At 71.2% G+C, this 115,343-nt stretch carries 90 protein-coding genes and 1 pseudogene (2 of these 91 running past the window's edge); 52 read left to right on the top strand and 39 right to left on the bottom strand.

The genetic code is table 11. The features are described from left to right. From ACZ6K0_RS36130 to ACZ6K0_RS36120, 3 genes are all read right to left on the bottom strand, one after another. A protein-coding gene (locus tag ACZ6K0_RS36130) for an RHS repeat-associated core domain-containing protein (RefSeq protein ID WP_469236305.1) crosses the window boundary here: on the bottom strand, positions 1–6,315 show its 5' portion. The gene continues 558 nt to the left of window position 1, outside the view; 6,315 of the gene's 6,873 nt are visible here — the first part of the coding sequence; the start codon lies at positions 6,313–6,315; its stop codon lies beyond the left edge, outside the window. A gap of 109 nt (positions 6,316–6,424) precedes the next feature. Next, positions 6,425–10,153, bottom strand: coding sequence for a laminin G domain-containing protein (locus ACZ6K0_RS36125; RefSeq protein ID WP_469577714.1), 3,729 nt, complete (start codon positions 10,151–10,153; stop codon positions 6,425–6,427). 1,569 nt (positions 10,154–11,722) lie between these two features. Then, on the bottom strand, positions 11,723–12,100 hold the full coding sequence (locus ACZ6K0_RS36120) for a hypothetical protein (protein ID WP_469236303.1): 378 nt from the start codon (positions 12,098–12,100) through the stop codon (positions 11,723–11,725). Between the two features lie 178 nt (positions 12,101–12,278). On the opposite strand from ACZ6K0_RS36120, the gene ACZ6K0_RS36115 reads away from it, so the two are divergent. Further along, complete coding sequence (locus tag ACZ6K0_RS36115; RefSeq protein WP_469577712.1) at positions 12,279–12,413, top strand: hypothetical protein; 135 nt, start codon at positions 12,279–12,281, stop codon at positions 12,411–12,413. 12 nt (positions 12,414–12,425) lie between these two features. On the opposite strand, the gene ACZ6K0_RS36110 is transcribed toward ACZ6K0_RS36115, so the two are convergent. The 4 genes from ACZ6K0_RS36110 to ACZ6K0_RS36095 form a co-directional block, all read right to left on the bottom strand. Further along, positions 12,426–13,079, bottom strand: coding sequence for a hypothetical protein (locus ACZ6K0_RS36110; RefSeq protein ID WP_469236302.1), 654 nt, complete (start codon positions 13,077–13,079; stop codon positions 12,426–12,428). Next, positions 12,968–13,606: a hypothetical protein gene (locus ACZ6K0_RS36105; RefSeq protein WP_469236301.1), complete on the bottom strand. Its 639-nt coding sequence runs from the start codon at positions 13,604–13,606 to the stop codon at positions 12,968–12,970. The genes ACZ6K0_RS36110 and ACZ6K0_RS36105 overlap by 112 nt, the downstream gene beginning before the upstream one ends. Before the next feature lie 436 nt (positions 13,607–14,042). Then, the gene (locus ACZ6K0_RS36100; RefSeq protein WP_469236300.1) at positions 14,043–15,248 is read right to left on the bottom strand and encodes a response regulator; all 1,206 of its coding nucleotides are present in this window, start codon (positions 15,246–15,248) and stop codon (positions 14,043–14,045) included. Further along, positions 15,245–18,256 (bottom strand): ATP-binding protein, encoded by a 3,012-nt coding sequence (locus tag ACZ6K0_RS36095; RefSeq protein ID WP_469236299.1) that lies wholly within the window; start codon positions 18,254–18,256, stop codon positions 15,245–15,247. The genes ACZ6K0_RS36100 and ACZ6K0_RS36095 overlap by 4 nt, the downstream gene beginning before the upstream one ends. A gap of 703 nt (positions 18,257–18,959) precedes the next feature. Here ACZ6K0_RS36095 and ACZ6K0_RS36090 point away from each other — a divergent pair. The 9 genes from ACZ6K0_RS36090 (at position 18,960) to ACZ6K0_RS36050 (ending at position 26,782) form a co-directional block, all read left to right on the top strand. After that, positions 18,960–20,060 carry an IS110 family RNA-guided transposase gene (locus tag ACZ6K0_RS36090; protein WP_469577709.1) on the top strand — a complete coding sequence of 367 codons (1,101 nt, stop codon included), beginning with the start codon at positions 18,960–18,962 and terminating at the stop codon, positions 20,058–20,060. A 31-nt stretch (positions 20,061–20,091) separates the two neighbouring features. Continuing rightward, positions 20,092–21,351 (top strand): bifunctional 3-oxoadipate enol-lactonase/4-carboxymuconolactone decarboxylase PcaDC, encoded by a 1,260-nt coding sequence (gene pcaDC / locus ACZ6K0_RS36085; protein WP_469577707.1) that lies wholly within the window; start codon positions 20,092–20,094, stop codon positions 21,349–21,351. 21 nt (positions 21,352–21,372) lie between these two features. After that, positions 21,373–22,008 (top strand): MBL fold metallo-hydrolase, encoded by a 636-nt coding sequence (locus tag ACZ6K0_RS36080; RefSeq protein WP_376407862.1) that lies wholly within the window; start codon positions 21,373–21,375, stop codon positions 22,006–22,008. Positions 22,009–22,047: 39 nt separating this feature from the next. Beyond that, on the top strand, positions 22,048–22,827 hold the full coding sequence (locus ACZ6K0_RS36075) for an exodeoxyribonuclease III (RefSeq protein ID WP_469235470.1): 780 nt from the start codon (positions 22,048–22,050) through the stop codon (positions 22,825–22,827). A 115-nt stretch (positions 22,828–22,942) separates the two neighbouring features. Further along, entirely contained in the window at positions 22,943–23,389 is a 447-nt protein-coding gene (locus ACZ6K0_RS36070; protein WP_376407860.1) for a DUF6278 family protein, read from the top strand. Positions 23,390–23,583: 194 nt separating this feature from the next. Beyond that, positions 23,584–24,330, top strand: coding sequence for an amino acid ABC transporter ATP-binding protein (locus ACZ6K0_RS36065; RefSeq protein ID WP_376407859.1), 747 nt, complete (start codon positions 23,584–23,586; stop codon positions 24,328–24,330). Between the two features lie 14 nt (positions 24,331–24,344). Continuing rightward, complete coding sequence (locus ACZ6K0_RS36060) at positions 24,345–25,265, top strand: glutamate ABC transporter substrate-binding protein (RefSeq protein ID WP_469235482.1); 921 nt, start codon at positions 24,345–24,347, stop codon at positions 25,263–25,265. 18 nt (positions 25,266–25,283) lie between these two features. Next, positions 25,284–25,928: an amino acid ABC transporter permease gene (locus tag ACZ6K0_RS36055; RefSeq protein WP_376407856.1), complete on the top strand. Its 645-nt coding sequence runs from the start codon at positions 25,284–25,286 to the stop codon at positions 25,926–25,928. Then, positions 25,925–26,782 (top strand): amino acid ABC transporter permease, encoded by an 858-nt coding sequence (locus ACZ6K0_RS36050; protein WP_376407855.1) that lies wholly within the window; start codon positions 25,925–25,927, stop codon positions 26,780–26,782. Before ACZ6K0_RS36055 ends, ACZ6K0_RS36050 begins: the two co-directional genes overlap by 4 nt. A 38-nt stretch (positions 26,783–26,820) precedes the next feature. On the opposite strand, the gene ACZ6K0_RS36045 is transcribed toward ACZ6K0_RS36050, so the two are convergent. Together ACZ6K0_RS36045 and ACZ6K0_RS36040 are read right to left on the bottom strand one after the other, a co-directional pair. Continuing rightward, positions 26,821–28,377, bottom strand: coding sequence for a CocE/NonD family hydrolase (locus tag ACZ6K0_RS36045; protein WP_469235467.1), 1,557 nt, complete (start codon positions 28,375–28,377; stop codon positions 26,821–26,823). Positions 28,378–28,487: 110 nt separating this feature from the next. Then, entirely contained in the window at positions 28,488–29,702 is a 1,215-nt protein-coding gene (locus tag ACZ6K0_RS36040; RefSeq protein WP_469235466.1) for a hypothetical protein, read from the bottom strand. A gap of 150 nt (positions 29,703–29,852) precedes the next feature. Between ACZ6K0_RS36040 and ACZ6K0_RS36035 the strand changes: the two genes are divergently transcribed. Then, positions 29,853–31,115 (top strand): cytochrome P450, encoded by a 1,263-nt coding sequence (locus ACZ6K0_RS36035; protein ID WP_469235464.1) that lies wholly within the window; start codon positions 29,853–29,855, stop codon positions 31,113–31,115. Here the strand turns inward: ACZ6K0_RS36035 and ACZ6K0_RS36030 are convergent. Then, positions 31,066–31,797, bottom strand: a complete 732-nt coding sequence (locus ACZ6K0_RS36030; RefSeq protein WP_376407847.1) for a hypothetical protein — start codon at positions 31,795–31,797, stop codon at positions 31,066–31,068. The genes ACZ6K0_RS36035 and ACZ6K0_RS36030 overlap by 50 nt on opposite strands. Before the next feature lie 104 nt (positions 31,798–31,901). Here ACZ6K0_RS36030 and ggt point away from each other — a divergent pair, with 104 nt between their 5' ends. Further along, positions 31,902–33,713 carry a gamma-glutamyltransferase gene (gene ggt, locus ACZ6K0_RS36025; protein WP_469235463.1) on the top strand — a complete coding sequence of 604 codons (1,812 nt, stop codon included), beginning with the start codon at positions 31,902–31,904 and terminating at the stop codon, positions 33,711–33,713. 94 nt (positions 33,714–33,807) lie between these two features. Here ggt and map read toward each other — a convergent pair whose 3' ends face one another. Further along, on the bottom strand, positions 33,808–34,575 hold the full coding sequence (map, locus tag ACZ6K0_RS36020) for a type I methionyl aminopeptidase (RefSeq protein ID WP_376407843.1): 768 nt from the start codon (positions 34,573–34,575) through the stop codon (positions 33,808–33,810). Positions 34,576–34,607: 32 nt separating this feature from the next. Between map and ACZ6K0_RS36015 the strand changes: the two genes are divergently transcribed. Then, positions 34,608–34,859: a helix-turn-helix domain-containing protein gene (locus ACZ6K0_RS36015; protein WP_267046677.1), complete on the top strand. Its 252-nt coding sequence runs from the start codon at positions 34,608–34,610 to the stop codon at positions 34,857–34,859. Positions 34,860–34,885: 26 nt separating this feature from the next. Here the strand turns inward: ACZ6K0_RS36015 and ACZ6K0_RS36010 are convergent, their stop codons facing one another. Then, a complete protein-coding gene (locus ACZ6K0_RS36010) occupies positions 34,886–35,581 on the bottom strand; it encodes an NAD(P)-dependent oxidoreductase (RefSeq protein WP_469235461.1) in 696 nt (231 codons plus the stop codon). 61 nt (positions 35,582–35,642) lie between these two features. On the opposite strand from ACZ6K0_RS36010, the gene ACZ6K0_RS36005 reads away from it, so the two are divergent. The 9 genes from ACZ6K0_RS36005 to ACZ6K0_RS35965 all read left to right on the top strand — a co-directional run bounded on the left by ACZ6K0_RS36005 (position 35,643) and on the right by ACZ6K0_RS35965 (position 45,666). Next, positions 35,643–36,044 (top strand): winged helix-turn-helix transcriptional regulator, encoded by a 402-nt coding sequence (locus tag ACZ6K0_RS36005; RefSeq protein ID WP_376407839.1) that lies wholly within the window; start codon positions 35,643–35,645, stop codon positions 36,042–36,044. A gap of 41 nt (positions 36,045–36,085) precedes the next feature. Then, positions 36,086–37,306, top strand: a complete 1,221-nt coding sequence (locus ACZ6K0_RS36000) for an alginate lyase family protein (protein WP_469235459.1) — start codon at positions 36,086–36,088, stop codon at positions 37,304–37,306. A 29-nt stretch (positions 37,307–37,335) separates the two neighbouring features. Then, complete coding sequence (locus ACZ6K0_RS35995) at positions 37,336–37,731, top strand: PPOX class F420-dependent oxidoreductase (protein ID WP_376407835.1); 396 nt, start codon at positions 37,336–37,338, stop codon at positions 37,729–37,731. A gap of 103 nt (positions 37,732–37,834) precedes the next feature. Next, positions 37,835–39,175, top strand: a complete 1,341-nt coding sequence (locus tag ACZ6K0_RS35990) for a UL36 very large tegument protein (protein WP_469235457.1) — start codon at positions 37,835–37,837, stop codon at positions 39,173–39,175. A gap of 217 nt (positions 39,176–39,392) precedes the next feature. Continuing rightward, entirely contained in the window at positions 39,393–40,235 is an 843-nt protein-coding gene (locus ACZ6K0_RS35985) for a nitrilase-related carbon-nitrogen hydrolase (protein WP_469235455.1), read from the top strand. Next, positions 40,232–41,512: an aspartate aminotransferase family protein gene (locus tag ACZ6K0_RS35980; RefSeq protein ID WP_469235453.1), complete on the top strand. Its 1,281-nt coding sequence runs from the start codon at positions 40,232–40,234 to the stop codon at positions 41,510–41,512. The genes ACZ6K0_RS35985 and ACZ6K0_RS35980 overlap by 4 nt, the downstream gene beginning before the upstream one ends. Before the next feature lie 103 nt (positions 41,513–41,615). Beyond that, positions 41,616–43,019 (top strand): dihydropyrimidinase, encoded by a 1,404-nt coding sequence (hydA, locus tag ACZ6K0_RS35975; protein WP_469235450.1) that lies wholly within the window; start codon positions 41,616–41,618, stop codon positions 43,017–43,019. A gap of 22 nt (positions 43,020–43,041) precedes the next feature. Then, positions 43,042–44,058 carry a TIGR03842 family LLM class F420-dependent oxidoreductase gene (locus ACZ6K0_RS35970; RefSeq protein WP_376407825.1) on the top strand — a complete coding sequence of 339 codons (1,017 nt, stop codon included), beginning with the start codon at positions 43,042–43,044 and terminating at the stop codon, positions 44,056–44,058. A gap of 75 nt (positions 44,059–44,133) precedes the next feature. Then, complete coding sequence (locus ACZ6K0_RS35965) at positions 44,134–45,666, top strand: NCS1 family nucleobase:cation symporter-1 (protein WP_469235448.1); 1,533 nt, start codon at positions 44,134–44,136, stop codon at positions 45,664–45,666. Here the strand turns inward: ACZ6K0_RS35965 and ACZ6K0_RS35960 are convergent. Continuing rightward, a complete protein-coding gene (locus ACZ6K0_RS35960; RefSeq protein ID WP_376407821.1) occupies positions 45,620–46,411 on the bottom strand; it encodes a serine protease in 792 nt (263 codons plus the stop codon). The two genes, ACZ6K0_RS35965 and ACZ6K0_RS35960, sit on opposite strands and share 47 nt — an antisense overlap. A gap of 176 nt (positions 46,412–46,587) precedes the next feature. Further along, entirely contained in the window at positions 46,588–47,478 is an 891-nt protein-coding gene (locus ACZ6K0_RS35955; protein ID WP_469235446.1) for a hypothetical protein, read from the bottom strand. Positions 47,479–47,625: 147 nt separating this feature from the next. Between ACZ6K0_RS35955 and ACZ6K0_RS35950 the strand changes: the two genes are divergently transcribed. The 6 genes from ACZ6K0_RS35950 to ACZ6K0_RS35925 all read left to right on the top strand — a co-directional run bounded on the left by ACZ6K0_RS35950 (position 47,626) and on the right by ACZ6K0_RS35925 (position 53,539). Beyond that, the gene (locus ACZ6K0_RS35950) at positions 47,626–48,462 is read left to right on the top strand and encodes an inositol monophosphatase family protein (protein ID WP_469235444.1); all 837 of its coding nucleotides are present in this window, start codon (positions 47,626–47,628) and stop codon (positions 48,460–48,462) included. Positions 48,463–48,543: 81 nt separating this feature from the next. Continuing rightward, the gene (locus ACZ6K0_RS35945) at positions 48,544–49,947 is read left to right on the top strand and encodes a phytoene desaturase family protein (protein WP_469235481.1); all 1,404 of its coding nucleotides are present in this window, start codon (positions 48,544–48,546) and stop codon (positions 49,945–49,947) included. A 9-nt stretch (positions 49,948–49,956) separates the two neighbouring features. After that, positions 49,957–50,577 carry an L-threonylcarbamoyladenylate synthase gene (locus ACZ6K0_RS35940; RefSeq protein WP_376407814.1) on the top strand — a complete coding sequence of 207 codons (621 nt, stop codon included), beginning with the start codon at positions 49,957–49,959 and terminating at the stop codon, positions 50,575–50,577. 112 nt (positions 50,578–50,689) lie between these two features. Further along, a complete protein-coding gene (locus ACZ6K0_RS35935; RefSeq protein WP_469235442.1) occupies positions 50,690–51,460 on the top strand; it encodes a metallophosphoesterase in 771 nt (256 codons plus the stop codon). Between the two features lie 82 nt (positions 51,461–51,542). Continuing rightward, on the top strand, positions 51,543–53,030 hold the full coding sequence (locus ACZ6K0_RS35930; protein WP_376407810.1) for an AlkA N-terminal domain-containing protein: 1,488 nt from the start codon (positions 51,543–51,545) through the stop codon (positions 53,028–53,030). A gap of 5 nt (positions 53,031–53,035) precedes the next feature. Then, positions 53,036–53,539 carry a methylated-DNA--[protein]-cysteine S-methyltransferase gene (locus ACZ6K0_RS35925; RefSeq protein ID WP_376407808.1) on the top strand — a complete coding sequence of 168 codons (504 nt, stop codon included), beginning with the start codon at positions 53,036–53,038 and terminating at the stop codon, positions 53,537–53,539. 6 nt (positions 53,540–53,545) lie between these two features. Here ACZ6K0_RS35925 and ACZ6K0_RS35920 read toward each other — a convergent pair whose 3' ends face one another. Continuing rightward, positions 53,546–54,265: an SIR2 family NAD-dependent protein deacylase gene (locus ACZ6K0_RS35920; RefSeq protein ID WP_469235441.1), complete on the bottom strand. Its 720-nt coding sequence runs from the start codon at positions 54,263–54,265 to the stop codon at positions 53,546–53,548. A gap of 58 nt (positions 54,266–54,323) precedes the next feature. On the opposite strand from ACZ6K0_RS35920, the pseudogene ACZ6K0_RS35915 reads away from it, so the two are divergent. Further along, positions 54,324–54,428: pseudogene (locus ACZ6K0_RS35915) on the top strand (DUF2191 domain-containing protein); the annotation flags it as partial. Between the two features lie 111 nt (positions 54,429–54,539). Next, positions 54,540–54,689 (top strand): hypothetical protein, encoded by a 150-nt coding sequence (locus ACZ6K0_RS35910; protein ID WP_469235439.1) that lies wholly within the window; start codon positions 54,540–54,542, stop codon positions 54,687–54,689. Between the two features lie 40 nt (positions 54,690–54,729). On the opposite strand, the gene ACZ6K0_RS35905 is transcribed toward ACZ6K0_RS35910, so the two are convergent. The 3 genes from ACZ6K0_RS35905 to ACZ6K0_RS35895 form a co-directional block, all read right to left on the bottom strand. After that, positions 54,730–55,224 carry an NUDIX domain-containing protein gene (locus ACZ6K0_RS35905; protein WP_469235437.1) on the bottom strand — a complete coding sequence of 165 codons (495 nt, stop codon included), beginning with the start codon at positions 55,222–55,224 and terminating at the stop codon, positions 54,730–54,732. Continuing rightward, on the bottom strand, positions 55,221–56,303 hold the full coding sequence (locus ACZ6K0_RS35900; protein ID WP_376407800.1) for an ADP-ribosylglycohydrolase family protein: 1,083 nt from the start codon (positions 56,301–56,303) through the stop codon (positions 55,221–55,223). Before ACZ6K0_RS35900 ends, ACZ6K0_RS35905 begins: the two co-directional genes overlap by 4 nt. Before the next feature lie 104 nt (positions 56,304–56,407). Continuing rightward, complete coding sequence (locus ACZ6K0_RS35895; protein WP_376407798.1) at positions 56,408–58,087, bottom strand: BCCT family transporter; 1,680 nt, start codon at positions 58,085–58,087, stop codon at positions 56,408–56,410. Positions 58,088–58,199: 112 nt separating this feature from the next. Between ACZ6K0_RS35895 and ACZ6K0_RS35890 the strand changes: the two genes are divergently transcribed. Then, positions 58,200–59,351, top strand: coding sequence for a glycerate kinase (locus ACZ6K0_RS35890; protein ID WP_376407796.1), 1,152 nt, complete (start codon positions 58,200–58,202; stop codon positions 59,349–59,351). 79 nt (positions 59,352–59,430) lie between these two features. Here ACZ6K0_RS35890 and ACZ6K0_RS35885 read toward each other — a convergent pair whose 3' ends face one another. After that, positions 59,431–60,630 carry a PucR family transcriptional regulator gene (locus ACZ6K0_RS35885; protein WP_376407794.1) on the bottom strand — a complete coding sequence of 400 codons (1,200 nt, stop codon included), beginning with the start codon at positions 60,628–60,630 and terminating at the stop codon, positions 59,431–59,433. Between the two features lie 205 nt (positions 60,631–60,835). On the opposite strand from ACZ6K0_RS35885, the gene ACZ6K0_RS35880 reads away from it, so the two are divergent. From ACZ6K0_RS35880 to ACZ6K0_RS35860, 5 genes are read left to right on the top strand one after another with little or no spacing between them, the layout of a single operon-like run. Beyond that, positions 60,836–61,654 carry an ABC transporter ATP-binding protein gene (locus ACZ6K0_RS35880; RefSeq protein ID WP_376407792.1) on the top strand — a complete coding sequence of 273 codons (819 nt, stop codon included), beginning with the start codon at positions 60,836–60,838 and terminating at the stop codon, positions 61,652–61,654. After that, entirely contained in the window at positions 61,651–62,460 is an 810-nt protein-coding gene (locus ACZ6K0_RS35875; protein ID WP_376407790.1) for an ABC transporter ATP-binding protein, read from the top strand. Before ACZ6K0_RS35880 ends, ACZ6K0_RS35875 begins: the two co-directional genes overlap by 4 nt. Further along, the gene (locus tag ACZ6K0_RS35870) at positions 62,457–63,347 is read left to right on the top strand and encodes a branched-chain amino acid ABC transporter permease (RefSeq protein ID WP_376407788.1); all 891 of its coding nucleotides are present in this window, start codon (positions 62,457–62,459) and stop codon (positions 63,345–63,347) included. Before ACZ6K0_RS35875 ends, ACZ6K0_RS35870 begins: the two co-directional genes overlap by 4 nt. Next, positions 63,340–64,449 carry a branched-chain amino acid ABC transporter permease gene (locus ACZ6K0_RS35865; RefSeq protein ID WP_469235434.1) on the top strand — a complete coding sequence of 370 codons (1,110 nt, stop codon included), beginning with the start codon at positions 63,340–63,342 and terminating at the stop codon, positions 64,447–64,449. The genes ACZ6K0_RS35870 and ACZ6K0_RS35865 overlap by 8 nt, the downstream gene beginning before the upstream one ends. Beyond that, complete coding sequence (locus tag ACZ6K0_RS35860; RefSeq protein WP_469235432.1) at positions 64,446–65,711, top strand: ABC transporter substrate-binding protein; 1,266 nt, start codon at positions 64,446–64,448, stop codon at positions 65,709–65,711. The genes ACZ6K0_RS35865 and ACZ6K0_RS35860 overlap by 4 nt, the downstream gene beginning before the upstream one ends. Here ACZ6K0_RS35860 and ACZ6K0_RS35855 read toward each other — a convergent pair. Further along, positions 65,699–66,550 carry an NAD-dependent epimerase/dehydratase family protein gene (locus ACZ6K0_RS35855; protein WP_469235430.1) on the bottom strand — a complete coding sequence of 284 codons (852 nt, stop codon included), beginning with the start codon at positions 66,548–66,550 and terminating at the stop codon, positions 65,699–65,701. The two genes, ACZ6K0_RS35860 and ACZ6K0_RS35855, sit on opposite strands and share 13 nt — an antisense overlap. A 59-nt stretch (positions 66,551–66,609) precedes the next feature. Between ACZ6K0_RS35855 and ACZ6K0_RS35850 the strand changes: the two genes are divergently transcribed. After that, entirely contained in the window at positions 66,610–67,620 is a 1,011-nt protein-coding gene (locus tag ACZ6K0_RS35850) for a GNAT family N-acetyltransferase (protein WP_469235428.1), read from the top strand. A gap of 72 nt (positions 67,621–67,692) precedes the next feature. On the opposite strand, the gene pssA is transcribed toward ACZ6K0_RS35850, so the two are convergent. The 9 genes from pssA to ACZ6K0_RS35805 form a co-directional block, all read right to left on the bottom strand. Then, positions 67,693–68,565 carry a CDP-diacylglycerol--serine O-phosphatidyltransferase gene (gene pssA, locus ACZ6K0_RS35845; protein WP_376408019.1) on the bottom strand — a complete coding sequence of 291 codons (873 nt, stop codon included), beginning with the start codon at positions 68,563–68,565 and terminating at the stop codon, positions 67,693–67,695. Then, positions 68,558–69,214: a phosphatidylserine decarboxylase gene (locus tag ACZ6K0_RS35840; RefSeq protein WP_376407778.1), complete on the bottom strand. Its 657-nt coding sequence runs from the start codon at positions 69,212–69,214 to the stop codon at positions 68,558–68,560. Before ACZ6K0_RS35840 ends, pssA begins: the two co-directional genes overlap by 8 nt. A gap of 169 nt (positions 69,215–69,383) precedes the next feature. Further along, a complete protein-coding gene (locus ACZ6K0_RS35835; protein ID WP_356676067.1) occupies positions 69,384–70,589 on the bottom strand; it encodes an acyl-CoA dehydrogenase family protein in 1,206 nt (401 codons plus the stop codon). A 2-nt stretch (positions 70,590–70,591) separates the two neighbouring features. Further along, a complete protein-coding gene (locus ACZ6K0_RS35830) occupies positions 70,592–71,116 on the bottom strand; it encodes a MaoC family dehydratase (RefSeq protein WP_024759160.1) in 525 nt (174 codons plus the stop codon). A gap of 5 nt (positions 71,117–71,121) precedes the next feature. After that, a complete protein-coding gene (locus ACZ6K0_RS35825; protein WP_376407775.1) occupies positions 71,122–72,087 on the bottom strand; it encodes an HpcH/HpaI aldolase/citrate lyase family protein in 966 nt (321 codons plus the stop codon). Continuing rightward, entirely contained in the window at positions 72,084–74,120 is a 2,037-nt protein-coding gene (locus tag ACZ6K0_RS35820) for a protein meaA (protein WP_376407773.1), read from the bottom strand. Before ACZ6K0_RS35820 ends, ACZ6K0_RS35825 begins: the two co-directional genes overlap by 4 nt. Positions 74,121–74,134: 14 nt before the next feature. Further along, a complete protein-coding gene (gene ccrA / locus ACZ6K0_RS35815; protein WP_376407771.1) occupies positions 74,135–75,472 on the bottom strand; it encodes a crotonyl-CoA carboxylase/reductase in 1,338 nt (445 codons plus the stop codon). Positions 75,473–75,891: 419 nt separating this feature from the next. Beyond that, positions 75,892–76,710, bottom strand: coding sequence for a TetR family transcriptional regulator (locus ACZ6K0_RS35810; protein ID WP_376407769.1), 819 nt, complete (start codon positions 76,708–76,710; stop codon positions 75,892–75,894). A 115-nt stretch (positions 76,711–76,825) separates the two neighbouring features. After that, on the bottom strand, positions 76,826–78,607 hold the full coding sequence (locus tag ACZ6K0_RS35805; protein ID WP_376407767.1) for a 3-hydroxyacyl-CoA dehydrogenase family protein: 1,782 nt from the start codon (positions 78,605–78,607) through the stop codon (positions 76,826–76,828). Positions 78,608–78,918: 311 nt separating this feature from the next. On the opposite strand from ACZ6K0_RS35805, the gene ACZ6K0_RS35800 reads away from it, so the two are divergent. Next, positions 78,919–79,521 (top strand): HEAT repeat domain-containing protein, encoded by a 603-nt coding sequence (locus tag ACZ6K0_RS35800; protein WP_469235424.1) that lies wholly within the window; start codon positions 78,919–78,921, stop codon positions 79,519–79,521. Positions 79,522–79,545: 24 nt separating this feature from the next. Here the strand turns inward: ACZ6K0_RS35800 and ACZ6K0_RS35795 are convergent, their stop codons facing one another. From ACZ6K0_RS35795 to ACZ6K0_RS35785, 3 genes are all read right to left on the bottom strand, one after another. Beyond that, a complete protein-coding gene (locus ACZ6K0_RS35795) occupies positions 79,546–79,989 on the bottom strand; it encodes a RidA family protein (RefSeq protein ID WP_469235423.1) in 444 nt (147 codons plus the stop codon). Between the two features lie 79 nt (positions 79,990–80,068). After that, the gene (locus ACZ6K0_RS35790; protein WP_469235421.1) at positions 80,069–81,757 is read right to left on the bottom strand and encodes an alpha/beta hydrolase; all 1,689 of its coding nucleotides are present in this window, start codon (positions 81,755–81,757) and stop codon (positions 80,069–80,071) included. A gap of 131 nt (positions 81,758–81,888) precedes the next feature. Beyond that, the gene (locus ACZ6K0_RS35785) at positions 81,889–82,920 is read right to left on the bottom strand and encodes an Rv2578c family radical SAM protein (protein ID WP_376407759.1); all 1,032 of its coding nucleotides are present in this window, start codon (positions 82,918–82,920) and stop codon (positions 81,889–81,891) included. A gap of 158 nt (positions 82,921–83,078) precedes the next feature. Here ACZ6K0_RS35785 and ACZ6K0_RS35780 point away from each other — a divergent pair, with 158 nt between their 5' ends. Together ACZ6K0_RS35780 and ACZ6K0_RS35775 are read left to right on the top strand one after the other, a co-directional pair. Further along, on the top strand, positions 83,079–83,522 hold the full coding sequence (locus ACZ6K0_RS35780; RefSeq protein ID WP_376407757.1) for an SRPBCC family protein: 444 nt from the start codon (positions 83,079–83,081) through the stop codon (positions 83,520–83,522). 264 nt (positions 83,523–83,786) lie between these two features. Further along, on the top strand, positions 83,787–86,321 hold the full coding sequence (locus ACZ6K0_RS35775) for an MFS transporter (RefSeq protein WP_376408016.1): 2,535 nt from the start codon (positions 83,787–83,789) through the stop codon (positions 86,319–86,321). Between the two features lie 96 nt (positions 86,322–86,417). Here the strand turns inward: ACZ6K0_RS35775 and ACZ6K0_RS35770 are convergent, their stop codons facing one another. After that, positions 86,418–89,597, bottom strand: a complete 3,180-nt coding sequence (locus ACZ6K0_RS35770; RefSeq protein WP_469235419.1) for a hypothetical protein — start codon at positions 89,595–89,597, stop codon at positions 86,418–86,420. A 599-nt stretch (positions 89,598–90,196) separates the two neighbouring features. On the opposite strand from ACZ6K0_RS35770, the gene ACZ6K0_RS35765 reads away from it, so the two are divergent. Beyond that, positions 90,197–98,197 (top strand): ricin-type beta-trefoil lectin domain protein, encoded by an 8,001-nt coding sequence (locus tag ACZ6K0_RS35765; RefSeq protein WP_469235417.1) that lies wholly within the window; start codon positions 90,197–90,199, stop codon positions 98,195–98,197. Next, complete coding sequence (locus ACZ6K0_RS35760) at positions 98,194–98,763, top strand: hypothetical protein (RefSeq protein WP_469235416.1); 570 nt, start codon at positions 98,194–98,196, stop codon at positions 98,761–98,763. The genes ACZ6K0_RS35765 and ACZ6K0_RS35760 overlap by 4 nt, the downstream gene beginning before the upstream one ends. Before the next feature lie 109 nt (positions 98,764–98,872). Here ACZ6K0_RS35760 and ACZ6K0_RS35755 read toward each other — a convergent pair whose 3' ends face one another. After that, positions 98,873–100,090, bottom strand: a complete 1,218-nt coding sequence (locus tag ACZ6K0_RS35755; RefSeq protein ID WP_469235414.1) for a hypothetical protein — start codon at positions 100,088–100,090, stop codon at positions 98,873–98,875. A gap of 273 nt (positions 100,091–100,363) precedes the next feature. On the opposite strand from ACZ6K0_RS35755, the gene ACZ6K0_RS35750 reads away from it, so the two are divergent. From ACZ6K0_RS35750 to ACZ6K0_RS35730, 5 genes are all read left to right on the top strand, one after another. Then, positions 100,364–101,197 (top strand): M55 family metallopeptidase, encoded by an 834-nt coding sequence (locus ACZ6K0_RS35750; protein ID WP_469235412.1) that lies wholly within the window; start codon positions 100,364–100,366, stop codon positions 101,195–101,197. Then, positions 101,190–102,524 carry a M20/M25/M40 family metallo-hydrolase gene (locus ACZ6K0_RS35745; RefSeq protein WP_376407745.1) on the top strand — a complete coding sequence of 445 codons (1,335 nt, stop codon included), beginning with the start codon at positions 101,190–101,192 and terminating at the stop codon, positions 102,522–102,524. Before ACZ6K0_RS35750 ends, ACZ6K0_RS35745 begins: the two co-directional genes overlap by 8 nt. Before the next feature lie 22 nt (positions 102,525–102,546). Beyond that, positions 102,547–104,568 carry a S9 family peptidase gene (locus ACZ6K0_RS35740; protein WP_469235409.1) on the top strand — a complete coding sequence of 674 codons (2,022 nt, stop codon included), beginning with the start codon at positions 102,547–102,549 and terminating at the stop codon, positions 104,566–104,568. Next, a complete protein-coding gene (locus ACZ6K0_RS35735; protein ID WP_469235408.1) occupies positions 104,565–105,518 on the top strand; it encodes a S66 peptidase family protein in 954 nt (317 codons plus the stop codon). Before ACZ6K0_RS35740 ends, ACZ6K0_RS35735 begins: the two co-directional genes overlap by 4 nt. Positions 105,519–105,704: 186 nt before the next feature. Continuing rightward, positions 105,705–107,453, top strand: a complete 1,749-nt coding sequence (locus tag ACZ6K0_RS35730; protein ID WP_469235478.1) for a CocE/NonD family hydrolase — start codon at positions 105,705–105,707, stop codon at positions 107,451–107,453. A gap of 19 nt (positions 107,454–107,472) precedes the next feature. On the opposite strand, the gene ACZ6K0_RS35725 is transcribed toward ACZ6K0_RS35730, so the two are convergent. Then, positions 107,473–108,561, bottom strand: coding sequence for an adenosine deaminase (locus ACZ6K0_RS35725; RefSeq protein WP_376407739.1), 1,089 nt, complete (start codon positions 108,559–108,561; stop codon positions 107,473–107,475). Positions 108,562–108,742: 181 nt separating this feature from the next. Next, a complete protein-coding gene (locus ACZ6K0_RS35720; protein WP_469235406.1) occupies positions 108,743–109,516 on the bottom strand; it encodes a GntR family transcriptional regulator in 774 nt (257 codons plus the stop codon). 213 nt (positions 109,517–109,729) lie between these two features. On the opposite strand from ACZ6K0_RS35720, the gene ACZ6K0_RS35715 reads away from it, so the two are divergent. The 3 genes from ACZ6K0_RS35715 to ACZ6K0_RS35705 all read left to right on the top strand — a co-directional run bounded on the left by ACZ6K0_RS35715 (position 109,730) and on the right by ACZ6K0_RS35705 (position 111,089). Continuing rightward, the gene (locus ACZ6K0_RS35715) at positions 109,730–109,984 is read left to right on the top strand and encodes a LapA family protein (protein WP_376407735.1); all 255 of its coding nucleotides are present in this window, start codon (positions 109,730–109,732) and stop codon (positions 109,982–109,984) included. Beyond that, positions 109,981–110,331: a hypothetical protein gene (locus tag ACZ6K0_RS35710; RefSeq protein ID WP_376407733.1), complete on the top strand. Its 351-nt coding sequence runs from the start codon at positions 109,981–109,983 to the stop codon at positions 110,329–110,331. The genes ACZ6K0_RS35715 and ACZ6K0_RS35710 overlap by 4 nt, the downstream gene beginning before the upstream one ends. A gap of 191 nt (positions 110,332–110,522) precedes the next feature. Further along, complete coding sequence (locus tag ACZ6K0_RS35705) at positions 110,523–111,089, top strand: GNAT family N-acetyltransferase (protein WP_376407731.1); 567 nt, start codon at positions 110,523–110,525, stop codon at positions 111,087–111,089. Between the two features lie 22 nt (positions 111,090–111,111). Here the strand turns inward: ACZ6K0_RS35705 and ACZ6K0_RS35700 are convergent, their stop codons facing one another. Next, positions 111,112–111,444 (bottom strand): DUF6204 family protein, encoded by a 333-nt coding sequence (locus ACZ6K0_RS35700; protein ID WP_376407729.1) that lies wholly within the window; start codon positions 111,442–111,444, stop codon positions 111,112–111,114. 172 nt (positions 111,445–111,616) lie between these two features. Between ACZ6K0_RS35700 and ACZ6K0_RS35695 the strand changes: the two genes are divergently transcribed. Beyond that, positions 111,617–113,569 carry a DUF5107 domain-containing protein gene (locus ACZ6K0_RS35695; protein ID WP_469235403.1) on the top strand — a complete coding sequence of 651 codons (1,953 nt, stop codon included), beginning with the start codon at positions 111,617–111,619 and terminating at the stop codon, positions 113,567–113,569. Positions 113,570–113,650: 81 nt separating this feature from the next. Here the strand turns inward: ACZ6K0_RS35695 and ACZ6K0_RS35690 are convergent, their stop codons facing one another. Then, a complete protein-coding gene (locus ACZ6K0_RS35690) occupies positions 113,651–114,487 on the bottom strand; it encodes a class I SAM-dependent methyltransferase (protein WP_469235401.1) in 837 nt (278 codons plus the stop codon). A 90-nt stretch (positions 114,488–114,577) separates the two neighbouring features. Next, entirely contained in the window at positions 114,578–115,150 is a 573-nt protein-coding gene (locus tag ACZ6K0_RS35685; RefSeq protein ID WP_469235399.1) for a GNAT family N-acetyltransferase, read from the bottom strand. 184 nt (positions 115,151–115,334) lie between these two features. Here ACZ6K0_RS35685 and ACZ6K0_RS35680 point away from each other — a divergent pair, with 184 nt between their 5' ends. After that, positions 115,335–115,343, top strand: partial view of a sulfite oxidase gene (locus tag ACZ6K0_RS35680; RefSeq protein WP_376407721.1) — the beginning only. It continues 1,221 nt past the right edge of the window; only the first 9 of its 1,230 coding nucleotides appear in the window; the start codon lies at positions 115,335–115,337; its stop codon lies beyond the right edge, outside the window.

Raw genomic sequence — 115,343 nt, 5'->3', positions numbered from 1 at the left:
GCTCTTGGTGCCGCCGGGTCCGTCGACGTCGATGGTGAGGTTGACGAGGCGCTTGGTGCCTTGGCCCCGGATTTCGGCTGTGACGGTTTCCGGCCTGACCGTACCCGTCTTGGGATCGGCAGCGAGAACCTTGTCGCCGACCCTGACCTTCTCGATCGGCTTGGTCGTGCCGTCGGCCATGAGCACCTTGGTGCCGGGGACGAAGCTGTTGCACTTGGTAGCTGCGGTGGCTGCCTTATTCCGTCCCGCACGGGCAACCGCCGTTGCGCCGAGCGCGCCGCCTACTGCGACACCACTACCTGCCGCGTCGCCTGCCGCTACTTCCGCGATGCCTTCGGCGCAGGCGACCCAGGCTGCCAGGCAGGCCGGTCCCGCGACGGCCGCTACTGGTGCGACCGCGACTGCGAGGGCGACGACTACCGCACCTCCAAGAAGCACCTTCTGCCATGTGGCGAGTGGGCCGCGATCGACGCCCAGGCTCTGCGTGGGGTTGTAGTTGGAGTTGCTTCCCATCGCGTATCCGGTGAAGGGTGCGGCTTCCTTCTTGACCGGGATCGGATCGGGCCCCTTCGTGAAGTGCTCGACCTTGATGGTCTTGCCGATGGTCACCGTCGTCCGCAGAGTGACCGACGAGCCATCCTTGAAGGTGACTTTACGGTCATTGTTCTGCGTGTAGACAAAGTTGCCGGGGCCGCCGCTATAGGTGGCCTTGTGGGTGCTGAGGTAGATGCTGTCGGACGGTCCGCCGCGCTCGGTGATGATCTCCTTGAGGCCCGTGGGGTCGGAGAACGTCGTGGGTGCGTTCCTGGAGTACGTGTAGCCGTTGACGGATTCGTGGGTGCCGGGCGAGAGGATCGGGTCCACGGAGATGAACCTGCCGATGGCGGGGTCGTACTCGCGGGCGCCGATGTGTGTCAGGCCGGTTTCCTCGTCCTGGGGTTTGCCGAGGAACCCCTTGTCGTCCACCCAGGTCGGGGTGGTGCCGCGGGTCTCGCCGAACGGCTTCGTGTAGCGGCGGGTGACGGCCTGGGTGGTGGCGTCCACGCTCATGGACGCGGTGCCGTGGTGGTCGTCCACGATCCAGCTCAGCCCTGTTTCCGTACGCAGGGCCTTGCCGCTTCCCGCGCCGTAGTAGCGCTGGCCGGAGAACTTCTTGGTGACCGTGTCGTAGCGGAGTTCCTGGCCGCTGGGAAGGTAGAGCACCGTCTCCGTCGGGCCTCGGCGGATGAGGAGATCGCCACCGGCGTCGTGCAGATAGGTGGTGGTCTTGGTGCCTTCGGTCAGCGTGGCCGGCTTGCCCTCGATGTTCCAGGTGAGGGTCTGGTCGCCGGTGGTGCCCGGGCGCTTGGTCGTGTTGCCGAGGGAGTCGTAGGTGTAGTTCGCGGTCGTGGCTCCCGTGACCGCGCTCGTCAGGGTGTGAGGCTGTCCCGAACCGGACGCGTTCACGGGCGGGTAGTTGTAGTCGGTCTTGGTGTCGCCGGCCTCGGTATGGATGGTCTGGGTCTCGCGCAGGCCGCCCGGCTTGTACGTCCAGCTGTGCCAGTACGGAGCCGGTCCTCCCAGGACCGCGGTGGAACGTGCCGTGGTGCAGTCACCCGAGGCAGGGGTCCACGCCTCGGTCAGACGGCGGTAGCCGTCGTAGGCGAAGCACTGGTTGTCCGGCACGTCGGCCTTGTTCTTGATGGACGTGACGTTGCCACTGGCGTCGTAGCTGTAGTCGACGTCGCTGAGGTAGCCGACGCTCGTCTCGTCCACGACATGGCTGTTGGTGAGTCGCCGGGTGCCGTCCTCGTACCGGTTGACCACCTGCAAGTGCTTGGCGGTGGTGGAGGTGCCCAGACGGGTGTCCTCGGCTTCACCGTACTGCGAGTAGCCGATGGACCGGACGTAGTCCGTCATGCCCTCGACGGACGTCGGCATGCCGAGGTCGTTGTACTTGTAGGCGACGGTTTCGATGGGGAGTCCGCCGACGGCGGGGAGGATGGTGTTCTGGACCGTGCCGTCCAGGTTGTACGCGGCGGATGTGGTGAAGGTCTGCGGCGCTCCCGCGACGACCAGCGGGTCGGTGGCCGCCAGGACCGTCTTGGTCCCCGCGGGCTGCCCCATCGTGTCGTAGCCGGTGACCACGTTGGAGTAGATCTGGCCCGTCGTGCCCCCGACATAGCGGATGGCAGCCGTCAGCTTGCCCTTCGCTACCGTGTCGTAGAGATTCTTGGTGAGCTGATGGGCGTTGTCCTTGAGGTCTTCCCACGTACCGACCTGGCGGCCCAGGACGTCGTAGTCGCGGATGAGGGTCTTGTCCGTGCCGTCCACGGTGGCCGTGGACGTCAGGACCTGGTCCGCGTCGTTGTACGTGCTGGTGCTCTTGCCCTTGTCCGGGTCGGTGGACTCGATGAGCCTGCCGCGCAGGTCATAGGTGTAGGTCCACTTGGCGCCGTCGGGACCGGTCATGGTCTCGGTCTGGCCGCCCGGCGTGTACGTGTACTTCGTCGCGGTGTAGTCGCTCCCGGTCGGTGTGGGGCCCGGGTACTCGCGGCGCTCGGTGGTCTTGCCGTAGACGTCCGTGAAGGTGAGGGTTCCGGTGCCGCCGGAGGCCGCGGTGTAGGCGGTCCGATCACCTTCGTAGGCGGTGGAGGTCGTCCACTTCAGCTGGTCGTACACGCGGAAGCGGGACTCGGTCGCGCGGCCGGCGCCGTCGAAGACGGTTTCGGTGGCAGCGGGCGTCGAGCCGGGGAAGGTGTTCGCGAGGCTGCCGCTGGGCGCGATGTTGTCGTGGATGCCGCTGTTGGCGATCGTGGCCAGGCCCCGGTCGTCGTAGAGAGTCTCGGAGATGACTCGTCCGCCGTTGGGTGCGGGGACCTGCGTCTGGCGAGGGCGGAGCAGGGAGTCGTAGATCTGGTAGGAGCTGTTGTACGTCGTGCCGTCGTTCTTCAGGACGTCCGTGCGGATCCAGGTCGCGGCCGTGTTGCTGACGTTGTAGGTGTAGACGATGCTCGCGGCGTCCTGCATGGCCCGGATGCGGTTGGGCTGCCAGACGGAGGTGAGCCGGCCGAGAGCGTCGAATGCCCACTCGGTCGTGTTGCTGTTGGCGTCGGTGACCTTGGTGGCCTTGCCCCATGCCGGGTCGAGCTTCGTGGTGGCGGTGTAGAGCTTGGGGTCGGTGACGGTCTGCTGGGTCAGCGGGCCGTAGACGGCGGGTACGTAGCTGGTCTTGGTCGTGCGGCTGAGCGAGTCGGTCACCGACGTGGGTCGGCCGAGCACGTCATAGGTCGACGTCGAGACGGTCTGGTAGGTGGGAGTCCCGGAGGTGTAGCCGGACAGACGGTAGGAGCTGGTGATGTCGCCCTTGGTGGGAGCGACGCCGGCGGCCTGGCCGTCATATGCGGTCTTCAGGTCGGAGATGGTGTCCCCGGGCAGCGAGGGTGTGACCGAACAGCCCACCCCGTACGTCTCGATGCGCGACGCGAACTGGACCAGCCAGGCCGTCGTGTTACGGACGTAGGTGCTGCGGGTGCACGTCTCGTCGCCGGACTTCGCGATGTCTCCGGCCGCGTCCACCTTGGTGACCATGCCGTAGGTGGTGTCGTAGGTCGTGGTGGTGGAAACGGTACGAGTGCCGGTCGAGGTCTTCTGCCGGGTTCGTACCGTGCCCGGCTTGACGAACCAGGATTCGGGCGTGCCCCAGGTGTACTGGTGGCTGGAGGTTCTGAACGACCACGGATCGGTGATGCTGCCGCTTACCTCTTCGGTGCCGTCGTAGCCGATGCTTTCCCGGACGAAACCGCTGTACTGGCGTGAGTCCTCGATCGTCTGGCCGGTCGAGTCGGTGACCTTCTCGTCACGGAAGGTGCCGTCCTTCTTCTTGTCTCCGTCGAGACCCCGCATGTACAGGGTGAAGGATTTGCCCTGCGGGCCGGTGGTGTTGCCGGTGACGGTCGTGACCTTCGGGTAGCCGCGCCACTGCGACCAGGTGCGGTACTTGTCCTTGGTGATGCCGTCGTCGTCGGCGTAGGCCCATCCGGCTCCGCCGGCATAGGTGTAGTGCGTCTCCTGGGCGTCGGCGTAGCCGGTGGGGTCATCGACGACGACGGAGTCCACGACGTACTTGTGGAACCAGTCCAGCTCGGGTGTTCCGCCGGCCTGGGACCAGTAGACGGGGAAACAGCGCAGGCTGTTGTTGTCCTCACTCGCGGGCATCGTGGTACCGCGGACGCACTGCGGATCGGAATAGTTGACCGTGGTGTTGCTGCCGGTGTCGGAGGAGAGCCTGCGTACGCGCCACTTGTAGTAGCGCAGGGTGTTGTCGCCGCCTTCGACGTGGTTGGGCATCTGGATGCCGCCGAACGTCGTCTTCGGCATGCTGAGGGTGGTGCCGTCGGCCTTGCCGTGGGCCTGGATGGACTTCAGCCACAGGCTCGGGGACGAGGAATCGCCGGTGGCGGGGAAGTCGTGCTCCATCGTCCAGGAGTCGACGAGCCGCATGGTGGTGCCGGTGCCCGACCAGACGTAGGAGCTGATGAGCGTCAGGCGGTATCGCGTGAAGAACGCGGGACCGATGATGTTGGTGCAGGCCTTGCCCGTGTCGCAGATCATGTCGAACGGGACGTCGGGCCAGTTCGCCTTGGTCGTACCGGTGAGGCTGCTGCAGTCCGTGGCGGTGCAGCGCTGCGAGTAGACGAAGGCCACCGACTGGGAGGCTGGCTTGGAGAAGATGCTGTCCAGACGCTGACCGTAGTTGATGCGCTTGAGGTAGCCGCCGGCGACGTACGGGGTGCCCGGGTTGTCCACGCCGGACTTGGCGTAGTTGTTGGTTTCCTTGCCGTACCAGTAGGTCATGACGTTGTCGTGGGGGTCGACGACGTAGTCGAGGTTCCAGCGCCATGCCTGGGTACAGGCGGAGGTGTCGAACGAGCTTGCGTGACACGGTTCGCTGGCGTCGTCGCCGAAGACGGGCGCGGTCCAGGTGGAGTGGGTCACAGGGTCGTCCGCCTCTGTGCCGTTGTCGCTCCAGCCTTCGAGCTTGTGCTTCCCGAAGAAGTACTGGACGCCGTCGGGCGTGGTGACCTTCCAGTACTCGCCGTTGTTGTCGCCGTTGGCGGCGCCGGTGAGGTGCTCGACCTTGCTCGCGTCGTCATCCGCCAGACGCCACGATCCACCGGCCGCCTCGGAGCGTTCCGCAGTGGTGCAGGCTGCCGCGTCGGCACAGTTGTTGACGAGCTGGGAAGCCTTGCCGTTCAGGACGAGAGTCGCGTTGGCGTACTTCCAGCACAGGTCGCCCTTGCCGGCCTGGCCGTCGTCCTTGCAGGATCCGTACTTGCGCTCGATGTAGGAGTCCGTGAGGGAGAAGCCTTCGCCGATCACGGACGTCTGGTTGTTCTCGCTCGCGGTACGGCCGTCGACGCTGCCGGAGTTGTAGCTGATGGCGAGCGAGGGCGCAGGGCCGGCCGTGGTCGGCGGCATCCGCAGCGGGTAGCTCCAGTTGAAGTCACCCGTGCTGCCGCCGGCGGACCAGGTTGCCGAGGACGACAGCGGAGTCGCGCCGTAGTCACCCTGCGTCGAGGAGGCACCCGCGGTGGCGGCCAGGAGCATGGGCTGGGCCGTACGGAGCGTGCCGCCCGACAGGTCGGCGCTGAGGGTCTGCTCGACGGTGTCGTTCTTCGAGTCGACGGAGGTCTGGGTACGGCAGGAGGCCTTGTCTGGCGTGGTCAGCGCACAGGCGGGGATCCGGACCAGGTGGAGACGGGCGCCGAAGTCGCCGCCGTAGACGTCGGCGAAGGACGAGTAGTCCAGCGAGAAGCGAAACGGGTCCGCCGACTTACCGGGGACGACGGAGACGACGACGCCTTTGATGCCCGCCTTGCGGGCGGTTCCCTGGTCGAGGACCTTGATCTCGGCCTGACCGGCCGAGGCCGCGCCGTTTCCGGCCGACCGCTTCCCGCTCTTCCCGACCGGCGCCAGCGAGACGGGCAGGCCGCCGACCTCTGCTTGAGTCATGCTGTCGGTGGGCAGCGGGAGGGTCGCCTTACCGGCCGTCGGCCACTGCGCCTTGGCCAGTCGCTCCTTCGTCGCCTTGGCAGCGAGGGCCGTGGCGTCGACGGGCTTGAACGCCTTCCGGTCGTAGTCCTCGACACGGTCGATCTTGGGCTTCGCTGGCGTCTCGAACTCTTGGGCTGAGGCGGCGGCACTGGTGGTGAGATCGAAACCGTCGGGAACCGCGATCTGCGGGACCAAGGCTATCGAGATCGCGAGTGCGCCTCGGCCGAACCACCTGTGCAGGGAGGCTCGGCGTCGTCTGCCCTTCGGGGCAGGTGACATGGGCTTTTCCTTCTTCTAGGGGAGGAAAGCCGGCAACGGATACGGTGCCGACCAATGGGGAAGCCGGTGGCTCGCCGCAAACGCGCGGCGAGCCACCGGCATGGTGTTGCTAGTCCTGCTCGGCGTTGTAGAAGTCGCCGACCGCGGACGGTGACATGGCACCCGCCCACACCCGGACGTTCCTCACATGCCCGGGGAAGTAGCGCCCGACGGCGCCGTCGACGATGCCCCGGCCGACCTCGAACTTCGCGAGGCCCTGCCACGGGGTCGTGAACGCCACTCCATTGTCACTGCCGTACTTCGTCGCATTGACGTAGAGGAACAGGCTGCCGCGGCTGACTTCGTCGCCGTCGCCGGAGGTGGTCGCGTCCTGCGCGTCGTAGACGACGGACAGTCGGACCCACTGGTCCTTCACCGCCGGCGCGGACGAGACATAGGACCACGCGGAACCCGAGGCGTCCCTACTGGAACGTCCGAGCTTCCACTTGCCGGCAGAGGACCCGGCGGCCTGCTCGTACCAGATGCCCCACGAGAAGTTCGACGTGCCTTGCTGGCCCAGGACCTGCAGGAGGTACCCCTTGGACGTGTCCGTGACCTTCGAGGAGTCCAGACGCACCCAGGCGGAGGCGGTGAAGGAGCCCGTGTCGTCCACGAGGGGACCGGAGGCACTGGCATAGCCGGACGATCCGTTGAGCGCCATCGCGTTCGTCGTGGGCAGACGCGATGCCTCGTTGACGGCGGTGGCCGGGTCGATGCCGATGGTGGCGCCGTTGAGCGTCATCGCACGGCCGTACCCGGAGGCGTCCTGGATGGTGTTGCCGGTCGCCGTGGTGGCGTCCCAGGACGCGACGTTGGCGGTGGTGGGGTCGCCCGCGTAACCGTCGCTGGCGTCCTCGTCCTCCTGGGTCGCGATCTGGGCGACCTCGTCACCGGAGAGCGCCCGAGACCAGGTGTTCACCTCGTCGATGGATCCGGCGAAATATCCGTGGTACTCGGAATTCCACAGAGCGCGGCCGATCTGCAGGCCACCCGTGGCCTTCCATGAGGCCGCCATCGCGTGCGTTCCCTGGAGGCGCCCGTTCACGTAGAGGCGCATCTCCTTCTCGACGGAGTCGTACACACCCGTCAGATGCGTCCACACGCCAGTGGTGGCCGGCTGATCGGACGCTACTACCTGTTCGGTGATGTTCCCGCTCGTGGTGTCGAGGGGAGAGGTCATCATTTTCCAGCGTCCCTCGTCGAAGGCGAGGTAGAAACCGCTGTAGACCTCGCCGTCGATGCCGACGACGGTTCCGCCCGTCTCACCAGGGTTGATCCTCGCCCACGCGGAGACGCTGTACGAGTACAGCGTGTTCACCGGCGGCGTGGACGTGGCCGCGTACGAGGTGGTGCCGTTCGTCTGCAGGCCGTGAGAACCCGCGCGGCTCTTGGTGCCGTACACGGCGGAGCCGCCGAGTGTGAGGGGATGCTTCGTGGCGGAGGTCGAGTCGGCGCCGCTGTTGTCGAGGGACCACTTCCCCACAGGGGCTTCGGCTCGATTGACCTTGAAGCTGTAGAAGGCCGTCACCGAGCTGTGCATGGCCGCGTCGTAGGCCCACACCTGGAGGGTGTTCTCCATGTCCTGGTTCGGAGTCACCCACAACGTCGTCGACGCACCGGTGGACACGTTGATCGGCGCCGAGAGGGGACCGCTGTTCAGCCGCCACTTGTAGGAGGTGACATCCGACTGAATGCCCGACAGGCTCGCGTTCGTGTCCGCCGGCGTGAAGCGGAACTTGCCCGCCTTGCCGACCGCACCGGAAAGCACGCTGCTCGCTGCGGGCGGGTACAGGCCGTCGTCGCTCGTGATGATCGGCGGCGGGGGGCTGGTCTTGTCGACACGGAAATAGCACCAGGTCGACCACGGCGACTGCAGGTTCCCGGAAGCGCCGCGGTCGTTCGCCCAGTACGCCTCCGTCAGGACGCGCATCCGGTAGTTCGTGTTGTCGGCGAGCGTGGGCGAGGTGGTGTCGGCCGCATCGTTGTCCGCTACGCGGGCTCCGCCTGTGGGCGACACAGCCCAGAACATCTTCTGCGAACCGTCCGCCTTCCACACCTCGTACAGGGCCCTGAGCTGGGCCTGCGCACCGTCGGGGGACTGGACGACAGAAGTGAGGTACGGCGTGTCGTCACTCGTCACGAGCGGCGTGCTCGACGCGTTGCACGCCCTGCCCGTCGTGCCGTTGCGCACGCCTACCGAGGTGGGCGCGGTGGGCTTGGAGACGTACGTGACGGACAGCTTGGCGTCGTTACGGAATCGTGCCCACGCAGCGGTCGTCGACTCGTCCTGGGCGCGCAGCTCCAGAGTGAGCTGGGACTTCTGGTTGTCCACGAAGGACTGCAGCGTGGGGGTGAGGTTCTCGTCGGTCTCGCCGCCGGTCGCGTTGTCGCTGTAACGCAGCCAGTTCGCCGGCTGTGCGGGGTCGCACAGCGCTCCGCGGCCCTGCGCCGCCCACCGGTCGCCCATCATGTCGACATACGCGGGCTTGGACCCCCACGTCGTGGAGCTGGAGATGCCCTTGTTCTCGTCGACCCGGATGAGCATGTAGTTGTGCTGGGTGCAGGTGAAGCTCCAGGTCTGGTAGACCTCCCAGGTGGCGTCCAGGATCTTCTTCCCGTACAGCGACGCCATCGGGTACTCGAAGTACATGCGCTGCGTGTACGGCGTCGAGGCGCACAGGTAGCCGGCGTAATTGGCGCAGTAGCCCACGCCCTTGTCCCCGGTGAACTCCCAGAACCTGTCCCCGTCCGACGACAGAGCCGTCCAGTCGGTGAGCACCAACCCCTTCACCGGAGGATCGATGTACACCGGGTATACCGTTGCCTCGCTCCGCAGAAGACCCAGGTCCGGCTTCACCTCCAGAGTCGCTCCGTCGATCTCTACGGCAACGCCCGCTGTCTTGTCGCCGGTGCTGGGTGCGGCGAACGGCTCTTCTGCGCCGCCGTCATGAATTTCACCAGGTGGTGCCGAGGGACTCGGCTCTTCGGCAACCATGCTCCGCGCCTGGCTGCTGACGGTCTGTGCCGGTGCCTCTGTAGATGTCTGGACGTCTCCGGAGGAGTCCCACATCTGACCACCCGGGCTTTCGAAGACGGTCCTGCCGTCGGCATCGACGAAACGCATCCCGCCGTCGCGCCCGGGCGTGTACCGCACGCCGCTGCTCTCCATGCCCAGTTGCACGGATTCCAGGGCCGGATTCTGAGCCGCCTCGGCGGTCTTGACCACGAGGGTTTGCGTGAACCCGCTTTCGACCGCCGTCAGTTTGAGGTCAACGCCAGGGAAGACCTCTCGATACGTGGCAGTACTACCGTCCAGGTCGGGCTCGGGCAGAGCCCCGGGCCACGCGAGAGACAGTTCCTTACCTGTCTTCGAAACGGTCGCCATCGGCTGATCGGACCCGCCACCCGAGAACTCCACCCGGTTCACGGTGGCCTTGGTCTCGACGCGTCCGTCCCCCGTGCGGAACAGCGTGGTGTCGATGGCTGCCCACGATCCGTCGTCCTTTTGGGCGCGAACGGGCGCAGCGCTCATCTCCTTGGTGAAGGTGCCGTCCGGGTTGGCGAAGACCTGCGATGTCTCCGTGGTCCGGGCAAGCACCTCCGTCCTCTGACCTGTCTCAGCCGCTGCCTCCGAGGCGGCCGACTCTGGAGTGGCAGCTTCCTCATCCAGCAACTCAGAGGAAGCCGCCAGAGCGGCATCCGGATGGCTGTACAGCGGCGAGAAGACAGACAAAACGGCTGTCGCGGCCAACACGGCACTTAGTCTTCGGCGTCCACGACGCCACGCCCCACCTTGCATATTTCACCCACATCGTTCACCTGATCCACACAAAGATCCACCTCAATATGAGGGTGCGGATTGGTCTAGTCAAGGGAAGGTCGGGACGCTTGGGCTGCCTCCTGATCTGGCGGTATGTTGAGGGTCAAAGGTGGTTACCAACTCCCTTTCGAGTGCTGGAGGTTGGAGGTCCTATCGGTGCCTTGAGTTCGAAAGGTGACGTCTGCTCTCTTCGCGCAATTCATGGACGTTTGCGGTCGACCGTGAACGTGTTCCGCATTTATCCCTAATGGTTTTTTTGGGCATCTTGCGAAAGCTGCCGTACCGCTCTCGCCGTCACCTTCCGGATTGGAGCGCTGACCTTGCCGAGTGCGCCATTCCGGTGGCGGAGCCGTCACCTCGAGCTGTCCGACTCGGACGCCGACCTGATGTTCCCTAGGCGCGGAGTTGACGGCACCTCGATGTTCAGGCGTTCGCGGGTGGTTCTGGGGAAGTGTGCGAATGCGCGGCCGAGCTGTGGTTGACGCGGACCGACGACTTCGTCGTCCTGCGGGAGTCGGACAAGGTCACGCAGCACAACCTGGGCGCGAACGCAGCCTGGAGGTCGCGATAGGGGAGGCCACGGATGAGCCGCAGTGCGCCGGCTCGGCAGCCGACGCAGTCTTTGCCGCCCTCGTGTCCAAGTCGGTCATGGTGCCGTGTAAGCCCTCCGCAGAAGATGCCGGAGGCGCCACCCCGGCTGGGCTTGCCGCAGGGGCGACCCCTTCGAAGCGATGGCGCCGGCAACTTCGCCAGCCGGATCAAGGCTGGCGGCTGGCGGGCATACGACAAGATCACTGCTGGCGGCGATGTCACTGGTGATGAGCGCGCCGATGTCTCGCCACCGATGGGCCGGTGATCTGTGGGTCTATCCCCTGGCTGGAAGCGCCAAGGCCCTGCTCATCACTCCTGCAGCGGCATCATCGTCGTCGGCGACTTCGCAGGCGGACCGGCCGGAGACCTCCTCGCCAGCGATCGCGTAGGAGGCGGCTGGAATGCTTTCGGCTCCTTCGCGGGGCCGGTGATGCCGACGCCGAGGGAGTGCGGGCACCAGTCGCCACCGGCCCGCGCCACTGGGAGTGAAGCGGGAGGCGGAGGGGCCTGGGATGGAACCGTGGCGGCAGAAGGTGCGGCGCCTCTGAGCTGCAGGGATGTGCTTTGCGTTCCGCAGGGGCCGGGGAAGCGTTTCGGCAGCTTCTGTGAGCGGGCTCTGACCTGCGGCGATGGGGTTTTCTGCAAGCCCCGGGCTGCTCTGCTTCACCGCGCTCACCGGCGACCACGACATCGCGCGTCTGACCGTCGTCCTCCACGACGCACTGACCTGCGGCCGGCGGCTCGGTGAGCACTGGCTCGCAGCTCTGCATGACCTCGCTCCTCAACCGCCCTCTGCTGCACCGAGGACAGCGCAGACGTCCACCTCACGAACCACTGTCCTCCCTGCGCCGCCCCATTCCTGAAGGAGCCTGCGGCGCGGCGGACGAGCCTCCGCGGAGCCTGGCGCGCGTCGCGAGGGTGCGGCCGGCACCGGGCTCGGCCGCACCTACCGATCACCTACCGCTTTGCTGCGGATCGCGCCGCGCTCTGGCGGCCGGTGCCGCGGGTGAGGCGGAGCGGGTTCCGGCGACGCGAGGTGACCGCATCCTGCAGCGCCAGCGGGGTGTTCTCGGGTAGCCATTGGGGCACGTACGCCGACTCCCAGGTACCGTCCGATCGCTCGAAGGAAATGGTGCTTCCCACCGGCGCCGGCTGCATGGTGGCGGGGGCGTAGGCGACCGGGGCCTTGAGCGTCTGACGGAACGTGTCGTGTCGGCCGATCAGGTAGGGCGAGGACTGGGGGGCGAAGACCGTGCTCGGGCGGACGTGTTGGCTTGCCTGCTCGGCGTCGAAGCCGCGCAGGCGGGGATCGGCGCGGAGATAGCGGTCCAGCATGTGGAGGAACTGGCCCGAGTGGGCAAGGTCCCCCATCAGCAGCCGCAGGTCGCGGATCTCCCGGTCCTGGAGTCAGCTGAACTGGCTGGACAGCGAAGATGCGACGGGGGAGACATACCGCTACGGCGTGGTCGGCCACGGCGCCGGACGTTCTGCTGCCCGTCCCCTGCTGCTGAACGTGAACTTCTACGAGCAGGTGAACGAGCTTAACAAGCTGGCGCACCTGCTGTGGGGCGGCTACCCGGCTCATCTCGGTGAGTACGAGCACTGGCAGATGGAGTACCTGGAGGCCATGGGCGCGGCCGACTGCTGACGGGTGTCGCCGCTACGGTGCCGGCTTGTGGCGGGTGAGGAGCTCGGTGAAGAAGTCGGAGATGATCTGGGGACTGTCGGGACGCGTGAGTTCCCAGCCTCCGAAGCGGTAAATCTCGTAGCCGGCCAGCCGCAGGCGGCGGTCCTCGGCGACCATCTCCGAGTACAGCCGGGGCGAGGCGGTGTAGGTGGCGCGACCGTCCGCATCGGCGGGGTTCTTGGTGCCGTAGTGGTGGGCCCCGTCGACCTCGATCACTATGCGGGAGCGGTCGGGGGCCAGCAGCAGGAAGTCCATGCGCTGGCGATGCAGGGCACCGCTGTATCCGCCGCTCTTGCGGGTGTAGGGGTCGTAGTGCAGATAGACCTGCGGGATGAGGGCGGGCAGGTCGAATCCGTCGGGTTCGGCGTAGCGGGCGCAGTAGGTACGCAGGACCGTCTGTTCCGGCAGGGAATCCAGAGAGCGATACAGCCGCCGGTGCAGGGCATCGGCGGCCTGCGGCTCATCGGCGTCGGGCAGGTGGTTGGTCCGCCACCAGGTCACCATCTGGCGCCAGGTCAGGCCCTGCGTGGGCAGCGGGTCGGTGTAGATGAGGCAGTTCTCGGCGTTCTGGACGATCTCCACGTCGTTGTTGACCGCATCCCGCATCCCGCATCCCGCATCCCGCATCCCGCATCCCGCATCCCGATCTTCGGCTTCGGGCCGATGGCGCCGAAGATCAGGTTCTTGAAGGTGCCGCGGGGGCCGTTCTTGAAGCGTTGCTCGTACTCGGCCTCCTGCAGGTCCTCCAAGTCCTGCAGGGTCGGCCCGAGCAGCTCTGCGATGCACTCGCGGCGCGCCTGCCATCCGCCGCCCCCGGACATGTCGTTTTTGCGCCAGTAGTCGCAGAAGCCGCTGTGATGGCGAAACGGCAGCTTCGGCGGCTTGAGGCCCAGGCGTTCGAGGACCGTCCGGTGCGCTTTGACCGCGAGGACGACTTCCTCGTCATTCATGCGTTCGTCGTGGCGGGTGCCTCGAGCGACGAAGTCCTCGTGCAACAGGTGGGTCAGGGCCACAGCGACGTCCAGGTGCGAGTGGGTGGGCAGGGGGCCGAACCGCAGGGACTCCATTAGCTCGACATCCAGCTCCCAGTGCCCGCTGTCCGTCCAGTCCACGCGCTCATCGGGCCTGCTGCGGAAGAAGTCGTCTGTCTTCATACTCGCGCGTCCCCTGTCCCACAGCACTGTCGGATAGGAATTGTCGCTGCTGACACTGGCAAGGGGGAGCTGTACCCATCGCGTGAACCGAGCGGTGACGGCGGCGCGGCGGCTTCGGCGCCTCCCCCAGCAGGTCGACAACCTCCCGGGTGGTGCGACCGACGCCCGAACTATGGGTGGCCGGTGCCGTGGTCACTCACGAGGACGCTCGCGGACACACCGCTGTTGACCGTCCAGCGCCTGCTTGGCGTGGCGACCGGCCGTGCACAGGCCAGGGCGGTCTTGCCAGCCCGGCGGGCTGACGGCAGGTCAGAAGCTGGTCCCGGGAGCCCGCTTCAGCTGGCGTCAGTGTTCCAGCCCGGAACTTTCTGATTCGTCCCCGCTCGGCTGTCTGCTGCTGCCGGCCACGGTCTGAACCCTGAGGTCCCGGCCGGAGTTACGTCGTCCACTGGGCCAGGGTCAGCCAGTGCGCTTGAGAGTGGTGGACGGCGGGGAGGCCCCTGCCGTCATCTGTTCGCGCGTACCGGAAGGGAGCGTCTGGCGTCAGACCCCCTTTTGCGCGTTGGAGACCGTCGAATTGCAGGCAGCGTACGGTGCCCGAGGCGGGTTCCCTGTGGGCCAGCAGCCACGGCGCCAAGGGCAGCAGGGTGCCGTCGCGGGACGTGAGGATGGGTTGTCCTGTGATCACCGGTGTAGGCGTCGACACCGTGCTGGGGGCCGGCTTTCCGACCCCGTGAAGAGTGAGTACCTCAAGGGTGTACTGGGTGCCGTCGTAGGTCATGGAGGTGGGCACCGCGAGATCTGCGCACCAGGAGGATGTCGCGCGGTGCGCGAACCGGCGTAGCAGCTGGTCGAGTTGGTCAGCCTGGTCCGCTGTGGGGGTCTCCCGGCCGTGTGCGAGGGCGTTGCGTACGGAGATGAGGCTCTGGATCGGCTGGTGATCAGCTCGCTCCGGGGTGATCCAGGAATGCACTCGCCGGAAGTCGCTGCCCGCATCGGGCCGATTCGCGAGTGCGGTGCACAGGTCGAACCAGGTGCCCATGCTCGGGGCTGCCAGCCGGTCCGGCGTGATTCCCCGTAGTGGTGCGGGCGGGGTGCTGCTGAGCCCCAGAACGGCGGCGAAGCGCAGGATCGACTCCAGCGCGTGCAGGCCCTCGTGGATCTTCTTGTCGGGATCGGTGGCGCGGACATATCTGGCCAAGCGATGGGCTAGGGGAGTCGGCAGGCGGTGGGTGGCGACCTCCAGGGATGCGCCCAGGCGGTCGGTGAGGGTCGCTTCGCATCGGTCCAGCAGTTCTTCTCCGGCGGTGTCCTTGACGACCCAGTCGACTGCATCGAGGCGGAGCGCCTCGATGACCTGCGGCTTGGAGCCTTCGCCGGACAAGACGAGGCTGGGAATACGGCATTTCCGCTCTTTGAGCTGCCGCAGAAGCCACAGACCACCCCATTCCTCGGGCGGCATCTTCATGTCGATCAGCAGGAGGTCGAACGGGTGGGTGTCGATCTCCTGCAGAGCGGTGTGGCCGTCCGCGGCGAAGCGCAGGCGGGCGCCTTCCTTGTGCAGCGGCCGGCACAGCGTGCGGGCCACGTCCATCTGGTCGTCGGCAACCAGGATGCGCAGGTTGGCCAGTCGCTGGGTCATCCAGACTCCGGTGGCGTAGAGGGAGCGAGTGGCAGGGTGGTGAGCCACGCGGTGCCGGAGGGCGTGGCGATGAGGCTGAGTTGTCCCCCGACCTTGGCCAGCAGCGAGCGGACTCCCAGGAGGCCGAGGCCGTTGCCTCCGCGCTTCGTGCTGCGGATTCGCTTGCCCGAGTTCAGGGCGGCGGCGATGTCTGAGGGGAGTCCGGGGCCGTCGTCGGAGATTTCGACGGCAGCTTCGTAGTCATCGGCGGTCCAGTCCAGGGTGATGGCCCCGCCGTTGCCCAGCGCTTCGATCGCGTTGCCGACCAGGTTGTCGAGGATGGCGGTCAGGGAGCGTGCGCCCAGTGCGACGTGGACGGTGCTCTTGGCCGTCGGGATCGACAGCGAGATGTTGGCGGGGAGCCGGGTGAGGACTGCTCCGGCATACTGACGGAGGAAGGCTCCGAGCTCGACGCTCTCGGTGTCGCCCGAGGCGAGCATCGACGTTGCTGCGCGCAGGCGCAGCGCGAGGGTGTGTGCCTCGTCGAGGTGCCGGCTCGCGGCGAGTTGTTGTTGCAGCCGGGCTGTGCGGCTCTCGGCGGGCTGGAAGTTGGCGAGGCGGGCGGCGACAAGTTGGTTCTTAAGATCGTGCAGGAGGTCCGCCACGGCTGCGCGGTAGGGCTCCGGGCTGGGTTGGAGTGCAGCGAGGACTGCCTGGGTGATCGGTCCCGGTCGGGGCGGGGCCTCTGTCATGGCGACGATCACGTCGATGCCCTGTTCGGCCGTCTCTACGGTGATTGCTTTGCTGGCTGTGGACCAGAGCGAGCACACCTCCTCCAGGACGCTCGGGGAGGGTGGTTGAGTCGACCGGAATTCCAGCCGTAGCGGCTGCTCGGCGAGAACTTCGACGGAGGTTTCTCCTCCGTCGGAGGCGAGGGCGGACAGCGCGGCGTCGAGGACGGCTCGTGCCCGCCCGGAGATCCGGACCGGGGGAAGCGCCGGCAGGGCCTTCAGCCGGCCTCGGTGAAGGATCCGCCAGTCGTCGGCGAGATCGGGAAGCAGGATGTCGGGATCGTCGGAACCGAGGCACCGGTAGACGTCGCACAACTGCACCAGGTGACGTACATGTGCCGTGGTGATGGCTTCGGGGGTCTCGATCCGCTCCAGGGTGTCTATCGCCCGCGCCAGGACGGTGTTGATGGGGTCTGGGACAGCGGGTTCCTCGACGGCCTTACGGAACGCGTCCCGCAGATGGCTGTCGGGTTGCAGGGGAAGATCGAGGTTCAGCAGTTCATCCACGCCAACGGCCCACTTGAGCAGCGCCGGAGCGTCCGAGGCGAGATGCAGCCCGAAGAGGCGTGCGGTGATCCATCGTTGCGTGGGAACCGGGGCGGCGTTGAGCAGATAAGCCTGCTGGGCGAGGAGGAACCGGGCGAGGGAGCGGGCCTCTTCCTTGGCCCCGTCAAAGGACCGGGCCGGGGACCCGTCGGCGAGGCGTTCGAGGACACTGAGCACAGCCAAGGAAGCACTGTGCTTCGCGGGTACCTTGCCCGCAACGGCAGCGCCTTGCATTCTGAGCGTGACGCCCAGCGCCTTGCTGTCCAGGACGGCGGTCGCCGTATACCGCCGCAGGTGGTCAGGCCCGGTGACCGTGTGCTTGTAGGTCACGGGGAGCTTCATGAGGCTGGCCGCGCGGGCCAGGCGCGTGGTGGGTTCGACCGGTGGTGGTGCGCTCGGTGCCACCAACTGCCATGTGGAGGCCCATTCTTGCGGCCAGCGGTCGGCCAGCGATCCCTGGAAGTCCCCCGCTTCGGAGACTGCGCCGATCACGGCTTGGAAGGAGTCGGCCCCAATCTCCAAAGGTATGCCGAGGGATCGCTGACCTGCTCCGAGGAGTAACCCTGATGCCAACCCGACCTCGTGGAAGGCGGTGTTGTACACGCTGTTGGGGAGAGTGGTGAAAGCGAATTCGGCGGGGGGCGCCACGACGATGTGTCGTGCAGTGGCGAGCAGATGCTCGTAGCCGAGTATCTGGGCTCCCAGGCAGGCCAGGGCCTGGTAGTCCTGCTGATGGTATCTCTCCATCTGGTGGCCGTTTTCGTACGCCCATGAGGCGTGGACGAGTGCCTGGGAGAGCAAGGGGCGTGACGCCTCCGGAAGGGAGAAGAGCGTCTCCAAGCGCCGCACGGTGTCTACATGGGCACGCGATGCGTGGATCTCCTGGGCGGGCGGCGGCGGTGAGACCGCGGAATCCCGCGCCGTAAGGACCTGAGGCAAGTGCCGTTGCAGGAAGTCGAGCGCGGCCAGCTGCGCGGCGGTCTTCTTGTTGCTGCCACTTCCCTCGCCGGCCCGCCGACGCGTGTCGGTGACGACGGCCCGGAACACCGGGGCATGATCGGGACCACCGCGCTCATAACCCCAGGTCAACGCTGTGTGGCCCAGGACCTCATACAGGGCGGTCTTCGGGTCGTTGATGCTGGATGCGATCTCGCGCTGCTGCGTGGCCAGGTGCCCATCGAGCAGTCGTCTGGCTACTTCCTCCTCGCCTTCCAGGCACAGCACACCGATGACTTGGTGGCATAAAAGAGTGGTCACCTTCGGCGGAAGCGCATTTCTGTCGAGTCCCACGCTCAGGGCCGCGGACTTTCGCAGCCACTCCTGACATGCGGCCCAGGCCGGGAAGGTAGCGACAATCCGGGCAACATCTGCGCTCATCGTCCCGGACGTGGGATTCGCGATCCTGCGGTACCGCTCTACTGCGGCCGTCTTCCACAGGAACGCGCTGCCCAGCCGACCAATTGCGTCCAAGGAGGTCTGTGTGACGCCTGGTAGCGCGCCCCGGCTCTCGAAGAGGTACGACCGGTGAACCAGCGCCGTGGCGATCGCGCTCCGTGCACCGTCTCGCGGAGCGGGAAGCCCCAGAGCGTCCAGGTGCGCGAACGCCGGCGCGGCCTCGCGGACTCGCGCCTCAACGGAATGTTCAAGCACGCCAAGGCGCGCCCTGCTCCGATCATCCTCAACGGCCGTCATGCACGCACCCCACCCCGCTGGACCGTCAACTCCCGACGAAACAGTATGGCCGGGGCGCAGAGGGAGGAGATCAAACTTCGCGTGATATAGGCGATGTTGGTCAGTCGGCACGGCCCGAATCCGTGCACTGCCTCCGCCGCCTGGGGCTCCATCGACGACGTTGCCGCGTCCATCAGGTGCTGGAACCGCTGTACTCCGGCCCACCGCTTTCGAGGACCCGGACCAAGGACGCGGTGACGACCCGCGTGCTGCGGCCGATGCGGAGCACGCGGCACGGGAACTGGCCTTGGCGCACCAGGGTGTAGCCCTTGGCCCGGGAGAATCCGAACGCCTTGGATGCTTCCGTCGTTGCCGGTCACAAGTGGGTGGGGAATCAACCGATTACCTGTCTTCTCCAGCCAGGTTGAGCACCGGTTCGGGCGAAGTCCCCCGGCCGTGGTCGGGTCATGCGGGTGTGCGGGATCGGTGGGACGGTTGTGCGGTGCCATCCCGGACGGGGTCTGACTCATGACATTTCTGACCGAGGTGTCCTGGTGTCACAGTGTCGGCTCTTGGGTGGGGATGGTGTGTTGTCGGTACCGGGCCGGCGGGGTGTGTCCCGATAGGGGCCTGCCGATCGTTGTGGCGTCCTCACGATTCTGACCGCCCGACGCGGCCCGGTGCCGGCAACGCGACACGCCATCGGACCGGAAGGGGAACGGGCATGTCCAGTACGTCGCCTGCTCCGAAGACCCGCCGCCGCCCCGCTGCGGGGGAGGCGGTGCTGGGAGTGGACACGCACCGAGATACGCATGTGGCTGCGGTGCTCTCCCTGACGGGGGCAGTGCTTGCCACCGACGAGTTCCCGGCCACTGCGGTTGGATACCGCGATCTGCTGCGGTGGGCCATGAAGTGGGGAACCGTGAGGCAGGCCGGGGTGGAGGGGACCGGCTCTTACGGGGCTTCGCTGTCGCGTTATCTGCTGGCCCAGGGCATCGACGTGATTGATGTGAATCGGATGGACCGGGCCGATCGCCGTCGGCGCGGCAAATCGGATCCGTTCGATGCCGAGAACGCGGCGCGAGCCGTACTGAGCGGGCGGGCCCGCGCCCGGGCCAAGTCGGGCGACGGACCGGTACAGATCGCGAGAATGTACAAACTCACGAAGGCGTCGGCGGTCAAAGCCCGCACGCAGGCCATCAACCAGCTCAAGGCCGTCCTCATCACTGCTGATCCCGCCCTGCGGGAAGAGTTGGCCGGACTGGGTAATGCCGAACTCTTCCGTACCTGTGCGCGGTTCACCGACGCGAGCAGTCACGAAGAGGGCGGCGAGGAGTCGGTGCCACAGGCCACCCGCATCACCCTGCGCCTGCTGGCCCACCGGATCGGCCAGCTCTCCGAGCAGATCCGGGACGTGGACGCCCGTCTGGCCCGGCTCGTGGAACGCCATGCCCCGCAACTCCTCGACGTGATGGGCATCGGCCCGGATACCGCCGTGACCCTGCTGATCACGATGGGGGACAACCCCGAGCGTCTGGGCAGTGAGGCATCTTTTGCCGCGCTGTGCGGGGTCAGCCCCGTCGAGCGATCCTCAGGCGCGCGGCAGTACCGTCGCCTCAACCGCGGCGGCGACCGGCAGGCCAACGCCGCCCTGCACCGGATCGTGCAGACCCGCCTGCGCTTCGACCCCCGCACCCAGGAGTACTACGAGCGCCGTACCCGACAGGGCAAGACCCGACGCGAAATCGTCCGATGCCTCAAACGCTACGCTGCCCGTGAGGTGTTCCACCTGGTCAGGACCACCCATTCGTACCCGACGCTATAGGGGCTGTCGTGACAGATGAAGGTGTGAACCGGTGAGCGAGACCAAGATCGATACCCTGCAGTACCGCTCTGACGGGCCAGAAGACGCCCCAGTGCTGGTCATCGGGCCGTCTCTCGGTACCACATGGCACATGTGGGACCGGCAGATACCCGAGCTCACCCGTGAGTGGCGGGTCGTCCGTTTCGACCTTCCCGGGCACGGCGGTGCTCCGGCCGAGCCCTTCACCTCCGTCGCCGAACTCGGCGACCGGCTCCTCGCCACCCTCGACGCGATCGGCGTCCAGCGCTTCGGCTACGCGGGCTGCTCCCTCGGCGGCGCCGTCGGCCTCGACCTCGCGCTGCGGGCACCCCAGCGGGTCGCCTCGCTCGCCCTGGTCGCCACCTCGCCGCGGTTCGGCAGCGCCGACGAGTTCCGGCAGCGCGGGGTCATCGTGCGGGCCAACGGTCTGGAGCCGATGGCCCGGGCCGCCCCCGAGCAGTGGTTCACCCCGCTCTTCGCGGGCGCGCAGCCGGCGATCGTCGAGTGGGCCGTCCAGATGGTCCGCACGACGGACCCGGCCTGCTACGTCGCCGCCTGCGAGGCCCTCGCGGTCTTCGACGTCCGCGAGTCGCTCGACCGCATCGGCGTCCCCGCCCTCGTCCTCGTCGGCTCCGAGGACCAGGTCACCGGCCCCGCCGAGGCCCGCACCCTGGTCGCCGGCATCGCCGACGCCCGGCTCGCCGTCGTCCCCGGCGCCTCGCACCTCGCCCCCGTCGAGCAGCCAGCCGCCGTCACCGACCTGCTCATCGAGCACTTCGCGGGCACCGCCCAGGAGGCCAGCGGCACCCTGACCGTGCCGCCGCTCCCCGCGGTCCCGGTGCCCGCCGCCGAGCCCGCCCCCGCGGCCCCGGCCGCCGAGCCCGCCGTCGCCGGGCGGCCCGACCCGTACGAGACGGGGCTCGGCCTGCGCCGCGAGGTCCTCGGCGACGCGCACGTGGACCAGGCCCTCGCCGACGACCCCGACAGCGCCCTCCAGGACCTCGTCACCCGGTACGCCTGGGGCGAGGTCTGGGGCCGCGAGGGCCTCGACCGGCGCACCCGCAGCGTCGTCACCCTCACGGCGCTCATCGCCGGAGGCCACCACGAGGCGCTCGCCGACCACACCAGGGCCGCCCTCCGCAACGGCCTGTCGCCCGACGAGCTCCGCGAGATCGTGCTCCACACCGCCGTGTACTGCGGCCTCCCGGCCGCCGAGACCGCGCAGCGCGCGGTCGCCCGCGCCATCCGGGAGGAGACGACGCCCCCGGCGTGACCCGGCCGCTAACCTGGCCGCGTGAAGCTGACCAAGAAGTCCCACGCCTGTGTCCGGCTGGAGAAGGACGGGCGGACGCTCGTCCTCGACCCGGGGATGTTCACCGAGGAGGACGCGGTCGTCGGAGCCGACGTCCTGCTCGTCACCCACGAGCACCCGGACCACTTCGACGAGGGCCGGCTGCGCGCCGCCCTCGAGGCCAACCCGGCCGCCGAGATCTGGACGCTGCGGAGCGTCGCCGACCAGCTCTCGGCGGCCTTCCCCGGCCGCGTGCACACCGTCGGGCACGGCGACGCCTTCACCGCCGCCGGATTCGACGTCCAGGTCCACGGCGAGCTGCACGCGGTGATCCACCCCGACATCCCGCGCGTCACCAACGTGGGCTACCTCGTCGACGGCGGCGCCGTCTTCCACCCCGGCGACGCGCTCACCGTCCCGGACCGGCCGGTCGACACCCTGCTGCTGCCGGTCATGGCCCCCTGGAACAAGATCTCCGAGGTCATCGACTACGTGCGCGAGGTGAAGCCGCGCCGGGCGTACGACATCCACGACGCCCTCCTCACCGACCTCGCCCGGCCGATCTACGACCGGCAGATCGGCGCCCTCGGCGGCACCGACCACTCCCGACTCGCCCCGGGCGCCTCCGCCGAGCTCTGAATCCGGCGACTGTCACACCCCGCCAGTAGGCTTGCGCCCATGCGCATCGCCACCTGGAACGTCAATTCGATCACCGCCCGGCTGCCCCGTCTCCTGGCCTGGCTGGAGAGCACCGGCACCGACGTGCTGTGCATCCAGGAGACCAAGTGCACCGCCGAGCAGTTCCCCACCGAGGAGCTGCGCGCGCTGGGGTACGACTCGGTGGTCAACGCCACCGGACGGTGGAACGGCGTGGCCCTGGTCTCCCGCGTCGGCCTCGCGGACGTGGTCACGGGCCTGCCCGGCGGCCCCGAGTACGACGGCGCGCAGGAGCCCCGGGCCATCTCCGCGACCTGCGGCCCGGTCCGCGTCTGGTCGGTGTACGTGCCGAACGGCCGCGAGGTCGTCCACGAGCACTACGCGTACAAGCTGCGCTGGCTGGAGGCGCTCAAGGCGGCCGTCGGGGAGGACGCGGCGGGCGAGCGGCCCTTCGCCGTCCTCGGCGACTACAACATCGCCCCGGCCGACGAGGACGTCTGGGACATCGCGGAGTTCGAGGGCGCCACGCACGTCACGGAGGCGGAGCGGGCCGCCCTCGCCGGCCTGCGCGAGACCGGTCTGACCGACGTGGTCCCCCGCCCCCTCAAGTACGACCACCCGTACACGTACTGGGACTACCGCCAGCTCCGCTTCCCGAAGAACAAGGGCATGCGCATCGACCTGGTCTACGGCAACAAGCCCTTCGCCGAGGCGGTCTCGGACAGTTACGTGGACCGCGAGGAGCGCAAGGGCAAGGGCGCCTCGGACCACGCGCCCGTCGTGGTCGACCTCGACGTCTAGAGTCTCCGGGGAGGCCTGTCCCGCACGCTCCCCGCAGGTGGGGACGGTCGGCACGCCGAGATGATCTCCGCGCGCCGGGTGGTCGACCCGTGGGTGACGGTGCGAGGCTGTTCGGATGAACATTCCGTTTCTGGACAGCTGGCGCAAGCGCCACGAGACCGAGGGCGACGCCGAATCGCCGCTGACCGCGGCCTTCGACCGTGACCCCGAGGGAGTGGGGGAGCTGCTCGCCGAGTGCGAGCTGCTCCGCGCCCGCGTCGAGGAGGCCGGGGTGGCGCTCGACGACAGCCCGCGCTCCCTCCAGGAGCTGGACCAGCTGCCGCCCCGCTGGCGGGACGACCCGGAGGAGCTCCCCTGGATCGGCAACGACGCCGGTCTCTATCTCGGCACCGTGATCGTCCGGAACGTCCCCGGGGCCCGGTGGCAGGTGTGGCCCGGCGGCGGCCCCGTGGTGCGGCTCGCCTCCGGCCGGGAGGTCCAGGTCGTCGAGGCCGGTCTGGACTGGGCGATGACGGGGGCGCCGGAGCTCTACCAGGTGTACGCGGAGGCCTCCGAGCAGTGAGCGGGCGCCCGCCCGGACCCCGCCGAGTACACGATGCGCGCCCGCCCGGACCCCGTCTCGGCCCTGCCGATCTCCACCCTTTTGCAGTAAATACGGCTTATTTCGGTTTCATGCGTGTCGGCCGTGAAGTCCCTTTTTCTGGTGGATAGTTTGCGCTGACCGCGACACCGCTGAGAAATGGGGCAGGGCAGCGCATGGCCGTCGTCGATCCGCTGATCGAACTGCGTGGCGTCAACAAGCACTACGGCGCGCTGCACGTCCTTCAGGACGTCGACCTCACCGTCGGTCGCGGCGAGGTGGTCGTCGTCATCGGCCCCTCGGGCTCGGGCAAGTCCACCCTCTGCCGGGCCATGAACCGGCTGGAGCGCGTCGAGTCGGGCGAGATCGTCATCGACGGACAGCCCCTCCCCGACGAGGGCAAGGCGCTCGCCCGGCTGCGGGCCGAGGTCGGCATGGTCTTCCAGTCCTTCAACCTCTTCGCGCACAAGACCGTCCTGGCCAACGTCTCCCTCGCGCAGATCAAGGTCCGCAAGCGCAAGAAGGAGGAGGCCGACCGGCGTTCGCGCGAACTCCTCGACCGGGTCGGCCTCGCCGCGCACGCCGAGAAGTACCCGGCCCAGCTCTCCGGCGGCCAGCAGCAGCGCGTCGCCATCGCCCGCGCCCTCGCCATGGACCCCAAGGCCCTCCTCTTCGACGAGCCGACCTCCGCGCTCGACCCCGAGATGATCAACGAGGTCCTGGAGGTCATGCAGCAACTCGCCCGGGACGGCATGACGATGGTCGTCGTCACCCACGAGATGGGCTTCGCCCGCTCCGCCGCCAACCGCGTCGTCTTCATGGCCGACGGACGCATCGTCGAGGACCGCACGCCCGAGGAGTTCTTCACGAGTCCGCGCAGCGAGCGCGCCAAGGACTTCCTCTCCAAGATCCTCAAGCACTGAGCGGGCCGGTGACCATGCAGCGTACGCATCGGAACCCCCTGGCCGCGATCGCCCTGCTGCTCGCGGTGGCGGCGGCCCTCGGCGGCTGCGGCCGGGAGGGCAGCCCGCCCGTCAAGGGCCCGCAGCCCGACCGACTCCCCGTCTACCAGGTCCGGTCGGGCTTCACCCTGCCCGACTCCGGCACCTGGAACCGGGCGAAGAAGCGCGGTCACCTCGTCGTCGGGGCCAAGGAGGACCAGCCCTACATGGGCGAGAAGGACCCCGCCACCGGCCGCTACTCCGGCTTCGACATCGAGATCGCCAAGATGATGGCGGCCTCCCTCGGCTTCGAACCGGCCGGCATCGACTTCCGTACGATCGCCTCGGCCAACCGCGAAACCGCCCTGCAGAACGGCCAGATCGACTACTACGTCGGCACCTACACCATCAACGACAACCGCAAGAAGCTCGTCGGCTTCGCAGGCCCCTACTACCTGGCGGGCCAGTCCCTCCTCGTCCGGACCGACGAGAACGACATCGCCGGACCGCAGGACCTGGCCGGCAAGCGGGTCTGCTCGGCCGCCGGATCCACCCCGTACCAGCGGATCGAGAAGGACTATCCGAAGGCCGAACTCGTCGCCTACGACACGTACTCCGTCTGCGTGGACAACCTGCTGACCTACCAGGTCGACGCGGTCACCACCGACGACACCATCCTCATGGGGTACGCCGCAAAGGTCCCCGACGAACTCAAGGTCGTCGGCAAGCCCTTCTCCGAGGAGCCGTACGGCATCGGCGTCCCGCACGGGGACGACGCGCTGCGGTTCGCCCTCGACGACGCCATCGCCGCCCACGAGAAGAACGGTGACTGGAAGAAGGCCTACGACGCCACCCTCGGCCTCTCCGGGGTCCCCGCCCCCACGCCGCCCGCCATCGACCGCTACCCGGCGAGCTGACCGGAGGAGCCACCCGACATGGACGTCCTGACCGACAACTTCTCCCTCTACGTCGACGGCTTCCTCGGCACCGTCGAACTGACCGTCTACGCGTCGGCGTTGGCCCTCGTCCTGGGCTTCGTCATGGCCGCCTTCCGAGTCGCGCCCGTGGGCTCCTTCCGGGTCTTCGGCACGGTCTGGGTCACCGTCCTGCGCAACACCCCGCTGACCCTGCTCTTCTTCGCGGTCATGCTGGGCCTGCCCCGCTTCGGAATCGTCCTGCCCTTCGAGGTGTTCGCCGTCCTCGCGCTCGGCTGCTACACCTCGGCCTTCATCTGCGAGGTGCTGCGCTCCGGCATCAACACCGTGCCGCGCGGCCAGGGAGAGGCGGCCCGCAGCCTGGGCATGACCTTCTCCCAGACCCTCGGCACGGTGGTCCTGCCACAGGCCTTCCGCACGGTCATCCCGCCCATCGGCTCCACCCTGATCGCCCTCGCCAAGAACTCGGCGATCGCCGGGGCCTTCAGCGTCACCGAACTCCTCGGCACCTACAAGACGTTGAGCGAGCTCGGCTACAACATCGTCTGGACCTTCGTCTGGATCGCCGTCGGATACCTGATCATCACCCTCACCATCAGCGCCCTCTTCCACGTCCTGGAGAAGCGCTGGGGAGTCGCCCGATGACCGAGTCCACCGCCCTCTACGACGTCCCCGGGCCGCACGCCCGGCGGCGCCATCTCCTCTACGGCATCGCGTCCACCGTCGTGATCCTCGCGCTGGCCGGCTGGTTCCTCCATCTCCTCTTCGACACCGAGCAGTTCACCTCCACCAAGTGGTCGCCCTTCCTCTACGAGGGCATCCAGAGGCTCCTGCTCGAAGGCCTCGGCAACACCCTCAAGGCCTTCGCTTACGCCTCGGTGCTCTCGCTCGCGTTCGGCGGGGTCCTCGCCGCCGGGCGGCTCTCCGAGCACCGCGTGCTGCGCTGGACCTCGACGCTGCTCGTCGAGTTCTTCCGCGCGATGCCCGTCCTCGTGATGATCTTCTTCATCTTCGTGGCGCTGAAGGTGCAGCCGCTGCCCGCGCTCGTCGCGGGACTGACCCTCTACAACGGCTCGGTGCTCGCCGAGGTCTTCCGCACCGGCATCCACGCGGTCGCGCGCGGCCAGGGCGAGGCCGCGTACGCGCTCGGCATGCGCAAGACGCAGGTCATGACGTACGTCCTCGCGCCGCAGGCCGTCCGGGCGATGCTGCCGGCCATCATCAGCCAGCTCGTGGTGGCCCTCAAGGACACCTCGCTCGGCTTCCTCATCACCTACGAGGAGTTCCTCCACGCGGGCAAGCTGATCGCGTCGAACCTCGACTACGACCTGCCGTTCATCCCCGTCGTGCTGGTCATCTCACCGATCTACATCGGGATGTGCATGCTGCTCTCCTGGTTCGCCACCTGGGTGGCCCGCCGAGAGCGCCGCAGCCCGAAGACGAAGGCCGTGGACGTCCCACCGGCCGAACCCGGAACGCTGCTGCCGGGAGCGCAGTAGCTGCTGTGAAGCCCTGCCCGCCCGGCAGCAGCCGGTGATCACTTCTTCCGCAGCGGTACCGACACGTACGACGGGTCGGCCGAGGGGGAGGAGAAGGTCAGCTGCGCGCCGGTCGGGTTGTGCTCGATGTAGAGCGGGTCGACGGTGTCGACGACCAGGGCGAGCCGGTGTCCGGCGGGTACGTCGTACGCCGTGGAGAACAGCTCCAGATCGACGGCGAACGGCTGCCCCGGCGTCCTGCCGTGGAAGGTGTACGGGGCGTTGCTGACCAGCTTGCCCACCCCGAGCGGGCCCACGTCGTAGAGGTACGCGACGAGGGTGCCGCTCTCCTTCGTCGACGTGACCGTGGTGTGCACCTTGGCCGTGCCGCGCACCCGCTGCGGCGTGTCGTACCGCTCGGACTGCCAGACGCCGGCGAAGGCGCGGGGGAGCAGCGGGACGGAGACGGTGGGCGGGGTGCGGAGGAACTGGTCCAGGAGGTTGGTCAGCAGGGTGATGCCGCCGTTGGCGCCGGAGTCGACGTTCGCCCAGACCCGCTGCGTACCGTCGAGGTCGAACTTCCGCTGGTCGGCGTTGACCGACTTCCAGTCGGCGTAGCCCTCGTAGCCGTCGGTGGAACGGGACTTGAGCTGGACCGGCTGCTCACGGTCGATGCCGTTGTCGACGCCCTTGAGGTGGTGGTCGAACCAGCGGTGGGCGTTGGTCCAGGTGTCGTTGGGGAGTCCGAGGATGCCGGTGGCCTCGGCGGTGGCGTGGTCGCCGGGGCGGAACTCCAGCCGCTTGGGGCCGGTGAGCTTCTCGTAGAAGCTCGCGTACTGGTTGGGCGGGAAGATCGTGTCGCCCCAGGCGTTGCCCATCATGATCGCGGCGCCGTTGGCGTTGATCCGGTCCAGGTAGGTGACCGGGGACCGCTCGCGGCCCCAGGCGATCATCTCGTCCTCCTTGTCGAGGTTCGACGAGAGGAAGTCGCCCAGGATCTCCTGGAGTTCGGGACCGGGACGCCCGGTGAGGTAGCCGGCTCCGCCGAGCAGGGCGGCGGCCTGGAGGTGCTGGGTGCGGCCGCTGTAGATGGAGTCGATGAGGTCGGCCCAGCCGCTGAGCGCGGCGACGGCCTTGACCCGGGGGTCGTGCGCGGCGGCGAGCAGGCTGATCCCCGCGCCGTAGGAGACGCCGGCCATGCCCACGTGGTCGGCGTCGGCCGGGGTGTTCGCGAGGGCCCAGTCGATGACCTTCGAGGCGTCGGCGACGTCCTTCGGGCCCGCGGTCTCGATCTCGCCGCCGGACTGCCAGAAGCCGCGCGAGTTGTAACTCACCACGATGTAACCGGAGTCGGCGAGCTTCTGCGCCTGGGCGAGGTACTCGATCTGGGGCATGGCCCAGCTCGTGGGCAGCACGATCAGGGGGAGGCGGGCCGAGGCGCCGGCGCCTTCCGGGGTGACGACGTTCGCCTTGAGGACGGTGCCGCCCTCCCCGGCGATGTCGACGAAGCGGATGCCGGTCCGGCCGGACTCGACGGCCTGGGCGGCGGGAGCCAGGCCGAGGGCCGTCCCGGCCGCGAGAGCGGCCGAGACGGCGAGCGCCAGGGATGTGCGCACGGGTCACTCCTCACTGGGGTACTGCTGGGGACGGCAGTACGGGCTGGGGGGGCAGTGAAAGTGACCCGACGGTAACCGGGGGCGCGTACCCGGGGTAACCGGTCGGTAAGTTACGTGCGGGTAACGATTGGGGGCGGGGTGCCGCCGTCGAGGAGCGCGTCGGCCTCCGCGAAGTCGGCGTGCGCCTCCGCGTACCGTTCGACGGCGGCGAGGAACATGGACCGGTCGGTCAGGGCTCGGACGAGCGTCCCCGGCGAGGCCGGAAGGCGCCGGGCGAGCGCGACGCCTTCGTCGAAGACGGGACGCAGCGCCTCCTCGTCCCGGAAGCCGCGGGTCTCCCGGTGGAGCGCCCGGCGGAGGGTCAGCCGGCGGTGGGCGGTGACGAGTCCCGGGAGATCGCCGGACTCGCGCAGGGTGACGGCCTCCCGTTCGAGTGCGGGGACGGAGTCGAAGTAGGCCTCCCGCGTATCGGGCGACCAGCCGTGGAAGGGGTAGGCCCCGAACGGGGGCAGCGGGCCTTCGGGGGTGGCGACCGGTTCGGCCGGGCGGCCCGAGAGGACGAGGAGAGTGACCCACGTGGCCCGGATGTTGCCCCAGCTCGCCGGCTCGCCGCCCTGGGCGAGACGGGCGAGCAGGGCGAGCGCCTCGCGGCGTGCGGCGGCTTCCTCGCGCCGGTGTCCGGCGTCCCGGAGCATCCCGGTGTAGTGGTTCAGTTTCCACACCGAGGAGGCCAGTGGCGTACGGTCCTCGGCCACTCTGTGACGCGTGTCGTCCACGAGGCGTCCGAAGACCCCCAGAGCCTCCTCGCGCCGTCCGGCCGCGTCGAGTTCGGCCGCCCACTCGATCAGCGTCCAGTCGGACACGTCCGCGTCCCCGGGCGTGACGTGGCGGCTGTACAGCTCGGCCGCCTCCGCGTGGCGCCCCTCCTCTGCCAGGACCAGCGTGAGGCGACCGTACGGCGCGGTCCGCGCGAGTTCCTCGCACACCGCGCGCCCCTCCGCCCGCCGGCCGACCGCGAACAGCGCGCGCTCGTGGCTCTCCAAGGCGCGGCGCAGCCACTCGTCCCGGTCCGGCACCTCCGCGTCGAACCGCCGTGCCGCTGCCACCGCTTCCGCGTAGAGAGCCGGCCGAAGCTCCGGATTCCCGAGGCTGTAGCCGTGGTTGACGAGGACCTGTACCAGCTTCGGCAGATAGGTCCGCGGACTCACCTCCGCGAGTACGCGGTACGCCTCCACTTCTTCCCGGGGCGTCAGCCGCCCGGACCCCAGCAGCGCGACCCGCGCCCGCAACACCGCGTCCTCATCGAACTTCCGCGTGTTCCCCATGTGCCCCCTGTTCTCCGTGTGATGCACGACGGAGATTCTGGGAGTCGGGGGACCGGTCGGACAAGGCTCACGAACTGTGCGTTCCGTCCTACGAAAACCGCCTCTGACCTGTCATGATGGAAACGTCTTCACCCCTGACTGGGAGGCGCGGTGCAGGAGTCGAGCGGCGTGCCGGACGTCTTCGACCCGCGGATCTACGCCGCCGGGATCCCGCACGACCGCTTCCGCGCGCTGCGCGACCGCGCGCCCGTCGCCCGGCAGGCGGAGCCGGAGATCCTCGGATGGCCCGCCGGACCCGGCTTCTGGGCCGTCACGCGGCACGCCGACGTCGTCCGGGTCCTCAAGGACTCCGGTACGTACTCCTCGGCGCTCGGCGCCACGCAGATCCGCGACCCCGACCCCGCCGACCTGCCCTTCATCCGGCGCATGATGCTCAACCAGGACCCACCCGACCACGGCGGGCTCAGGCGGCTCGTCAGCCGGGCCTTCACCCCCGGGCGGATCGAGCGGTTCGCCGTCACCGCACGGGAGCGGGCCCGCGGCCTCCTCGCGGACGCGGTGGCCGCCGCGGACGGCGGCGAGGTGGACCTCGTCCGGGCCGTCACCGACGACTACGCCCTGCTCAACCTCACCGACCTGCTCGGCGTACCCGCGAGCGACCGGGGACTGCTCCACGCCTGGACCGAACGGGTCATCGCCTACCAGGACCCCGACGAGCCACCCGTCCTCGACGGCGAGGGGCGGCCGGTCAACCCCCGCTCACCCGCGATGCTCGCCGAGATGTTCGGCTATGCGCAGGAGCTCGCCGCGTACAAGCGCGCGCACCCCGCAGACGACGTGATGACCTCGCTGGCCACCTCCGAACTCGCCGACGCCGAGCTGGAGATGTTCTTCTTCCTGCTCACCGTCGCCGGGAACGACACCGTGCGCAGCGCCGCCCCGGGCGGACTCCTCGCCCTCGCCGAACACCCGGACGAGCAACGGAGGCTGTGGAACGGGAGCGTGTCGACCGACACGGCCGTCGACGAACTCCTGCGCGTGCACCCGCCCGTGCTGTCCTTCCGGCGCACGGCCGCCCATGACACCGAGCTGGCCGGACAGGCGATCCGGGCGGGCGACAAGGTCGTGGTCTTCCACGCCTCCGCCAACCACGACGAGCGCGTCTTCCCCGACCCGCACCGCCTCGACCTCGGCCGCACCCCGAACCCGCACGTGTCCTTCGGCGACGGCCCGCACGTCTGCCTCGGCGCCCACTTCGCCCGGCTTCAGCTCCGCGTGCTGTACGAGGAGGTGCGCGCGGCCTGCGGCGGCCTCACGCCCGCCGCCCCGCCCCGCCGCCTCGTCTCCAACTTCATCAACGGCGTCAAGTCGCTGCCGGTGCGGCTGCGGGAGCCGTCCGCGCCTCCCGCGTGACGTCGGCCACCAGCTCCACCACATCGGGGCCGTACGCCTGCGAGTTGACCACCTTGAGGAGCAGGACGAAGGATCCCGAGCGGTGGGTGCGCGCCAGCGACTCGTGGTGGCGCGCCAGATAGCGGGTCGCCGCCTGGTTGGTGATGGCCCGCTGGCCGCAGAAGAGGAACACGGGCCGGCCGCCCTCGCCGGCCGTGAGCCGGGCCAGGATCACGTACTCGGACACGCCCACCTCCGAGAGGTAGCGCTCCGAGCCGATCCGGAACATGCCCCGGACCGGGCTCGGTTCCACCTCGACGTTCACCTCGACGCCCGGCAGGAGAGTGGCCAGATGGGCGTCCATCCGCCGGTTCGAATAGGGGCCGCCGACACAGAACTCGGTCCGGTCCCCGAACCCCTGGTGCGCCTGGTCGTGGGTGAGGATCCGGGCCTGTGCCCCGCAGTCCTTGATGAGCGCGGAGAGTTCGAGGAGCGCGAACACGTCGAACCGGTGCACCGATCGCTCGCCGCCCGACTCCCTGTTCACCACGAGCAGGCACTCCGCGTTCCCCGGCAGCCCGAAGAACGCCTGCTTGCGCCGGAGCCTGCGCCGCCACAGGTACGTGCGGCCCAGCCACCCGAGGGAGGCGCTGACCCCGGTGGCCAGCACCCCGAGCACGATGTTGCGCACGTCTTCGTCCATGGGCGCGCATGCTAGCGGCGATCCGGACTTCGTTCGAGGCGGTCCTGACGGGAGGCGCGCGCGGAAGTTACGCTGCGCGGAAGGTTGTTGACTGGAGGTTGCGCATGCGTCGATCCGCCGCTCGGAAGGTCTCCGCCCTCGCTGTCGCGGTGACGGTCCTCTCGGTGGGCGCGGCAGCGCCACCCGCGGCCCCGCCCGGCGCCCCGCCGGGGCCGGTCAAGGAGCCCGTCGCCGTCGGTTACGGCGGAGCGGTCGCCAGCGTCGACGCCGACGCCTCGGCCGCCGGCATCGAGGTGCTCCGCAAGGGCGGCAACGCCGTGGACGCCGCCGTCGCCGTCGCGGCGGCCCTCGGCGTCACCGAGCCCTACTCCGCGGGGATCGGGGGCGGCGGCTACTTCGTGTACTACGACGCCAAGAGCCGTACGGTCCACACCGTCGACGGGCGGGAGACCGCACCCCGCTCCGCCGACGCGAACCTCTTCGTGGAGAACGGCAAGCCGATCCCCTTCGAGGAGGGCATGACCAGCGGCCTGGGCGTCGGCACCCCCGGCACCCCGGCGACCTGGAAGACCGCCCTCGACGCCTGGGGCAGCAAGCGCCTCTCGACCCTCCTCGAACCCGCGGAGCGGCTCGCCCGCGACGGATTCGCCGTCGACCCCACCTTCCGCGCGCAGACCGCCGCCAACGAGGCCCGGTTCCGCGACTTCCCCGACACCTCCGCGCTCTTCCTGCCGGGCGGGCAACTGCCCGTGGTCGGCACGGTCTTCAAGAACCCCGACCTGGCCCGTACGTACGAGACGCTCGGCCGCGAGGGCATCGGCGCCCTCTACCGGGGGCCGCTCGCCCGGGACATCGTCGACACCGTCCGCACGCCCCCGGTCCGCGAGGGCGCCACCCGGACCGTCCGGGCCGGCGACCTGACGGAGCGTGACCTCGCCGCGTACCGCACCGAGTTCCGCAAGCCGACGAAGGTCGCGTACCGCGGGCTCGACGTCTACGGCATGGCCCCGTCCTCCTCCGGCGGCACGAGCGTCGGCGAGGCGCTCAACATCCTGGAGGGCACCGACCTCGCCGCCGCCACCCCGGCCGGCTATCTGCACCGGTACATCGAGGCCAGCCGGATCGCGTTCGCCGACCGGGGCCGCTGGGTCGGCGACCCCGCCTTCGAGGCCGTGCCGACCCGGGGACTGCTCTCCCAGCGGTACGCCGACTCCCGCGCCTGCCTGATCCGCGACGACGCCGTCCTGACCAGCCCGCTCGCGCCCGGCGACCCGAACGACCCGGCGCCCTGCGCGAGCGGCGGGACCGCGGCCCCGACCACGTACGAGGGCGAGAACACCACCCACCTGACGGCCGCCGACAAGTGGGGCAACGTCGTCGCCTACACCCTGACCATCGAGTCCACCGGCGGCAGCGGGATCACCGTGCCCGGCCGGGGCTTCCTGCTCAACAACGAGCTGACCGACTTCTCCTTCGCCCCCGCGAACCCGGCCGTGCACGACCCGAACCTGCCCGGCCCCGGCAAGCGCCCGCGCTCCTCGATCTCCCCGACGATCGTCCTCGACCGGCACGACCGGCCCGTCCTCGCCCTCGGCTCGCCGGGCGGCGCGACCATCATCACGACGGTCCTCCAGACCCTCACCGGGGTCGTCGACCGGGGCCTGCCGCTCGTCGACGCGATCGCCGCACCGCGCGCCAGCCAGCGGAACCAGGCCACCACCGAACTCGAACCGGGCCTGTGGAACAGCCCGCTGAGGGCGGAGCTGGAGGGCATCGGGCACGGCTTCCGGCAGAACCCGGAGATCGGCGCGGCCACGGGCGTGCAGCGGCTGCCGGACGGCCGCTGGGTGGCCGCAGCGGAGACGGTCCGCCGGGGCGGCGGCTCGGCGATGGTCGTCCGGCCGACGGGCCGGTAGCGGGCGCCCCGGGGCTTCTGGAGCCCTGGAGCTTTGCAAGGGCCCCGGAGCCCTGGAGTTCTGGGGTTCTGGAGCCCGGCAGGGCCCAGGAGCCCTACAGGGCCGTGAGCACCCGCGGGCCGTCGTCCGTGATCGCGACCGTGTGCTCGGCGTGGGACGCGCGCGAGCCGTCGAGCGTGCGGATGGTCCAGCCGTCCCGCGCCGTGTAGTGGTCGTCCGTCCCGCCGCCGATCAGCATCGGCTCGATCGCGAGCACCATCCCGTGCCGCAGCTTCATGCCCCGGCCCGGGCGTCCCTCGTTGGGGACGCCCGGGTCCTCGTGCATGGTGCGGCCGATGCCGTGGCCGCCGAAGCCGTCCGGGATGCCGTAGCCCGCGGCGCGGCAGACCCGGCCGATCGCGTGCGCGATGTCGCCGATGCGGTTGCCGACGACGGCCGCCGCGATGCCCGCCTCCAGGGCCTCCTCCGCCGCGGCGATCAGCCGGGTGTCCTCCGGCCGGGCCCGGCCGACCGTGAAGCTGACGGCCGCGTCGCCCGCCCAGCCGTCCAGGAGCGCCCCGCAGTCGACGGAGACCAGGTCGCCGTCGGCCAGCCGGGTCCCGTCCGGGATGCCGTGCACGATTGCGTCGTTCACGGAGAGGCACACGACCGCCGGGAACGGCACCGGCGCCCACTCCGGGCGGTAGCCGAGGAAGGGCGAACCGGCGCCCGCCTCCGCCAGGACCTCGCGGGCGGCCCGGTCCAGCTCGGTCAGCGCGACACCCGGCGCGGCGGTCTCCCGCGCCGCCGCGAGGGCGCGGGCCACCACCCGTCCCGCCTCGCGCATCGCCGCCAGGGATTCGTTCGTCTTGATCTCCACCATGCCAATTACTATACCGGTATTAGAATGGCGGCATGGTACGCACACCCCTGACCCCCGAAGAGCGCGAGCGCGGCGAGCGCCTGGGCCTCCTCCTGCGCTCGGCGCGCGGCGAGCGGTCCATGGTCGAGATCGCGGCCGCGGCCGGCCTGTCCGCCGAGACCCTCCGCAAGATCGAGACGGGACGGGCCCCGACGCCCGCCTTCTTCACCGTCGCGGCCCTCGCCGGCGTCCTCGACCTCTCCATGGACCAACTCGTGGTGCTCTGCGCACCGGCCCCGGTCTGACGGCCCCGGTCTGACGGGGCCGTCGCTCACAGCGACACGGCCAGCTGCACCCGGCGGTGGCGCGGGCGCTCGATCTCGTCGAGGAGCGCGAGCGCCAGATCGGCGTGCCCGATGCGGCCGGGTCCCTCGATCACGGTGCCCACGGCCGTCCGGTACGCGCCGGTCCGCTCCGCCTCCGCGTTCAGGTCCAGCGGCGGGACGACCATCAGCCAGTCGAGCCCCGGCCCCGCCTCGGCCGTGAGCAGGGCGAACTCGGCCACGTGGCCCTGAGCGAAGGCGCGCCACGCCGCCGGGAACTCGGGCGCGTCCATGATCCGCACCCCGGGCGCGGTCTCCAGCGTCGTGGCGATCCCGAGAGTGAGCAGCCGCCGCACCCCCGCTTCCGTGAGGCCCGCGACCAGCGCCTTCGCCGCCGCCGTGAAGTACTCCTCCGAGGGCAGGTCCAGGCGGACCGCCGCGTTCACCGCGGCGTCGTGGCCGGCCGCCACCGCCGCCACGGAGGCCGCGTCCGTCGCGTCTCCCCGTACGAGCGTGACTCTCGCGCCCTCCAGGTCGCGGTACGCGGCCGGATCGCGGACCACGGCCGTCACCCGGTGGCCCCGGGCCACCGCCTCCGCCACGGCCGCCCGGCCGACCCGCCCACCGGCACCGAAGACCACGATCCGCAGTTCGGCGCTGTTGCTGTTGCTGTTGCTGTTGCTGTTGCCCGTGTCGATGTCCATGACCGGACCGTAGGACGAGGGTCCCTGGTTACTTCAACGGTACTGGGCTAGCGTCGGCGGCATGATCGAACCGCCGTCCCCGCAGCCGCTCGGCCCGACGTTCTTCCACGACCCCGGCTGCGGCGGAGGCCCCGCCCAGCCCATTCGCGTCGGCGGCAAGTGGACGGCGATGGTGCTGCGTTGCCTGGAGGACGGGACGCCCCGGCGCTTCACCGAACTGCGCGTCCCCCTGCACTGGATCACCCCCAAGGTCCTCACCGAGACCCTCCGCGCCATGGAGCGCGACGGCTTCCTCACCCGTACCGTCCACGACGAGAACCCGCCCCGCGTCGAGTACGCCCTCACCGCCCTCGGCCGCTCCCTCATCGAGCCGCTCGACACGGCCTGCGACTGGGCCCGCGCCCACGCTCCCGCCATCACCGAGGCCCGCGCCTCGTACGAGCAGGCCGGCCCCGTGGCGTAGTACCGGATGCGGGTCCGGACGGCCTGGGCGACCGTGGACCCGTGCACTCTCGTCAGAAGCGCTTCCTCGCCGCCCTCCTGGGCCCGGCGCTGCTCCTCGGCGCGGCGGCCTGCGGCACCGACGACGCGGTCACCGGGGCCGTCGACCCGCCCCGGTCCGTCGCACCGGAGAAGTTCCGGCACCCCGGGGTCCTCGTCGGCGGCGCCCAGCTGGCGGCGGTGCGCAGCCGGGTCGCCGCGGGGGAGGAGCCCTGGGCCTCCGCGTACGAGGCGATGGGCGAGAGCGCGTACGCGGCCCTCGACTACACCCCCCATCCCGCGAGGACCGTCGCCTGCGCGTCCAACGCCGGGACGGACGCCTGCGTCGCCGAGCGCGAGGACGCCATCGCCGCCTATACCCACGCCCTCATGTGGTCGGTGTCCGGCAAGGCCGCGCACGCCGAGAAGGCCGTCGAGATCATGGACGCCTGGTCGGAGACCGTGAAGGAGCACACCCGCGACGACGCCGACCTCCAGACCGCCTGGTCCGGCTCGTCCTGGGCGCGCGCCGCCGAGATCGTGCACGCCGGATATCCGGCGTGGCGGGCGCCCGCCGTGCAGCGGTTCAAGTGGATGCTGCGCAAGGCGTACCTGCCCGCCGTCACCTCCAAGGTGCCCGACTACAACGGCAATTGGGAGCTGTCGATGACCGACGCCGCCATCGGCATGGCGGTCTTCCTGGAGGACCGGACGGTCTTCGAGGAGGCGGTACGGCGCTACCGGGCCCGGGTCCCCGCCTACTTCTACCTCTCCTCCGACGGCGCCCTGCCCAAGGCCCCGCCCGGCGGCACCATCGACACCGCCGACGAGCTCGCCACGTACTGGTTCGGGCAGCGCACCTACGCCGACGGGCTCGGCCAGGAGACCTGCCGCAACTTCATGCACATCGGGTACTCGCTCGCCGCCACCGCCCACATCGCCGAGACCGCCTGGCACCAGGGCCTCGACCTGTACGGCGAGGAGGCCGAACGGCTGGGCGCCGCACTGGAGTTCCACGCCCGCTACCAGCTCGGCGAGACCCCGCCGAAGTGGCTCTGCGGCGGGAAGGTCGAGCGGACCATGGGCCCGGACGTCGAGGTCGCCCTCAACCACCTCGAAGGCCGGATGGGCATGAAGCTCCCGCAGACCGAGAAGCTCGCCCGGAGCCAGCGGCCGGGCGGCACCGACGACCTCTTCGTCGCCTGGGAGACCCTCACCCACGCCGCCAACCCGACCCCGGCCTGATCGACAGGACACCCTCTAGGCTCCGGAGCATGATTCCCGAGGAACTGCGGCGCGGCCGCTACGTCAGCCTGACCACCTTCCGCAAGAACGGCACAGGGGTCGCCACGCCCGTCTGGTACGCGGTGGAGGGCGACGAGCTGTACGCCTGGACCCGCAGCGACTCCTGGAAGGTCAAGCGGCTGCGGAACGACCCGCGCGTCGAGGTCGCCGTCTGCGACGTGCGCGGCAACGTCGCCGAGGGCGCCACGCGCTTCCCCGGCGAGGGCCGGCTGGTCGAGGGGGAGGAGCTGCGCCGGATCCGGGGCCTGCTCTCGCGCAAGTACACCTGGCAGTACTGGCTCACCGACGTACCGGCCATGATCGTCCGGCTCGGCAAGCGCCCCCACACCGGAATCGTCGTCCGCATCGGTGAATCCGCCGGGTGAGGCACCCACCCGAAAACGGACCGTAGTCGTCCCGTAACACGACTGCGGTCCAATACCCGCGGACCGAAAGGTCCCAGTCGACGGCGGGGCAGGTGCGGATCGCATGACGGTGTATCAACTCCCGGTGGAAGTCGCGGCGTTCACTCGCTGGCTGACGGAGCTCGCGGCCCGCATCCGGCCGGACACCGGCTGGTACGGGGTCTTCGCCGCCCGCGACCCGGAGGGGCTGCGCGCCTGCTTCGACGGTGCGGAGATCCTGCCCTGGGACGTCGTCGAGTCGCTGCTCCAGGACGCGGGGGAGCCCGCCGACGGACCGCTCGCCGCCCGGGCCGGGGCGCTGTACGCGGCGGCGGCCACCGCCCACGACCGCCGCCCCGGAGGGGCCGCCGCGCTCGCCGAACGCCGGGACCTGATGGACCGCGAACGCCGGTACGCCGAGTCCCGCGCCCGCGAGCTGGGGGAACGGCTCCGCGCCGCCACGGGGGCGGCGGAGGCGGCCGGCCTGGAGAGCGACCTCGCCTGGATCCGGGACGACCGCGCCCGGGCCGTCGCCCGCGTCACCGAACTGACCACACGCCTGGCCCGCCTCGGAGAGGCCGGGCATGCGGCCCCGGCCCGGGCCCCGGTCGCAGCGCCCGCCCCGGCTCCAGCCCCGGCCCCGGCCCCAGCGCCGGCCCCGGTCGCGGCTCCGCCTTCGGCCCCGGCCCCGGCGCGGGCCCGGACCCCCGCGAAGTCCCGCCCCCGTGGCGCCCGGTACGCCTGGCTGGAGGAGAGCGCCGAGGAGCGCGAGGCCGTGGCCGTACCCGTGCTGCCGACCGGGGGAGCGGCCCCCCGGGGCGCCAGGTTCGGCGGCGGCGGCGAGAGTGCCGCGACGAGCGACCGGGCCCGGGCCGCCGAAGCGCGGGATCCCGCGGAGGCCGCCCGCGCCGCGGCCAACGCGGTCTACGCCCTCCAGCGGCTGCGGGCCCAGGGTCGCAGCGGCGAGGCGCACGTCCTGCTCTGCGAGGCGCTCAGCGGCCCGCCGGACCGGCTGCCCGCCCTCGCCGCCGAGCTGCACCGCGCCGGCCTCGGCGCCGACTGGTCCACCCTGCTCTGGGAGGCGGCCTCGCTGCCGCCCGGCCGGCTCGCCGCCGTCGCCGGGGTCCTCGCCGACGCGGGCCGGGCCGCCGACTGCGACCGGCTTCTCCGCCAGGGCGTGGCCCGCCCGGTGGAGGAGCTCGCCGGCGCGTGCGCAGCCCTGCACGCCGAGGACCACCACCGCGAGGCGCACGCCCTGCTCACCGCCTTCGTCCGGGTCAGGCCCCCCGAGGACGCCGCCCGTCTCGCGGGCGCGGACCCGCGCGGACTCGTCCCCCAGCTCCTCGACGCGGCCCGCGCGGTCTCCGTCGCCCGCGAGCGCGACCTGCTCCACGCCCTGCGCGTGGCGGGCCTCGCGGGAGCCTGATCCGGGGCGCCGGCACCCCCTCCGCGGGCACGAGTCGTTACTTGCGGGTACGTGTCGGTACGTGTCCGACGTGGACCACTCGGGTATGAAACATGATCGACGCCGCCGCTTCACGGCGGTGGTCTTGCTCCGGGGTGTGACGGGGCTTACGTTCTCCTCCTACGCCCCGCGTCTACGGGCGTAGAGGCTCTCTGACGCCGTGCCGAAGGAGCAGCTCATGACCGACGTCGTACGCGCCGCGCTCGTCCAGGCGACCTGGACCGGCGACACCGAATCCATGATCGCCAAACACGAGGAGCACGCCCGGGAGGCCGCCCGGCAGGGCGCCAAGGTGATCGGGTTCCAGGAGGTGTTCAACGCCCCCTACTTCTGCCAGGTCCAGGAGCCCGAGCACTACCGCTGGGCCGAGCCCGTCCCCGACGGCCCCACCGTCACGCGGATGCGGGAGCTCGCCCGGGAGACCGGGATGGTGATCGTCGTCCCCGTCTTCGAGGTCGAGGCCGAGGGCTTCTACTACAACACCGCGGCCGTCATCGACGCCGACGGCACCTACCTCGGCAAGTACCGCAAGCACCACATCCCGCAGGTCAAGGGCTTCTGGGAGAAGTACTACTTCCGCCCGGGCAACGCCGGCTGGCCGGTCTTCGACACCGCCGTCGGCCGGGTCGGCGTCTACATCTGCTACGACCGCCACTTCCCCGAGGGTTGGCGTCAACTTGGCCTCAACGGCGCACAGTTGGTCTACAATCCCTCGGCCACCTCGCGCGGCCTCTCGTCCTACCTCTGGCAGCTGGAGCAGCCCGCGGCCGCCGTCGCCAACGAGTACTTCGTCGCCGCGATCAACCGCGTCGGCCAGGAGGAGTACGGCGACAACGACTTCTACGGCACCAGCTACTTCGTCGACCCGCGCGGCCAGTTCGTCGGCGAGGTCGCCTCCGACAAGAGCGAGGAACTCGTCGTCCGCGACCTCGACTTCGGCCTCATCGAACAGGTGCGGCAGCAGTGGGCCTTCTACCGCGACCGCCGCCCCGACGCCTACGACGGGCTGGTGCAGCCGTGAGCAGTCTGTACGACCGGCACAAGGCCGTCATCCCCGACTGGGTCGCCCTCTACTACCGCGACCCCATCGAGATCACCCACGGCGAGGGCCGTCACGTCTGGGACGCCGACGGACGCAAGTACCTCGACTTCTTCGGCGGCATCCTCACCACCATGACCGCCCACGCCCTGCCCGAGGTCACCAAGGCCGTCGCCGAGCAGGCCGGGCGGATCGTCCACTCCTCGACGCTCTACCTCAACCGGCCCATGGTGGAACTCGCCGAGCGGATCGCCGGTCTCTCCGGCATCCCCGACGCCCGCGTCTTCTTCACCACCTCCGGCACCGAGGCCAACGACACGGCCCTGCTCCTGGCCACCGCGTACCGCCGCTCGAACCAGATCCTGGCGATGCGCAACAGCTACCACGGCCGCTCCTTCACCACCGTCGGCGTCACCGGCAACCGCTCCTGGTCGCCCACCGGCCTCTCCCCGCTCCAGACCCTGTACGTGCACGGCGGCGTCCGCAACCGCGGCCCCTACGCCCAGTACACCGACGATCGGTTCATCGAGGCCTGTGTCGCCGACCTCGAAGACCTCCTCGGCCACACCCGGGACGTCGCCGCCCTCATCGCCGAGCCCGTCCAGGGCGTCGGGGGATTCACCTCCCCGCCGGACGGCCTGTACGCCGCCTTCCGGCGCGTCCTCGACCGGCACGGCATCCTCTGGATCGCCGACGAGGTGCAGACCGGCTGGGGCCGCACCGGCGACCACTTCTGGGGCTGGCAGGCCCACGGCCAGGCCGGACCGCCCGACATCCTCACCTTCGCCAAGGGCATCGGGAACGGCATGTCCGTCGGCGGGGTCGTCGCCCGCGCCGAGATCATGAACTGCCTCGACGCCAACTCCATCTCCACCTTCGGCGGTTCGCCGATCACCATGGCCGCGGGCCTCGCCAACCTCTCCTACCTCCTGGAACACGACCTCCAGGGCAACGCCCGCCGCGTCGGCGGCCTCCTCATCGAACGCGTACGGGCCGCCGCCGCCGGGGTCGACGCCGTACGGGAGGTGCGCGGCCGCGGTCTGATGATCGGCATCGAACTCACCGAGCCGGGCACCGACCGCGCCGACCCGGCCGCGGCCGCCGCCGTCCTGGAGGCGGCCCGGGAGAACGGCCTGCTCATCGGCAAGGGCGGCGGACACGACACCAGCGCCCTGCGGGTCGCCCCGCCGCTCTCCCTCACCGTCGCCGAGGCCGAGGAAGGCGCCGCGATCCTCGAAGAGGCGCTCAGATCCCTGTAGTTCGCGCCCCGCCTCCGATCCCCGTACCCGCGCACCGCGCACCGCGCCCCGCGTTCCGTCGTGCGCGCCCCGTACCTCACCCTCACTCACGCAGGAGAGTCCCGTGAGCACCCGTACCCTCATCCGGGGCGGTCTCGTCGTCACCGCCGCCGACGAACTCCACGCCGACGTGCTGATCGAGGACGGCCGGATCGCCGCCCTCGCCGCCCACGGCTCGGACGCGGCCGCCGGCTGGACCGCCGACCGGACCGTCGACGCCACCGACCGCTACGTGCTGCCCGGCGGCGTCGACGCCCACACCCACATGGAGCTGCCCTTCGGCGGCACCGCCGCCTCCGACACCTTCGAGACCGGCACCCGCGCCGCCGCCTGGGGCGGCACCACCACGATCGTCGACTTCGCCGTCCAGACCGTCGGACAGAGCCTGCGCGAGGGACTCGACACCTGGTACGCCAAGGCCGACGGCAACTGCGCCGTCGACTACGGCTTCCACATGATCCTCTCCGACGTGAACGAGCACACGCTCAAGGAGATGGACCGGCTGGTCCAGGAGGGCGTGAGCTCGTTCAAGCTCTTCATGGCGTATCCGGGGGTCTTCTACTCGGACGACGGCCGGATCCTCCGCGCCATGCAGCGCTCCGCCGACAACGGCGGGCTGATCATGATGCACGCCGAGAACGGCATCGCCATCGACGTCCTCGTCGAACAGGCGCTCGCCCGCGGGGAGACCGACCCCCGCTACCACGGGGAGGTCCGCAAGGTCCTCCTGGAGGCCGAGGCCACCCACCGCGCGATCCAGCTCGCCCGGGTCGCCGGGGCGCCCCTCTACGTCGTCCACGTCTCCGCCGAGGAGGCCGTCGCCGAGATCGCCGCCGCCCGCGACAAGGGGCTGCCCGTCTTCGGCGAGACCTGCCCCCAGTACCTCTTCCTCTCCACCGACAACCTCGCGGAGCCCGGCTTCGAGGGCGCCAAGTACGTCTGCTCCACGCCGCTCCGCCCCAGGGAGCACCAGGCGGCGCTCTGGCGCGGGCTGCGGACCAACGACCTCCAGGTGGTCTCCACCGACCACTGCCCCTTCTGCTTCACGGGACAGAAGGACCTCGGCCGCGGGGACTTCTCCAAGATCCCCAACGGCCTGCCGGGGGTGGAGAACCGCATGGACCTCCTCCACCAGGCGGTCGTCGAGGGGCACATCTCCCGGCGCCGCTGGATCGAGATCGCCTGCGCCACGCCCGCCCGGATGTTCGGCCTCTACCCGCAGAAGGGCACGATCGCGCCCGGCGCGGACGCCGATGTCGTCATCTACGACCCGAACGCCCGCCAGACCCTCTCCGCGGCCACCCACCACATGAACGTCGACTACTCCGCGTACGAGGGGAAGGCGATCACCGGACAGGTCGAGACCGTCCTCTCGCGCGGCGAATTCGTCATCGACCAGCGGAAGTTCACCGGCCGCGCCGGACACGGCGCCTTCACCCCCCGCTCCACCTGTCAGTACCTGAACTGAACCCCGAACCAGGAGGTCCCGCGTGGACTTCGGACTCGTCCTGCAGACCGACCCGCCCGCCTCGGAGGTCGTCGGCCTGATGCGCCGGGCGGAGCGGAACGGCTTCCGCTACGGCTGGACCTTCGACTCCGCCGTGCTGTGGCAGGAACCCTTCGTCATCTACAGCCGCATCCTCGAACACACCACGAAACTGCACGTCGGCACCATGGTCACCAACCCGGGCACACGAACCTGGGAGGTCACCGCCTCCACCTTCGCCACCCTCAACGACATGTACGGCAACCGGACCGTCTGCGGCATCGGCCGCGGCGACTCCGCCATGCGCGTCGCCGGCCGCAAACCGAACACCCTGGCCCGCCTCGGCGAGGCCATCGACGTCATCCGCGACTTGGCGGAGGGCCGCGAGGCGGAGGTCGACGGCAACCCGATCCGCATCCCGTGGATCAAGGACGGGAAACTGCCCGTCTGGATGGCCGCGTACGGCCCCAAGGCCCTCGCCCTCGCGGGACAGAAGGCCGACGGCTTCATCCTCCAGCTCGCCGACCCCTTCCTCACGGAATGGATGGTCAAGGCGGTCCGGCAGGCCGCCACCGACGCCGGCCGCGACCCCGACGCGCTCACCGTCTGCGTCGCCGCGCCCGCGTACGTCACCGCCGACGACTCTCCCGAGGCCCTGGCTCACGCTCGGGACCAGTGCCGCTGGTTCGGCGGGATGGTCGGCAACCACGTCGCGGACCTGGTGGCCAAGTACGGCGAGCACTCCGGAATGGTGCCGGAGGAGCTCACCGCGTACATCAAGGACCGGCAGGGCTACGACTACAGCCACCACGGCCGCGCCGACAACCCCGACACCGCCTTCGTCCCCGACGAGATCGTCGACCGCTTCTGCCTCCTCGGCCCCGCCGAGGCCCACCTCCAGAAGCTCCGCCGCCTCCGGGACATGGGCGTGGACCAGTTCGCCGTGTACGCCATGCACGACGCCAGGGAGGCCGCCATCGACGCCTACGGCAGCGAGATCATCCCCGCGCTCCGCACCTGACCCCGCGCCGCCGAACCCCCCACGCCCGCACGGCCTCGTTCCGTCCCCGCCGAACGAACGAAGGGTTCCGCCGCCATGACCGCCACCGTCCCCTCCGGAAGACCCGGCATATCCGACGGCCGTGCCGAGCTCGCGCCCGGCACGGCCCCCGCCGACCCCCGCTTCGTCAACGACGATCTGCTTCCCGTCCCCGTCGCGGAGCGCCGCTGGACCACCTACAACTTCGCCGCCCTCTGGGTCGGCATGGCCCACAACATCCCCTCCTGGATGCTCGCCTCCGGTCTCGTCGCGCTCGGTATGGACTGGAAGCAGGCCGTCCTCACCATCGCCCTCGCCAACGTCGTCGTCCTGCTGCCGATGCTCCTCACCGGGCACGCAGGACCCAAGTACGGCATCCCCTTCCCGGTCCTCGCCCGCGCCTCCTTCGGACTGCGCGGCGCCAACCTGCCCGCCCTCATCCGCGCCGGCGTCGCCTGCGCCTGGTTCGGCATCCAGACCTGGATCGGCGGGCAGGGCGTCTTCATCCTTCTCGACAAGGTCTTCGGCGGGAGCTGGGCGGAGGCGTCGAGGATCGGCGGCCAGCCGTGGACCCTCTGGCTCTGCTTCGTCCTCTTCTGGGCCCTCGAACTCGCCCTCATCTACCGGGGCATGGACGCCCTGCGCCGCTTCGAGAACTGGGCCGCGCCCTTCGTCATCGTCGGCGCGCTCGCCCTCCTCGTCTGGATCACGGCCAAGGCGGGCGGCCTCGGCCCGCTCCTCGACCAGCGCTCCCGGCTCGGCTGGGGCGCGGACTTCTGGCCGGTGTTCTTCCCCGCCCTCATGGGCATGATCGCCTTCTGGGCGACGCTCAGCCTCAACATCCCCGACTTCACCCGCTTCGGCGCGGGCCAGCGCGCCCAGGTGTGGGGCCAGACCCTCGGCCTGCCCACCACCATGACCCTGTTCGCGCTGCTCTCGGTGCTCGTCACCTCCGGCTCGCAGGCCGTCTACGGAGCGCCCGTCTGGGACCCGGTGGCGCTCGCCGCCAAGGCCGACAACGTCTTCGGCCTGCTCTTCGCCCTGGTGACCGTCCTCGTCGCCACGCTCTCGGTCAACATCGCGGCGAACGTCGTCTCCCCGGCGTACGACCTCGCCAACCTGGCACCGAAGCTCGTCAACTTCCGGACGGGCGCGCTGATCACGGGTGTCGTCGGCGTCCTCATCATGCCGTGGAAGCTCACCGCCACCCCCGAGCTGTACATCTTCACCTGGCTCGGCCTGGTCGGCGGCCTCCTCGGCACCGTGGCCGGCATTCTCATCGCCGACTACTGGCTCGTCCGCCGTACCGCCCTCGACCTCGAAGGGCTCTACCGGGCCGACGGGCCCTACTGGTACCGGGGCGGCTGGAACCCGGCGGCCGTCCTCGCGTTCGCGGTCGGCGGCGTCCTCGCCGTCGGCGGCTCCCACTCGGCGCCGGGCACCGGCCCCTTCCCCGAGGACGGCATCGTCCCCTTCCTCAAGCCCCTCGCCGACTACGGCTGGGCCGTGGGACTCGCCGCCTCCCTGCTCCTCTACACCGCCCTCATGAAGCGGCGGCGCGCTTCCCCGTCGTCCGCCCGATCCAGCTGAGATAGGACCAGACGCGGGTGTTCACGGCCGGGGTGTCCGTCGCGCACCCCTTCCCGTAGGAGACCAGGCCGACCAGGTACGGCTTCCGGCCGACCCGGTGGACCAGGGGGCCGCCGGAGTCGTACAGGCAGGTGTCCCGCCCGGGGGAGTACGTGCAGATCTGCGGGGAGGCGACCTGGGACATGCCCCGGTCCACGCAGGTCGGGTTGCTCATCGTGCCGAGGACCACGGTGCGCAGGACGTCGGAGGTCCCGCCGCCGTACGAGGTGGCGCCCCAGCCGGGGACCTCGACCTGGGTGTGGTCGAAGGTGCTGTGGGAGTACGCGGCGGGCAGCCCGACCGGGCCCACGCCGCGGTTGTACGCGACCGGTTCGGCCAGCCGGACGAGCGCGATGTCGTTCCGCTGGGTCTCCGGGTCGTAGTCGGGGTGCACGACGAACCGTTCCGGCGTCACCAGGACGGAGTACGGGCTGTCGTCCCCGGTCGTCAGGTCGTGGTCGCCGAGGAGGACGCCCACCCGGGCGGGGCTGCTGTAGGAGCCGGTCAGGCAGTGGGCGGCGGTGAGCACGTACCGGTCGGTGACGAGCGCCCCGCCGCACATCACCCGCTGCTCGGCGAGGTCCACGAGCCCCGCCATGAACGGGTACTGGTGCGGCTTCGCCTCCTGGCCTCCGACGATGGCGTGCGCCGTCGGGGCGGGTCCGAGCGGGCTCACGGCCAGCGCCGCCCCCGTGACCGCGGCCATGAGCCTGAGCCTTGTCATCCGTCTCATCCGTCCCATCCGTCCCATCCGTCCCACGGCATCTCCGAACTGTCGGCGGCGTCTCCCGGGGCCGGCGGTGGCATGCGGAGACGTTTCCTCTGCCCGTCACCACGGCCGTTCCGGCCCGTCCGGACTTCAACGATCAAGGTGGGGCGCGGTCACCGGTCCGCGTCGGGGGCCCATCCGGGGACGTGCGCGGCCGCCGCCGCGGCCCAGGCCGCGGCCCCGCCCGGGTAGGGCCAGGCGCGGGTGGGGGCGGGGGCGCGGTCGACGGCCTGGAGCTGCGCGGCCAGGCCGCGGCTCAGGTGGGCGGCCCGGGCCGGGGCGAGCGGCCCCTCCAGAGCGGCGACCCGCTTCTCGTACTCCATGACGGGCCGCTCCGCCCAGAGCGCGATCCGGGCGGCGTCCATGGCCCGGGAGAGGAGCAGGACCCGCGGCCGGCCGCCCTCCGCGAGCGCCGCCGTCAGCCGGTCGTGCCCGTCGAGCACCACGGGGGAGTTGAGCCCGCTGATCCACCACACGAACACCGGCGGGAGGACCCCCTCCCGGTACTGGCGGCGGTACGCCCTCACCCGGGGCGCCTCCGGGAGCGACAGGGCCCGCAGCGGCAGCAGGTCCCGGGCGTCCTCGACCGGGTCGCCGTACCCGAACCAGGTCAGATGGCCCCGGTCCGGGTCGTGGGCGAGCAGTTTCGGCCAATTGCCGTCCACGAACCAGCGGCTCGCGTCCGGGGCGAGATGCCACTCGCCCTCGTGCAGAGGACCGTCGGCCGCCGCGCGCAGCGCCGCCGCTCCGTGCGCGGCCCAGCGCTCCGTCCACTCCGCCGAGCCGGGCGCCGCGAACTCCGCCACCGCACGGGCCCGTTCCGCGCGCAGCGGCGCCAGCGGCGAGACGTACCGGCCCGTCCGCGCGTAGTGCAGCCCCCGGTGGGTGGCCCGCTGCCGGGCGAACAGCACCGGAACCCCGCCCTGCGTCAGCACCAGCCGCCGCCCGTCGGCGCTCTCCATCCGCAGACCGGGCGTCACCGGTCCCTCGACACGCATCCGCATCCCGACAGCCTAGGCAGCCCGGACACCCCTCCCTGGGGACTCTCCCTTCGGCTAAGGGGTGAACTCGGCCATGGGGTACTCCTGGGGGAAACAGCAGGTGACAAGTGCGGCATTCCGGATGTCAGCGCCCCGTGCTTAGCTGGAGGCATGATCGAAGACTTCCTTGAGCACGTCCTCGGCGGCCGTACGACCGAGGTGGAGGAGGCGGTCCGCAAGGCGGCCGCCGCCGAGATCATGCCGCGCTTCCGGCAGCTCGCCGCGCACGAGATCGTGGAGAAGAACGGGCCGCACGACCTGGTCACCGTCGCCGACCGGGCCGCCGAGGCCCACCTCACCACCGCGCTGACCGCGCTGCTGCCCGGCTCGGTCGTCGTCGGCGAGGAGGCCGTCCACGCCGACCCCGCCGTGTACGAGGCGCTGCGCGGCGACGCCCCCGTCTGGATCGTCGACCCCGTCGACGGCACGCGCCAGTTCGTCCACGGCGACCCCGGCTTCTGCACCCTCGTCGCCCTCGCCGTCCGCGGCGAGCTCCTCGCCTCCTGGACCTTCGCCCCGGCCCTGGACCAGATGGCGATCGCCGTGCGCGGCCGCGGCGCCACGCTCAACGGGCAGCCGATACGATCCGGCGCGCCGGCTCCCGGCACGGTCCTGGAGGTCGCCACCTCCCACCCCGACTACACCACCCCGGACCAGAAGCGCGCCCTGGACGGCCTGCGCGTGGAGGGCATCGCCCCGCGCCCGTGCGGATCGGCCGGTCTCGAGTACCTGTCCGTGGCCCGCGGCGACCTCTCCGGAACCGCCTTCTCCTGGGAGTACGCCTGGGACCACGCGGCCGGACTGCTCCTCGTCGCCGAGGCGGGCGGCGCGCAGACGACGATCGCCGGGGAGCCCTTCCGCATCACCGGAGGGAACGCGCTGCCGTTCACGGCCGCCCGGGACGCGGCGACCGCCGAGCGGATCCGGACGCTCCTCGGGGGTGCGTGAGGCGCGGGCGGCCACCGGCCTATCCTGGGAGCCTTGGCCATCGGCTGACGAAGGAGTCCGAAGGTGACGAACGAGACGTCGATGCTCGATGCCGTCGTCGTGGGTGCGGGCCCCAACGGACTGACCGCGGCCGTGGAGTTGGCCCGGCGGGGCTTCTCCGTCGCCGTCTTCGAGGCCAAGTCGACCGTCGGCGGCGGAGCCAGGACCGAGGAGCTCACCCTCCCCGGCTTCCACCACGACCCCTGCTCCGCCGTGCATCCGCTCGGCGTCGGCTCGCCCGTCTTCAGGACGATGCCGCTGGACCGGTACGGGCTTGAGTGGCTCCACCCCGAACTGCCCATGGCCCACCCCTGGGACGACGGCACCGCCGCCGTCCTCGCCCGCTCCGTCGCCGAGACCGCGGCCTCCTTCGGCCCGCGCGACGCCGGGGCGTACCGCCGCCTCGTCGCCCCCTACCTCGGCAAGTGGGACACCCTCGCACGGGACTTCATGCAGCTGCCGCTCACCGCGCTGCCCCGCGACCCGCTCACCCTCGCCCGCTTCGGACTCGACGGCCTCCCGCCCTCCACCTGGCTGATGCGAAGGTTCCGGGACGAGAAGGCCCGCGCGCTCTTCGCCGGGCTCGTCGGCCATGTCATCGCCCCGCTCGGCGGCTTCGCCACCGGAGCCGTCGGCCTCGTCTTCGCGCTCGCCGCGCACGCGGGCGGCTGGCCGATGCCCCGGGGCGGCTCGCAGTCGATCTCCGACGCCCTCACCGCGTACCTCAAGGACCTCGGCGGCGCCGTCCACACCGACTACGAGGTCAAGCGGCTCGACGACCTGCCGCCCGCCCGCGCCTACGTCTTCGACACCTCGCCCACGGCCCTCGCCCGGATCGCCGGCTTCGGCGGGCACTACGACCACTACAAGTACGGCGCGAGCGTCTTCAAGATCGACTACGCCCTGGACGGCCCCGTGCCCTGGACCGCCGAGGAGCCCCGGCGCGCCGGCACCGTCCAGATCGGCCCCACCGCCGGCGAGATCGACACCGCCCTGCGCCAGGCCTCCTCCGGCACCGCCCCCGACGCCCCCTTCCTCATCACCGCCCAGCCGAGCCTCGTCGACCCCTCCCGCGCCCCCGAGGGCAAGCACGTCTTCTGGGCGTACGGACACGTCCCGAACGGCTGGCGCGGCGACCTCACCGACGCCGTCGAGCGCCAGATCGAGCGCTTCGCCCCCGGCTTCCGCGACCGCGTCCTCGCCCGCGCCACCGCCGGACCGCCCGAACTGGCCGCCCGCAACGCCAACTACGTCGGCGGCGACATCGCCTGCGGAGCCGCCCGCGGCCTCCAGCTCCTGCTCCGCCCCACCCTCTCGCTCCGCCCCTACGCGACCCCGCACCCGGCGGTCTTCCTCTGCTCCTCCGCGACCCCGCCCGGCCCCGGCGTCCACGGCATGTCCGGCCACAACGCGGCGAAGGCGGTCTGGCGCCGGCTGCGAAAATAGACTGCCCCCATGGCCAAGTACTTCGACGTGCACCCCGACAACCCTCAGCCGCGCACCATCGGCTCGGTGGCGGACAGCATCCGGAACGGGGCGCTCGTCGCGTACCCGACCGACTCCTGTTACGCCCTCGGCAGCCGACTGGGCAGCCGCGACGGCATCAGCCGCATCCGCGCGATCCGCGACCTCGACGACCGGCACCACTTCACGCTCATGTGCCAGAACTTCGCCCAGCTGGGCCAGCTCGTGCAGATCGACAACGACGTCTTCCGCGCGGTCAAGGCCGCGACCCCGGGGCCGTACACCTTCATCCTCCCCGCCACCAAGGAGGTGCCGCGCCAGCTGCTGCACCCCAAGAAGAAGACCGTCGGCGTCCGCATCCCCGACCACGTCGTCACCCAGGCACTCCTCGCCGAGCTCGGCGAACCGCTGCTCTCCAGCACCCTGCTCCTGCCCGACGAGGCCGAACCGCTCACCCAGGGCTGGGAGATCAAGGAGCGCCTCGACCACCAGGTGGACCTGGTCCTCGACTCCGGCGAGTGCGGCACCGAACCGACCACCGTCGTCGACTTCTCCAGCGGCGAGCCCGAGATCGTCCGGCGCGGGGCGGGAGACACCACGCGGTTCGAGTAGATCGCCCGCCGCGAGCAGGCCACCGCCCGCGAACCGGCCCTTACGGTCAGGACCGTGACCGCCGTACGGTCGTGCGAGCACCCGCCCGCCACAGCCTACGGAGGACCGTCCCGTGATCGTCATCGCCCAGGTCAGCGATATCCACGTCGACGGGGAACCGCGCAGTGTCGACCGCACCCGCGCGGTCCTGCGGTACCTGGAGGAGCTGCCGTACGACCTGGCGGCCGTCCTCGTCACCGGGGACATCGCCGACCACGGGACGGCGGACGAGTACGCGGTCGTCCGGGAGCTGCTGAACTCCCGTCACCCGCTGCTCGTCTGCCCCGGCAACCACGACGACCGCGCCGCCTTCCGAGCGGGCCTCCTGGGCGGGACGGAGGCGACCGCCGCCCGCCAGGACGCACCCGTCAACCAGGTCCTCCGCGGCGAGGGCTTCGTCGTGGCCCTCTGCGACTCCTCGGTGCCGGGCAAGGACGAGGGATTCCTGGAGGACGAGACCCTGGAGTGGCTGGCCGCGGTCCTCGACTCCACCCCGCGCGAGGTGCCCGTCCTCGTCGCCTTCCACCACCCGCCGGTCCCGCTCCACACCCCGTACGTGGACGGGATCCGGCAGTTCGGCGAGGAACGGCTCGCCGCCCTCGCCGAGCGCCACCCCCACCTCACGGCCTTCCTCGCGGGCCACGCCCACACGGCGGCCGCCACCACCTTCGCCGGGCGCCCGCTGCTCGTGGCCCCCGGGGTCGTCTCCGCCCTCCGCCTCCCCTGGGAGAACCCGGGCCCGGACTCCCCGCACGTCCACCGCGACCTGCCGCCCGCACTGGCCTTCCACATCCTCGACGAGGACGGCAGGCTCACCACCCACTTCCGTACGGTCACCGTCTGACCCTCCGGGCAGGGGACGGGGCGCGGACGTCCATGTCGTTTTCTCGCCAGCCCACGTGCCGCCCGTCCCCGATCCTTGAACCATGCACACCGACACCGAGCGCTGCGTGCGGGCCGTCCAGTCGAAGGACGCCCGCTTCGACGGCGTGTTCTTCACCGCCGTCCGCACCACCCGGATCTACTGCCGGCCCAGCTGCCCGGTCGTCCCGCCCAAGCCCGAGAACATGGAGTTCCACCCCAGCGCCGCGTCCTGCCAGCGCGCCGGATTCCGGGCCTGCAAGCGCTGCCGGCCCGACACCAGCCCCGGCTCGCCCGAGTGGCACGTCCGGGCCGACGCCGTCGCCCGCGCCATGCGGCTCATCCAGGACGGCGTCGTCGACCGCGAGGGCGTCCCCGGTCTTGCCCGGCGGCTCGGCTGGTCCACCCGCCAGATCGAGCGCCAGCTCCTCGCCGAGCTCGGCGCCGGCCCCCTCGCCCTGGCCCGCGCCCAGCGCGCCCAGACCGCCCGGGTGCTCATCGAGACCACCCCGCTGCCCATGGCCGAGATCGCCTTCGCGGCCGGCTTCTCCTCCATCCGGACGTTCAACGACACCGTCCGCGAGGTCTTCGCCCTCACCCCCGGCGAGCTCCGCGCCCGCGCGGCCCGCGCCCGCCCCGAGCGGCCCACCGCCACCCCCGGGGCGATCAGCCTCCGGCTGCCGTTCCGCGCGCCCCTCGAACCGTCCAACCTCTTCGGCCACCTCGCCGCGACCGCCGTCCCCGGCGTGGAGGAGTGGCGCGACGGCGCCTACCGGCGGACGCTGAGCCTCCCGTACGGACACGGCATCGTCGCCCTCGCGCCCCGCGCCGACCACATCGCCTGCCGTCTCTCCCTCACCGACCCGCGCGACCTCACCCACGCCATCAGCCGCTGCCGCAGACTCCTCGACCTGGACGCCGACCCCGTCGCCGTCGACGACCGGCTGCGCACCGACCCGCTCCTCGCGCCGCTCGTCGACGCGGCGCCCGGCCGCCGGGTGCCCGGGACCGTCGACCCCGCCGAGTTCGCCGTCCGGGCCGTGCTCGGCCAGCAGGTCTCCACCGCCGCCGCCCGCACCCACGCGGCCCGCCTCGTCACCGCGTACGGCACCCCCGTCGACGACCCCGAGGGCGGTCTCACCCACCTCTTCCCCGGCCCCGAGGCCCTCGCCGCGCTCGACCCGGAGAGCCTCGCCCTGCCCCGCAGCCGCCGCACCACCCTGCTCACCCTCGTCGGGGCCCTCGCGGACGGCACGCTCACCCTCGGCCCCGCCGACGACCGCGAGGAATCCCGCGCCAAGCTCCTCGCCCTGCCAGGCTTCGGCCCCTGGACCACCGAGATCATCGCGATGCGGGCGCTCGGCGACCCCGACGCCTTCCTCCCCGGCGACCTCGGCGTCCGCCGCGCCGCCGAGGGCCTCGGCCTGCCCGGCACCCCCGCCGCGCTCACGGCCCGCGCCGCCGACTGGCGGCCCTGGCGCGCCTACGCCGTCCAGTACCTGTGGGCCACCGACGACCACCCGATCAACCACCTGCCCGGCGAAGAGAGCTGAACGCCATGCCCGCCACCGTCCGCCACACCGTCGTGGACAGCCCGTACGAGCCGCTGACCCTCGTCGCCGTCGACGGCGTCCTCAGCCGCATCCACATGACGGGCCAGCGCCACCGCCCGCCCGAGGAGACCTTCGGCGAGCCCGACCCGCGCCCCTTCGACGAGGCGATCCGCCAGCTCGACGCCTACTTCGCGGGCGAGCTCACCACGTTCGACCTCCCGCTCCACCTGGTCGGCACCCCGTTCCAGCTGCGGGTCTGGGAGGAGCTGCGCCGCATCCCGTACGGGGAGACCCGGACGTACGGCGAACTGGCCGAGGCCCTCGGCAACCCCACCGCCTCCCGGGCCGTCGGCCTCGCCAACGGCAAGAACCCGGTCGGCATCGTCGTCCCCTGCCACCGCGTGATCGGCGCGAGCGGCAGCCTCACCGGCTACGGCGGCGGCCTCGACCGCAAGCAGCGCCTGCTCGCCTTCGAATCGGGGGCGGGGGAACCCGAGGGCCTCTTCTAGGAGCGCTTACCGGAGCCGGTCGAGCAGCGCGGGCAGCGCCGTCCCGATCGGCTCGCGGACGACCTCGTCGGCGACGGGGTCGTACGGGGTGGGCTCCGCGTTCACGATGATCAGCCGGGCGCCGTGCTCGGCCGCGATCCCCGCGAGGGAGGCCGCCGGCTGGACCTGGAGGCTGCTGCCGACCGCGACGAACACCTGGGTGGCCTTGGCGATCGACATGGCCTCGCCGAGCACCACCGGATCGAGGTTCTGCCCGAACATCACCGTCGCCGACTTCAGGATCCCGCCGCACGCCCGGCACGCCGGATCGTCCTCACCGGCCCGCACCCGGTCCAGGGCCTCCGCCATCGACGAGCGGGCGTGGCAGGCCGTGCACACCACCGACCGCGCCGAGCCGTGGAGTTCGAGGACCTTCCGCCCGGGCACCCCGGCGGCCTGGTGCAGTCCGTCCACGTTCTGCGTGAGCACCCGCAGCGCGTTCCCGCTCGTCCGCTCGTAGGCGGCGATGGCGTGGTGCGCCACGTTCGGCTCGGCCTTCAGGACGGGTCCGTCGAGCCGCATCCGCCACGAGCGGCGGCGGATCTCCGGGTCGGCCATGTACGGCCCGTACGTGACGAGCCGCTCGGCCTCGGGGTCCCGCCGCCAGACGCCGTTCGGGCCCCGATAGTCCGGGATGCCCGAGTCCGTGGAGATACCGGCTCCGCTGAGAATCGCGACCATGGTCATACACCGACCCTAGGCGAACCGCTCCCGCGAGCGGGTTTTCGGGTGTTACGTTCGCGGCATGGCCAAGGTGAACATCGCGCTCGACGCCGAACTCGTCGTGGAAGTCATGGTCCTGGCAGGGGTCGGGAGCCCGCAGGACGCCGTGGAGGCCGTCGTCCGCGATTAGGGCCTGTCCGGCGGATCATGGCCGGGGTCGCGGCGTCCGGCACGGCACCTCGCCGCGTTGCCAAACCGCCCACATAGCTCCGCTATGAGGGCGCTCCGGCGCCTTGCGATGAACCGCACCGGACGCCGCGACCTATCCGACCCTGATCCGCCGGACAGGCCCATCGCGCGCGGACACCGCACCGAGGCGCGCGTCGCCACCCGCGACGAACCGCACCGCACCGGCGAACTCCTGCCGCCCGAGCCCCCGCAGGGCTGAGGGCGGGCGGGCCGGGGCTGTGCCCGGGCCCGGTCCCGGGTCATCCGTGCGCGGGGTGTCCGTTCTCCAGCTCCACCGGCCCGCCGCCGGTCTCCAGGACGTCCAGCGCGGCGAGGACCCGCCGGCCCAGGCTGCCCGGCAGGTGGGCGGTGACCTCCCCGCGGTCGATCAGCTTCCAGGAGAGCAGTTCCTCCTCCTGGAGCCGGATCTCCGCGAACCGCTCCTCGGTCAGCACCCCGCCGTCGTACACGTACGCCACGATCGGCGGCCGCTCCGTGCCGTGCGACCAGTCGACGGCGAGCAGCGGGCCGAGCCCCACGTCCAGGCCGATCTCCTCCGCCGTCTCCCGGCGGGCGGCCTGCCGGGGCGTCTCGCCGCCGTCGGACTCGATCGTGCCACCGGGCAGCGTCCAGCCGTCGCGGTAGTCGGGCTCCACGACCAGGACCCGGCCCGCGGAGTCCCGGAAGAGCGCGGCGGCGGCGGCCAGGACGCGGGGGAGACCGGCGATGTACGTGGCGTAGTCGGTGGTGGTCATGACGTCAGCGTAGCCAGCCGCAGCGTCCGCTCCGCCAGCTCCGTGATGCGTACGCCGTCGTAGCCGAAGACCGCGCTGCTCACCCGGTCCCGCAGCGGCTCCGACCACTGCGGCGGGATCGCGGCCGCCCCGCACATCACCCCCGCCACCGAGCCCGCCGTCGCGCCGTTGGAGTCCGTGTCGAGGCCGCCCCGCACGGTCAGCGCGATCGTGCGGGTGAAGTCCCCCTCGCCGTACAGGAGTCCGGCGGTGAGGACGGCCGCGTTCGGGACGGTGTGGATCCAGCCGAGCCCCGCCGTCCGCTCCGCCAGCTCGTCGAGCGCCTCGGACCAGCCGAGCCCCGACTCGTGGAGCGCCATCGTGCCCCGTACGGTCCGGGCGAGACGGCTGCTCTCCGGGACCCGCTCCAGGCCGGCCTCCAGGGCGGACCGGACGTCGGGCGCGGTGAAGGCGGCGGCGATCAGCGCCGCCGCCCACATCGCCCCGTACACGCCGTTCCCGCTGTGCGACAGGACCGCGTCCCGGCGGGCGAGCGCGGCGGCCCGGCGCGGATCCCCCGGGCAGGTCCAGCCGTAGACGTCGGCCCTGATCAGCGCGCCGATCCACTCCTGGTACGGGTTGTCGTACGTCGCCGTCAGCGGCGGCCGCAGCCCGTTCGCGAGGTTGCGGTAGGCGACCCGCTCGGCCGTGAACGTCTGGAGGTACGGCAGCCGCGACAGCCACTCCTCGCCGACCTGCTCGGTCGTGAACGCGAAACCGCGGGTCTCCAGGAGGTGCAGCCCGAGGACCGACCAGTCGACGTCGTCGTCCCGGCAGCTCCCGTCGATCCCGCCGCGCACGCACCGGGGCCACTCGGGACGCAGCTCGAAGCCGGTCGCCCCGGGCGGAGGGGGCGGCAGGTAGTCGGTCAGCGGGAGCGCGTCCGTCAGCCGCAGGTACGCGTCGATGTGCTCCCGCGTCCAGTGGTCGCCGCGCTCCACGGGCTTGCCGAGCATGTTCCCGGCGATGCGGCCGGTCCAGCCGCCCAGGATCCGGTCGGCGAGCTCCGCGCGGTCGAGTTCCGTGGGGGCGAGGGTCATGTCGGGTCGGCTTTCGTGGGGGCGAGGGCCATGACGGGTCGGCCCCCGCTGGGGCCGGGGCTCATGTCGGGTCGGCTTTCCTGGGGAGGAGGGGGCATGGCGGGTCAGTTGTCCTCTTCCTCCGCTTCGGTACGGGCCTTCGCCGCCCGGCGCAGCCGGTGGTGGCGGGCCCCGCCGCCCTGCTCGGTCATCGCCTCGCCGACCAGCGTCCGCACCGCGTCCCCCATCCCGTGCAGGGCGTGGTGCCGGACAGGGCCCGCGCCCGGGTCCTCCCGCAGCTCCTTCAGGAGCGCCCAGCACAGCGCCAGCATGACGATCACGAACGGCAGGGCCACCAGGATCGTCGCCGTCTGGAGCGAGCTCAGCCCGCCCACCACGAGCAGGACCGCGGCCACGGCCGCCATGAGGACGCCCCAGGTCACCACGAGCCAGGTCGGCGGGTTGAGCGAGCCCCGGCTCGTCAGCGAGCCCATGACCAGCGAGGCCGAGTCTGCGCTCGTGACGAAGTACGTCATCACCAGGATCATCGCGATGACCGAGGTGACCGTGCCGATCGGCAGCGCCTCCAGCATCGCGAACAGTGAGGCCTCCGGCCCGTCCTTGACCGCCGTCGCCAGGTCCGCGGCGCCCGTCGACTCCAGCCGGATCGCCGTGCCGCCCATCACGCAGAACCACACCACGGTCGCGCCCGAGGGCACGAGCAGCACGCCCATCAGGAACTCGCGGATCGTCCGGCCGCGCGAGATCCGGGCGATGAAGGTGCCGACGAACGGCGCCCAGGACAGCCACCACGCCCAGTAGAAGATCGTCCACACGCCCAGCCAGTCGGGGTCGGTGAAGGCACCGGTCCGGCTCGCCATCGGCAGCAGCTGGTGCAGGTAGCCGCCGACCGAGGCCGGGATGGTGTCGAGGATGTAGACGGTCGGGCCGAGGAGGAAGACGAAGAGCATCAGACAGCCGGCGAGGACGATGTTCAGCGTGGAGAGCCACTTCACGCCCTTGTGGAGCCCCGAGAAGGCCGACAGGACGAAGGCCGCCGACAGCGACACGATGATGATCAGCTGGGTGGAGGTGGTGTTCTCCAGGCCCATCGTCAGGTTCAGTCCCTCGGCCACCTGGAGGGCGCCGAGCCCCAGGCTCGTCGCCGTGCCGAAGACCGTCGCGAACACCGCGAGCAGGTCGATCGCCTTGCCGGGCCAGGAATTCGCCCGGCGCTCGCCCATCAGCGGCACGAAGGCGGAGCTGAGCCGGTTGCCGCGGCCCTTGCGGAAGCCCGCGTACGCGAGGGCGAGACCGGCGATGCCGTAGATCGCCCAGGGGGTGAGCGTCCAGTGGAAGAACGAGTACTCCATGGCGGTACGGGCCGCCGCGCCGGTCCCCGCCGGGACCCCGCTCGCCGGCGGCGGGCTCAGGAAGTGCTGGAGCGGCTCCCCGACCCCGTAGAACATCAGACCGATGCCCATGCCGGCGCTGAACATCATCGCGATCCACGCCAGATTGGTGAACTCGGGTTCCGAGTCGTCCGCGCCCAGCCTGATCCGGCCGAACCGGCTCAGCGCGATCACCACGCACAGCACGAGGAACGTGTCCGCGGCGACCACGAAGAGCCAGGCGAAATTGGACAGCACCCACTGGAGGGCCGTGGACGAGGCGCTGTCGAAGGAGTCCTCGCCCAGGGCGGCCCAGGCGACGACCGCCACGACGGCCGCGATCCCGATCCCGATGACCTTGCCATCGGGCGCGTACCGGTCACGCGGGGTCTGTTCGATCGGTTCCGTACTCATGTGACCCCACTATGGTGCGGAATATCGCCCTATCAGGGGGTGGCACGCCGTCTGGCCCTACGGATAGGGTCAGCCCTGGCGCGACTGCACGTTCGAAAGCAAGGGATGCAAGGTGACGGACGGAGCAGCAACTCACGTCGCTCACGTACTCGTGGCGGCTGACAAGTTCAAGGGTTCGCTCACGGCCGTACAGGTCGCGGAGCGGGTCACCGCGGGACTGCGACGGATCGTCCCGGAGCTCACGGTGGAGACTCTGCCCGTGGCCGACGGCGGCGACGGCACCGTCGCGGCGGCCGTCGCGGCCGGATTCGAACGCCGCGAGGTCCAGGTGACCGGCCCGCTCGGCGAGCCCGTCACCGCGGCCTACGCGCTGCGCGACACCACCGCGGTCGTCGAGATGGCCGAGGCCTCCGGCCTCCAGCTCCTCCCGGCCGGGGTCTTCGCCCCGCTGACGGCGACCACGTACGGCTCCGGGGAGCTGCTCCGCGCGGCCCTGGACGCGGGGGCGACGACCATCGTCTTCGGCGTCGGCGGCAGCGCCACCACCGACGGCGGCGCCGGCATGCTCGCCGCGCTCGGCGCCCGCTTCCTCGACGAGGCCGGCGAGCCCGTCGGCCCCGGCGGCGCGCCCCTCGCCGAGCTGGCCACGGCCGACCTCACCGGCCTCGACGCCCGCTTCGCGACGGTCGACCTGATCCTGGCCAGCGACGTCGACAACCCGCTCACCGGCCCCAAGGGCGCCCCGGCCGTCTACGGCCCCCAGAAGGGCGCCACCCCGGACGACGTCCGCACCCTGGACGCGGCCCTCGCCCACTTCGCCACCGTCCTGGAGAAGGCCATCGGCCCCAAGGCGGCCGAAGCGGCCGTGGCGCCCGGCGCGGGCGGCGCGGGCGGCATCGGCTACGGCGCCCTCATCCTGGGCGCGAGCTTCCGCCCCGGCATCGAGCTGATGCTGGAGGTCCTCGGCTTCGCCCCGGCCCTGGAGCGCGCCACCCTCGTCATCACCGGCGAGGGCTCCCTCGACGAGCAGACCCTCCACGGCAAGGCCCCGGCGGGCGTCGCCGCGGCGGCCCGCGCGGCCGGCAAGGAGGTCGTCGCGGTCTGCGGCCGCCTGGCCCTGCCCCCGGAGGCCCTCGGCACGGCCGGCATCCGCCGCGCCTACCCGCTCACGGCCATCGAGCCCGACACGGCGAAGTGCATCGCGAACGCCGGCCCGCTCCTGGAGGACGTGGCGGCGGACATCGCCCGGGACTTCCTGGCGTAGCCGTACGCAGGCTTACGGGTCGGGTACGGGTACGGGCGTCGCCCCGTACCCGTACCCGACCCGCGTACCCCCCCGTACCTCACCCCTGTGCCGTCAGCCGGAACGCGTCCAGCGCCAGCGTCATCTCCGTCAGGTCCCGCGGCCGGGACAGCGACCGTGACGTCAGCTGTTCCAGCCGCCGCAGGCGGTTGAAGACCGTGTTCCGGTGGCAGTACAGGCGGCCCGCCGCCCGCCCCGCCGAGCCCTCGCAGTCGAGCCACACGTCCAGCGTCTCCAGGAGGACCGCCCGGTCCGCCGGGTCCAGTTCGAGCAGACCGCCCAGGACGTCCGAGACCAGCAGGCTCGCCATCTCCGGCTGGCCCACCACCAGCGCCCCCGCCATCCGGCGGTCCAGCCGCACGATCTGCCGGCTGCCCGGCGGGCACGTCCGCAGGGCCAGCTCCGCGAGGCGGCGCGCCCGGCCCAGCTCGGTCAGCCCCACCACGACCGGGCTGATCCCCCCGGGCCCCGGGCACCGCCCGTCGAGGAGCTCCGACAACGCGTCCAGACCGGTCTCCTCGGCCAGCGCCACCACCCCGATCTCGCAGTCCGCGCCCATCCGCCACAGGAACCGCACGCCCTCGCCCTGCACCTGCCGGTGGAACGGCTCCCGCTCCTCCCGCCGGTCGTAGCGCAGCACCACCACCGCGTACCGCCCCTGCTCCGGCAGGTCCAGGCCCGCCGCCGCCCGCGCCACCAGCTCGGGCGACCGCTGCCCCTGGAGCAGCGCGTCCAGGAGCGCCTGGAGCTGCTCGTCGGTCCGGCGGCGCAGCTCCGCCTCCGTCGACCGGTACGCCTCCGACGCCGTGTCCGCCTGCGCGTCCACCGCCGACCACACCGTCGTCGCCGACTGCATCAGCGCCGCCAGCTGCGCCGTGTCCTCCCCGGCGCCCTCGATCAGCGCGTCCCACACGAGATGCCCGGCATGCCGGTACGCGTGCACGACCAGCTCCAGGGGCATGCCCTGTCCGGCCCTGCGGCGGCCCATCGACTCCGCCTGCTCCAGATCCCGCCGGGGCGAGTTGCGGGGCGCCGAGATCATCTCGATCCCGATCCGCATCGCCTCGTGGGCCTCCTGCCAGTGCTGGTCGTACGGCAGGATCCGCCCGTAGGCGGGCTCGTACGCGTGGAGCTCCCTCAGATGCTCGTCCACCAGCTCCGGCACCCGCTCCAGAAGCGCCGTGCACGCCTGCGCGAGCACCTTCCAGTCGTCACCGGTCCGCCGTCTGCGCCGTCCCATGCCCGGAGGATCCACCGCCCCGGGCCCCTCGGCACACCCCTGACGCGCAGCGTTGTGCGCATGCACAGCCCATCGCCGTCCCCGCTGGTCACCGGCAGCGATTCGGCCGCGGGACGTGGACGGGCGGTCCGGCGCGGTGCTGGGGTGAGCGCCATCGAATCGGCCGGGAAACGCCAGGTGACAGCGCGGCCGGGAAAGGGGATCCATGGGAGGAACCGCACCCGCCCTCGAGGTCAAGGACCTCACGGCGGGATACGGACCGGTGCGCGCGCTGCGCCAGGTGTCGCTGACCGTACCGGCGGGCGCCGTCGTCACCGTCCTGGGCGGCAACGGCGCCGGCAAGTCGACCCTGCTGCGGGCCGTCTCGCGCACCCTGCGGTTCCACGGCGGGTCCGTGGTCTCCGGCACGGTGAGCCGCGACGGCCGGCCGCTCGACGGGCTGCCGCCCGACCGGGTCGTCGCCGCCGGCGTCTCCCAGGTACCGGAGGGCCGCCAGGTCTTCGCCCGGATGACGGTCGAGGACAACCTGCGCGCGGGCGCCCTCGGCCGCCGCGGCGACCGCGCCGCGAAGGCCGCCGCGCTGCGCCGCGTCCACGAGCTCTTCCCGGTCCTCGCCGACCGCGCCCGCCAGCAGGCCGGGCTGCTCTCCGGCGGCGAACAGCAGATGCTCGCCGTCGGCCGCGCCCTCATGGCCGCACCGGGCCTGCTCCTCCTCGACGAGCCCTCCCTGGGGCTCGCCCCGCTGATGGCCGCCCGGATCGCGGACGCCGTCCGCGAGATCAACGCCCAAGGCACGGCCGTGCTCCTGGTCGAGCAGAACGCGGCGCTCGCGCTGCGCCTCGCCTCCCGCGCGTACGTCCTGGAGGTCGGCGAGGTCACCCTCTCCGGTCCTGCGGCCGAGCTCGCGGCCTCCGACGAGGTGCGCCGCCGGTACCTGGGCGTGGTCGACGAGGACGCCGCCGCCGACGCGGCCCGCGCCCGGGCCGCGCACCCGGTCCTGTCCCGCTGGGAGGAGACCCGATGACCGACGCACCGCCCTCTCCCGAGAACACGGCCGACGTCCCCGCCCTCGTCGTCGAGGACCTGACCGTACGGTTCGCCGGACTCACCGCCCTCGACGGCATCGGCTTCACCGTCCGGCCCGGCACCGTCCACGCCCTCATCGGCCCCAACGGCGCCGGCAAGTCCACGTGCTTCAACGTGCTCTCCGGCGTCTACCGGGCCACGGCCGGCTCCGTCCGCCTCGGCCCGCACGAGCTGACCGCCCTGCCCCCGCACCGGATCGCGGACCTCGGCGTCGGCCGGATCTTCCAGAACCTGGCCCTGCCGCCCCGCGCCACCGTCGAGGACAGCCTGATGCTCGGCCGGCACCGGCTCACCCGCACCGGCTTCCTCGCCGCCGGGCTCCGGCTCCCCTCCGCCGCCCGCGAGGAGGCCCGCCACCGGGCCAGGGTCCGGGAGATCGCCGCCTTCGTCGGCCTGGAGCGTCAGCTGGCCCAGCCCGCCGGCTCCCTCCCGTACGGGCAGCAGAAGCTCGCCGAACTCGCCCGCGCCCTCTGCATGGAGCCGAAGCTGCTGCTCCTCGACGAACCCGTCGCCGGCATGACCGCCGACGAGCGGCGCCGTACCGCCTCGGTCATCGCGGGCGTCCGCGACGGCCTCGGCATCTCGGTCCTCCTCGTCGAGCACGACATGGGCCTGGTGATGCGGCTCGCCGACTCCGTCACCGTCCTCGACTTCGGCCGCCGCATCGCCGACGGAGCCCCCGGCGACGTCCAGAACGACCCGGCGGTCGTCCGCGCCTACCTCGGAGAGGAGACCGCCGCGTGAGCACCTTCGCCGAGTTCCTGATCAACGGCGTCTCACTGGGCTCGATCTACGCCCTCATCGCCCTCGGCTTCGTGGTCATCTTCCGCGCCACCGAGGTCGTCAACTTCGCCCACGCCTCGCTCCTCCTGGCCGGCGGCTACGTCACCGCCGTCCTCCACGACACGATCGGCTTCTGGCCCGCGCTGCTCGCCGGGATCACGGGCGCCGCCGTCGTCGGCGCCGCCGTCGAGTTCTTCGTCATGCGCCGCCACCGGGGCGGCGACCACAGCGTCCTCGCGATCGTCACCATCGGCGTCGACATCCTGCTCGCCACCGAGCTGACCCGCCGCATCGGCACCGACATCCTCGCCCTCGGCGACCCGTGGGGCGACGCGGTCCTCACCGTCGGCCCCGTCACCATCGCCCAGACCCGGATCGCGGCCCTCCTCGTCGCGGCCCTCCTCATCACCGCCTTCCTGCTCGCCTTCCGGTACACCTCCTGGGGCGTCGCCATGCGGGCCGCCGCCGAGAACCAGGAGACCGCCGCCCTCATGGGCATCCGGCTCGGCCGCGTCTCGCTCGGGGCCTGGGCGGTCGCCGGCGCCCTCGCCGCCGTCGCGGCGCTCTTCCTCACCGTCTTCCCGACCCCCGGCCTGGAACGGGCGACCTCGCTCGCCGCCCTCAAGGCCTTCCCCGCCGCGATCCTCGGCGGCCTCGACTCCACCACGGGCGCCCTCGTCGGCGGACTCCTCGTCGGCATCACCGAGTCCCTCGCCACCGGCTACCAGAGCGATCTGGCCTTCCTCGGCCGGGGCATCGGCGACCTCGCCCCCTACCTCGTCATGGTCGCGGTCCTGCTGATCCGCCCGGCCGGACTCTTCGGCACGAAGGAGCTCGCCCGTGTCTGAGACCCTCGCCCGCCCCGGCGTGCGCATCCGTGCCGGGGTGTACGGGTGGGCCGCCGCCGGACTCCTCCTCGTCGCGCTCCCGTTCTACCTGGACCGATTCTGGCTCCAGGCGGGCCTGTTCGCCATGGCCGCCGCCCTCGGCGCCCTCGGCATCAACCTGTTGACCGGTGCCACCGGCCAACTCTCCATGGGACACGCCTTCTTCCTGGCCGTCGGCGCCTACGGCTACTGCCTCTTCGCCGGCGACGGCGCGGACGGACTCGCCGGTCTCGGCCTGCCCGGCTGGCTCGCCGCCGTCCTCGCGGTGGCCCTCGCGGGCCTGGCGGGCGGGGTGTTCAGCCCCATCGCGGGCCGGCTGCGCGGCGCGTACCTCGGCATCGCGACCCTCGCGCTGATCTTCATCGGGCAGCACGTGCTCTTCAACGCCCATGACCTCACCGGCGGTTACAACGGCCGCGCCGTCCCCCCGCTCAGCCTCTTCGGCCTCACCTTCGACGACACCGAACTCCTCGTCGCCCAGGTGCCGTTCGGCGCCGTCGAGAAGCTCTGGTACCTCGGTCTCGTCCTGCTCCTCGGCGGGGCGCTGTTCGCCAGGGGAGTGCTCAGGGGCCGCCCGGGACGCGCGATGAACGCGATCCGGGACCACCGGATCGCCGCCGGGGTCATGGGCATCCCCGTCGCCCGCTACCGCGCCGCCGTCTTCGTCCTCTCCTCCATGTACGCGGGCCTGGCGGGCGTCCTGCTCGCCCTGGTCTTCCAGCGGACCGTGCCGGAGTACTTCGGCATGGCGCTCTCCCTCGAATACCTGGCCATGATCGTCATCGGCGGTCTCGGCTCGGTCGCCGGCGCGGTGGCCGGAGGCGTCTTCGTCACCCTCCTGCCGCAGCTCCTCACCCGGTACAGCGACGCGCTGCCCCTGGTCTCCGCGCCGGGGACGGGCGGCATCGCCCCGGGGGAGGCCTCCCGCTACCTCTACGGCGCCGCCGTCGTCGCGGTGGTGCTGTTCCTGCCCGGCGGCCTGGTCCGCCTCGCCGCCCGGAAATCCAAGAGCCCCACACCCACCGACACCCCGTCCACCGAACCCTCTGGGGAGACACGATGACCCACCGCAGACAGGCCGTGCGGGGCCTGGCCGCCGCGCTCGCCGCGCTGGTCGCCCTCACCGCCGCCGGATGCAGCTCCAAGGCCAAGACCGACGACGGCAAGCAGACCGGCGCGGGCGGGGTGAAGACCGGCGAGGGCGTCACCGACAAGACGATCGCGCTCGGCGCCCTCACCGACATGACCGGCGTGTACGCGACCCTCGGCAAGAGCGTCACCCAGGCCCAGCAGCTGTACGTGAAGCAGGTCAACGCCGCCGGCGGGATCTGCGGCCGGCAGCTGGAGCTCACGGTCCGCGACCACGGCTACGACCCGCAGAAGGCGCTCGCCGCCTACACCGAGCTGGAGCCGAAGGTCGTCGGCTACACCCAGTTCATCGGCTCCCCGTTCGTCGCCGCGGTCAAGCCCCAGGTCGACGGCAAGGACAAGGGGCTCGTCCTGCCCCAGGCCTGGTCGGCCTCGCTGCTCGGCTCCCCGTACATCCGCGTCCTCGGCGCCACGTACGACGTCGAGACGATCAACGCCGTCGACTTCCTGCTCAAGGAGAAGGGCTTGAAGTCCGGCGACAAGCTCGGCCACGTCTACTTCGAGGGCGACTACGGCGAGAACGCCCTGAAGGGCTCGAAGTACGCGGCGGAGAAAGCCGGCCTGACCGTCGTCGAGCAGAAGATCAAGCCCACCGACAACGACATGTCGGCGCAGGTCTCGGCGCTGAAGCAGGCCGGGGTCAAGGCCGTCGTCATCAGCGCCGGCCCCCGCCAGGCCGCCTCCCTCGTCGGCGTCGCCGCCGCCACCGGCCTCAAGATCCCGGTCGTCGGCAACAACTCGGCCTTCGCGCCGCAGCTCCTCGGCACCCAGGCCGGACCCGCCCTGGAGAAGATGTACTGGTTCGCCTCCCCGAGCCTGCCCATCGGCGCGGACACCCCGACGGCGAAGAAGCTCGTCGCCGACTACCGGGCTGCCTACCCCGGCGACAGCCTCGACAACGGCATCGTCGCGGGCTGGACCGCGGCGAGCGTCTTCGGCGAGGCCCTGAAGAAGGCCTGCACGGAGAAGGACCTCACGCGCGAGGGCGTCGACAAGGCGCTCCTGACCATGAAGGCCCACGACGCCGGCTTCGGCATGACCCACGACCTCGGCGACCCGAAGGCGCCGTCGTCCCGCCAGTCCGTCATCATCCAGCCGGACAAGTCGGTCCCCGGCGGCATGCGCACCGTCCGCCAGCCGTTCGTCGCCGACGCGGCGAAGTCCTACACGCCGTAACCCGGCTCGCCCTGGTCCGCGAAGCCCGTCCGCCAGGACGGGCGGACCGGGGCCCAGCCCAGCGCACGGGCCCGGGCGTTCACCGCGCCCCGGGCCCAGGGCGCCCGGCCCGCGCTCCGCTCCGGGGCGGGGGCGCCCAGGGCCTCCGCCAGGACCGGCAGCCAGTCGTGCCCGGGCGCGGGCTCGTCGTCCACCACGTTGTACGCGCCCGGGGGCCACGTCAGGGCCCGTACGGCCGCCTCGGCGGCATCGGCGACGTGCACGAAGGAGCTCACCGAACCGTCGGCCGCCGTGCTCCCCAGGAACCGGGCCGCCGGGTCCCCGGCGAGCGCGGCGGCCACCGCGCCCCCGGGCGCGTACCAGGTGCCGGGGCCGTAGAGGATCCCGTACCGCAGGACGACCGCCTCCGGGAGCTCCGCCACCGCGGACTCCAGCGCGCGGACCCCCGCGACGATCCGCGCCCGCGGCAGCTCCTCCGTCGCGTCGAGCGGTACGGACTCGTCGGCGGGCGCGTCCCCGGGGCCGTACGCCCAGGAGATCGACTGCGCGACGATCCGCCCGACCCCCGCCGCCCGCGCCGCGTCCACGAGGTTCCGGGTGCCCTCGATCCGTACCCGGTTGTTCGCGGCACCGTCCGCCCCGCCCAGGTCCGTCAGCTGGTGCACCACGGCGTCCGGCGCGGCCTCGGCCACCGCCCCGCGCACCGCCCCGGCGTCCAGGACGTCCACCGGACGCGGACCGCGCCGGGAGATCCCCACGACCTCGTGCCCCGCCGCTTCGAGACGGGGGACGAGCTGACGACCCACGGCGCCCGTGGCGCCCGCGACCAGTACACGCATGCGCCCCAGCGTAGAAGATCTTCACATCGCCGAAACATCGCGGTGTGAAGCTCTGGCCCATGACAGTACGAATCGAGGAGAACCGCTCGCACCCGCACCTTCCTCACCTGCTGGGCGCCTACCACCTGGTCAACCAGGCCGAGAAAGGGGTGACCGTGACGACGGTCGCCGAGCTCCCGGCCGTATACCGGGGCGAGGCCGAGGACCCGGCCGCCGCCTTCGCCGCCGACACCGTCCTGCTCGTCACCGCGCCCGGGGACGACGCCCCCTCGGGCTGCGTCGTCCTCAAGGCACCCCGCGACGGCCGCCCGCCCGAGATCAAGCGCCTCTGGGTCGCGCCCGAGGCCCGGCGGAAGGGCCTCGCGAAGGCCCTCATGGCCGAGGCCCTGCGCCGGGCCGCCGCCTCGGGAGCACCCGCCGTACGCCTCACGGTCTGGGGCTGGCGTGAGGAGCCGCTCGCCCTCTACCGGAGCCTCGGCTTCGCGACCGTCGAGTCCTGGGACGAGCGGCCGGACCTGGTCTGCCTGGAGAAGCCGCTCCCCGCCCCGGACGCGATCGAGCGCCTCACCCCCGACGCCGTACGGACCCACGCCCCCGCCGGTCTCGCCGCGCTCCTCGTGGACGCCGTGGACGGCGGGGCCTCCGTCGGCTTCCTGGCGCCCCTGGAGACGACCGACGCGGCCTCCTGGTGGTCGGGCGCCGCCGAGGAGGCCGCGGCGGGCGTACGGGACGTCTGGGCCGCCCACGCCCCGGACGGGAGCCTGACCGGCGTCGTCACCCTCGTCCGTACCGGCACGGCCAACGGCCGCCACCGCGGGGAGATCGCCCGGCTCCTCGTGCACAGCTCCGCCCGGGGCGGCGGCCTCGGCCGCCGGCTGCTCGCCGCGGCCGAGGCCCACGCCGCCGCCACCGGCCTCCGCCTGCTCGTCCTGGACACCCGGACCGACAGCCCGGCCGAGCGCCTCTACCGGGGAGCGGGCTGGACGGCCGCCGGAACGATCCCGGACTTCGCCGCCGACCCGGCCGGCACCCTCCGCCCCACCACGCTGTACTACAAGCACGTGGGGTAGACGGAGCCGGGCACGCGAAAGGGCCCCGGGAGGCTTTCGCCTCCCGGGGCCCTTCACGTACCACTCGATCCGCTACCGCAGCTGCGCCGCGCGAGCCTCCCGGCTCTCCCGGCGGTTGCCGCGGAAGGTGTTCACCCGGCGGGCCGTCGCGAAGAGGGGGATCACGGCGCCCATCACCACCTGGAGCGCGCAGCCGGTCTGCAGCAGGAACGCGCCGCCCGGGGCGTCGAACGCCCAGGCCGCCAGCATGCCCATCGCGCCCACGATCCAGGCGAGCATCGCCACCGCGAGGACACCCCGCGGCTTGGGGTACTCGACCCGGCTCACCATCAGCCAGGCCACCCCGATGATCGCGAGGAGCGTCGGGACGAACGGCAGCTCAAGGAGCACGATCGAGACGACCGTCAGCGCGCCGAAGGGGCTCGGCATGCCCTGGAACATGCCGTCCTTCATCGTCACGCACGAGAATCTCGCCAGGCGCAGCACCACGGCGAGGAGCACCGCGACCGCGGCCACCGCCGAGACCTTCTGCTGGGCACCGTCCGGGACCGCGACCATTCCGTACACGAGCACGAAGTAGGCCGGGGCCAGACCGAAGCTGATCAGGTCCGAGAGGTTGTCGAGCTCGGCGCCCATCGGCGAGCTGCGGAGCTTGCGCGCCACGATGCCGTCGAAGAGGTCGAAGATCGCCGCGCACAGCATCAGGATCACGGCGGTGGCGGCGCTGTTGCGCGCCATGCCGGTCTCCGTGCTGCCGGTGAGGTGCGGGATCAGGATGCCGGTCGTCGTGAAGTAGACCGCCATGAAGCCGCACGTGGCGTTACCGAGCGTGAGGGCGTCCGCTATGGACAGCCTCAACGACAGCGGCATCTCCTCGGCCTCGTCGGCCGCGTCCGCCTCGGCGTCGGCAACCCATTCGGCAGCCCGTGTGTCGGGATCAATCACGGTCAATGCGAGTCACCCCCGCGGTCGTGGCCTGGCCGACCTCGACGGCGACCTCGACACCCTCCGGGAGGTAGATGTCGACCCGCGAGCCGAAGCGGATCAGGCCGATCCGGTCACCCTGCTCGACCTTCGTCCCCTGCGGGATGTACGGCACGATGCGTCGTGCGACGGCACCCGCGATCTGCACCATCTCGATGTCGCCGAGCTCGGTGTCGAAGTGCCAGACAACGCGCTCGTTGTTCTCGCTCTCCTTGTTGAACGCCGGGACGAACCCACCGGGGACGTGCTCCACGGACGTCACCGTGCCGGCCAGCGGCGCGCGGTTGACGTGGACGTTCAGCGGGCTCATGAAGATGGCGACCCGGGTGCGTCCGTCCTTCCACGGCATGATGCTCTGCACCACACCGTCGGCGGGGGAGATGACCCGGCCCTGAGCGATCTCGCGCTCGGGGTCGCGGAAGAACCACAGCATGCCGGCCGCGAGAGCGGTGGTCGGCACGGCGATGGCCGCGGCTCGCCGCGACTTGCGCGCGCGCAAGAGGGAGAGCGCCGCGGTGGCGACGGTCGGCAGAAGCCACGGCGATGCTCCGCGCGCGAGGCGTACGCCCGAGAGGCTGTCGCGGTGTGCAGAGGTTTGGCTGTGGGGCATGGATGACCTTCGTAGCGGATGATGCCGCACTGGCAACGGGGGACGGCGGCTTTCCGGCGATGCTATCGGTTGCGGGGCGCAACTGGGCAAGCCAGGAACCGAGTCGACGGCCGGAAGACGAACACAGGGTGTGATCTTCTTCGCGGCCGAACCGACTCAAACGCGACAATCAACCCTGGAATCGGTACTCCTCGAGCAGCCGACGACCAATGATCATTTTCTGGATCTCGGCGGTACCTTCACCGATGAGCAGCATCGGCGCCTCGCGGTAGAGACGCTCGATCTCGTACTCCTTCGAGAACCCGTAGCCGCCGTGAATGCGGAAGGCATCCTCCACGACCTCCTTGCAGTATTCGGACGCGAGGTACTTCGCCATCCCTGCTTCGAGGTCGTTTCGTTCCCCGGAGTCCTTTTTGCGTGCTGCGTTCACCATCATGGCATGAGCGGCCTCGACCTTGGTAGCCATCTCGGCAAGCTTGAACTGAATCGCCTGGTGTTCGGCGATCGCCTTGCCGAAAGTGTGACGTTGCTGGGCATATGAGACACCCAGTTCGAAAGCACGCTGCGCGACGCCACAGCCACGGGCCGCCACGTTCACGCGGCCCACCTCGACGCCGTCCATCATTTGGTAAAACCCTCGGCCCGTCGTGCCGCCGAGAACCCGATTGGCCGGAATGCGCAGTCCGTCCATGATGAGCTCGGTCGTGTCGACGCCCTTGTAACCCATCTTGTCGATCTTGCCGGGGATGGTGAGGCCGGGGCGGACCTCTCCGAAGCCGGGCTCCTTCTCGACGAGGAAGGTCGTCATCGACTTGTGGGGGGCGGTGCCCTCCGGGTGTCCTTCGTCACTTCGGACGAGAACGGCGACCAGCGTTGACGTTCCGCCGTTCGTCAGCCACATCTTCTGACCGTTGAGGACGTACTCGTCGCCGTCCTTGACCGCCTTGGACGTGATGGCGGACACGTCCGAGCCGAGGCCCGGCTCCGACATCGAGAACGCGCCACGCGTCTCGCCGGCCGCCATCCGCGGAAGGAAGTACTCCTTCTGCTCCTGCGTGCCGTGCTGCTTCAGCATGTACGCGACGATGAAGTGCGTGTTGATGATGCCGGAGACCGACATCCAGCCACGGGCGATCTCCTCCACGCACAGCGCGTAGGTGAGCAGCGACTCGCCCAGGCCCCCGTACTCCTCGGGGATCATCAGACCGAAGAGGCCGAGCTCCTTGAGCCCGTCGACGATCTGCTGGGGGTACTCGTCGCGGTGCTCCAGCTCGGTGGCGACCGGGATGATCTCCTTGTCGACGAACTCCCGGACGGTCTTGAGGATCTCCTGCTGGACGTCCGTGAGCCCGGCGGTCTGGGCGAGTCGGGCCATGGCTACTTCTCCGTCTTCTTGGCGGGCTCGATCAGCTCGGGGCGGCCGGGCTGCTCGCCGCCGCGCTCCTTGATGTACGTCTCGGTGGGCACCATGACCTTGCGGCGGAAGACGCACACGAGCGTGCCGTCCTGCTTGTAGCCCTTGGTCTCGACGTAGACGATGCCGCGGTCGTTCTTCGACCTCGACGGGGTCTTGTCGAGGACCGTCGTCTCGCCGTAGATCGTGTCGCCGTGGAAGGTCGGCGCCACGTGCCGCAGCGACTCGATCTCCAGGTTGGCGATGGCCTTGCCGGAGACGTCCGGCACGGACATGCCGAGCAGCAGCGAGTAGATGTAATTGCCCACGACGACGTTCTTGCCGAAGTCCGTCGTGTTCTCGGCGTAATTCACATCCATGTGCAGCGGATGGTGGTTCATCGTCAGCAGACAGAAGAGATGGTCGTCGTACTCGGTGACCGTCTTTCCGGGCCAGTGCTTGTAGACGGCACCGACTTCGAACTCTTCGTAGGTACGGCCGAACTGCATGGGGCTCAGGCCTCCGGGATCTCGAACTTGGTGGTGCGCTGCATGCCGGCGGCGCGGCCCTTGCCCGAGATGACCAGGGCCATCTTGCGGGAGGCCTCGTCGATCATCTCGTCGCCGAGCATCGCGGAGCCCTTCTTCCCGCCGGCCTCGGACGTGTAGTAGTCGTACGCGTCCAGGATCAGCTCGGCGTGGTCGAAGTCCTCCTGCGCGGGCGAGAAGATCTCGTTCGCGGCGGCGACCTGGTCCGGGTGCAGCACCCACTTGCCGTCGAAGCCCAGGGCGGCGGCGCGCTGCGCGACGGCCTTGTAGCCCTCCGGGTTGCGGATCTGGAGGTAGGGGCCGTCGATCGCCTGGAGGTTGTTGGCGCGGGCGGCCATCAGGATGCTCATCAGGATGTGGTGGTAGGCGTCGGCCGGGTAGCCCGGCGGCTGCTCGCCCACGACCAGCGACTTCATGTTGATCGAGGCCATGAAGTCGGCCGGGCCGAAGATGATCGTCTCGACGCGCTGGGAGGCCTGCGCGATCGCGTTGACGTTGGTGAGGCCCTGGGCGTTCTCGATCTGCGCCTCGATGCCGATCTTGCCGACCTCGAAGCCCATCGTCTTCTCGATCTGCGTGAGCAGCAGGTCGAGCGCGACGATCTGCTGGGCGTCCTGGACCTTCGGCAGCATGATGCAGTCGAGGTTCTGGCCGGCGCCCTCGACGACCGTGACGACGTCGCGGTACGTCCAGTGGGTCGTCCAGTCGTTGACCCGCACGACCCGGGTCTTGCCGGTCCAGTCGCCCTCGTTGAGGAACTTCACGATGGTGTGCCGGGCCTCGGGCTTGGCCAGCGGCGCGCAGGCGTCCTCCAGGTCCAGGAAGACCTGGTCCGCGGCGAGGCCCTGGGCCTTCTCGAGGAACCGCGGGTTGGAGCCGGGTACCGCGAGGCAGGAGCGGCGCGGACGCAGACGGTTCACGGGGCTGGTCATGCGGGGACCTCCGTACTTTCCAGGGGGCTGAGCTTGTGTGCTTTCCGGATCTCGTCGACGATACGGCCGATGATCTCCGTGATACCGAAGTCCTTCGGTGTGAAGACGGCGGCCACGCCCGCGCGCTTCAGGTCTGCGGCGTCGGCGTTCGGGATGATCCCGCCGACGATGACCGGGATGTCGGTGGCGCCGGCCTCCCGGAGGCGGGCGAGGACGTCCGGGACCAGCTCGGCGTGCGAGCCGGAGAGGATCGACAGACCCACGCAGTGCACGTCCTCGGCGAGGGCCGCGTTGACGATCTGCTCGGGGGTCAGCCGGATGCCCTGGTAGACCACCTCGAAACCGGCGTCGCGCGCGCGGACGGCGATCTGCTCGGCCCCGTTGGAGTGCCCGTCCAGGCCCGGCTTGCCCACGAGCAGCCGCAGCCGCCCGGAGCCGAGCTCGTCGGCGGTCCGCGCCACCTTCTCCCGTACGAGAGCCAGCGGCGTGCCCTCCTCGGCCGTCACCGCGACCGGGGCCGAGGAGACGCCGGTGGGGGCCCGGAACTCGCCGAAGACCTCGCGCAGGGCCTCGGTCCACTCGCCGGTCGTGACCCCGGCGCGGGCGCACTCGAGCGTGGCCTCCATGAGGTTGCCGGTGCCCTTGGCGGCCTCCTTGAGGCGTTCGAGGGCCTTGCAGGGGCGCGGGTGGTTGAACGGCGGCTGGTAGCGGTTGTCCCGCCAGGTCTTCAGCGAGCCGACCACGCGCGCCTCGACCGCCGGGTCGACCGTCATGATCGCGGTGTCCAGGTCGGCGGTGAGGGGGTTCTCCTCGGTCGACTGGAAGATGTTGACGCCGATGATCTTCTCGTCGCCGGCCTCGATCCGGGCGCGCCGCTCGGCGTGCGAGGAGACGAGCTGGGACTTGAGGTAGCCGGACTCGACGGCGGCCATCGCGCCGCCCATCTCCTGGATCCGGTCGATCTCGGCCAGGCATTCCGCGACGAGCGAATCGACCTTGGCCTCGATGACGTGCGAGCCGGCGAAGATGTCCTCGTACTCCAGCAGGTCGGACTCGTGGGCGAGCACCTGCTGGATGCGGAGCGACCACTGCTGGTCCCAGGGCCGGGGGAGGCCGAGGGCCTCGTTCCAGGCGGGGAGCTGGACGGCGCGGGCGCGGGCGTCCTTGGAGAGCGTGACGGCCAGCATCTCCAGGACGATCCGCTGGACGTTGTTCTCCGGCTGGGCCTCGGTCAGGCCGAGCGAGTTGACCTGCACGCCGTAGCGGAACCGGCGCTGCTTCTCGTTCTCGATGCCGTACCGCTCGCGGGTGATCTTGTCCCAGATGCGGCCGAAGGCGCGCATCTTGCACATCTCCTCGATGAAGCGGACGCCCGCGTTCACGAAGAAGGAGATGCGGGCGACGACATCGCCGAACCGGTCCTCGGGGATCTGGCCGGAGTCGCGGACCGAGTCGAGCACCGCGATCGCGGTGGCCATCGCGTACGAGATCTCCTGGACCGGAGTGGCCCCCGCCTCCTGCAGGTGGTAGCTGCAGATGTTGATCGGGTTCCACTTCGGGATGTTGTTGACCGTGTAGCAGATCATGTCCGTCGTGAGACGGAGGGAGGGGCCGGGCGGGAAGACGTGCGTCCCGCGCGACAGGTACTCCTTCACGATGTCGTTCTGGGTGGTGCCCTGGAGCTTGGTGATGTCCGCACCCTGCTCCTCGGCGGCCACCTGGTAGAGCGCCAGGAGCCACATTGCCGTGGCGTTGATGGTCATCGAGGTGTTCATCTGCTCCAGGGGGATGTCCTGGAACAGCCGCCGCATGTCACCGAGGTGCGAGACGGGGACACCGACCCGGCCGACCTCGCCGCGGGCGAGGATGTGGTCGGGGTCGTAGCCCGTCTGCGTCGGCAGGTCGAACGCGACCGAGAGGCCGGTCTGACCCTTGGCGAGGTTGCGCCGGTACAGCTCGTTGGACGCCTCGGCGGTCGAGTGACCGGCGTAGGTCCGCATGAGCCACGGCCGGTCCTTCTGGCGCTCAGTCATCTATGGTCCCCGGCTCAGATGTTACGGAAACGGTTGATGGCGTCGATGTGCTTCTCGCGCAGCTCCGGGTTGCTGACGCCCAGGCCCTCCTGCGGAGCGAGCGCGAGGACGCCGACCTTGCCCTGGTGCAGGTTGCGGTGGACGTCGTAGGCGGCCTGGCCGGTCTCCTCCAGGGAGTAGACCTTCGACAGGGTCGGGTGGATCTTGCCCTTGGCGATCAGGCGGTTCGCCTCCCACGCCTCGCGGTAGTTCGCGAAGTGCGAGCCGATGATCCGCTTCAGCGACATCCACAGGTAGCGGTTGTCGTACTCGTGCATGTAGCCCGAGGTGGAGGCGCAGGTGGTGATGGTGCCGCCCTTGCGCGTGACGTACACGGAGGCGCCGAAGGTCTCGCGGCCCGGGTGCTCGAAGACGATGTCGATGTCCTCGCCGCCCGTGAGCTCGCGGATGCGCTTGCCGAAGCGCTTCCACTCCTTCGGGTCCTGGGTGTGCTCGTCCTTCCAGAACTTGTAGCCCTCGGCGTTGCGGTCGATGACCGCCTCGGCGCCCATCGCGCGGCAGATGTCGGCCTTCTCCGGGGAGGAGACGACACAGATCGGGTTGGCGCCGCCGGCGAGGGCGAACTGCGTGGCGTACGAGCCGAGGCCGCCGCTCGCGCCCCAGATGAGGACGTTGTCGCCCTGCTTCATGCCGGCGCCGTTGCGGGAGACCAGCTGGCGGTAGGCGGTGGAGTTGACGAGGCCGGGGGAGGCCGCCTCCTCCCAGCTGAGGTGGCCGGGCTTCGGCATCAGCTGGTTGGACTTGACGAGGGCGATCTCCGCGAGGCCGCCGAAGTTGGTCTCGAAGCCCCAGATGCGCTGCTCGGGGTCGAGCATCGTGTCGTTGTGGCCGTCGGAGGACTCCAGCTCGACCGAGAGGCAGTGGGCGACGACCTCGTCGCCGGGCTTCCACGAGTTCACGCCGGGGCCGGTGCGCAGCACGACGCCGGCGAGGTCGGAGCCGATGACGTGGTACGGGAGGTCGTGGCGCTTGCTGAGGTCGCTGAGACGGCCGTAGCGCTCCAGGAAGCCGAAGGTCGACACCGGCTCGAAGATCGAGGTCCAGACCGAGTTGTAGTTGACCGAGCTGGCCATGACGGCGACCAGGGCCTCGCCCGGGCCGAGCTCGGGCAGGGCCACGTCGTCGAGGTGCAGCGACTTGCGCGGGTCCTTGTCGCGGCTGGCGAGTCCGGCGAACATCTCGGCCTCGTCCTTGTGGACGGTGATGCCCCGGTACGACTCGGGGAGCGGGATGTTCGCGAAGTCGGCGGACGTGGCGTCCTGCGACTGGATCGCGGCCAGGATTTCCTTCACGGGTTGCCTCCGGCGGTGAGCGTCCGGGGGAGGACGCCTGAGGGTTACGGCGGGGAGTGCTGTTGCTGTGGAGGTGTGCCGTCGGTTCGGCTCGGGTGGTGCGGTGGCGCGGCGCTGGTGGCGCGAGGGTGCCTGTGACGCAGGCGTCCGGGCGCACGAGCCGTCGGCTTGTGGGGACAGCCGGCGAACGAGGTGTTCTCTGCTCGCCGGCCGCCCGGACACCTTCAACGTATGGCACGCCGTGTCACCGCACAAGGCACTGCGTGCCAACAATTTCACTCAGATGCAATCTGTCGGTCACGGATGAGCGATGATCGATCGAAAACTGCTCTGAACTGGGACGATACGACGATGGCCGCCCCCGGAAACCGGGGGCGGCCATCGTCGTGAAGCGGTCTTGAGGGGTCCTCAAGGGCTCCTCAGGGGTTCTGGAGTGCCTGCTGGATCGTGCGCATGACCTCGTCGAGCGGGGCGTCCGTACGGGCCACGGCGACCACCACGTCGCCGGTGGTGGAGGCGCGTACGGCGGGCGCCTGCTCGGCCTGGGGGGACGGGGCCGGCCGGCCCGCGCCTATGCCGGTGCCGAAGGTGTCCCGGACGATCGCGAAGGCGTGGTCGAGCTGGGCCTCCACGTCGCCCTGACCGCCGGCCCGCAGCCAGCGGCGCAGGACGTGGTTGTGGGCGGTGACGACCGCCGAGGCGGCCACCTCCGCGAGCAGCGGGTCGTCGTTGCCGTCGTGGTGGTCGCGCTCGTCGAAGTGGCCGAGGAGATAGCGGGTGAAGAGCCGCTCGTAGCGGGCCACCGAGGCGATCTCGCGCTCCCGCAGGGTCGGCACCTCACGGGTCAGCCGGTAGCGCTCCACGGAGACCGCGGGGGAGCCCGCGTACATCTTCATGACTTCCTTGATGCCCCGGCACACGGTGTCGAGCGGGTGCTCGTGCGGCGGAGCGGCGTTCAGCACCGCCTCCGCCCGCACCAGCGTGTCGTCGTGGTCCGGGAAGATCGCCTCTTCCTTGGAGCGGAAGTGGCGGAAGAAGGTCCGCCGGGCGACCCCGGCCGTGGCCGCGATCTCGTCGACCGTGGTCGCCTCGTACCCCTTGGTGGCGAAGAGCTCCATCGCCGCCGTCGCCAGCTCCCGGCGCATCTTGAGCCGCTGGGCGGCGGCACGGGTGCCCGCCGCGCTCTCCGGAGCATCGGACGTGGACGTGGCACGGGGTGTCTTCGCGGCCTTGGGCATGGTCCGAACGTACTGCATCGGAGTGGGCGTGTGCCCAGGTGGGGGCGGGGAGCTCCCCGGGGCACCGGAGGTGCCCGGGGAGCTCAGCAGGCCGCCCCAGCCCGCGGTGGGCGGCTCAGCGGCGGGCATATTCGCGGAAGCCGCGTCCCGTCTTGCGGCCGAGGCAGCCGGCCGCCACCAGGTGCTCGAGGAGCGGGGCCGGGGCGAGGCCCGGGTCACGGAACTCGCGGTGCAGCACCTGCTCGATCGCGAGCGAGACGTCCAGACCGACCACGTCGAGCAGCTCGAACGGGCCCATCGGGTAGCCGCCGCCCAGCTTCATCGCGGCGTCGATGTCGTCGAGGGTCGCGTAGTGCTCCTGGACCATCTTGATCGCGTTGTTCAGGTACGGGAAGAGCAGCGCGTTCACGATGAATCCGGCGCGGTCGCCGCAGTCCACCGGGTGCTTGCGGATCTTCGCCGTGACCTCGCGGACGGTGGCGTGGACGTCGTCGGCCGTCAGGACCGTACGGACGATCTCGACCAGCTTCATCGCCGGCGCCGGGTTGAAGAAGTGCATCCCGATGACGTCCTGCGGGCGCGAGGTGGCCCGGGCGCAGGCCACGACCGGCAGCGAGGAGGTCGTGGTGGCGAGCACCGCGCCCGGCTTGCAGATCTTGTCGAGACGCGCGAACAGCTCCTGCTTGATCCCCAGGTCCTCGGCGACCGCCTCGACGGCCAGGTCGACCTCGGCGAACGCGTCGAGCGTGCCCGCCGCGGTGATCAGGGCCAGCGTCGTGTCGCGCGCCTCGGCGGTCATCCGGCCCTTGTCGACCGAGCGGGCCAGCGACTTGGCGATCCGCGCCTTGGCCGTGTCCGCCTTCTCCTGGGAACGGGCGGCGAGGACGACCTCGTACCCGGCCTTGGCGAAGACCTCGGCGATGCCGGAGGCCATGGTGCCCGAGCCGGCGACGCCGACCGAGCGGACCTCGCGGCCGCCGGCGGCGTCGGCGGAGGTCAGCGGGGTGAGCGCGTCCCGGACGACCTCGGCGGAGCCCGGCGCCTCGTACGTGTAGAAGCCGCGGCCCGCCTTGCGGCCGGTCAGACCGGCCTCGCTGAGCTGCTTGAGGATCGGGGCGGGGGCGTGCAGCCGGTCGTGCGAGGACGCGTACATGGCCTCCAGGACCGTACGGGCCGTGTCGACGCCGATCAGGTCGAGCAGCGCCAGCGGCCCCATCGGCAGGCCGCAGCCCAGCTTCATCGCCGCGTCGATGTCCTCGCGGGAGGCGTACTTGGCCTCGTACATGGCGGCGGCCTGGTTCAGGTAGCCGAAGAGCAGCCCGTCCGCGATGAATCCGGCCCGGTCGCCGACCGCCACGGGCTCCTTGCCGAGCTCCTCCGCGAGCCGGGTGACGGCGTCGACGGCCCGCGGGTCGGTCAGCACGGACGAGACCACCTCGACCAGCTTCATCGCCTGCACGGGGGCGAAGAAGTGCAGGCCGAGCACCCGCTCGGGGTGGGCCGAGTCGGCGGCGAGCCGGGTGACGGAGAGCGCGTTGGTGCCGGTGGCCAGGATCGCGTCGGTCCGGACGATCCCGTCCAGCGCCCGGAAGACCTCCTGCTTCGCCTCGTACGACTCGGGCACGACCTCGATCACGAGGTCGGCCTCGGCGGCCGCCTGGAGGTCGGAGAAGGTGCGGAAGCGGGCCAGGACGTCCTGCCGCTCCTCCTCGGTGATCCGCTCACGGGCCACCGCGCGGGCGGTGGACGCCTCCAGGGCGGCGACGGCCCGGGCGGCGGCGGTGTCGTCGATGTCGATGCCGATGACCTCGCGGCCGGCCCGGGCGAGGACGTCGGCGATGCCGGTGCCCATGGTGCCGAGACCGACGACGGCGATGGTGGAGAGAGGGGTGTCCATCAGGGGACTCCAGGGAGGAAGAGTGACGACTGAGGGCAGTGCGCGCGCGACAGGGAAAGGGCGCGGGAAAGAACGAGGGCGAGGCCCTGGAAGGAAGGGCGATGCCCTGAAGAAAAGAAGGCGACGGACTCTGTCCCGGAGTCGCATCGAAACTGCCGAACCGACGAGGCACTCACAACGGCTGCGTCACCAGGCCGTTGTGAGGAGTGCGGGTGGTGACCCGCTCACCTGAGACTAACCGGCCGGTAACGAGCGCGCCAGTCCCGGCAAGTTGAGAAAGTGTGATCTGGATCGCGGATAGGCTCGGAATCATGGAAAGCGCCGAGGATCCGGAATTCTGCTCGATGATCGATCGATTGCGGGACGAGATCGAGAATGACTCCGGAGAAGTCCCGGCGGCATTCGGAGAACTCGCCGGAACCGACGATCCGGAAGAACTCCACCGGGTCCTCACCGCACCCGGACAGCCCCTCTGGGCCCGGGAGATCGCCGCCTACAAGCTCGGACTCGCGGGCGACCCGCGCTCCTTCGAGGCGCTCGTCCTCCTCCTCAACCACCGCGACCCCGAGCGCTGCGTCACCGCCGCCCACGCCCTGGTCCGGCTCGGCGACCCGCGGACCGCCCGCGCGGCCGCCGCCCTCGCCACCAACGAACTCCGGGTCGCCTACGCCCTCCTGCCGGTCCGGCTGCTCGCCGAACTCCGCGCCCCCGAATCCGTACCGGCCCTGATCACCGTCCTCCGGCGACGCCTTCCGGCCGACGACCCCCACTGGCGGGTCGGACTCGCCTGTGTCGAGGGCCTCGGTGCCCTGGGCGACCCCCAAGCCCGCCCCGCCCTGGAGGCCGCGCTTCCGCACCCCCGGCTCGGACGTGCGGCCGAGGACTCACTGACGCGGCTCCGTCCGCACGGCTGACGGCTGACGGCGGTCACGCGGGCGTCAACGCACCAACCGGAGCTCCGCCTCGGCATCGCCGGCCCCGCGCTCGGGGACGAGTGCGAAGGCCTCGATCTCCACGAGGAGTTCCGGCCGGACCAGCGCCGACACCTGCACCGCCGAGCTCGCCGGGAGCGGCGCCCCCGCGAAGTAGGCGTCCCGGGCGTCCCGCACCGCCGGGAGGTGGGCCACGTCCGTGACGAAGTAGGTCAGCTTCACCACGTCCCCGAAGCCCGCGCCGGCGGCGGCGAGGCAGCGCTCCAGATTGGCGAAGACCTGGTGGGCCTGGGCGACCGCGTCGCCGGCGCCGACCACCGCGCCGGCGGCGTCCAGCGCGCACTGCCCGGATATCGCGACGAACCGGCCCGTCCCCCAGACGACGTGGCTGTACTGGGGACTGGGCGCGAGGCCGTCGGGTGCGGGAACGTGGGTCAGGTGGCTCGTCATGCCCCACATCCTCGCGCACGCCACTGACAGTGCCCGCACCCCTGGGGGCGCGGGCCTCGTCAGCGGCGTGCGGTCGTCGTCAGCGGACGTGGCCGAGGAGCCCGTGGAGCGTGATGCCGGTCGCCTCCGTCCGGAGCGCGCCGACCCGGTTGCCCGACTTCCCGGGTGCCGTCCCGGCCGGCTTCTCCGGCGCCTGCTCGGGTGCCGTCCCCGTCGACTTCTCCGTCGCCTTCTTCTCGGCCGGGGCCATCGGCTCGGGCTCCGGCTCCGGGAGCGCCTCGCAGACCGCGTCGACCTCGGCCCCGTCCTTGCCGCGCGGCACCGTGCCGGTGGCGAGGTAGGCGGCGAGGTGGTCGTCCAGGCAGTCGTTGCCGCCGAGGGTCACCCCGTGGTTCCCGCCGCCCTCCTCGACGACCAGGCTGGAGCCGCGCACCAGCCGGTGCAGCGCCACGCCGCCCTCGTACGGGGTCGCCGCGTCCTCCGTCGCCTGGAGGATGAGCACCGGCGGCAGCTGGTCGTTGGTGACGTCCGGCGGGGTCAGGGCCGGCACGGGCCAGAAGGCGCAGGGAGCGTTGTACCAGGCGTTGTTCCAGGTCGAGAAGGGCGCCTTGGCGTGGATGTCCCAGCTGTCCTTGCGCCAGACGTTCCAGTCCCGGGGCCAGGCCGCGTCCCGGCACTGCACGCTCGTGTAGACCGAGTAGCCGTTGTCGGCGGAGGCGTCGGCCTCCCCGTACTTCTCGTACGCCGCCGTCAGGGGGGCCGCGTCGCCGTCGTTCACGTAGGACGAGAACGCGCTCGCGAGGCGGGGCCAGTAGCCGTTGTAGTACCCGCCGGGCAGGAAGGTGTCCTCCAGCTCGCCCGGACCGACCTTCCCGCCGGCCGGGGCCTCGCGCACCGCGTCGCGCATCCGGTACCAGGCGGCCTCGACCGCCGCCGGGTCCGTGCCCAGCTTGTACACCGCGTTCTGCCGGGCCACCCAGGCCATGAAGTCCTTGTGGCGGGTGTCGAAGGCGTAGTCCTGAGCGATGTTGTCCTCGTACCAGACCCCGTGCGGATTGACGACGGAGTCGAGCGCCATGCGCCGCACCCGGTCCGGATACAGCCGGGCGTACACCGCGCCCAGGTAGGTGCCGTACGAGTAGCCGAGGTAGTTGACCTTCGGCGCGCCGAGTGCGTCACGGATCGCGTCGAGGTCCCGGGCGGTGCTCACGGTGTCGATGTACGGCAGCACGTCGGCGTACTTCTCGCCGCAGGCCTCGGCGAAGGCCTGGGCCCGCTCGACCGCCGCCTTCTCGGCGTCGGCGCCGCGCGGCACCGAGTCGGGGCGCACCGGCGCGAAGTGGCCCGGCCGGCAGTCGAGCGCGGGTTCGCTCCGGCCCACCCCGCGCGGGTCGAAGCCGATCACGTCGTACTCGGCGGCCACCTTCGGGGGCAGCGAGGCCGCCACGTACCCGGCCATCGTGCGTCCGCTGCCGCCGGGTCCGCCCGGGTTCACGAGCAGCGGGCCCTGGAAGGTCTTCGCGGTGTGCGGGACCCGGGTGAGCGCGAGCGTGATGCTCCGCCCGGCCGGGTCGTCGTGGTTGAGCGGCACCTTCAGGGTGCCGCACTGGAGCTTCGGGTACGCCTGGGTGGCGCAGCCGGTCCAGGCGAGCCTGGGGAACGGCCGGGGGGTCGGTTCACCGGCGCCTGCGGGGGTGGCGGGCAGGACGGTGACCGTCCCGGCGACCAGCGCTCCTGCGGCGATCAGCATTCCTGCGCGTGGGGTCATAGGTCCGTCCGTGCCCCGAACGGACCGTGGAAGGACCTGTTTCGCCGAGAGTTGACCCGAACAGAGGAGGATCCGACGGCGTGTCAGGTGAACCGGTCCGATGATCGGAGAAAGATGATCAAGGGGGCGGGTCAGAGGAGCGTGAGCTGTTCGGGGGCGGCCGCGAGCGCCGGTTCCTCCGGTACGGGTGTCCGGCGTGCCGCTCGCCGGTCGGCGGGGCCGATGCCGAACTCGGCGGCCAGCTCGTGGACCTGACGGGTGATCCGGCGCTGGTACCAGGTCGGCGCGTAGGCCCCGTCCGCGTACATCCGCTCGTACCGCCCCACCAGGCCGGGGTGGTGCTGCCGCAGCCACTGCATGAACCACTCGCGGGCGCCCGGCCGCAGGTGCAGGACGAGCGGGGTGACCGAACTCGCCCCGGCCTCGGCGATCGCGCGGACCGTCGCGCGCAGCTGCTCGGGCCGGTCGCCCAGGAAGGGTACGACGGGGGCCATCAGGACCCCGCAGTCGATGCCGTGCTCGCCGAGGGTGCGGACCACGTCGAGGCGGCGCTCCGGGGACGGGGTGCCGGGCTCGATCGTCCGCCACAGCTCCCGGTCGGTGAAGCCGACGGAGACGGAGATGCCGACCTCGGTGACCCGGGCGGCCTGGGTGAGGAGCTCCAGGTCGCGCAGGATCAGGGTGCCCTTGGTGAGGATCGAGAAGGGGTTGGCCCGGTCGCGCAGGGCGGTGAGGATGCCCGGCATGAGGCGGTAGCGGCCTTCCGCCCGCTGGTAACAGTCGACGTTGGTGCCCATGGCGACGTGGGCGCCCTGCCAGCGGGCGGAGGTGAGCTGGCGGGCCAGCACCTCCGGGGCGTTGATCTTGACGACGATCTGGGAGTCGAAGCCGAGCCCGGTGTCGAGGTCCAGATAGCTGTGGGTCTTGCGGGCGAAGCAGTACACGCACGCGTGCGTGCAGCCCCGGTACGGGTTGACCGTCCACTCGAACGGCATCCGGGAGGCGCCGGGGACCCGGTTGAGGATCGAGCGGGCCCGCACCTCGTGGAAGGTGATGCCCCGGAACTCCGGGGTGTCGAAGGTCCGCGTGGTCACCGCGTCCGCATCGAACAGGCCGATGCCGGCGGGCGCGGTCGGACCGTCGCCCAGATTGTCCCAGCGCACGGACGCCTCCTCGGTAGCTCTGCCTCGCCTCTGACTCCACCCTGCGCCCAGAATAGAACACCTGTTCCCTTGATCACCGCAACCCGGATTTCGCGCCCCGGAGCCCGCGTGGTTCGCTTGGCCCACACCCCCGAGGAACCACAAGCTGGAGGCAGTCAATGGCGCAGGTCGAGGCCACGACGGAACGGATCATCGCCGCGGACGCCGAGACGGTGTTCGACGCGCTGGCGGACTACAGCGGCACGCGCGCGAAGGTGCTCCCTGAGCACTTCAGCGAGTACGAGGTGCGGGAGGGCGGCGACGGCGAGGGCACCCTCGTCCACTGGAAGCTCCAGGCCACCAGCAAGCGCGTCCGCGACTGCCTCCTGGAGGTCACCGAGCCCACCGACGGGCAGCTCGTCGAGAAGGACCGCAACTCGTCCATGGTCACCACCTGGACCGTGACCCCCGCCGGCGAGGGCAAGTCGCGCGCCGTCGTCACCTCCGTCTGGAACGGCGCCGGCGGCGTCGGAGGCTTCTTCGAGAGGACCTTCGCGCCCAAGGGTCTCGCCCGGATCTACGACGCCGTGCTCGCCAAGCTGGCCGACGAGGTCGAGAAGTAACGCCCTGGGCGTTCACCGATTCGAGTGGTTCGCCCGCGCCCCCGTACCGGAGCCCCCGCGCACCGAGGGGGCGCGGGCTTCCTTGTAAACGCGCTGATGAGCGCCCCAAGTGCGCCGTACCGCAGGGCTGTTCGCCGCCCGGGGCGCCCCTGATCGTCACCGGCCCTCCGTACCGCCCGACTTGCTCCCGCTTCGCACCCAATGCGAAGAATGGCGCGACGCAGACGCCGTGTCGAGGGGAGCAGGTACGTGGGTGCGATCGCGATGGTGAAGTCCGCAGAGGGCACGGCGGACACGGAGAGCGCGGAGGGCGGCGCGGCCGCCGCGGCCACCGCCGGCGCGGCACCCCTCGACGCGGGCGGACCGCCCCCCGGCCTCGCCCCACCGCCCGACCCCGGACCGGCCCCCCTCGACCCCCGCCGCGTCCGGCTCGTCTTCTGCGGCCTCATGCTCGCGCTGCTCCTCGCCGCGCTGGAGCAGATGATCGTGGCCACCGCCCTGCCGAAGATCGTCGGCGAACTCCAGGGCCTGGACCGGATGTCCTGGGCCATCACCGCCTACCTGCTGACCTCCACCATCGGCCTGCCGATCTACGGGAAGCTCGGCGACCTCCTCGGCCGCAAGAGCGTCTTCCTCTTCGCCATCGTCGTCTTCGTCATCGGCTCCGGCCTGGCCGGCTGGTCCCGGAGCATGGACGAGCTGATCGCCTTCCGCGCGATCCAGGGCGCCGGCGCCGGAGGCCTGATGATCGGCGTCCAGGCGATCATCGCCGACATCGTCCCCGCCCGGGAACGCGGCCGGTACATGGGCCTGATCGGCGCCGCGTTCGGCCTCGCCTCCGTCGCCGGGCCCCTGCTCGGCGGCTTCTTCACCGACCACGTCTCCTGGCGCTGGTGCTTCTACTTCAACGTGCCCTTCGGGCTCGTCACCCTCGCCGTCGTCGCCGTCGTCCTCGATCTCCCCAAGCCCACGGCACGCGCGCGCTTCGACGTCCTCGGGGCGCTGCTCCTCGCCGCCGCCTCCACCTGCCTGGTCCTGCTGACCAGTTGGGGCGGCACCGAGTACGCCTGGGACTCCCGCGTCGTCCTCGCCCTCGCCTGCGGCGCCGCCGGAACGACCCTGCTCTTCCTGGTCGTCGAGCACTTCGCGCCCGAACCCCTCATCCCGCTCCGGCTCTTCCGCGACTCCGTCTTCACCGTCACCGCCCTCGTCGGGGCCGTCGTCGGCATCGCGCTCTTCGGCGCCGCCAGCTACCTCCCCAGCTTCCTCCAGATGGTCGAGGGCGCCACCGCCACCGAGTCCGGCCTCCTGATGCTGCCGCTCATGGGCGGGATCGTCATCGCCTCCGTCGTCTCCGGCCAGCTCATCAGCCGCACCGGCCACTACAAGATCTACCCGGTGGTCGGCGGGGCCGTCTCCGTCCTCGGCATGTGGCTGCTCTCCCGCATGGACGCCGAGACCCCGCGCCTCCAGCACAGCCTCTGGCAGGCCGTCCTCGGCACCGGCATCGGCCTCGTCATGCCGGTCCTCGTGCTCGCCGTGCAGAACTCCGTACGCCCCGCCGACCTCGGCACCGCCACCAGCGCCCACAACTACTTCCGCCAGATCGGCGGCAGCGTCGGCGCCGCGATCTTCGGCACCCTCTTCGCCTCCCGGCTCGACGACGCCCTCGGCGACCGGCTCGCGGCCGTCAGCCAGGGAGCCGCCACGGTGTCCCTGCCACCGGCCGAGTCGATCACCCCGCAGTCGGTGCACACCCTGCCGCCCGCCCTGCGCGACGCCTACATCCAGGCGTACGCGGACGCGATGCCGCGCATCTTCCTCTACCTCGTGCCGGTCCTCGTGCTCGGCCTCGTGCTCGCCTTCTTCCTCAAGGAGAAACCGCTGGTGTCCCACCACAGCCCGCTCACCGAGGCCACCGAGGCCACCGACTTCGGCGGCACCCAGGGGGTCCCGCAGGCCCGGCACGCGGCCCCGGCCCCTTCCTACGAGGCACCCGCCCACTCCGGGGTCCCCACCCACTCGGGGGTCCCCGCCCACTCCGGTGTACCCGTCTGCGGCACCGTCCAGCACCACGACGGCAGCCGCGTGCCCCGGGCCGCCCTCACCCTCATCGACGTCCAGGGCCGGCAGGTCGGGCGCGGCGCGAGCGGCGAGGACGGGCGGTACGCGCTGAGCGTGCCCGACCGGGGCGCCTACGTCCTCATCGCGGCGGCCGGCGGACACCAGCCGCAGGCCGTCTCCGTCACCGTCGGCGACCGGCCCGTGGAGCTCGACGTCGTCCTCGGCGGCGCCGGGCGGCTCGCGGGCAGCGTCGTCACCGCCGACGGGACGCCCGTCCGGGACGCCGCCGTCACCCTCACCGACGTACGCGGGGAGGTCGTCGCCTCCACCCGCAGCGGACGCGAGGGCGGGTACGTCATCACCGAGCTGGTCGCCGGCGAGTACACGCTCGCGGCCAGCGCCCCCGCCTTCCGGCCCGCCGCGCTCCCGGTGAGCGTCCAGTCGTCCCGCGAGACCCGCCAGGACATCGAGCTGGCCGGCGGGGCGGTGCTGCGCGGCACGGTGCGGGCCGGTGGCGGGCGCCCCGTCGAGGACGCCCGCGTCACCCTCCTCGACGCCGCGGGCAACGTCATGGACACCCTCACCACCGGGGCCGACGGCACCTTCCGCTTCGTGGACCTGTCCTCCGGCGAGTACACGGTCATCGCGGCCGGCTACCCGCCCGTCGCCACCGTCCTCCAGATGGCCGGCGGGGGCCGCACCGAGCGGGACCTCCAGCTCGGCCACCAGGACTGACCGGCTCGTGGAGGCGTAGGGCCGCGGAACGGCCGAGCCCCGGTCGCCTGCTGCGAGGCAGGCGACCGGGGCTCGGGATCAGCGGACGGGGCGGGGTCAGCCCAAGGCGCGGATGGCCCGCCAGTCGACGCCCAGGACGGTCCTGACGGGCGCGTTGGTGTTGGTGGTGGAGGGGTAGTACAGCTTCATGTTGCCGGTGTCACCGAAGCGGGCCCAGATGTCGGGCACGCCGTCGTTGTTGACATCGGGGATGCCGATCGCGGTCGTGACGTTGGTCTCGGTCCAGGTCGTGCCGAACGCGACGTCACCATTGAGCGAGTTGACCGCCACCTTGATCGACTCCAGGTCGACGCCGCCGCCCGTACCGGGCTTGCCGTGGCGGACGTACATGTTGCCGTTGTCGAGGTTGCGCCACAGCAGGTCGGGCGTGCTGTCCTTGTTCATGTCCGCGATGTTGACGATGTCGCGTCGGGCCCAGGCGGTGCCCTCCATCAGCGTCGCGGTCTGGAAGGTGGCGCCGGTGTAGCCGGACAGCACCCAGAACGCCGGTCCGGCCCGCAGGGTCAGATCGGGCAGCTTGTCGCCGGTGATGTCGCCGATCGCCTTCAGCTGCGTCCAGGTGGACGGCGCGGGGGCGTTGGCCGGCAGGCGGATCTCGATCCGCTCGTCGACGTTGAAGCTGCCGTAGCCGTCGCCCGGGTAGAGCCAGAACTTCTTGTCCGGGGTGACCGCGAACATGTCGGTCGAGCCGTCGCCCGGGTACGTGTCGTTGTAGTGCGCGATCAGCGAGGCGGTGCCCGCCGCGTCGATCCAGTGGTTCGGCGGGTCGACCTGCTTGTCCTTGGTCACGTACGACGCGGCGAGGCAGCTGTACAGCTCACCGCCGGTGCCGGGGACCGCCGGGTCGGCGGGGGCGCCCACGCAGTTCTTCAGCTTGCCGTCCGGGTAGAGCACCAGCAGGTCGGCGATGTCGTCGCCACCGGTGTCCATCGGACCGTCGGCCCGGTCGCGGGGCGGCAGGTAGAAGGAGTAGTCGCCCTTGAGGCTCTGATTGCCGTTGACGTCGTAGGCGTAGACGTACAGGGCGGTCGGACCCGCGTGCCTGGGCGAGACGTTGGGGAGGGTGATCTTGCCGTTCACGGGAGGCGGGGTCTCGATGAGAGCCTCGCCTTCGAAGGCGTACTTGAACTTGGTCGCGCCGGCGGCGCTGAAGGTGAAGTCACCGGGGGTGCCGTACTTGACCTTGGCCCAGGTCTTGCCGTCGGGCGTGGCCTCGGTGAACACGGTGCTGGTGATGTCCGGCTGCGGAGGAGCGGTCGGGTCCACGGTGAGCCGGCACGGCTCCGTGCCGTTCGGGAAGAACGAGGAGACCTCACCGGCCGCGTCCTCGGAGCGCACGTCCCACGAGAAGAGGGTGTTGCCCGTGAGGCCCGTCAGCAGCGGGTTGTCGGCCTGGATGACCATCTGGCCGTAGCCGGTGGAGTCCGCGGTGGCGACGTACTCGGTCTTGGTGGTCGCGCCGGACTTCCAGAAACGGAACCGCAGCTTGGGAATGGTGTTGTCCGCGTCGTAGCCCTTGGCCTTCAGCGTGATGGTCGTCCGGCCGATGGTGGCGCTGGCGGTCGGTCCGGGAACACACGCGCCGCCCGGGGAGGACGTGCCGTTGGTCGGCTGGGACGGGGCACGGTTGAAGTCGCCCTCCACCACGGCGGAGGTCGCGAGGAACTTGCGCCAGGTCTGGGTGTCGCCCTCGCTGGTGGCACGCATGCCGAAGGTGAGGGTCTCGGCGCCGGCGTCCGCGCTCTTCTGGACTCCGGCCAGCACGTTGAACGCCTCGTACGCGTCCGGGCAGCCGGTCGAGGACCAGCCGTGGGCGAAGGACTGCCAGTCCAGCTTCGTGGACCAGCTCGGCTGCGCGTTCCAGGTCGTACCGGACGAGATGGACCCCGTCTGCCAGAACTGGAACTCCCGCGCGGTGCAGGACCAGGAGTGGTTGTTCTTGACCTTGAAGGTGGCCCGGGTGAACTTCGCGCCCTTGTAGCCGGTCGAGAACTTCATCCGCCAGAAGGAGCGGCCGAGGCCGCCGGTGTCGCTCTCGTAGCCGACGCGGGCGTCCGAGGTGCCGGAGGAGAAGTTCGTGCCGTTCCAGAAGCTGGAGCTCGGGTACTTCTTGTACGCGGTCGTCCAGGCCGCCCAGCCGCTGTTGAGCGGCGGGTCGATGAAGACCGGGTACTTCGTGTCCGGGTGGGCGAGGAGGCCGGTCCGGCCCAGGCCCAGGTTCAGGGTGGCCGTACCGGTGTCGTCGCCGTCGAGCGCGATCGGGAGCTGCGCGGAGCGCGCGCCCGGCTCGATGCCCGTCAGACCCGACAGCTTCAGCACGTCGGCGGGGGCGGCGACCGAGGTGCGCCGGGGGGTGCCCGGCTTGAGCTCGGGGTCCCGGCCGCTGGAGTCCCAGGCGAAGGGGGTCGGGATCGTGCCGACCTCCGTGCCGCTCTTGTCCAGGACCTGGATCCGGTTGGCCTTCGCGTCCTGCCGGAAGACCGCGGTCGTCGACCGCAGACCGTACGAGACGGTCGCGAGGTCCTTGTTCTGTGCGGCCTCGCGGTTCTTGACGATCAGGAGCTGGCCGAAGCCGCCCTCCTCACGCACCACGAGGAGCAGGTCGACGCCGGGAAGCACCTCGGGGTAGAGGGCGCGCGGGCCGTCGAGCACCGGCTTCGGCAGGGCGCCGGGCCAGGTGTAGGCGATGGTGTGGCCGTTGAGGTCGACCTCGGCGAGGACGGACGCGTCGCCGACGCCCTCGGCGAGCGGCACCCGGGCGTACGAGCGGCCTGCGCGGTCTTCGCCGGAGGTGCCCCCGGAGAAGCGGACCGGCACGGCCGGGTTGGCCGGGCGGACCGTCAGGTCGCCGGCGCTCTCCGTCCGGTGCAGGGTGTTGTCGATGGGCGCCCACTTGCCCCGGGCGTTCTTCGCCCGCTGGGGCAGCGCGTGGATCTGGGCGCGCATCTGCCCGTTCGGCAGCGCCCAGATCAGCTCGGTGGCGGTGGTCGCCGTGTCGACGAGCACCTTCTTGCCGGTGCGCTTGGCCTCGGCCGACGCGGCGGCCTCGTCCTTCGGCCCGGTCGACGCCTGCTTGGCGTCCGTGCGGGGGGCGTTGGGCGAGCTGGGGGAGCTGGCGGTCGAAGGCGTGCTCGGCTGCCACCAGGGCAGGAGCGCGGCGGTGAGTGCGGCCAGGACGAGGCCGAGGGTGAGTGTCAGCCGTGTGCGCGTGCGCACGAACGGGCTGAGAAGACGAGGCGGCGCGGGCACGGCGGTCTACTCCCGTGGGACCAGAGGGATTTTCGGACAGCGCAGACGGCCCCGACGGACCGTCCACGGGGCACAAGGCGCGCACACGATCACACGTCCCGCACGTGACGTCCATTTCTGAAGACTTTATGAAGATGTTACAGATTCCTGGTGTCAGCTTGACAGAGTGTCATTCAGGTCTGGTTCGAACCGTTCTGATGGCGCCTTAGGTCGCAATTGCGCCCAGTGTCCGATTTATCGCGAACATCGACAGTGTGAGCTTCTGTTTGCGACTGCACCGTGGCGAATCTCACTGTCGATGCGCTTCGACCGCTTGGCCGATCTTGAATATGGAGCGCGCATGACACAGAGTGCGCACGCACGCGCCTGATCCAGGCGCGTGCTCTTTGGTGTTTCCGCACCTCCTCCGTTGTCTTGTTCGTTTGGGTGGGAGTCGACGCGTGATGCGTGCTTCAGAACCACTGTCATGGGTGGGGCGGAATCGCCTAGCCATGACAGAGTCACAACGACGGCGCCGTCGGCGAAGCCGCACGGCGACCGTCCTTCTTTTGTCATCGGTATTGACGGTGACGAGTCTCGGCGGGCAGGCCCTGGCCGTTCCCGGCGACGGCATGAGCCGTGAGCAGACGACCTCTCAGGTCGATCTGCCGGACATCCCCGAGAGCACCGCGCTCGCCGACGACGCCAGCGCCGACAAGGCGCTGAGCCTCGGGGACGAGCAGCAGGTCGTCCCCTACGCGCCGAAGAAAGTCGACCCGTGGGCGGAGGACGCCGGCAAGGCGCCGCTGACGGCGCAGACCCAGCCCGGCACCACGGTCCCCGTGGTGAACGAGACCACGTCGGTCGGACTGCCGGTCGCGGTCGGCGTACCGGTCGGTCAGGACCCGACGAAGGTCGACGGTGACTGGCAGGTCGCGGTCAAGTCGACCACCACCTCGGAGGACACCGGCGTCCCCGGCATGATCCTCGAGGTCATTCCGCCGGCGGACGCCGATCCGGCCGCGCAGGTCACGCTCGAGGTCGACACCACCGGCTTCGCCGACCGCTACGGCCCCCAGGCCGCCCAGCGCTTCGGCCTGGTCCTGCTGCCGAACTGCGTCATCGACTCCCCGGACTCCGGTGACTGCGCCCCGGACACCGGCGTGGAGACCATGTCCGGCAGGACCGAGGTCGCCGACGAGATCGAGCGGCTGCGGTCCACGGTCAAGGAGGTGCCGGCCGCCAAGGCCCCCACCAAGGTCAAGCTCAAGAAGAACGCGCCCATCCGCACGATCCTCTCCGGATCGGTGCCGGTCGCGAACCTGCTCGAGGACGGTGCCGCCCGCTCGTCCGTCTCCGGCGTCTCGGCCCGGCAGGTCGCCCTCCCGGCCGTCGACACCTCCGGCCGCCAGGTCGTCGGTGCGATGGACACCGGCGCCTCGGCGAACGGCGACTTCACCGCCTCGCCGCTGCTGTCCGCCGGCTCCTGGGCCGCGGGCTCGTCGAACGGTGCCTTCACCTACGGCTACCAGGTGCAGGTCCCGGAGGCCGCCGGCGGTCTGACCCCGAAGGTCAGCCTGGGCTACTCGTCGCAGACGGTCGACGGCCGTACCTCGGCGTCGAACAACCAGGCCTCCTGGATCGGTGACGGCTGGGACTACAACCCGGGCTCCATCAGCCGGACGTACGTCAACTGCCGTCAGGACTCCAAGAAGGCCGGGTCGAACAACGCGACCCACAAGACCGCCGACCTGTGCTGGGGCTCGGAGAACGCCACCCTCTCCCTGGGCGGCATGACCACCGAGCTGGTGTGGGACGAGGCCAAGCAGAAGTGGTTCAGCGCCAACGGTGACGGCTCGAAGATCGAGCGGTTCAAGGACACGTCCAAGGACCCGCGTTCGGGCATGAAGGACGCCGACGGCGAGTACTGGGTCGTCACCACCAGGGACGGCACGAAGTACCACTTCGGCCTGAACAAGCTCCCGGGCTGGTCGGACAACGGCACCGCCGCCGACGACCCGTACACCGACTCCGTGCTCGCGGTGCCGGTCTACGGCAACCACGCGGACGAGCCCTGCTACAAGGGCTCGACGACCACCGACTGGAAGTCCTCCGCCTGCAACCAGGCCTGGCAGTGGAACCTCGACTACGTCGAGGACGTCCACGGCAACGCCATGTCGCTGTGGTGGGAGCGCGAGAAGAACTACTACGCGAAGAACTTCTACTTCAAGGGCCCGGTCGAGTACCACCGCGGCGGCTACCTGAAGCGCATCGACTACGGCCAGCGCAAGGACACCGTCTTCAGCGCCACGGCCCCGGCCCGCGTGCGCTTCGACGTCGCCGAGCGCTGCTTCACCGAGGGTACGCTGACCTGCAGCGACGAGAACTTCACGTCGAGCGACCCTGGCAAGTACCGCATCTGGTACGACACCCCCGCCGACCTGCGGTGCCAGGCGGTCACCTCGACGGACAAGAAGAAGTGCTGGAACGCCGGCCCGACCTTCTGGTCCACCAAGCGCCTGGACAAGATCACCACCTCGGCCCAGCGCCGCACCGACACCACCGCGCGCCAGGACGTCGACCAGTACCAGCTCAAGCAGAACTTCCCCGTCCTCAAGACCGGCCCGAACACGGCCCTGTGGCTGGAGTCCATCCAGCGCACCGGCTACGCCCGCAAGGGCTCGACGGACGCCGCGGTCACGCTCAACCCGATCCGGTTCGAGTCCAACGAGGAGGAGATGCCGAACCGCGTCCTCCTGCGGAAGACGTCCGGGACGGACATGGGCGCGCCGATCGACCCGCGCCCCGGCTTCGCCAGGCTGCGCATCGGCCGCGTCATCAACGAGTACGGCGGCGAGACCGTCGTCTCCTACAAGATGCCGACCTGGGGTGACGCCGCGGACGGCTGCGCCAGCAGGACGGGCCTGCCCGGCAAGACGGACACGGCCGCTCTGAAGGCCAACACGCGTCTGTGCTACCCGATGTTCTGGCACCCGGACGCCGAGGTCGAGGACATCGACTGGTTCCACAAGTACGTGGTCGACTCGATCGAGGAGCTGCCGAACGTCGACGGCTCGTACTCCACGCGGACGGCGTACGACTACAAGAACGCCGGCTGGAAGCTCGCCGAGGCGGAGTTCAGCAAGAAGTCCACGCGCACGTACTCGCAGTTCGCGGGCTTCGAGCAGACGTCCGTCGTCACGGGCGAGCGGAAGGTCGTCGCCGACAACGGCGAGGGTTCCACCCCGGGCGAGGACACGCCGGGCACAGAGGGACCGAAGACCAAGGCGGTCACCCGCTTCTACCGGGGCATGGGCGACACCGTCCCGATGAAGACCATCACGGGTGCCACGCTCACCCACGAGGGCGCGACGGTCTACGACCGTGAGGCCTTCGCCGGCCGAATAGCCGAGGAGTTCAGCTACTCCGACGCGAACGACGCCGACACCGACTGGCTCACCCGCAGCCTCACCGTCCCCGAGGCCACCGAGCTCGCCAGCCGCGTCCGCGGCGACGGCCTCGACCCGCTCAAGGCGTGGCGGGTCACCGAGCCCGAGGAGATCGCGTACACGAAGTCGTCGGGCACGGGTGACGACGCCCGCACCCTGCGGAGCGTCCGCACCAGGACGACGTACGAGTCCACCCACGGTCTGCCCACGCAGGTGGAGTCGTTCGGCGACGCCGACCCCGGCAAGACCGGTGACGAGTCCTGCACCAAGCTCGAGTACCTGCACAACACGACCAAGAACATCATCGGTCTGACCAAGCAGGTCCTCATCTCGCCCACGGCGTGTGCCGACGCCGACTGGGCTGATCTCAAGACGCTGACTGCCGGGGCACGGACCTCGTACGACAACACGGTGTACGGCACGGCGCTCGCCGACACCACCCGTGGCCTGGCCACCGAGACGTGGTCCCTGAAGGCGGACGGCACCGGCTTCCAGACCGGCGGCACCGTCGTCTTCGACGCCCTCGGCCGTGTCACCAAGCAGATCGACCCGGACAAGAAGGAGTCCTCGATCGCCTTCGACCCGCCGACGGGTCAGGTGTTCAAGATCACCCAGACGAATCCGCTGGGCCACACCCAGGTCCAGGAGGTGGAGCCGGGCCGCGCGGTCACGCTGAAGACGACCGATGCCAACGGCCACGTCAGCGAGGCGACGTTCGACCCGCTGGGCCGTCTCGCCGAGGCCTGGGCCCCCGGCCGGGTACCGGCTGCGGGCAAGGTTCCGGACTTCAAGGCCGAGTACGTGATCCCGGTCGAGGAGCCGGACCCGAACGACCCGAACGGCGGCACGCTCCGCAAGCCCCCCTACGTCACGACCTCCACCCGTGGCTACGAGGACCGGATCGAAAAGTCCGTCACGATCTACGACGGTCTCGGCCGCGAGCGCCAGTCGCAGGAGGAGGCGGACGGCGGTGGCCGTCTGATCACCGACACGCTGTACAACAGCGCCGGTGAGGTCTACCAGACCAACAACGCCTACCTCAACGAGGACACCCCGAACGGCGAGCTGTTCACCCCGCGCGCCGACACCACGGTCCCGAACATCACCCGGTACAAGTACGACGGCCTCGGCCGCGTGCTCGAGGAGATGCCGGTCCTGAAGGTGAAGGCCCCCGGGACCACCGAGGCCATCTCGCAGGAGGTGCCCGAGAAGGCCACCCGCTACGAGTACGGACCCGACTGGTCGAAGGTGATCCACCCGCAGGGCGCCTCGGCCTACAAGGTCTACACCGACGCCCTCGGCCGCACCGTCCGCACGGACACCACCAACCCGGCGGCGCCCGGCGGCTACACGTCGACGCGCTACACGTACGACAGCCGCGGTCAGCTGACCAAGGCGACGAGCTCTGCCGACCCGACCCACCCGTGGTCGTGGACGTTCGACATGCGTGGCCGGATGGAGACCGCGACCGACCCGGACACGGGCACCACGCGGACGACGTACGACGACCGTGACCGTCCGCTGACCACGACCGACGCGCGTGGCGTGACGATCTGGAACGGATACGACGAGCTGTCCCGGCCCAAGGAGCAGCGCCTCAACAGCTCCACGGGCACGCTGATCGCCGGGTTCTCGTACGACTCCGTCGTCGGCGGCAAGGGCATGCCCGCCTCCGCCACCCGGTACACCGACGGCCTGGCGTACACGCAGAAGGTCAACGCCTACACGGCGGACTACCAGCCGACCTCGACGACGCTGTCGCTGCCCTCGTCGCTGGCCGCCACGTGGGGCATCCCCGCGGACTACCAGTACGACTACAAGTTCTCCGACAACGGCATGCTGGAGGAGGCGCAGCTTCCCAAGGCCGGAAAGTTCGACCCCGAGAAGCTGGTCATCCGTTACAACAAGGACGGCAACCCGCTCTCGATCTCCGGCAAGGACTGGTACGGCTCGGAGACGGTCTACTCGCCCTACGGCCAGGTCATGCGCTCGACCATGGGCGCGGTGCCGTACCGGGTGTGGGCCCAGAACTCGTACGACGAGTCCACCGGTGAGCTCCAGAACCAGATGGTCTACCGGGAGCAGACCGTCGGTGCCGGTCCGGTCGAGGGCACCCTGGTCTCGAAGCGCGAGTACGCCTACGACCCCGCCGGCAACGTCACGGGCATCCGTGAGCACGCCACCGGGATCGAGGAGCGGCAGTGCTTCACGTACGACCCGCTGGGTCAGCTGAAGACCGCCTGGACCTCCAAGGACCAGGAGAACTGCACCGCCCCGAAGAACACGGACGGCACGCTCAACGTCGCCCCGGGCAAGGACACCTCCGGCTACTGGCAGGAGTACGAGTACGACCTCCTCGGCAACCGCACCAAGCTGGTCGAGAAGGACCTGACCGGCGCCACGGCCAAGGACGCGACCACCACGTACCAGTACGGTGTGGGCGCGGCCAAGAGCCAGCCGCACACGCTCGCCAAGGTCTCGAAGACCTACTCCACCCCCGCGGGTGCGCAGGTCAAGGCCGAGGCCGAGCGCCTGTACGAGCTCACGGGTCAGACGAAGTCCGTCACCTCACTCGACAACGGTGACAAGCAGACGCTGACCTGGACGCCGGACGGCAAGGTCGACCGGATCACCGGCGCGGGCACCGGCGGCAAGACCCCCTACGTGGGTCTGACCGACAAGTGCTTCGACCTCAAGAGCGGCATCCCGGCCGCGGGCCAGGCGGTCCAGCTGTACAGCTGCAACGCCTCCGCGGCGCAGAGCTGGAAGTTCACGCCCACCCCGAGCACACCGACGACTCCGCAGATCGACTCCAACCGGGGCGCGCTGTCGGTGCTCGACGACTGGTGTGTCCAGCCGGCGGCCAACACCCTCGGGTCCGCGGTCCAGGTCCAGAAGTGCGCTGCCACCGCCGCGGCGGCGGCAGCGCAGGAGCTGAAGCGCAACGCCGCCGGCCAGCTGACGCACATGGCGTCCAACCTGTGCCTGGCGGTGCAGGGTGCCAACTCGGCCAGCGGCACGGCGATCGTCCTGGCCGCGTGCGACGGAGCCTCCGCCGCGCAGCTCTGGGCGCCGCAGAACGACACCCGTCACATCTACGGCCCCGGTGGCGAGCGTCTGCTCACCATCAACGGCAAGACGGCCACCCTGAACCTGGGTGACGCGGAGATCACCGTCCAGCAGGGCGGCGTCCTGGTCAGCTCGCAGCGCACCTACACCACTCCCAGTGGCTCGGTCATGCGCTACGCCTACGGCACGGGTGCGGACCGGCTGGTCGCTCTGACCACGGATCACCAGGGTTCCACCTACGCCGAGGTCGCGTTGGGCGCCTCGATGGACGTGCGGATCCGCAAGCAGGACGCGTTCGGCAATCAGCGCGGTGCCGGCACGGTCGGCGCCAACCTGCAGGCGCACACCGGGTTCCTCAACAAGACCCGGGACGACGCCTCCGGCTACACCCTGCTGGGTGCCCGTCTCTACGACCCGGTGGTCGGACGGTTCCTGTCCGCCGACCCGCAGATGGACCTGAACGACCCACTGCAGGCCAACGGGTACGTCTACGCGCACAACAACCCGGTCACCCACGCGGACCCGACCGGTGAGGCGATCACCCTGACCGCTTCGGAGAAGGCGGCGGCCCTCGTGGGCGCGGGCCTGTCCGCGGCGCAGGTCGCGCAGGCGCAGGCCACCTCGGGCAAGTCCCTCACCTCGGTGATCCTCGCCGCCGCATGGAGCGTCCTGAGCGACTTCATCGGACTCAGTGACGCCATGGCCTGCTTCGGCGGTGACATGTGGTCCTGCGGCAGCCTGATCATCGGGGCGATCCCGTGGACCAAGCTCGGCAAGATCCCGTCCGTCCTGAGGGCGGTCGACCGCACGATCAACGCCATCCAGGCGTTCAAGAAGGCGAAGGCGGCCGCGGAAGCGGTCCTCAAGGCGGCCAAGGCGGCCGAGGCGGCGGCTCTGAGAGCCAAGAAGGCCGCCATCGAGAAGGCGAAGAAGGAGGCCGCGCAACGGGCCAAGAAGAAGGCAGCCGAGGCCGCGAAACGGAAGGCCGAAGCGGCGGCGGCCGCCAAGAAGAAGACCGGTAACCCGGCCCAGAAGAGCTCCCAGGCCAAGGCCGCTCCCAAGTCCTCCTCGCAGGCGGGCGGAGGCAGGGGCGGCAAGTCCGGCGCGTCCAAGCCGGGCGGAAGCTCCGGCGGTTCCTCCCGCAGCAAGGGCGGATCCAGCGGTGGCGGCGGCTCCGGCAAGTCCAACTGCAACAGCTTCACGCCCGGCACGAAGGTGCTGATGGCCGACGGCTCCACCAAGCCGATCGAGCAGGTCAAGACCGGCGACAAGGTCCTCGCGACCGACCCCGAGTCCGGTGAGAGCCGGGTCGAGACGGTCACCGCGGAGATCAAGGGCCAGGGCCTCAAGCACCTCGTCACGATCACCGTCGACACCGACGGCAAGGCTGGATCGAAGACGGCCGAGGTCACCGCGACCGAAGGCCACCCGTTCTGGGTGCCCCAGCTCCGCGCCTGGCTCAAGGCCACCGACCTGACGTCGGGCCAGTGGCTGCAGACCAGCGCCGGCACCCGGGTCCAGATCACCGCGATCGAGCGCAGGACCGCCCGGGCGGCGACGGTTCACAACCTGACGGTCTCCGACCTCCACACGTACTACGTGATGGCGTCGGGCACCTCGCTCCTCAACCACAACGAGAGCTGCCCGACGGGTGGCGAGGAAGTCGACCCGTACTCGGAGGAGCTCACCAAGAAGCGCCAGGAGGAGAACGCGCAGAACTGGTCGGAGATCCCGCGTGAGGTTCACGAGACCGTGAACCGCGTGGAGGACGGCCGGATCACTCAGCGGGTCAACAACAACGGTCTCGACTGGTACGACGCCCGCAGGGTGCGGAACGGCCAGATCACCGGCTACAACACCAACAACCCGTGGTACGACGCGACGGTGTACACAGGTGTCAACGGTGGGCTGACCCGTATTCTCGTCCGCTCCGACGGAGTCGTCGGATACGTCCTGGGCCACAATTACAATACGGTCCACGAATACGGATATGCCGGGCGCCTGCCAGGCAGGTGGAACCAGCCACCGTCCAGCTGGTACCAGAATCATGGAGGTGGGTCTCCCCGGTGACGTCACCATCCGTAGCGAAGTCCCTGGCCGCAGCGGGTCTGCTGGTCGTCGACGAGTGGACCGAGCCCGAAGGGCTCATCCCGGCCATCGTCGCCGGCCAGGGCCCGAGCTGTCCGTCCTCGGACGGACGCGTGGAAGCCATGCTGGACTTCCTGGAGCCTCAGCTGCACGAGAGGGCGAACGGCGACTGGTACCGGCTGGCGGTCGAAGGAGGGCTCTTCTCCGAGACCGATCGCAGGTTCCTGCTCGCACTGCCGTCGGAGTACGAACGCCCGCAGTGGTTCTGCGTCGAGCTGCAGAGCACATGGGACCTCATGGGTGAGGGAGCTGCCGGACTGCTCGGCAGCGCCCCCTGCCGTCCCGAGTTCCGCATGGTCTCGCTCGACGGGAACGTGCTGGTCTTCGCTACGACGTGGGAGCACGCGATCAGCACCTCGGTGCTGAAGGCGCCGCATCGTTCGCAGGTCCTCCGTCGGTGGGCCGAGGACGTGGCGTCCGGATCGCTGGACTATCCGGACGAGCCCCCACTGAGCCCGGCGGCACGCCGCTGGCTCGACACCCACTAGGAGTGTGGCCAGGCCGGTCACCCTGGCCCGGCCACCCTCGAAGCAGTACGGGAGCCCCGACCGAGACATCGGTCGGGGCTCCTCCCGTTCTCCGTGTCGGAGGCGGTCCTCAGGAGGTGGTCGACGCCTTGCGCAGCGCGCTGATGCAGGTGCCGATCGCCTCCTGGAGGGCTTCCAGGCGCTGGAGCATGTCGGCCTCGTAGATGTCCTCCTCCATCACCTCGTCCAGGGTCAGCTCCTCGAAGACCTTCGTCGCCTTCTGCAGGCTGTTGTAGAACTTCGTCCGCCGCTCCTGGACGCGCAGCGTCGGGTCCTCCTCGACCGCCCTGGCGACCAGGCCCTTCACCGCGTCGTACGCCTCACCGGCCCACTCGCCCGCCTCCTCGGAGTCGTCGAGCTCGTCGATCAGCGACAGGTGGCGCTCGGCCTCGGCACGCAGCTCGGCGGGCGCTTCCACGGTCTGCCCGGCCGGGGTCTTGATCTGGCCGTTCTCGACGATCTGCCGCACGTACCCGATGCGGTCGGCCGCCTTCGCCTCGCTCGCCACCGCCTTCTTCAGGTCGTCGGTGCGGGCGAAGGCGCGGGCCATCTCCGTCTGGAGGGCCGGGTCCTCCTTCATGCGGTCGAGCAGCGCGCCGCGCGCCGCCTCCGCCGTCCCGGGGTCGGCGAGGATCGCGGCCCGCAGCGCCGTCGGGTTCTCGGCGACCTCCAGGGCCTTCGTCGGACGGATGCCCTCCGCCTCGGCCGCCGCGCTGATCGCCTGGCCGCGCACGGAGGACGCGCTGTTGCGGGAGGTGTAGTACGAGAGCCAGACGTCCGCGTCGGGCAGCTCGACGTCCTCGCCGGGCACCAGGACCTCGAACTGCGGGACCAGGCCGTCGTCGGCCGCCATGTCCCAGGCCTTGTAGTACCGCATGACCCGGTCGGGCGAGCACCCCGCGAGCGCGGCGAAGGCCTTCGCCGAGACCTTCGCGGCGGCCGTGCCCTCGGCGGGCTGACCGCCGGGGCGCACGCTCCGCGCGACCTTCAGCGCGAAGGCCCAGCCACCGGTCCGCGCGTAGATCCCGAAGTCCTGGGCGTCGCGGACGACGACGGGGTCGTGCGCGTCGGGCGACACCGGCTCGTCCGCCTCGGGCTCGTCCGCCTGGGGCTCGTCCGCCTCGGGACGGTCCGCCTCGGACTCGAGCGCGGTCTCGTCGGGGGTGTTCTGCTCCGAGGCCTGCGGCTCAGGGGCCGAGGGCACCCAGAACTCCGGCTCCGAGATCGCCGCGGGGGCGGCCTCGCGCTCTTCGGCGGACATGTCGGACGGGGTGATGGCGATGGTCACCGAGAGCTCTCCGGAGGGTCGGGTGCGACAACTGCGGCCGACAGCCTATACGCACACCTTGGCGATATTTCGCCCTATTCGAGCCATCGTGGCGACGAGAACGATCCCCGGCGGATCCCCGGCGGATCCGCAAGGGACCCGCCGGGGATCCGGAACCGCGCCGGTGATCGTACCGCCGTCCCGGTGACCCTTGGGGGACCGCCAGTGGTCCACTCCAACGGCGGTTATCCACAGGGGTGGTAGGGCCGCCGGGCGGCGCGTACGGTGCCAGACATGAAGATCCTCATCAGCGCCGACATGGAGGGCGCGACCGGTGTGACCTGGCCCGCCGACGTGCTGCCCGGTACGCCCCAGTGGGAGCGCTGCCGCTCGATGTTTACGTCCGATGTGAACGCGGCCGTGCTGGGCTTCTTCGACGGCGGCGCCGACGAGGTCCTGATCAACGAGGCGCACTGGAGCATGCGGAACCTGCTCCTGGAGCGGCTCGACGAGCGCGCCGAGATGCTCACCGGCCGGCACAAGTCGCTGTCGATGGTCGAGGGCGTGCAGCACGGGGACGTCGACGGCATCGCCTTCGTCGGCTACCACACGGGCGCGGGCACCGAAGGCGTCCTCGCCCACACCTACCTGGCCAACTCGATCACGGGCGTCTGGCTCAACGGCGAGCGGGCCGGCGAGGGCCTGCTCAACGCCCATGTGGTCGCGGAGTACGGCGTCCCGGTCGTCCTCGTCACCGGCGACGACCTGACCTGCGAGGACGCCCTCGGATACGCGCCGGAGGCCCGCAAGGTCGCCGTCAAGGACCACGTCTCGCGGTACGCGGCGGTGTGCCGCACCCCGGCCAGGACCGCCGCCGACATCAGAGCGGCGGCGAAGGACGCGACCGCGCTCGCCGTCCGGCACGAACCGGTCCGCGGAGGCCCGTTCACGGTGGAGCTGGAGTTCGACGCCGACCACCTGGGCGCCGCCGCCACGGTGGTTCCCGGCGTGGCGCGGAGCGGCGAGCGGCGCGTCTCCTACACGGGGGAGACGATGTACGAGGCAATTCGCACGTTCAAGGCGGTCACGACCATCGTCTCGGCCGCAGTGGAGGAGCAGTATGGCTGAGGAGGTCCGGGGCCCGGACACGACGGCGCTCGACGAGGTGGTCACCTTCACCTCCGAGCTCATCCGCATCGACACCACCAACCGGGGCGACGGCGACTGCCGCGAGCGCCCCGCCGCCGAGTACGTCGCCGAGCGGCTCGCAGCCGCCGGGATCGCGCCCACCCTCCTGGAGCGGACCCCGGGCCGCACCAACGTCGTGGCGCGCATCCCCGGCACCGACCCCTCGGCCGACGCGCTCCTCGTCCACGGCCACCTCGACGTCGTCCCCGCCGACCCCGCCGAATGGACCGTGGACCCGTTCTCCGGGGAGGTCCGCGACGGGGTCGTGTGGGGGCGCGGCGCCGTCGACATGAAGAACATGGACGCGATGGTCCTGGCCGTCGTCCGCTCCTGGGCCCGGCAGGGCATCCGGCCGCGCCGCGACATCGTCCTCGCGTACACCGCCGACGAGGAGGCCAGCGCCGACGACGGCTCCGGCTTCCTGGCCGACCGGCACGCCGCACTCTTCGAGGGCTGCACGGAAGGCATCAGCGAGTCCGGGGCCTTCAGCTTCCACCCGAACCCCGGCACGACCCTCTACCCGATCGCGGCGGGGGAGCGGGGCACCGCCTGGCTCAAGCTGACCGCCCACGGCCGGGCGGGCCACGGCTCCAAGGTGAACACGGCCAACGCCGTCACCCGCCTCGCCTCCGCCGTCGCCCGGATCGGCGCGCACACCTGGCCCGTCCGCCTCACCACCACCGTCCGCGCCGCCCTCGCCGAACTCGCCGCGCTGTACGGCATCGACGTCGACACCAGCGCACCCGACCTCGACGTCGACCTCCTCCTCGACAAGCTCGGACCCGCCGCCGCGCTCGTCGCGCCGACCGTCCGCAACAGCGCCAACCCGACGATGCTGAAGGCCGGTTACAAGGTCAACGTCATCCCGGGCCAGGCCGTCGCGTACATCGACGGCCGGACGCTGCCCGGCGGCGAGGAGGAGTTCGCCACGACCATGGACGCGCTCACCGGGCCCGACGTGGAGTGGGAGTTCCACCACCGCGAAGTGTCCCTGGAGGCCCCGGTCGACTCGCCGACCTTCGCGAAGCTGCGGGCCGCCGTCGAGCGCTTCGACCCGGCAGGACACGTCGTGCCGTTCACCATGTCCGGCGGCACCGACGCCAAGCAGTTCTCCCGGCTCGGCATCACCGGCTACGGCTTCTCTCCGCTCCGGCTGCCCCCGGAGCTCGACTACGGGGCGCTCTTCCACGGCGTCGACGAACGCGTCCCGGTCGACGCCCTGCACTTCGGTGTCCGGGTGCTCGACCACTATCTGAAGTCCGCGTAGGACAGCGACAGGGGGAGTCGAGATGGCCACCACCGAGACGACGACCACGACCACGGCCGCCCACGGCACCTGGCCGTCGCCCGTCGGCGCCGCGCTCGCCGCCGCCCACGACGGGCGGCCCGAGTACGCGGGCACCGTCGGCGACGAGCTGTGGTGGACCGCGCCGCGCCCCGCCGAGGGCGGCCGGCGCGCCCTCGTCCGGCGGCGCGCCGACGGCACCGAGGAGAGCGTCCTCCCCGCTCCGTGGAACGTCCGCAGCCGCGTCATCGAGTACGGCGGACAGCCCTGGGCCGCGCTCGCGCGCCCCACCGGCGGACCGCTCGTCGTCTTCAGCCACTTCCCCGACCAGCGGCTGTACGCGTACGAGCCGGAGGCCGGACCCGACGCCGCGCCCCGGCCGCTCACCCCCCTCGCCGACGCCGGCGAGGGACCGCGCTGGGTGGACCCGGTGCTCCACCCGGAGCGCGGCGAGGTGTGGTGCGTCCTTGAGGAGTCCACCGGGCCCGCGCCGACCGACGTACGCCGGGTCCTCGCCGCCGTCCCGCTGGACGGATCGGCCGCCGGGGACCGGAGCGCCGTGCGCGAACTCTCCGACGGGCGCCACCGGTTCGTGACGGGCCCCCGGCTCTCCCCGGACGGGCGCCGGGCGGCCTGGATCGCCTGGGACCACCCCCGCATGCCCTGGGACGGCACCGAGCTCCAGCTCGCCGAGGTCGCCCCCGACGGCACCTTCCGCGGCGCCCGGACCGTCGCCGGCGGCCCCGCCGAGTCGATCCCCCAGGTCGCCTGGGACGCGGCCGGGCGACTGCTCTTCGCGAGCGACCGCACCGGCTGGTGGAACCTCTACCGGGCGGAGATCGCCGCGGACGGCGGCCTCCGCGCACCGGTCGCGCTCTGCCCCCGCGACGAGGAGTTCGCCGGACCGCTCTGGAAGATCGGGCTGACCTGGTTCACGCCCCTGGAGAACGGCCTGATCGCCGTGGTCCACGGCAAGGGGACCACCGCCCTCGGGATACTGGACCCCGACACCGGCACCCTCGCCGACGCCGCCGGCCCCTGGACCGAATGGGCCGCCACCCTCGCCCCGCACGGTACCCGCGTCGTCGGTGTCGCCGCGGGACCGCGCAGCGCCTACGAGCTCGTCGAGCTCGACACCCGCACCGGCCGCACCCGCGTCGTCGGCGCCGCGCACACGGACGCCGTCGACCCCGCGTACTACCCCGATCCGCTGATCCGCACCTTCACCGGCCCCGGCGGACGCGAGATCCACGCCCAGGTGTACCCGCCGCACCACCCCGGATTCACCGGCCCCGCCGGCGAACTGCCGCCCTACGTGATCTGGGCCCACGGCGGGCCCACCGGTCACGCTCCGCTCGTCCTCGACCTGGAGATCGCCTACTTCACCTCCCGCGGGATCGGCGTCGCCGAGGTCAACTACGGCGGATCGACCGGCTACGGCCGGGAGTACCGGGAGCGGCTGCGCGAGCAGTGGGGCGTCGTCGACGTCGAGGACTGCGCGGCCGTCGCCACCGCGCTCGCCGCCGAGGGCACCGCCGACCCCGACCGGCTCGCGGTACGCGGCGGCAGCGCGGGCGGCTGGACGACCGCGGCCTCCCTCGTCGCCACCGACGTGTACGCCTGCGGCACGATCATCTATCCCATCCTCGACCTGCGGGGCTGGGCCACCGACGAGACCCACGACTTCGAGTCCCGGTACCTCGACGGCCTCATCGGACCGCTCGACGAGGTCCCCGCCCGCTACGAGGAACGCTCGCCGATCGAGCACGTCGACCGGGTCACGACCCCCTTCCTGCTGCTCCAGGGCCTCGACGACGTCATCTGCCCGCCCGCGCAGGCCGAGCGCTTCCTCGCCCGGATGGCCGGCCGGGGCGTCCCCCACGCCTACCTCGCCTTCGAGGGAGAAGGGCACGGCTTCCGCAGAGCCGACACGATGGTCCGCGCCCTGGAGGCCGAACTCGCCCTGTACGCGGGGACCTTCGGCCTCACCCGTACCGACGTTCCCGACCTGGAGCTCCGCTCGTGACCCCGAAGGCCCCGCACCCCGCCGTCGCACCCCTGACCCGGGCCGCGCGCCTCCGGCCCGGGGCGCGGGTCGCCGTCGTCGCCCCCAGCGGACCCGTACCCGAGGAGCGGCTCCGGGCCGGGCTCGACATCCTGCGCGGCTGGGACCTGGAGCCGGTGGTCGCCCCGCACGTCCTCGACACCCACCCCACGCTCGGCTACCTCGCGGGCGCGGACCGGGCGAGAGCCCGCGACCTGACCGAGGCCTGGTGCGACCCCTCCGTCTCCGCCGTGATCTGCGCACGCGGCGGCTACGGGGTGCAGCGCATGGTGGACCTCGTCGACTGGGCGGCGATCCGGGCCGCCGGACCCAAGGCGTTCGTCGGCTACAGCGACGTCACCGCCCTGCACGAGGCCGTCGCCGTCCGGCTGGGCCTGGCCACGCTGCACGGACCGATGGTCGCCGCGGCCACGTTCCTGTCGGACCCGGACACCCAGGAGTCCCTGCGGGCCACGCTGTTCGAGCCGGAGACGGTGCGGACGCTCGGCCTGGCGACGGCGCGGCCGCTGGTCCCCGGCCGCGCCCGCGGGGTCACGCTCGGCGGCTGCGTCAGCCTGCTCGCCGCCGACCTCGGCACCCCGCACGGCAGGCCCTCGGCGCGCGGCGGGCTGCTGCTCCTGGAGGACGTGGGGGAGGAGCCGTACCGGCTCGACCGGATCCTCACCCAACTGCTGCGCTCCGGCTGGCTGGACGGCGTCGCGGGCGTCGGCCTGGGCTCGTGGGAGGAGTGCGGCCCGTACGAGGAGGTGCGGGCCGTCCTCGTCGACCGGCTCGGCGGTCTCGGCATACCCGTGGTGGAGGAGCTGGGCTTCGGCCACAGCGGCACGGCGCTGACGGTCCCCCTGGGAGTGCCCGGGGTGCTGGACGCCGAGACGTGCGCGCTGACGCTGGACGTGCCCGCGCTGATCTGACGGCCGGACTCCTTCACCGAATCTTCGTCAGCAAGCCTTGTCGCCCGTATTGACGCTGCGCTTACACGTGTCACAACATGGGCGCGGCCCCCCTTACTTACCGGTAGGTAAGCGGTTGGTGGGGCTCATCATGCGTCCCTGTCGTGGAGGCCCCCCGTGTCCCGTGCTCTGCCCGGATCCCGCAAGATGCTCGCCCTGTTGGCCGGTACGGCGATGGCGGCACCGCTCGCCCTCGCCGGCCCGGTGAGCGCCGCCGAACCCGGCGCGTACACCGTCACCCCGCTCACGTTCACCGTCGACGCCGGCGGTCGCACCTGCACCGTCGAGGCCGATCTCTACCGGCCGGCCGGGGTCGACGCCACGCGTCCGGCACCCGCCGTCATGGCCACCAACGGCTTCGGCGGCAGCAAGGCGGACGGCCAGACCGACGTCCTCGGCAAGGCCTTCGCCGCCCGCGGCTACGTCGGACTCGTCTACTCCGGGCTCGGCTTCGGCAAGTCGGGCTGCCTGATCTCCCTCGACGACCCGGCCGTCGACGGCCAGGCCGCGGCCCGGCTCGTCGACTTCCTCGCGGGCACCCGCGCCGCCGACGACGGCACCCGCGTCGACTACGTCACCAAGGACGGGGCGGGCGACCCCCGGGTCGGCATGATCGGCGGCTCCTACGGCGGGGCCGTCCAGCTCGCCGCCGCCTCCGTCGACCCCCGGCTCGACGCCCTCGTCCCCCTCATCACCTGGAACGACCTCGCCTACGCCCTGGCCCCCAACGGGGCCGACCGCGCCACCCCCGGCGTCTTCAAGTGGCAGTGGTCCAACGGCTTCTACCTGATGGGGGAGGGGCAGATGCTGCTCTCGCCCTCGCTCGACCCGAGCCGGATCAACTCGCTCCGCTGCCTGCACTTCGTCACGGACGCCTGTGACACCGTCCGACTGCTGAACTCCGGCGACTTCCCGGCGGCCGGCACGAAGAAGATGCTCGACTACGCCCGGAGCGTCTCCCCGGCCTCGTACCTGGACCGGGTCAAGGCGCCGACCCTGCTCATCCAGGGGCAGACCGACAGCCTCTTCAACCTCAACGAAGCCCAGGACACCTACGAGAAGCTCGAGTCCCACGGGGTCGAGACCAAGATGATCTGGCAGTCCTGGGGCCACAGCGGCGGCCTCATGAACCCCGGCGAGGGCGAACTGAACCTCGCGCAGGGCAATCTGGAGACGAGCTACGTCGGACAGCGCATCCTCGCCTGGTTCGACCGCTACCTGCTCGGCAACCGGAACGCGGACACGGGCGCCGAGTTCGCCTACTACCGCTCCTGGCAGAGCGGCTACGGCACCGCCACCGCCGTCCCCGCGCTCAGCCAGAAGCTCTACCTCTCCGGCGACGGCAAGCTCGTCGACAACCGGTCCAAGGTCACCCTCGGCGCACGCGCCTACAGCAACTGGCTCGTCCCGACGAGCCACTCCGAGGTCTCGCTGGCCGGTCTGATCGGACTCCCCGACGCCCCGCTCTCCGACACCGAAGGCACCTACCTCGGCTGGACCAGCGCCCCGCTGAGCGCCCCGGTCGACGTCGTCGGCTCCCCGAAGGCCACCCTCAAGGTCGTCTCGCCGAGCACCGAGCTCGTCCAGGGCTCCGGCGACGCGGCCGACAAGCTGGTGCTCTTCGCCAAGGTCTACGACATCGCGCCGGACGGCAAGAAGACCCTGGTCAACAAGCTCGTCGCGCCGGTCCGGGTGCCGGACGTGCGGCGCCCGTTCACCGTGGAGCTGCCGGGCATCGTGCACCGCTACGAGACCGGCCACCGGATGGAGTTCGTGATCGCGGCCAGCGACTCGGCCTACTTCGGCAACCGGGGCATCAAGCCCGTGATCGTCACCAGCGCCCCCGAGGACACGGGGACGCTGGAGCTGCCCATCGTCGGCGGAAGGGTCGGCTAGCACCCTCCCAAGGCTCGCGCTAGAGCGCGGCGTACCCGGGACGGACGACCTCGTCGATCAGCCGCTGCCGCTCCGGCAGCGGCAGGAAGGCGGCGTCCAGGGCGGCGACCGTGAACTCCTCGAACACCTCAGGGCCGTAGCCGAAGGCGTCCACCATGTGCTGGAACTCCTCGCTCATGGTGGTGCCGGAGACCAGCCGGTTGTCGGTGTTGAGCGTGATGCGGAAGCCGAGGCGGCGCAGCTCGTCGATCGGGTGCGAGGCGTAGTCCTTGGCGGCACCGGTCTGGAGGTTCGAGGTGGGGCAGACCTCCAGGGCGATGCGGTTGTCCCGGACGTACGCGGCGAGCCGGCCCAGGGTGCCGTCCTCGGCGATGTCGTCCGTGATCCGCACGCCGTGGCCGATCCGCTCGGTGCCGCAGACCTGCACGGCCTCGTGGATCGACTCCGCGCCGACGGCCTCGCCCGCGTGGATCGTGAAGTGGCAGTTCTCCCGCTTCAGGTGCTGGAAGGCGGGGAGGTGGCGGGCCGGCGGGTTGCCGATCTCGCCGCCGGCTATGTCGAAGCCCGCCACGCCGTTCTCCCGGTGGGCGACCGTCAGCCGCGCGATCTCCAGGGAGCGGTCCGTGTGCCGCATGCCGGTGAGGAGCGTACGGACGGTGATCCGCCCGCCGGAGCGGCGCTCGCCCTCGCGGAAGCCGTCGTTGACCGCCTCGACGACCTCGTCGAGGGTCAGCCCGCCCTCCAGGTGCTGCTCGGGGGCGTATCGGATCTCGGCGTAGACGACACCGTCCGCCGCCAGGTCCTCGGCGCACTCGGCCGCGATGCGGGTCAGCGCCTCGCGGGTCTGCATCACCGCGCAGGTGTGGGCGAAGGTCTCCAGGTACCGCTCCAGCGAGCCGGAGTCGGCGGCGTCCCGGAACCAGACCGCGAGCTCGGCCGGGTCCTCGGTCGGCAGCGCGGTGTAGCCGTGCTCTCGCGCCAGCTCGACGATCGTCGCGGGGCGCAGCCCGCCGTCGAGGTGGTCGTGGAGAACGGCCTTGGGGGCCCGGCGGATCCACTCGGAGACGGTGGCGGCGGCAGGCGTGGCAGGGTTGTCAGACAAGTGCATGGCGGGGAAGTGTACGCCACGGCCGAGGGGCGTGCGGCGACGGCCGTGAAGGGGTGGCGTTCGAGGGGGTACCGACGGGGTGAGGGCGGGCCTCCGGCGGCGTGCCGGTGGGTGGACTGTGGGCGGCCCGACGGGGGTGTGGGCCCGTTCGGTGCGGGGCGCGGACCCGTCTCCGTACCGCTCAGTGCGACTGGAGCACCGGCAGTGCGGGGGCGCCCGTCGGCAGCATGTGCTTGGCGGCCAGGACCGGGGTCTCCCCGACCCGTACGACCTGCGTCACGAGGACGGCCGGGGTGTCCGCCGCGCGGCCCAGCTGGTCACCGCGCCGCCGCCCGAGCAGCGTCGCCGTGATGCCGCTGTGCGCGCTCAGGGCCGTCTCGCGCGAGGCGGTGACGAGGACCGCGAGCATCGAGGCGGCCGGGGCGGGACCGCCGCTCGCGGGGGCGTCCGGATCCGTGGCCCGCAGGGCGCGGGCGAACTCCGGGTGCACCCGGTCCAGCACGTCGTCGGCCGCCGCCCACTCGTGGCTCAGCGCCGCCGCCGTGCCCTCCCCGGTGAGCACGGACTCCCAGAACCGCAGCTCGGCGCGGGCCGGGGCGAGCAGGTGCTGCGTCGTGAAGTCGGTGGGCTCCTCCACCGTCCGCAGCAGCGCCCGCACGCGCAGCGGACCCCCCGCGCCGATCAGCTCCTCCAGCGGCTGGATGTGCTCGAAGCCCCGGCGCGGCGGACGGTCGTTGACGGTCCGGCCGACCCCGCGGCGCACGGTGAGCAGCCCGTCCTCCTGGAGCAGCAGCAGCGCCTCGCGCAGGGCGGGCCGGCTCACGCCCAGTTCGGTGGCGAGCTTCGGCTCGGAGGGGAGTGTCGAGCCAGGCGGGTAGGTGCCGTCGTGGACGGCGTCCGCGATCCGTTCGTACAGCGCCACGACCGGCCGCCGCCGCTGTCCGCTGACCGCCACGGCCGCCTCCTCGTCTGGTCCCCGCCGGTGTCCGGCACCACCGTAGTCGGCCCACGTTGTCTGACAAGTCACCCGTACGGCTCTTCCCACCGTCACGGTGAGGCTCGACTCGCCCCATTCTGGACCCACGGCCTGCCCGCGGCGCGGGCCGGGTACGGCCGACGGGCACCACCGGCGGCACGACCGACGGCACGACGGAGGAGAGGGCCGGGCATGAGTCCCAAGGAGACGTCGGGGGCGCCCCGCGCGGGCGGCACGTCCCGGTTCAGCGGAGCCTTCACCCCGGGCCGGATCGCGATGACGGCGGTCGCGGTCCTCACTCTGGTCTTCATCTTCGAGAACACCCGCGAGGTCAGGATCCGGATCCTGATCCCGGAGGTGTCCATGCCGCTCTACCTGGCGCTCCTCTCGACCGCCCTCCTCGGCGCGGCCTGCGGCTACTACGCCGCGGCCCGGAGGCAGAAGTGAGGCGGGCCGCCGTCGTGGGCGCGACCGCCGTCCTCGCACTCGCGGCCGTCGCCGTCTCTTCGGCCGAGGAACCCGCCCTGCCGGGCGAAGGCGCCGGGACCCGGCCCATGCCGGACCTCCTGGGCGTACCGCTGTGGCGGGTCTTCACCCGGCTCGACCGCCGGACCCGGCTCGACGTCCACGACGCGAGCGGACGGGACCGGCGGGTGCTGTGGCCGCCGAACTGGCGGGTGTGCACGCAGTACCCCGCGGCGGAGGCGGACCTCGACCGGCGGACGGCGGTCACGATCGGGGTCGTACGCAAGGGCGAGACCTGCCCGCCCCGCGTCCGCACCGCCCGTCGCTGACCGCCCGTCCCTCGCTGACCGCGCGCCCGCCGCTGACCGGCGGGCGCGTCGTATGCCTCGTACGCCCCGCAAGCCTCGTACGCCCCGCAAGCCCCGCAAGCCTCGTACGTCCCGCAAGCCTCGTGCGCGCCGTAAGCCTCGTGCGCGTCGGGCGAGAGGCCTCCGTCCCGGGCGGGTCCTACCCTGGGTCCATGCCCGACGATCTTGGACGCTTTCTCGCCGCCGGACCCCGTGTGGGCCTGCGCCCCTTCTCCCCGGACGACGCGGACGAGTTCACCGCCCGCGCCCGCGAGAGCCGCGAGCTCCACCGGCCCTGGCTGTTCCCGCCGTGCACGCCCGAGGCGTACGCCGGCTACGCGAGCGTGCTCGTCGAGGACCCCGCGCGCGCCGGATTCCTCGTGTGCGAACACGCCGAGCGCGCGGAGGACGACCGGATCGCCGGCTTCGTCAACATCAACAACATCGTCCGCGGCGCCTTCCGCAGCGGCGCCCTCGGCTACGGAGCCTTCGCGCACGCCGCCGGACGCGGACTGCTCGGCGAGGCCCTCGGCCTGCTCCTGGCGTACGCCTTCGGGCCGCTGGAGCTGCACCGCCTGGAGGCGAACATCCAGCCCGGCAACACCGCCTCCCGCGCGCTCGTCCGCCGCGCGGGCTTCCGCCTGGAGGGCTTCTCGCCCGCGATGCTGTTCATCGACGGAGCCTGGCGGGACCACGAGCGCTGGGCGATCACCGCCCCGGTGAGCCCTGAGAGCCCGTAGCCGCGGCCGTCGGGTCCGGGTGTCAGCGCTTGTAGTTGATCTTCATGGTGTCGAGGTCCGTCACGGTCGAGCGCAGCCCCTTGTACCCGTGGCCGAGCTCCTTGAGCGCGGTCTCCACCCGGTCCTCCGCCAGCGCGCCCGCCATCTCGTCGCCGTCCGCCGCGTCGGAGACGACGACCACACGGTACGAGAAGTGCTTCAGCGTCCGGTCGTACGAGAGCGAGCCCTCCTCCGTGAACCGCATCGCGGTCAGCCCGTGCGCGTCCACCTCGGCGAGAAGCCGGGTCCGGCTCTCCTCCGACAGACCGTCGAACGTGCCGCGCACGATGACCCGGTAGGTGTGCTGCGTACCCATGCCCATTCCTCGTCCTCCCCGTCCCGCTGTTCGCTGCCGCCTGCCGCCTGCCGCCTGCCGCCTGCCGCCTGCCGCCTGCCGCCTGCCGCCGACGACGGCACCGGCACCGGCCTTCCACAGTACGGCGCGAGAGCCCCTGGTCAGGACGGGCCCCGGCGTGTTCCATGGGTGGATGACGACCGTACGACGTGCCGTACTGACGCTGCCCGCGGCCCCGTTGGGCCCGGACAACCCCCTGCCCGCCCTGCGCACCCATCACGGGACGCACGCGGTCGACGAACAGACCCTCGCGGAACTCCCGCGCGACATGGCCCGGGGCATCGGACACGCGCCCCTGCGCAGCCTGCTGCCCGCGCCCGTACGGGACGGCTACGGGCGCGCACGCACACCCACCGACCTCGACGCGGTCGTGATCGAGAACGACCTGCTCCGGGCGACCGTGCTCCCCGGCCTCGGCGGCCGCGTCCACTCCCTGCACCACAAGCCCACCGGACGCGAACTCCTCTACCGCAACCCGGTGTTCCAGCCGGCGGCCTTCGCCCTCAACGGCGCCTGGTTCTCCGGCGGCATCGAGTGGAACATCGGAGCCACCGGCCACACCACCCTCTCCTGCTCGCCCCTGCACGCGGCGGTCGTCCGCGCGCCCGACGGCGGCCCGATGCTCCGCCTGTGGGAATGGGAGCGCCTGCGGGACCTGCCCTTCCAGGTCGACCTCTGGCTCCCGGAAGGCTCCGAGTTCCTCCACGTCGGCGTCCGCGTCCGCAACCCCCACGAGCGGCCCGCCCCCGTCTACTGGTGGTCCAACACCGCCGTACCCGAGGACCGGCGCGTCATCGCCCCCGCCGACGCGGCCTGGCACCACGGCTACGAGCGCGGGCTGCGCCGCGTCCCCGTCCCCGTCGCCGAGGGCGGCGTCGACCGCTCGTACCCGCTCGGCTCCGACCACGCCGCCGACTGGTTCTACGACCTGCCCGACGGGCAGCGCCGCTGGATCGCCTCCCTCGACGCGGACGGCACCGGCCTCGTCCAGACCTCCACCGACACGCTGCGCGGCCGCAAACTCTTCGTGTGGGGCCGGGAGCGCGGCGGCCGGCGCTGGCAGGAGTGGCTCACCGAACCCGGCACCCCCGGCTACGCCGAGATCCAGGCCGGCCTCGCCCGCACCCAGCTGGAGCACCTGGAGCTGCCGGGCGGCGGGGAGTTCAGCTGGCTGGAGGCGTACGGACCGCTCACCGCCGACCCTGCCGCGGCCCTCGGCGATGACTGGGACGCGGCCCGCGCCGCAGTCGAGAGCGGCCTGGCGTCGGCGCTGCCGCCCGCCGGGGTCGAGGAGGCGTACACGGCCTGGCGGGAGCGGTCCGCGGACGCCGCACCGGAGACCGTCCTCGCCGTCGGCTCCGGCTGGGGCGCCCTCGAAGTCCTGCGCGGAAACTACGAGTTGCCCGGGACTCCGTTCCCCGAGTCGACGCTCGGGCCGGAGCAGGAACCCTGGCGCGCGCTCCTGCACACCGGAGTCCTGCCGGCCCCCGAGAAGGGCACCCCGCCCGGCGCGCCGCTGGTCTCGGCGCCCTGGCGGGACATGCTGGAGACCGCCCCGGCGGACCCCTCCACCGAGTACCACCTCGGCATCGCCCAGTGGCACGCCGGAGACCGCGCCCAGGCGGTACGGAGCTGGGAACGCGGCCTGCGCGAGGCCGCCGTGCGCTGGCCGCTGCTCCACTGCCTCGCCGTCGCCGACCGGGAGGACGGACACCCGGCCCGCGCCGCCGAACGGTTCGCCGAGGCCTTCGCCGACCACGCCGACCGCGCGGCCGAGGACGAGGCGGTGGCCGCCGCCCTCGGTCGCGGGGCCGTCGTCGCCCTGCTCGCCGCCGGACGGACCTGCCGCGCCCGGGAGTTGTGGGAGCGGCTGCCCGAAGAGGCCCGGGGGAGAGGGGCCTTCCGGCTCCTGGAGGCCCGGCTGCTGCTCGCCGAGGGCAGGACGGACGAGGCCCGCGCCGTCTTCGACGCGGGCTTCGAGGTCGCGGACCTGCGCGAGGGCGCCGAGATCCTCGGCGAGATCTGGTCGGAGCTCACCGACGAACCACTGCCGTACGCCTACGAGTTCAGGATGCGGCCGAGCTGACGGGAGGGTCCGGCCGGGGCGTCCTCGTCCAAGGGCGCGTCGCCTCCGGCCGGGGCGGCCCCGTTCAGGGGCGCGTCGCGGTCAGGACACCCGGCACAGGATCTCGCCGTGCGGGACCATGAACCAGGCGTCCTCCTGCTCGCCCCACTCCCGCCAGGCCTCCCCGATCGCCGTCAGCTCGGCGGCGGTCGCGTGGCCGCCCCGCACGGCCAGCTCCGCGTAGACCGAGGCGGTCGTCCGGTCCGCCCACAGGCCGCTCCACCAGGCCCGCTCCTCCGGAGTGGCGAAACACCAGGTGCCGGCGGTCGTCGTGACGTCGGTGAAGCTGGCCTGTCGCGCCCAGGAGAACAGGCGCCGCCCGGCGTCGGGTTCGCCGCCGTTGGCCCGCGCGACCCGGTGGTACAGGTCCAGCCAGCCGTCCAGCGCGGGGCGTTCGGGGAACCAGGCGAAGGCCCCGTAGTCGCTGTCGCGGACCGCGACGACCCCGCCGGGGCGGCACACCCGCCGCATCTCGCGCAGTGCCTGGACCGGGTCGCCGACGTGCTGCAGCACCTGGTGGGCGTGGACGACGTCGAAGGAGTCGTCGGGGAAGTCCAGGGCGTGGACGTCGGCGACGGCGAACTCGACGTTGTCCAGACCTCGTTCGGCGGCCACCGCCCGGCCCTTCTCCAGGACGTCCTCGGCGGCGTCGACCGCGGTCACCCGGCCGGGCGCCACCAGCGCGGCCAGATCGGCGGTGATCGTGCCGGGGCCGCAGCCCACGTCCAGGACGTCCAGTCCCGCGCGCAGCTCGGGCAGCAGGTAGGCCGCGGAGTTGGCGGCGGTCCGCCAGCTGTGGGAGCGCAGGACGGACTCGTGGTGGCCGTGGGTGTAGACGGCGGTCTCGTGGGCCGCGGACGGGGCGGGGGCATGCGTCATGGAAGCGACTCCCTCGGTGTGGGTGCGTTCCCTCACCGTACGCATTCCCGCCGCATGGTGAGACCGGCGTCTTGGGATGTGGACGCAAGGTCAGTCGAACAGCTCCCGCCGGTAACGGAGTTCCTCCAGCTCCCGACCGCCCGTGACGTCCCGGACGGTCGCGCCGTCGGGCCGCCAGCCCGCCGCCTCGTAGAACCGCCGGCCCCGCGCGTTCCCCGCGAAGACCCACAGGGCGGCGGTACGGAACCCGGCTGCCACGAGGGCCTCGGTGGACGCGGCGAGCAGAGCCCGCCCCACACCGGCGCCCCACACCTCAGGCAGGGCGTACAGCGCGGCCAGTTCGGCCATGGTGGCGGGGTCGAGCGCGCCGGAATCCCCGTCGGCGTCCTCGGAATCCCCGGCGGAATCCCCGGCGGAATTCGTGTCGGTCCAGGCCCGGAAGCAGGAGAAGGCCACCACCCGCCCGTCGGCCTCCGTCGCCAGGAGCACCGAGGGCCGGTCCGGCGCCGCCAGGCGGTCGCGCCACACGGCGGCCCGCTCCTCCGGGTCCAGGGCGTCCAGGTACGGCCCCGGAAGCAGGTCGCGGTAGGCGGACCGCCAGGACAGGACGTGCACGGCGGCGAGCGCCGCCGCGTCCTCGGGAATCGCTTCACGTATCGACATGCCGCATTCTCGGCCCGGAGGGCCGTGGGCCGCTCCTGTATTACGCGGTAATACCCGGCCCGTTCCGACCTGACGGATTCGTGTGTGACAGCACCGTGAACGGACCGTCCGGGCCGCCTCCCCGCCCCTAGGATCGGCCCGCCGCCGCCCGGTGGCGCGCTCGCATCCCTTGCCGAGGAGTCCCGTGCCGTAC

This window comes from Streptomyces sp. NPDC042346 (genome assembly GCF_055581845.1).
Note: the sequence above shows the minus strand (reverse complement) of the source record. Positions and strands in the feature narration are given on the sequence as shown.

Excerpts from the sequence above, each read along its gene's own strand:
- ACZ6K0_RS36125 (WP_469577714.1), bottom strand. The coding sequence starts at position 10,153 with ATGCAAGGTGGGGCGTGGCGTCGTGGACGCCGAAGACTAAGTGCCGTG.
- ACZ6K0_RS36120 (WP_469236303.1), bottom strand. The coding sequence starts at position 12,100 with ATGCTGGACCGCTATCTCCGCGCCGATCCCCGCCTGCGCGGCTTCGAC.
- ACZ6K0_RS36110 (WP_469236302.1), bottom strand. The coding sequence starts at position 13,079 with ATGCGGGATGCGGGATGCGGGATGCGGGATGCGGTCAACAACGACGTG.
- ACZ6K0_RS36105 (WP_469236301.1), bottom strand. The coding sequence starts at position 13,606 with ATGAAGACAGACGACTTCTTCCGCAGCAGGCCCGATGAGCGCGTGGAC.
- ACZ6K0_RS36100 (WP_469236300.1), bottom strand. The coding sequence starts at position 15,248 with ATGACCCAGCGACTGGCCAACCTGCGCATCCTGGTTGCCGACGACCAG.
- ACZ6K0_RS36095 (WP_469236299.1), bottom strand. The coding sequence starts at position 18,256 with ATGACGGCCGTTGAGGATGATCGGAGCAGGGCGCGCCTTGGCGTGCTT.
- ACZ6K0_RS36090 (WP_469577709.1), top strand. The coding sequence starts at position 18,960 with ATGTCCAGTACGTCGCCTGCTCCGAAGACCCGCCGCCGCCCCGCTGCG.
- ACZ6K0_RS36075 (WP_469235470.1), top strand. The coding sequence starts at position 22,048 with ATGCGCATCGCCACCTGGAACGTCAATTCGATCACCGCCCGGCTGCCC.
- ACZ6K0_RS36070 (WP_376407860.1), top strand. The coding sequence starts at position 22,943 with ATGAACATTCCGTTTCTGGACAGCTGGCGCAAGCGCCACGAGACCGAG.
- ACZ6K0_RS36065 (WP_376407859.1), top strand. The coding sequence starts at position 23,584 with ATGGCCGTCGTCGATCCGCTGATCGAACTGCGTGGCGTCAACAAGCAC.
- ACZ6K0_RS36060 (WP_469235482.1), top strand. The coding sequence starts at position 24,345 with ATGCAGCGTACGCATCGGAACCCCCTGGCCGCGATCGCCCTGCTGCTC.
- ACZ6K0_RS36055 (WP_376407856.1), top strand. The coding sequence starts at position 25,284 with ATGGACGTCCTGACCGACAACTTCTCCCTCTACGTCGACGGCTTCCTC.
- ACZ6K0_RS36050 (WP_376407855.1), top strand. The coding sequence starts at position 25,925 with ATGACCGAGTCCACCGCCCTCTACGACGTCCCCGGGCCGCACGCCCGG.
- ACZ6K0_RS36040 (WP_469235466.1), bottom strand. The coding sequence starts at position 29,702 with ATGGGGAACACGCGGAAGTTCGATGAGGACGCGGTGTTGCGGGCGCGG.
- ACZ6K0_RS36030 (WP_376407847.1), bottom strand. The coding sequence starts at position 31,797 with ATGGACGAAGACGTGCGCAACATCGTGCTCGGGGTGCTGGCCACCGGG.
- ggt (WP_469235463.1), top strand. The coding sequence starts at position 31,902 with ATGCGTCGATCCGCCGCTCGGAAGGTCTCCGCCCTCGCTGTCGCGGTG.
- map (WP_376407843.1), bottom strand. The coding sequence starts at position 34,575 with ATGGTGGAGATCAAGACGAACGAATCCCTGGCGGCGATGCGCGAGGCG.
- ACZ6K0_RS36015 (WP_267046677.1), top strand. The coding sequence starts at position 34,608 with ATGGTACGCACACCCCTGACCCCCGAAGAGCGCGAGCGCGGCGAGCGC.
- ACZ6K0_RS36010 (WP_469235461.1), bottom strand. The coding sequence starts at position 35,581 with ATGGACATCGACACGGGCAACAGCAACAGCAACAGCAACAGCAACAGC.
- ACZ6K0_RS36005 (WP_376407839.1), top strand. The coding sequence starts at position 35,643 with ATGATCGAACCGCCGTCCCCGCAGCCGCTCGGCCCGACGTTCTTCCAC.
- ACZ6K0_RS35995 (WP_376407835.1), top strand. The coding sequence starts at position 37,336 with ATGATTCCCGAGGAACTGCGGCGCGGCCGCTACGTCAGCCTGACCACC.
- ACZ6K0_RS35990 (WP_469235457.1), top strand. The coding sequence starts at position 37,835 with ATGACGGTGTATCAACTCCCGGTGGAAGTCGCGGCGTTCACTCGCTGG.
- ACZ6K0_RS35985 (WP_469235455.1), top strand. The coding sequence starts at position 39,393 with ATGACCGACGTCGTACGCGCCGCGCTCGTCCAGGCGACCTGGACCGGC.
- ACZ6K0_RS35965 (WP_469235448.1), top strand. The coding sequence starts at position 44,134 with ATGACCGCCACCGTCCCCTCCGGAAGACCCGGCATATCCGACGGCCGT.
- ACZ6K0_RS35960 (WP_376407821.1), bottom strand. The coding sequence starts at position 46,411 with ATGGCCGCGGTCACGGGGGCGGCGCTGGCCGTGAGCCCGCTCGGACCC.
- ACZ6K0_RS35955 (WP_469235446.1), bottom strand. The coding sequence starts at position 47,478 with ATGCGGATGCGTGTCGAGGGACCGGTGACGCCCGGTCTGCGGATGGAG.
- ACZ6K0_RS35950 (WP_469235444.1), top strand. The coding sequence starts at position 47,626 with ATGATCGAAGACTTCCTTGAGCACGTCCTCGGCGGCCGTACGACCGAG.
- ACZ6K0_RS35945 (WP_469235481.1), top strand. The coding sequence starts at position 48,544 with ATGCTCGATGCCGTCGTCGTGGGTGCGGGCCCCAACGGACTGACCGCG.
- ACZ6K0_RS35940 (WP_376407814.1), top strand. The coding sequence starts at position 49,957 with ATGGCCAAGTACTTCGACGTGCACCCCGACAACCCTCAGCCGCGCACC.
- ACZ6K0_RS35930 (WP_376407810.1), top strand. The coding sequence starts at position 51,543 with ATGCACACCGACACCGAGCGCTGCGTGCGGGCCGTCCAGTCGAAGGAC.
- ACZ6K0_RS35925 (WP_376407808.1), top strand. The coding sequence starts at position 53,036 with ATGCCCGCCACCGTCCGCCACACCGTCGTGGACAGCCCGTACGAGCCG.
- ACZ6K0_RS35920 (WP_469235441.1), bottom strand. The coding sequence starts at position 54,265 with ATGACCATGGTCGCGATTCTCAGCGGAGCCGGTATCTCCACGGACTCG.
- ACZ6K0_RS35910 (WP_469235439.1), top strand. The coding sequence starts at position 54,540 with ATGAACCGCACCGGACGCCGCGACCTATCCGACCCTGATCCGCCGGAC.
- ACZ6K0_RS35905 (WP_469235437.1), bottom strand. The coding sequence starts at position 55,224 with ATGACCACCACCGACTACGCCACGTACATCGCCGGTCTCCCCCGCGTC.
- ACZ6K0_RS35900 (WP_376407800.1), bottom strand. The coding sequence starts at position 56,303 with ATGACCCTCGCCCCCACGGAACTCGACCGCGCGGAGCTCGCCGACCGG.
- ACZ6K0_RS35895 (WP_376407798.1), bottom strand. The coding sequence starts at position 58,087 with ATGAGTACGGAACCGATCGAACAGACCCCGCGTGACCGGTACGCGCCC.
- ACZ6K0_RS35885 (WP_376407794.1), bottom strand. The coding sequence starts at position 60,630 with ATGGGACGGCGCAGACGGCGGACCGGTGACGACTGGAAGGTGCTCGCG.
- ACZ6K0_RS35880 (WP_376407792.1), top strand. The coding sequence starts at position 60,836 with ATGGGAGGAACCGCACCCGCCCTCGAGGTCAAGGACCTCACGGCGGGA.
- ACZ6K0_RS35875 (WP_376407790.1), top strand. The coding sequence starts at position 61,651 with ATGACCGACGCACCGCCCTCTCCCGAGAACACGGCCGACGTCCCCGCC.
- ACZ6K0_RS35860 (WP_469235432.1), top strand. The coding sequence starts at position 64,446 with ATGACCCACCGCAGACAGGCCGTGCGGGGCCTGGCCGCCGCGCTCGCC.
- ACZ6K0_RS35855 (WP_469235430.1), bottom strand. The coding sequence starts at position 66,550 with ATGCGTGTACTGGTCGCGGGCGCCACGGGCGCCGTGGGTCGTCAGCTC.
- ACZ6K0_RS35850 (WP_469235428.1), top strand. The coding sequence starts at position 66,610 with ATGACAGTACGAATCGAGGAGAACCGCTCGCACCCGCACCTTCCTCAC.
- ACZ6K0_RS35840 (WP_376407778.1), bottom strand. The coding sequence starts at position 69,214 with ATGCCCCACAGCCAAACCTCTGCACACCGCGACAGCCTCTCGGGCGTA.
- ACZ6K0_RS35835 (WP_356676067.1), bottom strand. The coding sequence starts at position 70,589 with ATGGCCCGACTCGCCCAGACCGCCGGGCTCACGGACGTCCAGCAGGAG.
- ACZ6K0_RS35830 (WP_024759160.1), bottom strand. The coding sequence starts at position 71,116 with ATGCAGTTCGGCCGTACCTACGAAGAGTTCGAAGTCGGTGCCGTCTAC.
- ACZ6K0_RS35825 (WP_376407775.1), bottom strand. The coding sequence starts at position 72,087 with ATGACCAGCCCCGTGAACCGTCTGCGTCCGCGCCGCTCCTGCCTCGCG.
- ACZ6K0_RS35820 (WP_376407773.1), bottom strand. The coding sequence starts at position 74,120 with ATGACTGAGCGCCAGAAGGACCGGCCGTGGCTCATGCGGACCTACGCC.
- ACZ6K0_RS35810 (WP_376407769.1), bottom strand. The coding sequence starts at position 76,710 with ATGCCCAAGGCCGCGAAGACACCCCGTGCCACGTCCACGTCCGATGCT.
- ACZ6K0_RS35805 (WP_376407767.1), bottom strand. The coding sequence starts at position 78,607 with ATGGACACCCCTCTCTCCACCATCGCCGTCGTCGGTCTCGGCACCATG.
- ACZ6K0_RS35800 (WP_469235424.1), top strand. The coding sequence starts at position 78,919 with ATGGAAAGCGCCGAGGATCCGGAATTCTGCTCGATGATCGATCGATTG.
- ACZ6K0_RS35795 (WP_469235423.1), bottom strand. The coding sequence starts at position 79,989 with ATGACGAGCCACCTGACCCACGTTCCCGCACCCGACGGCCTCGCGCCC.
- ACZ6K0_RS35790 (WP_469235421.1), bottom strand. The coding sequence starts at position 81,757 with ATGACCCCACGCGCAGGAATGCTGATCGCCGCAGGAGCGCTGGTCGCC.
- ACZ6K0_RS35780 (WP_376407757.1), top strand. The coding sequence starts at position 83,079 with ATGGCGCAGGTCGAGGCCACGACGGAACGGATCATCGCCGCGGACGCC.
- ACZ6K0_RS35775 (WP_376408016.1), top strand. The coding sequence starts at position 83,787 with ATGGTGAAGTCCGCAGAGGGCACGGCGGACACGGAGAGCGCGGAGGGC.
- ACZ6K0_RS35750 (WP_469235412.1), top strand. The coding sequence starts at position 100,364 with ATGAAGATCCTCATCAGCGCCGACATGGAGGGCGCGACCGGTGTGACC.
- ACZ6K0_RS35745 (WP_376407745.1), top strand. The coding sequence starts at position 101,190 with ATGGCTGAGGAGGTCCGGGGCCCGGACACGACGGCGCTCGACGAGGTG.
- ACZ6K0_RS35740 (WP_469235409.1), top strand. The coding sequence starts at position 102,547 with ATGGCCACCACCGAGACGACGACCACGACCACGGCCGCCCACGGCACC.
- ACZ6K0_RS35730 (WP_469235478.1), top strand. The coding sequence starts at position 105,705 with ATGCTCGCCCTGTTGGCCGGTACGGCGATGGCGGCACCGCTCGCCCTC.
- ACZ6K0_RS35725 (WP_376407739.1), bottom strand. The coding sequence starts at position 108,561 with ATGCACTTGTCTGACAACCCTGCCACGCCTGCCGCCGCCACCGTCTCC.
- ACZ6K0_RS35715 (WP_376407735.1), top strand. The coding sequence starts at position 109,730 with ATGAGTCCCAAGGAGACGTCGGGGGCGCCCCGCGCGGGCGGCACGTCC.
- ACZ6K0_RS35705 (WP_376407731.1), top strand. The coding sequence starts at position 110,523 with ATGCCCGACGATCTTGGACGCTTTCTCGCCGCCGGACCCCGTGTGGGC.
- ACZ6K0_RS35700 (WP_376407729.1), bottom strand. The coding sequence starts at position 111,444 with ATGGGTACGCAGCACACCTACCGGGTCATCGTGCGCGGCACGTTCGAC.
- ACZ6K0_RS35695 (WP_469235403.1), top strand. The coding sequence starts at position 111,617 with ATGACGACCGTACGACGTGCCGTACTGACGCTGCCCGCGGCCCCGTTG.
- ACZ6K0_RS35690 (WP_469235401.1), bottom strand. The coding sequence starts at position 114,487 with ATGACGCATGCCCCCGCCCCGTCCGCGGCCCACGAGACCGCCGTCTAC.
- ACZ6K0_RS35685 (WP_469235399.1), bottom strand. The coding sequence starts at position 115,150 with ATGTCGATACGTGAAGCGATTCCCGAGGACGCGGCGGCGCTCGCCGCC.